We start from the raw sequence: 115,343 nt of genomic DNA, 5'->3' as shown, positions 1-115,343 counted from the left end.
CGAATAAATAAAGCGCTTTCTCTAAGTGGACAGGTTGTATTATCTGTTCAATCACGATAAAATATATCTATAATTTAAATGGATTCATTGGAATGGAGAGATTCGATGGGTAACAAGAAAATGCAGAAAATCGTAGTGTACTTGATGCTATTTGCCATGATTGCCTCCACTATCATGGCCGGGCTGACATTTTTACTATAAGGAAGCGGCACAGGGAAAGTGATGCAAAGACTGCTCTGCAAGCTCATATAAAAAAGGATCTGCCGATCGACGAAGTCGAACAGCAGATCTTTTTTCATTTGATAGGAAAGGATAAATTCAACCTGGATAATTGGCCAGCTCCGGGGCTTAGAGGCACATGTCATAAGTCAAACCGGCCAAGAAGGCAAGAACGCGTTCGTGGCCGATTCGCCTTATGCCACCCGCCTCTGTTCAAAGCCTCTCCGCTTTTCTTATTTAATTGCACCGTATTCTTTCCCCAGCTGCTCAAAAGATTTTGAAGATTTCACCACGAGGACCCTTGTCCCGACCGGCACTCTGTCAAAAAGAAAGTCTACATTCACATTCAAGAGCCGGATGCACCCGTTTGAAATATACTTTCCGATGCTTGAGGGCTTATTCGTTCCGTGGATGCCGTAAATCCTTCCATCCGTGCCTTCAGCATCAAATCCGATCCATCTTGATCCAAGTGGATTCCCCGGGTCGCCGCCCGGAATATCCTTTTTGCGGTAATAGGGATTTTTCGCTTTCACTGTGACGGTAAACAGTCCTTCGGGAGTTGAATCGGCGGTTTTCCCGGTGGCGGCCGGATAGGTGCCGGCAATCTTCCCTTCATCGATATATGCAAGCTGATTTGTCGCTTTATTTATGATCAGGAACGGATCGCCGGGTAGAGGGTTTCTGCCCAGCGGCCAAATTGGAGAAGCCATAAGCAGAAAAACAAGAAGTAAACGCATTGGTCGTCTCACCCTTTATATAGATTTAAGTGTAGTTTACTTCTCTTTTCCTCTTATCATTCTTTTGGATGCCTTTAAAGGAACTTTTAATCAATAAGTACTGTTCCATTTCTTTCACAAACTGATAGAGGGCTGCGCGTACTTCAAACTCCTCCCTTGTTTTGGGTAAGTCCATCTGTTCGAACTCGACTTTCATATCATACAGTTTTTTCAAGTAGAAGAGTGCGGTATTGCCCGGATGGATATGCCGGCTGAGTTCTTCCAGGAAATGTGCTATTTTCTTTCCGGGTTCGACCCTTATTGAAATCGAAGCAGCGATCGGAAGGATGCGCTGAAGGATTTCAAATTGCTTTTCCCTCATTTTAAAGTAGACATAATAGATGTCTTCGTTTCGGAGAAAATGATTTTCTACATCTTTGAAGGCAAGTGTTTTAGCTTCCCTCAGCAGCTCTTCCGTTTCCGTGATCTCTTTACCGTCCCAATCGCTCTGATTGGTCTTGAGATGATTGATCAGTTCACAGAAGATTTTATAAAAGTTGTTTTCGATTTTTTCCTGATAATCGGCAAGCTTGTTTTCTACACTCGGCATGTACAGATTCATGATCAATGCGATGCCGATCCCGATCACGATGATCCCAAGTTCGTTCCTGAAGAGGTCCATTGTTACATTTCCCGCAGAATAGACATGGAGAATGATGACTGAGCTTGTGACGATCCCTTCTTTTATCCGCATTGAAACCATTACGGGGATGAAGACAAGAAGCAGGAGACCGATGACGACGGGATGATAGTCAATGAATTCAAAGAATGCAGCAGAGAATAACATCCCGATCACACAGGCGATGAAGCGGCTCGAGGATGCCTGAACGGATTTTTTCTTAGTGTTTTGAATACACAGGATGGTCAGGATCCCGGCAGAGACGAAGTTATCAAGGTGAAACATTTGAGCGATACTGATCGCCAGGGCAGTCCCGATTCCCGTTTTAAGTGTTCGATAACCTATACGGAACATTCTACTTACTCCTAACAGTTAAAATGATTCTTTAAGAATACCATATAGAAGCGCTGATAAAAAAGAAGAATGAACGAATCCAGAAAAAGCAAAAAAAATAAACCTGCCGGCATTTTCCTGACAGGTCTATTTCGTATAATGATTAAACTTCTTCGCAATAGTCATCAAAATAGGATTGCAGTTTGTTCACAACCGACATTGGGTCATGACCTTCAATCTCATGTCTCTCCACCATTGTCACAAGCTTTCCGTCTTTCAAAAGAGCGAATGATGGTGAGGATGGCGGGTAACCGGTAAAGTAATTGCGCGCTTTAGCCGTTGCTTCTTTATCCTGGCCTGCAAACACAGTAACCAACTGATCCGGTCTTTTATCGTAGTGAATGGCATGAGCCGCTGCAGGACGGGCAATGCCCCCGGCACATCCGCATACTGAGTTGATCATGACAAGTGTAGTACCCGGCTTTGTGAAAGCCTGATCCACTTCTTCTTCTGTCGTTAATTGTGAATAACCGGATGTCTCCATTTCCTGACGGGCCTGGCGGACGACATCGTTCATAAATAAATTGAAATCCATATCCATTCTTGGACTCTCCTTTTCGATACTCTATATTCTTTATCACTCTTCATTATTCTCGAAGTTTGATGTATCACCATCATAACAAGTTTGAGCCTTCATTTTCAATTAAAATTGACTAAAAAGGTCTGGATTAAGATTGCTTGTATAAATCGAGCAATTCTTCAATCGCCTTAGAAGTGGTAAGACCGCCGCTCTTTACTTTTTCTTCAAACTGTGAAATGTACGGTTTAATCCTTTCATGCAGGAAGAAATCAGTTAGAATGCGATCTTTTAACATAGTATAGAACCATTCTTTCTTTTGAATGGACCTCCTGCTCTGAAAGCTGCCGATTTCTTTCGTTTTGCTTTCGAAATCCTTGATGACTTCCCATATTTCACTTAGTCCTCTTTTTTCAAGGGAGGAGCAAGTATATGCCCTGGAACCCCAACCCTTTGTTGCCGGTACAAGAAAATGAAGAATCTGATTCAGTTCACGTCTCGTTTTTTCAGCGAGGCGCTTATTTTCACCATCAGCTTTATTGACGACCATTGCATCACAAAGCTCCATGATGCCCTTTTTCATACCCTGGAGCTCGTCTCCCGCTCCGGTGATCGCGAGTAACAGGAAGAAGTCCACCATTTGTCTGACCATGATTTCACTTTGACCCACTCCCACCGTTTCTATGATGATGATGTCATAGCCGGCTGCTTCACACAACAGAAGTGTTTCATTCGTTTTCCTGTGTACACCGCCGAGGGTCCCTGCAGTAGGTGACGGCCTGACAAACGCTTTCGGGTTTTTCGATAACTGCTCCATCCTGGTTTTATCCCCTAAAATGCTGCCCCCTGATAAGGAAGAACTCGGATCGATTGCAAGAACCGCCACTGAATGCCCCTTGTTACAGAGCATTTCACCAAATGCTTCGATAAATGTACTTTTTCCGGCACCCGGGACCCCCGTGATCCCGATCCGAAGGCTGTTACCCGTATGGGGCATCACTTCCCCGAGAAGTTGCTGCCCCCATTCGTAATGATGGGCGGCGTTGCTCTCGATCAGGGTGATGGCCTTTGCCAGGGAGCTGCGATTTCCATTGAGGATACCTTCTCTAAGAGCAGGGACCGGAACGGGATCGTTCTTTCTCTTCACAAACCTACTCTTTTTTCCCGGATTTTGAGCATCCATTATTCGGTCACTTCCTCGTAACCCAGTACTTGATAGATTTCCTTGATCACTTTTTGTGCGGCGACCGGAATGATCGTGCCCGGACCGAACACAGCCGAGGCCCCGTTTTTCAACAGAAACTCATAGTCCTTCGCCGGGATGACACCTCCCACAACCACCAGTATGTCTTCCCTTCCCAATTTTTTCAGCTCGGCAGCAAGCTGTGGAAGGAGAGTTTTATGGCCAGCTGCGAGGGAGCTGAATCCGATGACATGGACATCGTTTTCGACTGCCTGCAAAGCCGTTTCTACAGGTGTCTGGAATAACGGTCCAATATCGACATCAAATCCAAGGTCGGCGAATGCTGTACTGATCACTTTCGCTCCGCGGTCGTGACCGTCCTGCCCCATCTTGGCAATCAGGATGCGCGGTCTTCGTCCTTCATTCTCCAAGAAGTCCGCTGTCATTTCCTGTACGACTGCAATTTCCTGCTCGTTTGAAAAGTTAGAACTGTATACTCCGCTGATGCTCCTTATCGTCGCTTTATGCCTTCCCGACACTGTTTCAACCGCATCGGATATTTCACCGAGCGTTGCCCGCACCCTTGCAGCTTCAACCGCTTTCTCAAGAAGATTCCCAACACCAGACTTTGCAGCTGCAGTCAGAGCTTCAAGAGCATGGATCACTTCCTCTTCATTTCTCTCCTCTTTCAGCTTCTGAATTCTTTCAATTTGTTTCTGTCTTACTGCTGTATTATCAATATCGAGAGTTTCGATATCATCCTCTTTATCCAGCCGGTGCTTATTCACCCCGATGATTGATTCTTTTCCCGAATCGATCATCGCCTGCCTTCTCGCAGCTGCTTCCTCAATCCGCATCTTAGGAAGTCCGGTCTCAATAGCTTTCGTCATTCCGCCGAGTTCCTCTATCTCTTCAATATGCTCCCACGCTTTCTCCATCAGCTGCTCAGTCAGAGTTTCCACATAATAGGAACCAGCCCACGGATCAATGACTTTGGTGATTCCCGTTTCTTCCTGGAGATACAATTGGGTATTGCGGGCAATCCGTGCCGAGAAATCAGTCGGCAGGGCAATCGCTTCATCCAACGCGTTAGTATGGAGCGATTGAGTGTGTCCCATCGCTGCTGCGTGGGCTTCCAATAACGTCCGCGTCACGTTATTGAATGGGTCCTGCTCAGTCAAACTCCATCCTGAAGTTTGTGAATGCGTCCTGAGCGCCATCGATTTTGGGTTTTCAGGGTTGAAGGTTTTCATCATTTTCGCCCAGATACTTCTCGCCGCCCTCATTTTCGCCACTTCCATAAAGTAGTTCATTCCCACTGCCCAGAAGAACGAAAGGCGCGGGGCGAAGGAATCGATACCGATTCCCGATTTCAGTCCAGTCCTTACATATTCAAGCCCGTCAGCGAGTGTATAGGCAAGTTCGATATCCGCAGGAGCACCCGCTTCCTGCATATGATAGCCCGAAATACTGATGCTGTTGAATTTCGGCATATTCTTCGAAGTGTACTCAAAGATATCTGCGATGATTTTCATAGAAGTTTCAGGCGGGTAAATATATGTGTTCCTCACCATGTACTCTTTTAAAATATCATTCTGAATGGTGCCGGACAGTTTCTCCCGGGATACCCCTTGTTCTTCGGCGGTCACGATATAAAAAGCCAAAATCGGAAGGACCGCTCCATTCATGGTCATGGATACCGACATCTGGTCAAGCGGGATGCCATCGAACAGAATCTTCATATCCAGTATGGAATCAATGGCCACCCCGGCTTTCCCGACATCACCGACCACCCGGGGATGATCTGAATCATACCCTCTGTGGGTCGCAAGATCGAATGCCACAGACAAACCCTTTTGTCCCATACTTAAATTTCTTCTGTAGAAAGCATTACTTTCTTCTGCAGTGGAAAAGCCCGCATACTGCCTGACCGTCCACGGCCTGTTCACATACATGGTCGGATATGGACCCCTTGTATAGGGAGCAATACCGGGCAAACCCCCGCGATGAGAGAGTGACGCCGTATCTTCCCCGGTATATAAAGTCTTAACCGTTAATTTTTCATTGGTCTCATATGTGCTGCCTGCGTCAGCTTCGATCTTGAAGCCCCCTTCTTCCGTATCCGAAAAAGGATCTATTTCCTGCCAATTGGGCTTATTCAACATGATTCTCCTCCTCCCAGATGCTCAGTAAGCCGTTTAGTTTCATGAGCATGTCCTGTTTGAAATAAATACTGCCATTCAACCCCTGTCTTTCCCATTCATGCATCTTCCCGCCATCGAAACGACCGGCAATATCCACTTTCACCGCTGCATTCCGGTTCTTTACCAATTCCAAGATAAGGGGCAGGGATTCTTCATAATCTTCATCTTTTCCGCAAACAACATAATAGGGCAGGTCTGTTTCCTCAATAAAGCGCAGGATGTCTTCCTTACTAAAGCAATCCCGGCTGACAATGCTGCGGATCCCGCCCGTCGCTAGAAATCCGCTGACAAAATCCGCCCTTGCTTTAAATGATTTCAATTCTTTCAATCCGATGATCCCTGCATTCGGCTCAATCCCTTTTTCGGTCAAGTCTTGTGCACGCTTTCTCAACTGCTCGAATGGAAGGGATATACGTTCTCCTCCTTCTGCGCGGCCGGACGGCAGGACATCTTCGAGATTTGCGTATATATTCGTACCGATCATGGATTGCTGTCTGGTTGCCAAGTCAGCCATTCTGATCTCCTTCACCTCGTTGACTTCTTCCCGGATCGCCCCGGATAAGAGAAGACTCTGCAGTCCGCCTCGTGAATCGATAGATTGAAAGTGTCTCCACGACCTTTTACCGACTTCTTCAGTCAGCCGCTCCAAATAATAAGAGCCGCCTCCCGGATCACTCACTTTGTTTAAATGTGCTTCTTCCCCGAGAATAAGCTGCATGTTGCGTGCGATCCTTTCAGAAAACGGTCCCGCTTCCCCTTTGATCGAGTCAAAAGGATGGACAGTTAAATAGTTGACGCCTGCAAGGATCGCTGAAAATGCTTCCCCGCCTGAACGGAGCAAGTTCACATGTGAATCAAGCATGGATTTATTAAATCCTGATGTTTCAGCACTGACGGAGATGGATTTTCTGACCACATCCTGCTCGAGACCATAAGCAGTGAGTATTTCCTGCCACAGTTTCTTGAATGCCCTCAATTTCGCTATTTCCATAAAAAAGTGACTTCCCGCTGAAAAATGAAAGTGAATTTTGCTGGCGATCTTTTCAAGCGTCCATCCATTATCGACCAGTCGCCCGATGTACATTACCCCTTCACTTAAAGCGTATGATAATTCCTGAATGGCGTTGCAACCCGATTGGTGATACGGAACCGTGTTCACTGTCACAGTTTTCACATCCGGCATCACTATGTCTGCTTTTTCTACCGATTCGAACCATTGTTCAAAAGGGATTTCATGTTGGCGAAACCCATGTGCCGACACCGGATCATATCCAAAAACGCCATGGATGTTCCGGAATGATGGATTCCCCGCTGCCAAATCAGCCATTCGGTCCAGAAAAGACAGGTTGTTCTTCTCAATATTAAAAAGCGGGTGTGCACCCTCGACGGCATTCAGTATGAACTGATCAAATTCTTCATCCGCTTCAAGGGAATCAATGGAAAAAGATAGGCAATTCTGTCCTCTTGAAAGGGCATCGCCCAATGCGTCCGAAAGCTCATTCCATGACTTTCTTTTAACATTTTGTGCAATGTACCAATCTTTGGGTTCATTCATCTTTTCCTCGATATCAGGAATATAAGATGCTACCCGGTCAAGTTCCGGCAGGTCTTCAACCCGGTAAAGAGGTTTGAGATCGATCCCCTCATAAGTTTTTGTATGTAAGGAAGTGACACTTTTTCCTTTTAACGCTTTTTCTGCAGCCTTCTGCCATTCCTTAAGGGAAGGTGCAGAAAATGACTGTGCTTTCATTTTGCTTAGATTCATAGTACCCCTCTTCCTCCCTGATAATTGTAATCGTTTTCAAAAACTTTCGTAAACATAACCATCCCATTTATCTCACTTCATATTGGAATGAATTGATGAAAATTCAAAATTTTTATTCAATACTATTTTAGTATATAAAAAACTGGCGTTATCTTCAATTACTGATTGTTCATTGGGGATTTTCAGGTTTACCTTTATGTACGAAAAGAAGAGCCGGCATGCCGGCTCTTCCCCACTCTGAATCTGTTATTTTTTCGTGTTGATATATAGCTTGCCTTCTGCCCGTTCAGTGGTGACATTCCCAAATTCATCAGATATTTTCACTTCGACCACTGCCCCAGGTGCTTTCACATTGGAAGTTGCTGTGTAGTACCCCACGTAATGTCCTTCAGATGTTTCCATCATCGGAAGTTCAGTTGCATTATTCAATTGTGCTCCAGCATTGGTCAACGGCATGTGGATAACGAATGTTGCATCTAAACCAGGCTCACTGTCAAATTCGATTTTCACAGATTCACCTTTTTTCAGTTCCTTATCCTCAGAAGGAAGGAGATTTTCAATTTCGATATCGCCAAACTTTGCATAGACGGTTACCGTTTTCTTCTTTTTATTTCCAGCCTTGTCTTTTGCAACGACTTGGATGACGTTTTCTCCTTCATCCAGGAGAAGACGATGGCTGAATTCCCCATCTTTTACAGAGGCTTTTTCGCCGTTTACTTTTACCCAGGCAAGATGATCCTCCGCGATGGTTCCTTTGACCGTAATCGCTTCACGATTTGTTTTCAACCCTTCTTCCGGAGAAGTAATCGCAAGTTCAGGTTTCTCTTGATCCAGGGTAATAGTAACAGGTTCGGAAGCCCCCGTCATGCCTTGCTCCGTGGCTGCTTTCGCTGTAATCGTATTCTCTCCTGCATTCAAGGTAACATCGGCAGTAAATGTTCCTTCTTCAGTCGTTTCGGCAGAAGCCACTTCTTCTTCCCCATTGAAAAGGTGAACGGTGGTCGTAGGTGATGATGTCCCTTCGACAGTGACCGTCTCGTTTTTCGTGTAGGATCCGTCTTTAGGTGAAGTAATGGCTGGTGCTGTTACTTCATAATTAACAGTGGCGCGAATCATATAGTTCCCCTCATCTTCAGGAGCAGGAGACCAGGCACCACCGACGAATTGCCAGCTGCGTGCTGCATTCTCACCGTCTTCATCTGTACCCAGACCAGGTGAATTAGGGTTTGGAGCCGATTGAATGTAGACCAAATAGAAGTCTCCATCGACCATAATTCCGTGTTCACTTAAATCAACATGCGTCCATTCACCATTTCGCAATGCAGTGGCATCAAATGGTCCTGCAAGCTTCTTACCAGGTGCTCCGTCAGTTCCGGAAGCATCATATACTTCCACTTGGAAATCAGTTCCGCCCGGCACCGGCCATTCAGTATCCCAGAAACGGAATAGTCCGCCCGTTACCATTGCGGAATCATTGCCTTCCTCAAGTGACATCTTCACGGCCCATCCATTACCTGCATCATAAAATGCCCGTGCGTTTTCTGCAGTTCCATCATCATACCCGATTTCACCAGGATACCCGATGAATGGTTCCAAGGAAACATCGGCTGTCACAGCTTCCCCGCCTTCAATCGTCACACTCGCTTCCTGGCTGTAGTAATAAGGAGCAACGACTTTAAGCGTGTAATCGCCTTCATACGCTTCGAGTTCGTATTCACCATCAGCATTTGTTTCGGCCGGCGTCACGACGGCATCTTCCATTAAGAAGACTGTCGCTCCTTCAACCGGTTCACCTGTAGCTTGATTCGTCACTACACCTGACACATTACCACGTGGAATCTCTTCCAATGTGAAGTTTGCTGCAGATGTCGCGTCTGCTTCCACATTTACACTCTGTGTCTGTGATTTGAAACCGTAAGTTGAAGCCTGAAGGGTGAATTCACCTGCTGCATGGGTCATTTGATAAGATCCGTCTGCAGGGTCCGTGTAAGCAGAGCGACCTGTCTCCAGCACTGTCACTTCAGCCTGTAACGGTAATAATACCGGAGCTGGTGCAGTACCATCCGCAGGTGCTTCTTTCTTAACAGGTCTCATCATCTCAATTTTACTTGGGTTCACACTAGGTTTCTTGGAAACCGATGAAGAGCTGTCGCTCTTCGACTTTAATCCTAATTGAGCTTTACCGGACGGAAGGATTGATTCTGCACTTAATTTGACATCATCCAGATACCATCCTTGTTTGACGACACTTCCATCGGTAGTCACATTGAATGCTACGTAGACACGCTGTCCTGCATAGCCACTTAAGTCAACCTCACCATCTACCCAGCCGTCTGTCACATTGTTCACTCGGAGGGCCTGTGTCCAGTTCTCTCCGTCTGTGGAAACAAATACATGACCATAATCGTAATTACGTTCGAGTTCATGCCACTGCTTGAACTGCAGGTAGCTGTTTCCTTCCGGCAAATCGATCGGAGGCATCTGCAGCGACATATTTGCCCCGCTGTCGTAGTTTCCATCCAGATTAGTGGCATACACTTTCTCTCCTGAAACTGCGCTCTCAGGACCTGTAGTCGGAACACCCCACTCCCAGCTGTTCGCTTCTCCATAAGAAGTCCAGCCTGCCGGAGATGATTCAAAATCCTGTTCGTATCCTACTGAGATTCCAGGCAGTAAAGGTACTGTATAAGTATCACTCTCAATTTCATTCCCGCCAAAGTCCAACGCACTCCACTTGTAATTCACGCTGTCTCCAGTTAAGTCTTCACCAGGAATGGCTGCATCATAAGAACCTTCTGTATAGTCGCCGGATGTTCTTACAGCGTCCAGGGAAACCCATTCACCATCCGCGTTCTGATAGTTCAAAGAAACACTCGTTACACTGACGTTATCACTTACATCCGCTTGAAGAGGTAAATTCATTTCTTTAAACGCTTCTCCAGGGGCGTCATGTGAAATGGCAGGGGCTTCCGTATCATCCCCTTCTTTCGATACATTTCCTTCAATTTTCCCAATACCGCTCATCACGGATGATACTGCATCAAATGCATTTACCAGTCCGTGTCCATAGCCGTTATTCGGCGATTCCGGGAAAGTACCGTCCGTCAATGGGATGGCTGTAGACGTCAATATTTCTTCAATGTCATCGACAGTCAAGTCCGCATTAACCTGTCGTAATAGTGCTGCAACTGCCGATACGTGAGGACCGGCCATCGATGTACCATTCCATCCGCCTTCATAATTGCTTCCCGGAACGGAAGAACGGATGTTCACGCCCGGAGCAGAAATTTCAGGTTTCACTTCATCATAAGGAGACGGGCCTTGTAAAGAGAAGCCTGCAAGATTATTACTGCTGTCAGTTGCTCCCGTTGCAAATGACTCTGGATAGTTCGCCGGTGTTGCAACCGAACCAGGTCCTCCAGGATTGAATAAAGTGGTATTACCTGCTGAGAATTCAGGGAAGATCTCTGCCGCTCTCCAAGCAGTTACCATTTCACGGTACCATTCATCTAATCCCGGTCCGCCGCCCCATGAGTTATTGACAACATCCGGAGCCATTTCTGGATGGGGATTTCCATCTGCATCTTTAGGAGCAAGGATCCACTCTCCCGCTTCCAGTAAATCCACATCTGTTCCCCCATCAGCAGTGAACGCTTTAACCGCAATCCACTTCGCACCAGGGGCAACACCGACTTGATTACTTCCATCCGGTTCTGAACCGACCATCGTACCGGTTACGTGGGTTCCATGTCCCTGATCATCATATGGTGCACCCTGACCGGCAGTTGCGTCAAACCAGTTGAATTCATTGTCCGGAGTATCGGGATTTTGAGGATCATATCCTCTGTACTTCTCTTTCAATGCCGGGTGATTCCATTGAACGCCGGTATCGATGGAAGCTACAACTGTCCCGGCACCGTCGATTCCCATATCCCAAACGGCCGGAGCACCGATTTGCTCGAGGTTCCACTCGATTGAAGATGGGTTATTGTCCGCTTTTTCAGCCTTTTTAACATCCAGTGCTGCTGCAGATCCCTCTGCTTTAACCGGCTGGATGAGCTGGCGGGTTTCATTTGGTAAAATCTTCGCTACTTCAGGGAAATGAGCGATCTTTTCCATGACTTCCTTTGTACTTGTTACAGCCATACCGTTAACGACATAAAAGTTCTTTACATTTTTAACAGCACCGCTCTTTTTTTGCTTGTTTAAGTATTTTTTCACTTCTGCTTGAGTTTCAAGTGCAGTGGCACGCAGCTCTGAAACAACCATATTCCGCTTTAGCAGCTTTTTATTATTTGCTGTAAGCTTTTGTTTCTCAGCCTTTTCAGCCGCTTTTTTTGCTACGCCCTTAGTGTCGACCTGCTCCTTGAACTTCACTAAGTATGTGACGTGCTCATTCTTATTGAATTGTTCCTGCAGTTTAGAGGTGATCTTCGCTTGCGGACTCACTTTTGCTGTATCATTTACTGATGTAGAAGCTTTTTCTTTTGCCAGACTTGGCATTGAGGTACTTGCCGCGTTAGAGTTAAATGGACACATTAGTGGAATGAACATGACTAGGGTCAATACGATTGAAAGCCACTTTCTTTTACTTCTTCCCCTCATTGAATTCCCTCCCGAATTTTGTGATGTTTCCTTTCAAAATTCACCTCCCCTACGATATTCACCAACATGGAAAAATGTAGGTGTTAAACCAAAGATAACCAACTATAATTGTAAAATGTTGTAATATTTTGTCACTTTTAATCTGAATTTTCAGAAAATGAACGAATGGTCGGATTCTTCCTATTTCACTTCAGGAGAAAAGTCTCAGACATTCCATAACTATGGGCATATTCACGAAGATCAAGTTGGAAAACAGGGGTGAAAAGAAGGAGAGGGAGGGTCGATACATTTTTCAAAATAAAAAAATAAGCATTTAGGGACATACCATATTATCGTAATAAATCTTGCACTAAAGGATGCCCAGGAAAGGATTTGGTATATACCGGATAATATTCTTTCGGGAATATTACGGTGCATTATCCCGGAATCAAATATGCTTCTCAATAATTCATAGGTAAAATCAATCATATGCAAGGAACACGAAAAGGGACTAACCGCTCAGGTTAGTCCCTCTTCCAATATGTGATTGGATTGCTTACTTGCCGCTATCCTCTTATTAGTACACTGAAGTGTTTTCCTTCGAAGTGTTCTCCAGTATTTCTTTTATACGCTGGAGGAATCTTCCGCAAACAAGGCCGTCAAGCACCCGGTGATCAAGTGAAAGACAGAGATTCACCATATCGCGGACGGCAATCATACCATTATTCATGACAACCGGACGTTTAACGATCGATTCGACCTGAAGGATCGCCGCCTGAGGATAGTTGATAATACCCATCGATTGGACAGAGCCGAAAGACCCGGTATTATTCACTGTAAATGTTCCACCTTGCATATCTTCGGATTTCAACTTGCCGCTTCGTACTTTTCCTGCAAGATCCGTGATTTCACGAGCAATGCCTTTGATTGTTTTTTCATCTGCAGTTTTGATGACAGGGACGAATAATGCATCGTCTGTTGCTACAGCGATCGAGATATTGATGTCTTTCTTTTGGATGATCTTATCGCCTGCCCACATAGAGTTGATTTGCGGGAATTCTTTAAGAGCCTGTGAAACAGCTTTTACAAAGAAAGCAAAGAACGTTAAGTTAAATCCTTCACGCTGTTTGAATTCAGTCTTCAGTGTGTTTCTGTATTCTACAAGATTTGTTACATCCACTTCCATCATTGTCCAGGCATGAGGAGCTTCATGTTTGCTTCTGACCATATTGGAAGCGATTGCCTTACGAATCCCTGTGACCGGGATTTCGATATCTCCCGGCATGACTGGTACATTGGGCGCAGGTGCTGCCTGTTTCTGAGCTGCAGTCAGCTGTGCTTGTTCTTTGACAGGCGTCTGCTGGGGTGCAGGCGCTTCGGTTTGTGGTGCAGCAGGTGCATCTGCTGCCTTAGGGATATTGCCTGACTCAATGATCTTCTTAAGATCTTTTCTTGTGATTCGGCCGCCGTTACCGGTACCATCCACCTGATTTAAGTCGATATCGTGATCTTGAGAAAGCTTCAATACAGCCGGGGAGTATCTTGCTTTATTTCCGGCTTCTTTCTTGGGTGCCGGGTTTTTCGCAGGTGCTGCAGAAGGTTTCTCATCTGCAGTTTCAGCCGTTTCCTTCTTCTCTTCTTTGGGAGCTTCTTCTGAAGGAGCAGAACCTGCACCTTCCACTTCGATTGAACAAATCATTTCGCCGACTTCCAATGTATCCCCTTCTTCAGCGATCAATTCTTTAATCGTCCCTGTAAAAGAAGAAGGAACTTCAGCGTTTACTTTATCCGTCTGCACTTCTGCGATCGGATCATATTTATTAACAGTATCACCGGGCGATACCAGCCATTTACTAATTGTACCTTCTGTTACACTTTCCCCTAACTGCGGCATTTTCATATTTTCAATACCCATGAGGAACCCTCCTAACTTTTGCGTTCAGTATGTTTGATGAATTAAAATTCCGCCAGCTCACGCATAGCCTTTTCTACTTTGTCCGGGTTGATCATAAAGTATTTTTCCATAGTTGGTGCGTAAGGCATTGCAGGAACATCCGGGCCGGCCAGGCGTTTGATCGGTGCATCAAGTTCGAATAGACAGTTTTCAGCAATGATGGCCGAAACTTCACCCATGATGCTTCCTTCTTTATTATCTTCTGTCACCAGGAGAACTTTGCCGGTTTTAGATGCTGCTTCAATGATCGCTTCCTTATCCAATGGATAGATGGTTCTCAAATCCAGGATATGCGCTTCTATTCCGTCCTGGGCAAGTTTTTCAGCTGCTTGAAGGGCGAAATGTACAGAAAGACCGTATGTGATGACAGTGATGTCTTCCCCTTCACGTTTCACATCTGCTTTCCCGATTGGAAGTGTGTAGTCTTCATCAGGAACTTCCCCTTTGATTAAGCGGTAAGCACGCTTATGTTCAAAGAAAAGGACCGGATCTTCGTCGCGGATGGCCGCTTTCAATAATCCTTTTACATCATATGGGGTAGAAGGCATGACAATTTTCAATCCCGGCTGGTTGGCAAACACAGCTTCCACCGATTGTGAATGATACAATGCACCGTGGACTCCGCCTCCATAAGGTGCACGGATGACCATTGGACAGCTCCAGTCATTATTTGAACGATAACGGATTCGGGACGCTTCGGAAATGATCTGGTTCACTGCAGGCATGATAAAATCAGCAAACTGCATTTCGGCAATCGGTCTCATCCCGTACATTGCTGCACCGATTCCAACCCCTGCGATGGCAGATTCTGCGAGGGGAGTATCAATGACACGATCTTCTCCGAATTGATCATACAACCCGTGAGTCGCTTTAAATACTCCTCCTTTTTTTCCGACATCTTCTCCCAGTACAAATACTTTCTCATCCCGTTCCATTTCTTCTCTCATTGCCATTGTTACAGCATCAATGTATGAAATTACTGGCATCGTTTATTCCCCCTTACTTCTCTTCTGCATACACATACTTCATTGCTGATTCAGGCTCAGCATATGGAGCGTTTTCTGCATAGTCTGTAGCTTCATTCACTTGCTTCATCACACGATCGTTGATTTCTATTTCAAGCTCATCATTCATGACGCCAGTTTCTTTCAAGTATGCGCCAAATGTTATGATCGGATCGTTCGTTTTCGCTTTTGCCACTTCATCCGGAGAACGATAGCTTCTGTCGTCATCGTCAGAGGAGTGGGGAGTCAGGCGGTATGAAACGGTTTCGACCAAAGTAGGACCTTCTCCGCGACGGCCCCGGTCTGCCGCTTCTTTCACTGCTTTATATACTTCTAAAGGATCGTTGCCATCGACCGTCACCCCAGGCATCCCGTACCCGATTGCGCGGTCTGATACTTTTTCACAAGCCAATTGTTTTTCAATCGGAACTGAGATTGCGTACTTATTATTCTCACACATAAAGATTACCGGAAGCTTATGTACACCAGCAAAGTTAGCACCTTCATGGAAATCACCCTGATTCGATGAACCTTCTCCAAATGTCACGAATGTCACGAGATCTTTCTTTTCCATTTTCCCTGCAAGTGCGACACCTACAGCATGCGGAACCTGTGTTGTCACCGGCGAAGAACCGGTTACGATATTATTTTTCTTTTGACCGAAGTGACCCGGCATCTGACGTCCGCCTGAGTTTGGATCTTCTGCTTTGGCAAAGCCTGACAGCATCAATTCACGGGCAGTCATACCGAAAGTCAAAACCACACCCATGTCACGGTAGTATGGTAGGGCGAAATCTTTTTCACGGTCCAGTGCAAATGCAGCTCCCACTTGCGCCGCTTCTTGACCTTGACATGAAATAACGAAAGGAATTTTCCCTGAACGGTTTAACAACCACATACGTTCGTCGATTTTTCTTGCAAGTAGCATCGTTTCATACATTTCTAATACTTTATCGTTAGAGAGACCTAATTGTTCATGACGATTCTCTGCCATATTTTTTTACCTCCTGCGGGTTAAAGTCTTTATATAGGGGAGATATGCAGCCTCCCCTTGTTCTATTATGAATGTATTGCTTTGCCGTCCACTGCCAAAGCAGCTTCCCCTATCGCTTCTGACAGTGATGGGTGCGGGTGGATGGTATGTCCGATTTCCCATGGGGTTGCATCAAGAACCCTGGCAAGTCCTGCTTCAGAAATCATATCGGTTACGTGAGGACCGATCATATGGACACCAAGGATATCATCTGTTTGCTTGTCTGCAATGATTTTTACGAAACCATCTGATTCACCGTATACAAGCGCTTTCCCGATGGCTCTGAAGCTGAATTTGCCCACTTTAAGCTCTAAGCCTTCTTCCTTTGCCTCTTGCTCGGTCATCCCGACGCTAGCGATCTCAGGGTTGCTGTAAATGCATTTTGAAATAAGCGAATAATCAATCGGATGCGGCTTTTCATTCGCCATATGCTCGACTGCTGTAATTCCTTCATGAGAAGCGACATGTGCCAGCTGAAGTCCTCCAATGACATCGCCGATTGCGTATATATGCGATTCTTTCGTCTGGAAGAAATCGTTCACTTCGATAAAGCCTTTTTCTACTTTGATGTCTGTATTTTCCAGGCCAATCCCCTCTACATTTGCCTGTCGGCCGACTGAGACAAGGATTTTTTCAGCAGAGAATGATTTTTCTTCGCCTTTATGTTCAGCATTGATGGTTACTCCACTTTCTCCTTTTTGAAGGGATTCAGGAAGTACTTTTGCACCGGTGACGATTTTAACGCCCTTTTTCTTCATTAAACGCTGCATTTCTTTTGAGATCTCAAGATCTTCTGTCGGTACGATCTTGTCTGCGTACTCAACTACGGTGACCTCCACATCAAAGTCAGACAGCATGGAAGCCCATTCGATACCGATCACTCCGCCCCCGACTATGATGATTGACTTAGGCAGCTCTTCAAGTGTCAGAGCTTCATCTGAAGATAAGACAAATTCTCCGTCGATATCAAGACCAGGCAGTGACCTGGGACGGGAACCAGTCGCTACGATGACGTTTTTCGGAATGAGCATTTCATTCTCTTCGCCATTGTTCATTTCAACTGAAATTGTACCGGGCATAGGTGAGAAGATGGAAGGACCCAGAATACGGCCGATTCCTTCGAATACATCGATCTTGCCTTGTTTCATTAAGTGCTGCACACCTTTATGAAGCTGCTCGACGATTCCATCCTTACGGGATTGTACCTTTGCAAAATCCAGTTCCACCCCATTGATTTTCACACCAAAGCTATCACTGTGCTTAGCCGTTGAGTACACTTCAGCACTTCGCAAAAGGGCTTTACTCGGGATGCATCCTCTGTGAAGACAAGTTCCCCCAAGCTTCCCTTTTTCAACGATTGCTGTTTTCAATCCTAATTGTGATGCGCGGATTGCGGCGACATAACCGCCCGTTCCCCCGCCCAGTATGACTAAATCATATTCTTGTGACAAAGCTGCATCCTCCTTAAACTTATACTGTTGCTTCTTCTTTTACCGTGCCTGGATAAACTTTATAGTTTTCTTCATTTTTCAAAACTCTGAGTGCGCCTTCAGCCAGTGCTTGCAGCTCATTTTCACCAGGCTGGATGATGACATCTGCAATCCAGTTGATCCGTTCGCTGATCGCCTTGACAAACTCTTTACCATAAGCCAATCCGCCCGTTAATACGATCGCGTCCACTTTACCGTTCAAGACCGCACTCGCAGAGCCGATTTCTTTGGCGATTTGATATGCCATGGCATCGTATATTTCCTTCGCTTGCTCATCACCATTTTCAATCATTTTCTCTACTTTTACAGCATCACTTGTGCCCAGATATCCCACCAGACCTCCTTGGCCGACCAGTTTTTTCATGATTTCGTCGCGATAGTAATCGCCCGAGAAGCATAAATCAACCAAATCACCTGCAGGTACTGTTCCTGCTCTTTCAGGACTGAACGGGCCGTCCCCATGCAAGCCGTTGTTTACATCGATCACTTTACCATTTTGATGTGTACCGACAGTGATTCCGCCGCCCATATGAGTAATGATCAAATGAAGATCTTCATATTTTTTGCCTAGTTGCTTTGCGACTCTTCTTGCTACAGCTTTTTGATTCAAAGCATGAAATATGCTTTTTCTTTCAATTAATGAAAATCCGGAAATTCTTGCAAGCGGCTGCAGTTCGTCCACCACGACCGGGTCCACGATATATGACGGGATGTTCAATCCTGAGGCAATTTCAAAAGCCAATATCCCGCCGAGATTCGATGCATGCTGGCCGGAAAATCCATCCTTCAAATCTTGGAGCATTTCATCGTTCACTAGATATGTTCCGCCTTCTATCGGTCTGAGCAACCCGCCGCGACCACAGACTGCACTCAGCTTGCTGATATTGATTCCTTCTTCATCCAGTGTTTGCAGAATCGTGTTTTTACGGAATTCATATTGATCGATGATATTTGGAAATTCGTTTATCTTTTCCGTTTCATGACGGATGGTTTTCTCGAAGATCGACCGGTCATCATCGTAGACACCAATCTTCGTCGATGTTGATCCGGGATTTATGACTAATATACGATGTTTCGTTTCATGCACTGCTGTTACCTCCATTTGGGTAGCTGTATTCTGTTCGATCTGTATTTATATTTCCCCCTATGACAGATAACCCCTTGTTCCCGTAAACATTATTTCAGGTAAGAAACGCTTCACCTCATTAAGAAGTCAAGCGTTCCGTATGTTTATCCGCGTCTGCTAAGAATGTGCTGTCCGTTTTGTAAGAATTGGCTTCTTGAACGGCGCATCTTTTCGATTCTTTCCTCTGCCATGCGGTCTGCAGCTACGTAAGTAGGCACGTTATCACGCTTTGCAATTTCTATTACTCGCTCTACGTTGTTATAAACCTGCTCTACTTTTTTCATTGCTCTTTCGCTGTTATAACCGTAAAGCTCGTCCGCAACATTGATAACTCCACCTGCATTGATGACATAGTCAGGTGCATATACGATTCCCATTTCATGAATGGCATCCCCGTGGCGGGTTTCCTTCAATTGATTATTTGCAGCACCAGCAATGACTTTGGCTTTGATTTGAGAAATCGTCTCATCATTGATGATCGCTCCAAGAGCACATGGTGCGAAAATATCACAGTCTACGCTGTAAATTTCAGAAGGATCAACCGCTTTGGCACCAAAGTCATTCACTGCACGATCCACTGATTCTTTATGAATGTCCGTTACGATGAGGTTCGCTCCTTCTTCATGAAGATGTTTACACATATTGTAAGCGACATTCCCCACTCCCTGTACGGCGATTGTTTTGCCTTCCAGAGAATCTGTGCCGAATGCTGCTTTAGCAGCTGCTTTCATTCCTCGGTATACACCGTAAGCAGTTACAGGAGATGGATTGCCTGAAGAACCGAAAGCAGGTGAAATACCCGTCACATAATCCGTTTCTTCGTGGATCAGATCCATGTCAGCAACAGTCGTACCAACATCCTCAGCTGTAATATAGCGTCCGTTCAACCCTTGAATGTAACGTCCGAAAGCCCGGAACATCTCTTCATTTTTATCCTTGCGGGGGTCACCGATGATAACCGTTTTCCCTCCACCGAGATTTAGACCGGCTGCAGCATTTTTGTAAGTCATTCCGCGAGCTAAGCGAAGAGCATCTTCAATTGCTGCTTCTTCTGATTCATATGTCCACATGCGTGTTCCGCCAAGTGCAGGTCCAAGCGTTGTATCATGGATCGCGATGATTGCTTTCAAACCTGATACTTCATCTTGACAAAATACTAATTGCTCATAGTCGTAGTTTTCCATATAGCTGAAAATTTTCATTCCTTTTTCCTCCCCAGGATCATTTAAATAGTAGTAATTCAAGTTAATTATTAGATACAGAGCATATTGCCAGTGCGAGTGAATATAATTTACTTTCGGCACTATCCGCTCTGGAAGTTAATACGATCGGTGCTTTAGCTCCGGCAATCACCGCTCCCACTTTTGCTTTTGCAAAGTAAATGAGTGATTTGTATAATGCATTGCCGGTTTCGATATTCGGGACGAGTAAAATATCAGCTTGGCCAGCCACTTCACTTCGGATCCCCTTATGTTCTGCTGCCTGATGCGAGATGGCATTATCCAAAGCAAGCGGACCATCCACATCACAATCTTTGATCTGCCCTCTTTGATTCATCAGTGTCAAGGAGGCAGCATCAAGTGTTGCCTGCATTGCAGGGTTCACCACTTCCACAGCAGCAAGCGGTGCCACTTTCGGGATGGAGACACCGATTGAAGATGCAACGCTGACTGCGTTCTCAATGATTTGCTTTTTCTGACTTAGATCCGGCGTGATGTTCATTGCCGCATCTGTGACAAAGATCAGTTTATTAAATCCTGATACCTCGAATGCAGCAACATGTGAAAGGACATTCCCGGTGCGGAGCCCCCACTCTTTATTCAGCACTGCCTTTAAGATGACGGCAGTAGGGACATTCCCTTTCATTAATGCACCTGCCTCGTTTTCCCTGACCGCTTTCACAGCCATTTCAGCTGCTTTCAACGGCGAGACAGCATGTTTGATTTTCACCGCCTCATTTGATCGCAAATGAGGTACACCCTCCTCCATGATGGATTCTATCTTTTCTTTGTCGCCAAACAAAATGAATTCCGCCATGCCTCTGTCCACTGCCATACCGACAGCCGCAAGTACCTCTTTATCCTCTGCTGCCGCTACAGCCACAACAGAATGTTCTTTTTGGGTTGCTTTTTCCACTAAAGACTGTAGATTCATGAATGTATGTTTCAACCCCTTCAACAAAATTTGTTCCCACTAATACTACATGCAAGAACCGTGCCAACTTTTAAAACCGTGAAAACGCTTTATTCACCAGTCTCGTTGTATGAAAAATATTTCATACCATGCAAATTATTTCATGCCATTTGTTGCAATGTTATATTTTTCAAGCTTATAATACAAATTTCTGACTGAAACATTCAATGTTTTTGCAGCGGCTGTTTTGTTACCATTATTCTGCTCTAAAACCTCTTGAATTATCTTCTTTTCGTGTTCTTCAAGCTGGGAATTTAAATCTCTGGCAGCCGATCCTTTGTTCTTCCTATTATCTTCACGCTCCGGTTCGGATGTACTTTCAAGAGGCGGTAAATGATGCACTTCAATTGTCGTTTCATTATATTTCATAAAAATGATTGCCCTGCCAAGAACATTTTCGAGCTCCCTTACATTTCCCGGCCAGCGGTATTCCATCAGCCTGTTTGTAGCCTCATTGGTAATCCCGTCAACATTTCTTCCATAGTCCTGGTTGATTTTGGCAATCAGGGTTTCTGAAATAAGCGGAATGTCTCTCTTTCGGTTTCTCAGCGGAGGGATTTGAATAGGCATCCTGTTCAAGCGGTAATATAAATCTTCCCTGAAAGAACCATCTGCGATTCCTTTCTCCAGGTTGACATTCGTCGCAGCAATGACCCTGACATTAATACTGATGGATTTCGTGCCCCCGACCCTGACAATTTCATTCTCCTGCAATACCCTCAGTAATTTAGCCTGGGTATTGGCACTGAGTTCGCCGATTTCATCAAGGAAAATACTCCCCTTGTCGGCTTCCTCAAATAATCCCCGCTTGCCTCCGCGCTTTGCACCGGAAAATGCTCCTTCTTCATATCCGAACAGTTCACTTTCCAGAAGATTCTCCGATAACGCCGCACAGTTTACGCGCAAGAACTTATTAAACTTCCGGTCGCTGGCATTATGTATCGCATGCGCAAACAATTCCTTCCCCGTACCCGATTCTCCCCTCAATAGGACGGTTGCCGGGGTTTTCGCCCCCAGTTTCGCTTGTTCGATCGCCAGCTGCATTTCTTCCGATTCCCCAATGATATCTTCAAACATATATTTCGCCTCGAGAGTACGGATGATCCTCCTTGCCCTGTCCAGTTCCTGGGTGAGGGACTGGATCTCCGACATATCATGGATTACACCGACACTCCCCTTCAACTTGCCGTTCACGATGATTGGTGCAACATTGACAATGACCTCTTTACGTTTCGGACCCACTCTCATCCTTGTGCCCCGGATCGACCTTCTTGTCTGCAGGACTTTCAAGTGAATGCTTTCGCCTTCGGATATATCCGCGGTCGCCGGTTTTCCAATTACCTCATCCTGCGTCAGGCCTGTAATCCTGGTATATGCAGGGTTTATCAGGATTCCCTTTCCTTCTTCATCCACAACCGATATGGCATCATCACTTGAATGGATGATAGCTTCGAGCATGGTCTGAATTTCTTTAAGGTTGGTTATTTCTTCTGCGAGATTCACTACTTCCGTTATGTCTTTGAAGACAGTGAAGGCTCCCATTACCTCATCTTTTTCTGTTATCATCGGAATTCGGTTAGAGATGATCTTCAATCCATTATCCAGCATAACTTCCTGATTGATCTCTGTCCGTCTCGTTTCCAATGTCGTTGTGAGTTTGCTTCCTGGAATCACGTCATTGATATGCTTTCCAATCGCATCTTCACTGTCGATCCCGATCATCCGCTCCGCACTTCTATTGAACAGCATGACAAGACCTTGAAAATCTATGCCCACCATTCCGTCATCCGTTGAATTAAAGATCAAATCCCTTTTAAATGATTCGCTCGTCAACTCATGGATGAGTTCTTCCTTTTCTTCCAGCAGCTTCGATATAAGGAAGGCAACACTCCCAGGAATCAGGACTGTGTTTTTTCCTCTCTCGTCCCTGACAGCTTCAAAAACTTTTTGATCACCGGTCACTTCCACTACAATATCAACAGAGTCGTCAAGGAATTCCCTCCAATCCCTGCCTGCAGGTATTCCCCATTCTTTCGCCAAACGAAGACCCATCGCTTCTTCATTCAGGTCCGTAATGCCGATGATTTTCATTAATGAAACTTCATGGAGGATTTTCAGGATGGCTGTTCCTCCCTTACCCCCTCCGATGATTAATACATTTTGCAATTTATTTCACCTCAGACTCAATCATCTGCAATTTTTTTCACATCTGATTCATATTTTACACCACTCGTTGCCGCTTGACAATTTTCCATATGAAGTTAGAATTTCTATTAGTGAAATAAAAAGGAGTTATGTCCACAATGGTACGTATTATTGCATTGATTATCATGCTGATCCCTGGTGCACTTGCAGCGCTTGGAATTAAATTAATGAGAGATATGCTATTTGGGATTCTACAGCCTCCCATTCCTTTTTTGGGGTTGCAGTTTATCATAGGTTTGGTATTCTTTTTAGCCGGACTCGCCTTCATTGCAGGATTTGTACTGCATCGGGATCGAAAACGAAACAAAGTTCAAGATCGTTTTAATAAAAAAAGCTAGCGTGTGTCAGTTAACACACGCTGGCTTTTTCTCATTGCAGTCCTTCCTTCATCTTGATTGCCTTTTCAGGAAAATCCGTGACGATGGCAGAACAGCCTATTTTAAACAAACGTTTCATCTGATGTGCTTTATTCACTGTATACGGTCTGACCGCTATCCCGTTTTTTATCGATTCCGAAATGATTTCATCCGGTGCGACTTTCTGGTTGGGGTGAATGGCATTGGCCCCGAGGGACCGTGCATAGATCCACGGCATATATAGACCTGTAGAATATAGAGGTGCTATTTCGATTGAAGAATCAAGACGGCTGCACGCAACGATCGAGTAGTGGTTGAAAGAAGAAATAATAATGCGGTCGGAATAGCCGTATTTATTGATTAACCGTACGACCTTCTCTTCCATGCCTTCATAATCCATGATGCTGTTTTTCAACTCGATATTACAGACAAGACTGTTGCCCTTCATCCAGTCAAAGACTTCACTTAGTGTGGGGACTTTCTGTTTGTTGAACAGCTTTTTTTTAAAGGTATAATTTGCATGTAATTTACGGAGATCCTTGAAATGATAATCCTTGATATATCCATTTCCATTCGTCGTCCTGTCGACGGTTTCATCGTGGATCACTACAATTTCCCCATCCCTGGTCATCTGAACATCAAGCTCTATGCCATCCGCTCCCACTCTTTCTGCTTCCAGGAAAGCATCCATCGTGTTCTCGGGATGAGTACCCGCTGATCCCCTATGAGCCAATATCAAAGTCATTACGTCACTTCCCGTGTGATTATTTGTGCCTTTGTCAGATCGCATTCCTCTTACTTCACTTATTATATGTTTAATTATCTGAGTAAAGAAATAAAAAACCCAATAAATCATCGATTTATCGGGTTCACTCTCTATTCAGAAAAAAAGAAATGAATAATTACTTATCCTTTCAAGAAGCTTTGTGCTCCAGCCTCAGCTTATCAGCAACCATTGCAATGAATTCACTGTTCGTCGGCTTTGCTTTTGACATGCTGACGGTATAACCAAACAACGAAGAAATTGAATCGATATTGCCGCGGCTCCATGCCACTTCAATGGCATGTCGGATGGCCCGCTCAACCCGTGAGGCGGTCGTATTATATTTCTTCGCAATATCGGGGTAAAGAACCTTGGTGATTGAACCAAGCAGCTCAATATCATTATATACCATCGAAATGGCTTCTCTCAGGTAAAGGTAACCTTTAATATGTGCCGGGACGCCGATTTCATGAATGATGCTTGTAATACTCGCATCTAAGTTTCTAGGTTTTGACTCTGTAGTTAATCTGGATGAGGAATGTTTTTTGATGATCGGATTTGACTTTCCGCTGACCTGTCTAATATGACTAACGAGATTTTCCATATCAAATGGCTTTAGGATAAAATAGGACGCACCAAGATCGACTGCCTTTTTCGTTACATCTTCCTGACCGAATGCCGTAAGCATGATAACATTGGGAATCTTCTTCTTTTCACGAAGACGTTCCAGGACAGCAAGACCGTCCAGATGAGGCATGATGATATCCAGCACCAATACATCCGGATCCACTTCTTCCAATAAGTCCAGGCACTCTTGGCCATTATGGGCTATTCCTGCTACTTCCATATCATCCTGTGAAGCGATATAGTCTTCCAATAAAGAAGTTAATTCCCGATTATCATCCACAACACATACTTTAATTGATTTCACTACAGGTTTCCTCCTCGAATCCGTTTTAATTCATATCTATAATTTTATTCTAAATTACTTTTTCGACAATGCAACCAAAAATCCTTTTATTTTTTAAAAAATACCAATAAATATATATTTTCCTCTAATTTACTTAGTTTTCCTCTATTTTTCGACCTCTTTCGCTATTCATACACACCTTTGTCGAATAATCTTTATTTAATTCTAACAATATTAAGGTGTTCTTACAAATACACCTTAAAAAACCACCGTTTCGCTGCGGGGTTTCACTTTACCGCTGCCGGTGCTTAAGGATCTGGTAAAAAAAAGAACCCTATCAGCACCGCTTGTCCGGCACTGTATAAGGGTTTATTAAGTCAGCTGGCTCTATTATGATTTTGTTTATATATATCGATCCCAGCCTCGCTCAGCATCCATTCGATATGGACACCATATCCGCTGGTCGGATCGTTTACAAATACATGGGTGACGGCACCGATCAGCTTTCCATTTTGGATGATCGGACTGCCGCTCATCCCCTGTACGATGCCCCCGGTTTTTTCTAATAATTCAGGATCAGTCACTTTGATGACCATCCCTTTAGTGGCAGGAAATTTCTGTGGAATCGTACTGACAATTTCAACATCATATTTCTCCACTTTACTCCCGTCCACTACAGTAAGAATTTGTGCCGGACCTTCTTTCACCTGGTGAGAAAGCGCAATTTGCATCGGTTTATCCAATATATTGTTTTCTACCGATTGATTGAGTTCCCCGAAGATACCGAAAGGACTGTTCCTTGTGATGTTTCCGATTATATTTCTTTCTGCAGAAAAACGGGCAAGTTTCTCGCCGGGTTTACCACCGCTGCCCTTCTCGATGGAAGTGACCTCGGAATGAACGATTTCCCCATCCTCCACGACAATCGGCTTTTTTGTGTCCATATCTGAAATGACATGTCCCAATGCCCCGTATTTCTTGGACTGCGGGTCAAAAAATGTCATCGTCCCGATTCCGGCTGCAGAATCACGGATATATAACCCGAGTTTGTATGACTCTTCCCCTTTTTCCCTTAAAGGGAGCAAAGATGATTTCACTATTTCATCTTCACGTTTGATCACAACATCCATGCTTTTTCCTTCTTCGCCTGCCTTCTGGACAAATGGAGCGACATCTGCAAGTTGTTCAATTTTTTCACCATTTATTTCAGTGATCATATCACCGACCTGGATACCGGCCTTTTCACCCGGTGAAACTTTTCCATCTGATGTTTCGACCAGGTGGTGGCCGACCACCAGCACCCCGACAGTGTTTAATTTTACTCCAATTGACTGACCACCCGGTATGACTTTAAAATCTTTTAGTACTTCCACATTTACTTTCTTGATGGGAAGTCCGGCCAATTCAAGTACGACCTCGTCTTTACCGACTGATTTCCCCTGGATGGAGAGCAGTCCCTTCTCTTCACTTATTCCTACATTCTTATTCGTAAACGAACTCATGGCAGCAACGGATGAAGCCTTGGGGAGAGCAACTTGATCCCCTTCCATCACTCTTAATGAATTCGGGATATTGACTAATTGTTGAACAGGTTCATAAAACCCAAAAAAACAAAGCGAAACAAGGAGAATTCCACCTATACACTTCCTTAACCAGTCTAACCTCACTATTTTCACTCTCCTCGCTTCAATTGCACATTCACTTACTTGGCTACAGTTTTAATTTTGCCTTTTAAAGCGACATTTATAACTGGTAATAAAGAAAAAAAGCTACCCGGTATGGATAGCTTTTCATGTTTCTTTTATTGAATTTGCCAGTTGCAGCAACTCTTTTGCATGCTCCTGTGTCAAATCTGTAATCTCCACACCCGAAATCATCCGGGAAATTTCATTTACTTTCTCCTGCTCCTCCAGTCGTTTGACTGATGTACTTGTCCTGCCTTTGAGAAGCTTTTTCGATATAAACAAATGACTGTCAGCCATTGCCGCCACCTGCGGCAAGTGGGAGATGCACATAACCTGCGAGTGGGCGGCAACCTGATAAATCTTTTCAGCAATGGCCTGAGCCACTCTTCCGCTTACACCTGTATCGACTTCATCAAAAATAATCGATGTGATTCCTTGATGCTTGGAAAAGATCGTTTTCAGGGCAAGCATGATCCTGGAAAGTTCCCCTCCGGAAGCAACTCTTGACAGTGGTTTCAACGGTTCGCCGGGATTGGTGGAAATGTAAAATTCAACCTGATCCCAGCCATCTTTTTTAAACTGTGAAAAAGAGAAAGACTTCTCTTCATCCCTGCCGTTAAACCGAACCTCGAACTTGGTTTTATCCATATAAAGCTGCTTCAGCTGCTCATGGATGCTTACAGTCAGTTTCTTTGCCCATTTCTTTCTGGACCTAGTCAGGTTTTGCGCTTCTACGATTAAGTCTTTCTCAAGAGATTGCAGCTTATTCTGCAGCTCTTCCACATGAGAGTCTTTATTCAAGATCGTTTCGATTTCTTCTTCAATCGTGGAACTGTAAGCAAGGATTTCTTCCACAGAAGAGCCGTATTTTCTTTTCAGACCGTTGATTTCATTCAGCCTTGTTTCAATCAGGTCCAGGCGATCCGGCTCAAATTCCAATTGATCCAGGTCTCCCCGGATCTGATGCACAGCATCTTCTAAAACATAAAATGCATTCGATACTGCCTCAAACGTATTATGAAACTGATTGTCAAGATCCGCAGCCGTTTCGAGATGACTCATAGCCAAACCCGTCCAATCGAGTCCTTTTCCTTCCCCCTGGATGCTGTTATAGGAAGTTTGAAGTGATTCGTATAATCTTTCGAAATTCATCAGCTTCCGTTTTTCTTCAAGCAGCTCTTCGTCCTCATTCAGCTTTAAATCAGCTTCTTGGATTTCTTTGAGCTGAAACGTAATGAGATCTAATCGATGCGCCATCTCTTTGTCATTTTCATTTAATCTTGTCAATTGCTTGTATAGAGTACTGTACTCTTTATATATTTCCCGATAGGAGACTAAATTAGCATCAATTTCCTTGCCTCCGAATTGATCAAGAAGGGACAGATGCAAATGCTCATTCATCAATTCCTGATGCTCGTGCTGCCCATGTATATCAATCAGAGCACCGCCGATTTCCCTCATAATGGCGATAGTGACCAACTTACCGTTCACTCTGCACACACTTTTTCCATTATTCGAGATCTCTCTTCTGAGTACGATCATTCCTTCTTCGATCTCAATTCCGAAACTTGATGCCTTTTCGTGGCACGGATGTGCATCATCATCAAGAATGAATAAACCCTCTATCTCAGCTTTTTTCTCTCCATGACGGACATATTCCGCTGATCCCCGTCCTCCAACGAGGAGATGGATCGCGTCAATGATGATGGATTTTCCTGCTCCGGTTTCACCAGACAGAACAGTTAATCCTTCTTCAAACGAAAGAGCAAGAGCATCGATGATGGCAAAATTTTTAATAGATAATTCTTGTAACAAAAATCATTCACCTCAGTTGATAAGGGACTTATAGAAATTTAATACATGTTGCCCTTTGGGGATAGTATAATACCAAACCTTTATTTCGGCATTACTAAACCGGAGTCAAGTTGAAAAGGGTGAAATATCTTTCACCCGGGCAATTGTAATGTGGTTTTCATAAATTCTATAACATATCGAGAAAACGTTCCGTGATGACTTTCGTTTCATCTTCCGTCCGGCAGATAATCAGACATGTATCATCTCCACAAATCGTACCCAGGATTTCTTCCCAATCCAGGTTGTCGATCAGGGCTCCAATTGCATTCGCATTACCAGGAAGTGTTTTCATGACAAGCATATGGCCTGCAGTATCGATCTTAACGAACGCATCCGTCAGCGTTCTTTTAAGCTTCTGAAGAGGATTGAAACGCTGGTCTGCAGGAAGGCTGTATTTATATCTGCCGTCCATCAATGGGACTTTGACCAAATGCAATTCCTTAATATCCCTGGAAACAGTAGCCTGCGTCACGTTGAAGCCTGCATTCTTAAGGCTTTCGACCAGCTCATCCTGAGTCTCGACATCTCTATTCGTAATGATTTCTCTTATCTTAATATGTCTCTGTCCTTTGTTCATCATAGAACTTACACCTCTTACCCGGAATTAAACCTGTATATTTATACCTCTACGCTTATAGTAGCTTATTTGATGAAGAAGTACAACTCAAAAGCGGAGGCGGCTTGCTCAGCCCCGACAAGCATAAGATAAATGGGCCGGGAAGGCGTTTTTTTGCCTTCTTGGACCATTTACCATTTGGTCATAAAAATAGACTGCCCCTTTATGAGAGCAGCCTGAACCATTATGGATTATTTGCTTTAAATTGACTGTACGCTTCATCGATGATTTCCTGAGGAGTGACAGTGAGAAGGGAAGTCCCTTCACTCTTTTGCCCTGTCCAGCGCAGGTGAATCAAAAATTCGATGTTTCCGTCTCCTCCGGTGATCGGTGAATAAGACAATCCACGAAGTTCATAACCTTCATTTACAGCCAAGGTCATGATTTTTTCAATCACAGCAAGATGAACTTTAGGGTTGCGTACGATTCCCTTCTTACCGACTTGATCTTTCCCCGCCTCGAACTGCGGCTTAATCAGTGCAATACAATCTCCACCTGGCACTAAAAGCGTTCTCAGTACCGGAAGAATTAATGAAAGTGAAATGAACGAAACATCAATCGAGGCAAAAGCCGGCATCTCACCAGGTAAATCAGCAGGAGTTACATAACGGAAATTGGTCCTTTCCATCACTTCAACCCGCTCATCCTGCCTTAACTTCCATGCTAACTGATTGTACCCGACATCGATTGCATATGATGATTTCGCTCCATTTTGAAGGGCGCAGTCCGTAAAGCCTCCCGTCGAGGAGCCGATATCGATCATGACCTTATCTTTCACTTCGATATCAAACACTTTCAATGCCTTCTCCAGCTTCAAACCGCCGCGGCTCACATACGGCATCATTTTCCCTTTGATGGTAAGCTGGATATCTTCACTTACTTTCTCGCCGGGTTTGTCCAATCTCTCTTCATTTGAATAGACAAGACCTGCCATGACCGCTCTTTTAGCTTTTTCCCTTGTTTCAATCAATCCTCTTTCAACCAAGATTACATCTAAACGTTGTTTTTTTGCTTTCATAAAGTCATTAAGCCCTTTTTTGTTTTTTTGGAGTTATGGTGAGGATGCGATCGATAATATTTTCTTTCGTCATCCCGATCTCATTTAATAATTCTTTCACACTGCCATGTTCAATGAAATAATCAGGAATTCCTATCCGTTCGATAACCGCGTCTCGGAAGCCGTTTTCTTGTGAAAATTCAAGTACTGAGCTACCAAAGCCTCCCTGAAGGACTGCTTCTTCTACCGTAAGCACAGGAATTCCTTCTTCAAAGATGGATTTCATCATTTTTTCATCCAACGGCTTGATGAACCTTGCATTTACCACCCGCACGGATACACCTTGTTTCTCCAGCTCATTCGCAGCTTCCATCGCCATCGGTATCGTGGTCCCAAATGTAAGGATGACAGCGTCATTTCCTTTCTTTAAAACCTCCCATGATCCGATCGGTATGGTTCTCAGTTCGGAATCCATCGGAACACCGTATCCGTTCCCTCGTGGATATCTTAATGCGATCGGCCCGTCATTATAGTTCAGAGCCGTGTTCACCAAATGCTGACCTTCGTTTTCATCCTTCGGCATCATGATCACCATGTTTGGAAGATGTCTTAAGAAGGCGATATCAAATACACCTTGATGGGTCTCTCCATCAGCCCCGACTAATCCTGCACGATCGATCCCGATGAAGACATTCAGATTCTGTCTGCAGATATCATGTACCACTTGATCATATGCCCTTTGCAGGAAGGTGGAATAAATAGCGAGAAACGGCTTCATATTCTGCGTAGCAAGCCCTGCCGCCACTGTGGCCGCATGCTGCTCTGCGATCCCTACATCAAACATCCGGTCAGGGAATTCTTCAGCAAACCCCAACAGTTTGGATCCAACGGGCATCGCCGGTGTAATGGCGACGACACGGTCGTCTTCCCTGGCAATCTTTCTGACCGTCTCACTCACAAGACCGCTCCAGGAAGGAGGTGAGTTGACCGGTTTTATGATGTCGCCTGTATCAATTTTATATGGTCCAGTACCATGCCAGTCTCCTTTTTTGTCAGACTCTGCAGGTTGGAATCCTTTCCCTTTTTTTGTTATGACATGAAGCAATACAGGCCCTTTAGTCTTCTTGGCATACTGAATATTTTCTTCCAATTCTTCAAAGTCATGCCCATCGATCGGGCCAAGGTAAGTAAATCCAAGTTCTTCAAAGAACATGCCGGATACAAACAGATATTTCAGGCTGTCCTTTACTCTTTCCGCTGTACTGGCGAGCTTTCCCCCTACTGCAGGAATACGCTTCAGGATGTACTCAAGTTCATCTTTCACCCAGTTATACTTCCCTGCAGTGCGCAATCGTCCAAGCACACTATGCAGTGCTCCAACATTTGGGGCGATCGACATTTCATTATCATTCAGGACGACGATCATGTCTTTCTTCTCATGACCGATATGGTTCAGGGCTTCCAAAGCCATACCGCCCGTAAGTGCACCGTCTCCGATGACAGGGATGATGAAAGACTTTTCTTTTTTTACATCCCGTGCTATCGCCATACCCATTGCTGCTGAAAGTGATGTAGAACTATGGCCGGTTTCCCACACATCATGCTCGCTTTCATTCCTTTTAGGAAATCCGCACAGTCCTTTGTATTGCCTTAATGTATCAAATTGACATCCCCTGCCGGTTAAGATCTTATGTACATAGGATTGGTGCCCTACATCCCAGATGATCTTGTCCATGGGGCTGTTAAAATGTTTATGAAGGGACACCGTCAGTTCCACGACACCCAAATTCGGACCAATATGACCCCCGGTTCTTGATAAATTCTGGATTAAAAACCGGCGTATCTCCTCACTGAGCTCTTCTAATTGCTCATTACTCATCGTTTTCAAAAAAGAAGGCTCTTTAATTGATAGTAAATCCATTGGGTCCACTCACTTTCATCGCTATATATTTTGTTTCTCTATTTTGCGCTTTTTCTTTTTTTGATCTTTTTTATCTTTGATCAGGACTATATGAAACCGGTCTTCAACGAACTGAAGAACAGTGCCGACTCTAAATATTATATCCTTTGAATACGTAATCGCAAACGTTTTACCCAGTGCCTTGCCGCCTACGGTCAGTGAGGCAATGATACTCGTCAATATGACACTCACGATATACTCCTTCGCAGAACCGCCTTCGATCTGAAAGGAAACCGCCAATTGGATGATGACGATGGCGGAAGCAGTTCCGCTTATGATCCCTGAAATGTCGCCGATTACATCATTACAGAAACTCGCGAAACGATCGGCATTCCTGACGATTTTGATCGAATATTTTGCGCCGTATACTTTTTTGGCCGCCATTGCATGAAAAGGTGTTTCGTCTGCAGCAGTCGAGGCTATTCCAAGCATATCAAAAAAGATACCGATACACACGATGATGAGAACCACAAATAAACCTGTTCCCCATGCTACACCGTTCAGTACCAAATTGGATGCAACTGAAAAAATAGCCGCTAACACGAATGTGATAACGGCAATACTGAGACTCCACTTTATTGAGTTTTTCAATGTATCATTCATTATCGTCTGCACACACCGTTTCTCTGTGTTAATATCGTTCGTATACTATGTAATTGGATGGTCATATATAGAGTAAAAATTGCAGCTTAGGTCCAGTAGGTTTTCCCAATCAGGTACCGGATGTTGCCATACCGGCGGTTTCCCATTAAACCCGACTTAGCCGCGTCACCACAAGCTAGACTGGATTACCACTTAGTCCGCACTATAATCCTCGATATATGTCAAAACGAACAGTCTAGGAGTTTTCCTCAACAACCCTGAACACAATCCTTAGCCTCTTTTGCAAAGAGGATTTCATATGGACGAAAAAGCACATATCAATGGCCAACTGATGTGTACTTTGTAACCATAATCCCCTCTCTCTTCACTCAAGGCAGGCTACGCTGCTAGTGATCAATTTCATCACAATCGCAGGTTCATACTCTGCACTCATTGCACATGCTTTATGCCAGCGTGAGATACAAAGCCTCCGCGGCTTGCGGGTCAACGCCCACATGCCATTGTGGATCGCCCTCAAGCCTTACTCCCAGATATGACCCAAAGCTGGGCGCCTCAAGCCAAGTCCAGGAACTTCATCGATGTGCCCTTTAGTGGATTTTTAGGCCCACCTTCAGGATTGGTGGATTGACTAGAATACTGCACCACCCAACTATTTTATAGTCTTATTATAACATATTTTATGCTTTCCTCAAATAGAAAGAACATTAATGGTTGCGGTTGACGATAAGATGTGCGATTTGCTTAAGCAGTGCCGTATCCATACTGAGTTCTTCAAGTGAAGACAATGCTTTATCCAGATGGAATCGAAGTTTTTCTTTTGCACCATCCATCGACAACAGCCCGGGATATGTGCTTTTTCGCTTGAATTCATCGCTGCCTGTCCGTTTACCGATCAATTCTTCTGTACCTTCAATATCAAGAATATCATCCTGGATTTGGAAAGCCAGTCCAATATGGTGGGCAAATTGTTCAAGTTTGCTTTGTTCCGCTCCCGAAGCACATGAAATAATAGCACCTGCGAGTGCACTGAAAATAAGTAATTTTCCTGTTTTCCGAACATGAACAGATTCCAATTCATCGACAGTCAGACTTTTATTTTCACCTTCGATATCAGCAACTTGTCCTCCTACCATACCTTCCGGGCCTGCACATTTGGCTAAAAGGCCCAATAACTTGATTTTTTGATCACTTGTAATAAGTTCATCTTCTGCTATAAGCTGAAAACTATGTGTTAACAGGCCGTCTCCTGCCAGGATGGCCATCGCTTCGCCAAATACCTTATGATTAGTTGGCTTCCCCCTTCTCAGATCATCATCATCCATAGATGGGAGATCATCGTGAATCAATGAATACGTATGGATCATTTCAAGAGCTGCGGCTGTCTTCATTCCTGCCTCGATATCTTTTCCATACCCTTCAATGACGGCAAGCAGAAGGATCGGCCGGATTCTTTTCCCGCCGGCCTGCAGGGAGTAAACCATCGCATCTTTAATCGTTGAAGGAGTGTTTCGCCCATTTACAAAATCGAGCATGACATGTTCAATTTTTTGTTTATACATTTGCTGGAATCCTGCCAAATCAACATGAAGAGTCACCAACTACTCCTCCTCTTTGACTTCGAAGGTTTTTTCTCCTTCATCCGTGATCATTTTCGTTAACTGGTTCTCTGCCTTATTCAGGGTATCATGACAATGCTTTGAAAGTTCCATTCCCCTTTGATAATATTGCAGTGCCTTTTCTAAAGGGACTTCCCCTTCTTCTAATTTCTCTACGATTTCTTCCAGTCTTTCCATTGCTTCTTCAAACGATAATTCCTCTTTATTTTTCACCATTTCCATCCCGCTCCTTTACCGAATCCACTTCGCATAGTATCGTTCCATCTTTTACATTGATTTCGATTTGATCACCTTTTGCCACCTGCAGCGATGACTTGATCAGTTCCCCTTCCGCCCCGTAGACAAGGCTGTATCCCCTGTCCATGATTTTCAAAGGACTCAGCGCATGAAAGGTTGACAGGACTGAGTTGAATTCATGTCCTTTTTCTTTCAGGACTCCTCTAAACTGCTTCTCCAATTGCTCCCGCAGAAACTTCACCCGTTCCTCTTTTATCTTCAGAAGCTGGGATGGATGCACCCGCTGAAGTCTGGAATGCATTCCATTGAGCGTTTCCTTCTGATGCCTCACTTGCAGCGAAATATTCTTATGCAGCTGATCTGTCAGCCTGTCCACATGTTCGACTTTTTGCTGGTATAGAGTGTGCGGATTCCTTAATGCATACGACTTCGTTAAACTGTTAAGCCGATTTCGTTCACTTTGCAGTTTCGTTTTGAACGATTTGATCATCCTTAATTTACGGTTCATGATCCGTTCAAGCAAGTCATCAATATGTGGGACAGCCAGCTCGCCTGCCGCAGTTGGGGTCGGCGCCCGCAAGTCTGCTACAAAGTCAGCAATCGTGAAGTCTGTTTCATGTCCGACAGCGGAAATGACCGGTATGTTTGATTCCAAAATCGCATTGGCGACAATTTCCTCGTTGAATGCCCATAATTCTTCAATGGATCCGCCTCCACGTCCGGCAATCAGTACATCGATATCCCCGTATCCATTCGCTTCCTTGATGGCATGCGCTATCGACCCCGCAGCCCGATCACCTTGTACAAGCGCAGGAAAGATCAAGATTTCCCCGATTGGATACCTTCTTTTAATCGTGGTTAGAATATCCCGTATTGCTGCACCGGTCGGAGACGTAACTACCGCGATCCTTGCCGGAAACTTCGGTATCATTCTTTTTCTGCCCGAATCGAAGTAGCCTGCTTTATCAAGCTTTTCCTTTAACTGTTCGTACGCAAGATAAAGCTCACCGATTCCATCCGGCTGCATTTCCTTGACATAAATTTGATATTGTCCTCCTGCTTCATAGACGGAAATATCCCCGCGTATCAAAACATTCATCCCGCTCTCTGGCCGGAACTTAAGTGCTTGATTACTCCCCGAGAACATGACCGACAATATTCTTGCCCTGTCATCTTTCAAAGTGAAGTACATGTGGCCGCTTGAATGCTGCTTGAAATTCGAAATTTCCCCTCTTACAAAAATATTTGACAAATGGGGGTCCCTGTCAAATTTTCGTTTTATGTACTTTGTCAGAGCTTGTACCGTTAAATAACGTGACTGATCGTGTTCCATGCTCACCTGACTCCTTTGACCGTGCAATTTCTTTGATTTTAATCTCGGGGGTATACGTAAAGGGACAAGCTGATAGGCCGTCCCTTCTGAGTTGTTATATATAGTGTACTATTTTTCACTGTTTTTGGCGATCAATCAGTGACCTTTGTGCAGATTTCACTGTATTGTAGAGAAGCATGGTTATCGTCATCGGCCCTACTCCTCCCGGCACCGGTGTGATCTTCCCTGCAATTTCTTTTACCTCATTGAAATCCACATCTCCGCACAATCGCCCTTCTTCATCGCGATTCATCCCCACATCGATGACAACGGCACCTTCTTTAATGTCTTCAGCATGGATCAAACCAGCCTTTCCGACTGCAGAAACAAGAATGTCCGCTTGTTTTGTAAAGTCAGAAAGATTTGCGGTTTTCGAATGGCAATGTGTAACGGTCGCATCCCGATTGAGGAAAAGCTGACCGGCAGGCTTTCCGACAATGTTGCTCCTGCCCAGGATTACAACATGCTTCCCTGTCAGTTCAATCTTTTCATATTCAAGCATCTTCATAATACCAAGAGGGGTGCATGAATAGAACGTATCCTGATTTGTAACCATATTTCCGATTGAAACCGGATGAAACCCATCCACATCCTTGGACGGGGAAATGGTTTCGATAATCTTAATCGGATTAATATGGTGAGGAAGGGGCAATTGAACCAAGATACCATGGATATGGGCATTATCATTCAATTCTTCTATTTTATTCACCAAATCTTGCTGCGGTAACGATTCATCAAACTGATAAAGCTCTGAATGAATCCCCAACTCGCTGCAAGCTTTTCTCTTCATTCTTACGTATGTGCGGGAGGCATGATTATCGCCGGCCAGAATCACAGCCAATCCGGGGACCACGTCTTTTCTTTTTAATTCTGTTATCGTTTCTTTCAATTGTTCACGATAATGGTTTGCGATGAGTTTGCCATCAATAAGATCAGCTGACATTTCACCAGCCTCCTATCATTGTTAAGATTGACTTACCTTAGAGAGTACACCATTCACAAATTTGCTCGATTGATCATCTCCAAAGGTTTTTGCAATTTCAACTGCTTCATTAATTACGACTTTTTCCGGAACATCTTCCACAAATAATAATTCATATGTGCCGATTCTCAAAATATTGCGGTCCACCTTCGCAAGGCGGTCAAAAGACCATTTTTCTAAATGCTCCCTGATCATGCCGTCTACCTTTTCCTGATTTTTCAAGAAACCTAAAACAAGCTCTTTCAAAAATGCGTCCACTTCTTCCCCGTCAACCACATTTTGAAGCGCTTCTTCCGCTTCCATACCACTCATATCTATTTGAAACAAAGCCTGCAGAGCTTTTTCACGGGCAACTCTTCTCTTCATATCTTCTAATTACTCCTTTTAGTCGTTGTCAATTTTTCATACCTTTGATAATAGCACAAACTAGTGGCAATACGCACGTTTTTCTCGTAACAAAAAAGAACGACCCCTATAAAGAAGGCCGTTCTCTCTTATTATTCAAACTTACATCTCTTCATCAATTTCAGCTTCGATCGTCTGGTTTTCGAACTGGACACCCACGATATGGACATTTACTTCATCTGCTTCCAATGCAGTCATGTTCAATAGGGCTTGGCGAATATTATCCTGGATCTTTTGTGCAACCGTCGGGATCGAAACGCCGAACTTCATGATGCAGTATACATCAATGATGATCCCTTCTTCTGCCAGCTCCACCTTGACACCTTTTCCGTGGTTCTTCTTACCAAGACGCTCTACAACACCTGTTGCGAAGCTTCCGCGCATTTGAGATACGCCTTCTACTTCTGAAGCAGCAATTCCAGCAATCACTTCAATTACTTCAGGTGCGATTTCAATTTTACCAAGGCCGTCTTTACCGTGAGACATTTGTAAAAGGTTTTGATTTTCCGCCATGTCAGGCACCTCCTGAATTCACACTAGGATTTCATTACATCATATTTTTCTAAGAACTTCGTATTAAATTCTCCACCTACAAAGGTTTCATGTTCTAATAATCTCAGATGGAACGGGATGGTCGTGTGCACCCCTTCGACAACAAATTCCCCAAGGGCGCGTTTCATTCTGGAAATCGCCTCTTCACGAGTAGCTCCATACGTGATGACCTTTGCGATCATACTATCGTAGTAAGGAGGGATCATATAACCAGGATATGCAGCGGAATCGATTCTTACCCCAAGTCCGCCCGGAGGAAGATACATTTCGATTCTTCCAGCAGATGGCATGAAATTCTTTTCCGGATTTTCTGCATTGATCCGGCACTCCATCGCCCACCCTGTAAAGGTTACGTCATCCTGTTTAAGGGACAGCTTTTCACCGGAAGCCACTTTGATCTGTTCTTTGATCAGGTCAACCCCTGTCACCTGTTCAGTGACTGGATGTTCGACTTGAATCCGGGTATTCATTTCCATGAAATAAAATGATTGATTATTGTAATCATATATAAATTCTACCGTGCCTGCACCTGTATAATCAACCGCTTCGGCTGCTTTTACTGCTGCTTCTCCCATTTGGGCACGAATTTCTTCATTCAGTGCAGGAGACGGGGTTTCTTCGATAAGTTTTTGAAGGCGGCGCTGGATCGTACAATCGCGCTCCCCAAGGTGAATGACGTTCCCGAAGTTGTCTGCAAGGACCTGGATTTCAACGTGTCTGAAGTCTTCAATGAACTTTTCGATGTACACCCCGGGATTTCCGAAGGCAGTCATTGCTTCCTGCTGCGTGATGTTGACACCTTTCACAAGGTCTTCCTGAGTCTTTGCCACTCGGATCCCTTTACCTCCGCCGCCGGCAGTCGCTTTGATGATGACAGGATATCCCATTGAATCGGCGAGCTTGACAGCATCATCCGCGTCTTTCACGATTCCCTTTGAACCAGGGACGATCGGGACGCCCGCTTCCCTCATTGTTTCCCGTGCGACATCCTTCGTCCCCATTTTTGAAATGGCTTCAGGTGAAGGGCCTATGAAGGTGATGTTGCACTCACGGCAAAGCTCCGCGAAGTCAGAGTTCTCTGCAAGGAACCCGTATCCCGGATGGATACCGTCACAGTCCGTCAGTTTTGCAACGGAAATGATATTTGTAAAATTTAAGTAACTGTCCTTTGAAGAGGTGGGCCCGATACAATAAGCTTCATCGGCCAACTGGACATGCAAGGCTTCCTTATCCGCTTCTGAATAAACAGCCACACTTTCAATGTTCATTTCGCGGCAGGCACGTATAATTCGAACCGCAATTTCTCCTCTATTGGCAATCAATACCTTTTTTATCATAAAAGTTTATCGCTCCTTATTCAGGTTTGACTAAGAATAACGGCTGTCCATATTCAACTAACTGACCGTCTTTCACTAGAATTTCTACAATTTCACCTTTTACTTCCGCTTCAATTTCGTTGAACAGCTTCATAGCTTCCACGATACAGACAACCGAGCTGTCGTCGACTTTGGAGCCCGCTTTTACATAGGCATCGGTATCCGGTGAAGAAGATTGATAGAACGTCCCGACCATAGGGGACGTAATTTTATGTAGGTTTGAATCATCTGCTTTTGATTCAGCTGGCTTGTTTTCCTCTGCCACAGGCGCTGCTTCTGTCTGAACCGTAGCAGGTGCTTGCTGAACCGCCTGCTGAGCAGGCTGCTTCACTTCTTCATGAGACTGGACGAATTGCGGTACCGGTGCTTGTAAACCGGAATTCTTCTTCAGTTCGATTTTTGATCCTTCATACTCATATGAAAACTCATCCACGCTGGATTGATCAACGAGCTTTATAATTTCACGAATCTCTTGAATTTTTAACACTTTGGACACCCCTCTAATAGTTTGACTAATTATGACTAGCTACTAATATCATACGATAATACCTTGTATAAATTCAATATGTGTTTCGAATCACACTATTAAGCGCATACAAGCTCCTCTTCTATTTTAGCTCTTTTATTTAAAAAAATAAAATAATAGAAAAGGAATTTTGTCTGAAAGTGTTGATTGATGGCAAAAAAAATAGACAGCCCCTCATTATCTAAAGGGCTGTCATTCTTTATTCAATTAGTTTGCCGGCTGGAATTCTACGGCTACAGGCTTGACGTTTCCTACTTCGCTCATGACCAGCCGGATGATTTCGTTGGCATTTGCAGTTGTATGCTCTTTATCGGTTTTGACGGTGATACGGATGCTATCCCCGTTTGCTCTGACAAGAGCATCGTCATACCCGATTGTCTTGATTGTGGTTTCAAGAACCGATTCTGTCATGGCTAGTTCGCGAAGATTTTCCATTTGCTCATATGCTGCACTCTTATCTTCTGCAGATAACTCAGAATCTCCGACTTTCGCTTCAAGTTCTTCGCGGAGTTGGGCACGCTGATCTTCCACTTCCATTCTCATCGCTTCAAACTCTTCATTCCCTGCTGAATCCGTAACGACTTCTACTTCACCGTTTGACATCGTTTCTTTGTTATCCCCTTCTTTTGCCTGCTTGCCGCCTTCGTTCTGCTCGGCTGCCAGGTCTGAAACCTGTTGAGTAGGTGAAGTGATGTAATATACTGATAACACGATCACAAGACTTAACATCGTCAATAGCCAAACTGTTTGTTTTTTCAATAACATCTATTATTTCCCCCTTAATCTTTAGGTAGAACTGATACCCTGTGGACCGGAACGTCCAGGACACGGGTAACAGCTTCCAATATCCATTTTTTGATTTGTATGTTATCGGCTCCCTTAGCTACTACAAGGACTCCGCTGACTTTAGGTTTTCTTGTCTCGCTGATGACGGGGACTTCTTTTTCGCCGTCCTGAATGATGACCATCTCTTCCTCGCTGGACTTTTCTTCAATGGACCGCTTACCGCCTTCTTTGTCTTCTTCACTTGTACTCTGGGACTGAGTGTTTTCATTTTTCTCATACACTTTCTGCTCTGAGGCTTCGATATTGACTACCACGTGCGCGTCGCTGACTCCCACGATTTGATCAAGTGCTTCTTTCAGCTGATTTTCATACTGATCTTCATAACTACGCATCGAAGAGTCTTTTTGTTTATTTGTTCCAAATGCTGGTGCATCTTCATTCGTCTCTTCCTGAAAAGTCTGATCAACCGCTACACTGGGTTCTTTTTTCCATAGATCGCTGATCAGCATGAAGGCAACCCCCAAGAGGAGGACGATCAGAAAGTATTGAAGCTTCTTTCCTTTTTTGTTTTCGGGAGGTGATTGGGCATTTTCTTTTGAGAGCCATTCTTTAATTAGATTTACGGGTCCTTTGCTAAAGTTCATTTTCGCTACCTGCCCCTCCTTCGGCTATGATTATTTTGTCCGGTGAAAGATTCCATCGTTCTGCTAGTAAGGAGGTCACTTGGGACACATGTTCATCTGTCTTCTCTACTCTTGTTTTTTCTCCCGTATCGATCTCCACATTTTGGACGGCTTCAATTGCACTTTCTTCTTTTTTGGAAGAGAGATACACCGTCACTTCTGTGATGCTGTCTGGGATGTTTTCCAAATCGTCTGCTGCGATATTTACCTTCTCAATGACTTTTCCGCTTTTCTCCATCAACTCCTTTTCAGCTTGTTGTTTCATTTGGACAGCCATCTGTTCTAAAATATATGCACGTTGTGAGGCTTGTATTTCTTTTTTCTTCATTTCAATCAAATTTTCTACTGAATCACTTTGAGAATTCCCATTTATTCGAAACGAATCCAGGACGTTATCCACATCAGAAGTCATCAGTTTTAATAAGGGCGTGAGGATGATGGTGATCAGTAGTAACCCCGTGACGATTTTTACGTATTTTTGCATATTTGAACTTGGAAGAAGCATGTCGATGACGGTTGCCAAGAGGACAAAGACGATAATATTGGTGATCCATTCGGTTAGAAATGACATCTCTACTCCTCCTTCATCGAACCATCATCGTAATATTGCCCGCTGCAATGATGACGGTAATGCTCAAGAAGAACATGAATGATACAATCGCCAGTGCTGCAAACACATAAATGACACTTTTCGCAATCGTATCGAGACACTCAATGACCGGTCCTCCGCCAAGAGGCTGAAGAAGAGCTGCAGCCAGTTTGTAGATGAAGGCGATCATGAGGATTTTTATCGCGGGAAATGCTGCAATGATCAGTACGATCGCTACACCTGCAATTCCCACAGTATTCTTTAATAGCACCGAGGCACTGATGACTGTATCCGCCGCATCAGTAAACATCCTGCCTATGACAGGCACGAAATTACCGGTGATGAATTTAGCTGTTCGGATCGTAAGACCGTCGGTGACGGCTGCCGTCGCGCCCTGGACCGAGATGACTCCGAGAAACACAGTCATGAAAGCCCCCAAAAGCCCTATACTCCAAGTCCGCAGCAGCTGTGCAAGCTGGGTCACTTTATAATGCGGTGACAAAGTGCTGACGATGCTCAATAGAGCGGAAAGGAATAAGAGCGGAAGGACGACATTCTGAATCAGCAGTCCGCTTGTGTTCATCAGGAACAGGATGACCGGATGAAAGAATGCCGCGGATACCATTCCCCCGGACGCTGCAATCAACGCAAGCAAAAGTGGAATGAGTGCGATAATGAAATTGATCATGGTCGATATCGCTTCCTGCGTGTAATCGATTGCTACATGAAAACTGTTCAATGCGATGATGATCAGGACCATAAAGATGATCCCGTAAGCCACTTTGCTGACGTTTCCGCCTTCAAATGCATTTTGAAGGGATTGCAGAAACATACTTAAAATCGTGAGCAGGATCAATGTTCCTAACAACTTGCCGTTCATGACCAACTCCTGGAACGCAAATTTAAGCACGCCGCTGAACCACGCTTTCAAGGAAAATTCTTTCTCTCCTTTTATAAAATCCATTAAACTGCCCTTTTGACTCTCAGGCAGGAATCCTCCGTATTCATCCACGATGCTTGTCCAAAAGCTTTTCAATTCGTCGATTCCCAGGTCTTCCAGCTGCTGGTTGATGACCTGCTGCTGCAAACCGGGATCCTCCCTTTCTTCATTCCCTTCGGCTTGTCCGACAGAAGTCCCCATGAAAATGAAAAGCAGTGCTAAGACGAGTATCCGATTTAATTGCTGCAATTTCCCCACCTCTTCATCCTCTCTTTATCCGGTTGGAATCATATTGATGATCGTTTCAATAATCACGGTCAGGATCGGCACAGCCATCGCCAAAATCAATATCTTACCTGCCAGCTCCACCTTGGCGGCAATTGCGCCCTGCCCCGCATCTTTCGTGATATGAGAAGCAAACTCAGCTATGTAGGCGATGCCGATTATTTTCAGGATCGTTTCCACATAGACAAGGTTTACATTTGCATTTGCGGCAAGCTTCTCCAGCATGTGGATAATGGTATATATCTGATCGATCAAAAAGATAAAAATCGAACAACCGACAAATACGATCAGCAAGAACGCAAAGTTCGGTTTTTGTTCTTTGACGATTAATGCAAGAAAGGTGGATACAAGGGCGATACCGACAATTTGGATGATCTCAATCGCTGACTCCCCCTTTATCCTTGAAATAAAAACACCGATTTAATCTTTTGAAACAAATCATCAACGATGGATGCGACCATAAAGAGAATATAGATAAAGCCAAATAGTGTGACCCATTGTGCGTATTCTTTTTTCCCCACCTGATCCAAGATGGTATGCAAAAAGGCGACGACAATACCCACGCCTGCTATTTTGAAAATAATATCCACATCGATTCCCATAATTTTCCCTCCTGAGTTCTTAAATCGCACATAGTGGGTTACCCGCGGACAGAAGTCCGTCAGGCTTTATCTCATATCACCTTAAAGCAGCAGGATGATAAGAAGAAGGCCAGATAAAAATCCGAGACTTTTCGTCATTTTTTCATATTTCCTTTGCCTTTCCACTGCTTCAGTTTCTTCTCTTTCCAGGTGTTTCAGTGCGAGGTGGATGTGTTTTTGCTGCGTGATTAAATCATGTTTGCCCAGATTTTCGCCAAACTGCTTCAGGATTTCAAATTCCCCTGACTTAAAGGCAGTCAGTTTCCACACTTCATCCAGGCTGTCTTCCCATGCTTTCTTTACTGATATTTCCTGTTCGGTCAATTTCTTTGAAAAATTCTCAAAAAACCACGAGACCGGTTTTTGAAGCTGCTTGGATATTTTTCTTGTCGCTTCATGAAGCGGTGTATGACTGTAGGTGATTTCAGCTTCGAGGGATTGAAGCGCCACTTTCAGCATCCGCAGCTGCCTCGGCCTTTCCGTCAGATATTTCGAAACTTCAAACCCGGCCCATGATGTAGAGAGTAGAATGAAGATCGCACCTATAATTTTGATCATTTACGTCACGCTCACTTTATTCAGTAGAGATTGTCCTTGCTCATTCCACACTTTCGAGACTTGTCCAGGATAATTGTCCCTTTTAAGTTCGATGTACCGTTCAATACTTTGCATCGTGATAATTTCGCTGATCACTGGTCTTTTTTTCACTTCAGACAATGAAGCCCCGTGGGTAGTCATGATCAACGTTATGCCTGCATTAACCGCTTCCTGTATGGCCTGCCCGTCCTCCGCACGGCCTATCTCATCGATAATCAGTACGTCGGGACTCATGGAACGTATCAGCATCATCATCCCTTCAGCCTTGGGGCATGCATCCAGGACGTCGACTCTTGGTCCGAACAAAAGCTGCGGCACCCCGTTTACACAGCCTGCGATTTCGGAACGCTCATCTACGATTCCCACTTTATGAGGCGGGATATTGTTTACTGGATCACCTGTTGAAATGATTCTCGCCAGATCCCTTAACAACGTGGTTTTTCCTGTTTGCGGAGAACCAATGATCATCGTGTGCTTCCAGTCCCCATCAAATACGTAGGGCAGGAGGGGGGCAGCAATTCCGATTTTTTGCCTGGCGATGCGGATATTAAATGAAGCGAGATGACGTATCCCCTTCACCGCGCCCGCCTCCAAGATGACCTTTCCGGCCAAACCGACTCTATGTCCGCCATCTATCGTGATATACCCTCTTTTGAGCTCTTCCTCAAGGGTATAAAAGGAATGGTGGGAAAGTTTATTGATGAGTTGTTCAGAGTCTTCCGGTGTTACAGTATATGAAAGGAAATAGGGTTTTCCCCTTGCCGTGACTTCCAATACTCTGTTTGTACGGACTCTGATTTCTTCGGTTGTATCCAGAACATTTTGTGGAAGGGAAAGGATTCTTTCAGATATAGTGCTGGGTAGCAGGGCTAGAACTTCTTGCATCATAAGTACCTCCTCTTCTATTTCCACGGGACTTGGTGTTGACTGGCATAACCAGCGTACAAGCCCCAGTTAATACAATGTATTCTCATGAAAATAGAATATGACACAGAATTCAAAGCCCTTCATGGCGGATTTAGAGGGATGTAAGGGAGAAAAACACAAAAAAGCCTAAACAGACTCCATATCTGTTTAGGCTTTAGGTTTTGTTATTAATTTGTTATCAGCCGCGGGATACGTATGACCCGTCAGTCGTATTGACGACCAGGGTATCTCCTTCGTTTACGAAGAAAGGTACATTAACGACCAACCCTGTTTCGACTGTTGCAGGTTTCGATCCGCCCGACGCTGTGTCCCCTTTGATTCCAGGTTCAGTTTCGGTTACAGCCAATTCAACTGTATTCGGAAGTTCTACTCCAAGAGTCTCTCCTTCATACATCATGATTTGCACTTCCATGTTTTCCTTCAAGAATTTCAACTCATATTCAATGGAAGCAGCAGGCAATTCAATTTGCTCATAGCTTTCATTATCCATGAATACATGCATGTCGCCGTTAGCATAAAGATACTGCATTCTGCGATTATCAATTTGAGCCTTCGCTACTTTTTCTCCGGCACGGAAAGTCTTTTCCTGCACTGCCCCAGTACGAAGATTACGAAGTTTGGAGCGGACGAATGCTGCTCCTTTTCCCGGTTTAACATGCTGGAAATCCATGACTCTCCAAATTCCATTATCCACTTCGATCGTTAAACCTGTTCGAAAATCATTTACTGAAATCATTTTTGTTCCTCCTAATATCAATCAGCCCTGGTGAAAGGACTAAAATGGTAGAATGATTAGATCTTTCGTTGAGTGAGTCAATGTCTCATTGGAATCCCCGGTGATCAGAGTATCGTCTTCGATACGCACACCACCTATTCCAGGTACATACACTCCCGGTTCAACCGTTACAATCATACCAGGCTCAAGCACTACCTCTGAACGGAAAGAAAGACCGGGACCCTCATGAACTTCAAGTCCGATTCCATGCCCCAAAGAATGTCCGAAGCACTCGCCGTACCCTTTTTCTGTTATGTAATCCCTTGAAATGGCATCTGCCTCTTTCCCTGTCATTCCAGGCTTGATCTGTTCCATGGCGAGAAGCTGGGATTGAAGGACAACATCATAAATTTCCTTCAGTTTCTCACTTGGTTCCCCTACTGATAATGTACGTGTCATATCAGAACAATATCCTTTATAGTATGCACCATAATCCAATGTTACAAAATCGCCTTTTTCGATGACTTTATCACTGGCGACTCCATGAGGCAGGGCAGAGCGGACTCCAGAAGCCACGATGATATCGAATGAGGAAGAAGCGGCACCTGCTTTTCTCATGAAGAATTCTAATTCGTTCGATACTTCAAGCTCTGTAACACCCGGTTTGATATAATCTAATATATGTTTGAATGCCGCATCCGCGATGTCTGCTGCATCCTTAATTATCTTAAGCTCTTCAGGTGTCTTAATCAAGCGTAACTTTTCAATCGTGCCTGCCACAGGCACTAGTTCTGCATCCAATACCTTCTGATAGCTTTCAAACCCACTGTATGTCATGTAATTTTTTTCAAAACCAAGCTTTTTTATTCCTAATTCCTGTATCCGCTTTGCGACTTCTTCCTGAATGGGACCGGTATGCTGGACAATTTCATACTCCGCTGCCTGCTCAGCCGCCTGCTCAGTATACCGGAAATCGGTGATGAACAATGCCTTATCCTGTGATATAAGGACGACACCTGCAGAACCAGTGAAATTTGTCATATAACGACGGTTGTACGTGCTTGTAATCAACATCCCATCTATACCGCTTTCAGAAAACGTATTGCGTAATCGTTCGATCTTCATCCCCTTACACTCTCCCTTGTATGTAATTAATGATTGCATCCATGGCCAGTTCATACCCGTAAAGTCCCATTCCGACGATTTGACCTATTGTTTCCGCTGCAATGACGGAATGGTGCCTGAAACTTTCACGCTGATGAATATTCGAGATATGAATCTCAACAACGGGAACTGATACGGAGGCGACTCCATCTCTTAAAGCATAGGAGTAATGGGTGTATGCACCCGGATTCAGGATGATACCTTCATACCCCTCGTCCTCAGCTTTATGGATATGATCAATTAACTCCCCCTCATGATTCGATTGAGCCGAGAGTAACTGATAGCCTTTTCCTTCTGCTTTTTCCTTCAGTTTTGTTTCCAATTCCTTAAGGGTGGTGTGACCATAAATTTCAGGTTCACGCTTTCCTAATCTGTTTAAATTCGGACCGTTTAATAATAATATTTTTTTCATATTTAACCCCTAAAAAAATAGAATGTTCAACATGAACATTCTAACATAAACCATTTACCTATAACTACTAAATTATCTGATAACAAGGCGGTCAAGGAACAACTTCCCCGGACTTTTCTTTCTGTTCCTGATGTCTGAGTTCATTTTCTTCGTAAGAGATGGAATAACCGATGAAGACACCATACAAAACATAGATGCATAATGTTGTGATCAACGTATGGTAATCGATGGCTGTCAAGGATTTCATACTTGGAAATAATGGCTTCAACAATATGAATACAACTAAAAATAACAAGACACCATAACCCGCCCCTACCCACATCGACTTTAATTTCCTTAAGACCGCATAATAGACGAGTGCGACCCCGATGGAAATGATTCCATATGCCAATATTGAGAGGGCAATACCAATCCAGCGGTCTGACCAATCCCCCACTGCCCAAGGTTCGAAAATGATATTAGGTTCTATTTTCGTAAAGGAAAAATAATAACAAAGATATGCGATCGCGGTCCATAATAAGCCGCCGATAAATCCGGTAAGCATCACCATCATAACGAATGACATCGGCTTCTCGCTTTGATTCTGTTCAAGTGCGGGGTCGCTCTGGTCACCTTTTTCCTTTTTTTCATTATGTCTTTTCTGTTCGGACATCTTGAACACCTCCGTTCATAGTATGTCCAGTTCGATCAAACACTTGCATATAATTCCTTTTATTAATAAATTCATTTCATGAATTTTGATCCCGCAGTCTGGCTCTTTTTGAGAATTTTTAGTAATATACAAAGTAAGGAAAATAAATTTAAATGTTCCTTTTGGAAGGTTTAGTGAAATATGTTTAAGTGAATATGTTTACTATACCCATAAAAAACCTTCACCCCATTAAAATCTATTCAATTCACGATTAAAATGAATCCCAATTGTCTAAAATAATCATATATAGTTTTAAGACTGATTGAATCGTTAGGAGGTGGCTTTGTTGAACGCTCGCAATATCATGGTTTTCACTTTGATCGTTTTAGCATTCGTAGGCTTGGGATCTTGGCTAATAGGAAATCCGCTTGGACTTCTTCGCAACATACTTGTCACTGCCGCCGTTATCGGCATCATTTTCTTTATTTACCGTCGATGGTTCAGCCATAGAAACGGCGCTGGAAGCAATGACCAGAGAGCGTTTCTTAAAGCAGCCAAACAATCCAAAAAGAGATTAAAGAAAAAATCGACTGTCAAGACACAGAAATCCACTGTCTCTCCACTGTCAAAAAAGCGCTCCACCCGAAAAAAATCCAATGCAAATTTAACGGTTATTGAAGGAAAGAAAAATAAAAAAAACAATCGGGCATCGTTTTAAGGTGGCCCGATTGTTTTTTTTATTATCTTAGTACGTCCATTTTTGCAGAAAAGTTTCTCCCTGAAATTTCCCCATTTGAATCAATTCACTCTTTTTTTCTTTAGACAGTTCAAATTCTGTTGTCAGAACACCTTCAGTCGGTATGAAGATGATGTTTTTAGCATGCTTTCTGGAAATATATCTGGAATCGTGCGCATCTTTCATCGTCTGAAAGAGAGCGGTGTATAATTCGATGGCGTTATCTACTTTATGCTTGGGGCGTTCAATTAAGTTATGACTCAATTTCACCCCTATAACAGGACGGACTTTTTTAATGTTTTCTCTGTCAAACAACCACATAGGGAAGTTACTGAGTATCCCTCCATCTGCTACTAGACTGACTCCTTCAAGCGAACGTAATTTCACAGGTTCAAAAAAATAGGGAAGACTTGCACTCATTCTGATGGCACGGGCAACCGGAAATGTTTCAGGGGATATTCCATATTTTTCTAAGTCATCTGGCAAAACAAGCAGCCTGCCGTTCGATAAATCCGATGCGATGACTCTCAGCGACTTTTCAGGAAGGTCTGCAAAGGTATATATCCCCCTTGCTTTAAGTTTTCCCTCAATCCAATTTTCGAGAGCTGCACCTTTGTACATCCCTAACCGATAATAGATCCTGAACCATTTAATGAAAGGAATCGGGATCAAGGAGTTTGAATCCAGCAGCTTCTTGATATTCATTTCTTCCATGATCGATTTCAATTCACTGCTCGTGTAGCCCGCAGCGATGAATGCCGCCACTATGGCGCCGGCACTTGTACCGGCCACACGCTTAAACCGCAGCCCTTTTTCTTCAATTGCCTGATAAGCACCTATCAAGGCGAGCCCTTTGATCCCTCCGCCAGAAAATACCCCATCGATGTCCACAGGCTCCACTCCCTCAATGCTGTTTATACATCTTTAATTTGTAACAATGAAATTTAGAACAAGAAAAGCGGAGGCGGCTTGCCCAGAGGCGACAAGCATAAGACAGGACAGCCACAAAGGCGCTCTTTGCCTTTTTGGCTGGCATGGCTTATGTCTCGAGCCTCTAGCCGCCGGAGCTGGACAATAGAAAAGCGAAGGGGCTTTGCTCAGAGGCGGGTGGCTAAGACGAACCGGCCGTGAAGGCGTGCACTTTGCCTTCTTGGACGGTTTGGCTTATGACATGTGCCTCTAAGCCCTGGAGCTGGACAATAGAAAAGCGGAGGCGGCTTGCTCAGAGGCGACAAGCATAAGACAGGACATCCACAAAGGCGCTTTTTGCCTTTTTGGATGGCATGGCTTATGTCTCGAGCCTCTAGCCGCCGGAGCTGGACAATAGAAAAGCGGAAGGGCTTTGCTCAGAGGCGGGTGGCTAAGACGAACCGCCATGAAAAGCGGAAGGGCTTGTGAGATGGATACCTCCGCTAACGAAAAAAAGAAGAGGAACAGGTCCTCTCCTTTTTCACTATCTATTTACAATCCGCATTTAAGCTGTGCACCACAGTTGGTACAAGTATTACAGCCGCCCATGTCTTTTACAGTGCCTTTCCGGCAGACGGGGCATGTATTTCCAACTTCAGATCCAATGGTCACATCGGTTGAGCGTACATCCTGGATGGTGTCCAGCAGTACGATCGGTTTCTTTTCAGTTTTTACTTCTTCTTGAATCTCTTCTTCGTCAAAGCTGTTTTCTTCAGCTTTCAGGGTGAGAACCTGCGAGTCACGGCTGCCGTCTACGTAAACGGTACCGCCTTTTGCTCCGCCGTTGTAAAGTCGTTCATATACCTTCTGTACTTCGTCCACGGTATATCCTCTAGGGGCATTTACCGTTTTGGAAATGGAGCTGTCGATCCAGTTCTGGATGACACACTGAACATCGGCATGTGCTTCCGGAGCGAGATTCATTGATGAAATGAACCAATCCGGCAAGTCATTCGCATCAGCTTGCGGATTACGCTTCAGATAGTCTTCCACTATATCCGCTTTCACTTCAATGAATTTACCCAGACGGCCGCTTCTATAATATGTGAACGAGAAGTATGGCTCAAGGCCGGTCGATACCCCGACCATCGTTCCGGTTGATCCTGTAGGGGCAACCGTCAATAAGTGGGAGTTGCGGATTCCGTTAGTCAGGATGCTATCACGTACATCTTCAGGCATTTTTTTCATGAAACCAGTTTCAATGAACGCCTTTCTCAATCTGTTTGTTTCTTCTTCGGTGTCACCTGTCAGGAACGGGAAACTTCCTTTTTCTTTCGAAAGTGCCACTGATGCACGGTAAGCCGTCGTTGCGATGACCTCAAACACCTCATCCACCAGCTTGTTCCCTTCTTCGGACCCGTATTCTTTTTCACAGTAGATCAGAAGGTCCGCAAGACCCATAACACCTAATCCGACACGGCGTTCACCCAGTGCCTGCTTCTTGTTTTCCTCCAGGAAATAAGGTGTTGCATCGATGACGTTATCCTGCATGCGTACACCGACTTCAACCGTGCGTTTAAGCTTTTCAAAGTCCACTGTTTTTGTTTCTTTGTCAGCAAATTGTGCCAGGTTGACCGCAGCAAGGTTACAGACTGAAAATGGTGCGAGGGGTTGTTCTCCACATGGGTTTGTAGCGACAACCTTCTGACCGTATGCTTTAGCGTTGGTCATATCGTTTGCATTATCGATAAAGAAGATTCCCGGTTCTGCAGAGTAGGTTGCACATACGTTGATCAGGTTCCACAGCTCTTTCGCCTTGATTTTTCTGTATGTTCTCACTTTATAACCAAGCTTTTCCCACTCGCGTACATCCCCGATATTGTGCCACTCTTCATTGTAGTATTTCATCTGATCGGCATCATAGCTCTCTACATCCGGGAAGCGCAGTTCATATTCTTCATCTTTTTCTACTGCCTCCATGAAATCACTTGTCAGACAGACAGAGATGTTTGCACCTGTCAGGAATTCCGGGTTGTGTACACTGTATGTACCCCCCGTCCGTAATTTCTCTTCGGCATTCCTGATGATCTTTTCGTTGAATCCACCATAGCCGGGGATCTGTTTATAGTTGATAATTCCCTGATACATCGCTTCTTCCTGCTCTGTCAGAGGAGTGAATTTCAGCTTATCTTCTGCTGCTTTCTTGATATTCTCGTCTTCTGTATTCTCAAGCAGATAGCGCAGGATACGCGGGTTCTGCATTTTAGAAATAATGAATTCGATGATGTCAGGGTGCCAATCTGTTAACATTATCATTTGTGCCCCGCGTCTTGATCCGCCTTGCTCGACCAAATGGGTCAATTTCGCGATATCATCAAGCCACGATACAGATCCCGATGATTTACCGTTGACTCCTTTTGCCAGGGTATTGCGGGGACGTAAGGTCGATCCGTTCGTTCCGACACCTCCGCCTCTGCTCATGATTTCCATGACCTGCTTGCGGTGCTCGGAGATCCCTTCACGGGAATCCTGTACGAATGGCATCACGTAACAGTTGAAGTAGGTCACATCCGTCCCGGCGCCCGCTCCGTATAACACACGTCCTGCAGGTACAAAATTCAGATTGACAAGTTCATGATAGAACTTCTCAAACCACTCTTTCTTTTTTTCAGGAGTCTCTTCCACTTCTGCCAAGCCTGTTGCGTTTCGCTTTGCAATTTGTTCATAGTAGACTTCCAGAGGCTTTTCTATGACATCCAGCGTGCGTGTCACAGTGCCCGTTTCGATTTCCTGCTGTTTGTCAATCGCACTTCTGTATTCCTCTTCGATCCAGACATCAGCTTTTTTGTTTTCCCAATCAATGGATGTGATATAGCCTAATCCACGAGCCGGGAATTTTGGATCTTCTTTGATCGTCAACACGACGAAGTCGCCTTCTGATAGAGTAATCTTTTCAGTGTCTTTGAAAGAATAACGGTCAATCATTACCAGGCGGGATACACCTTTATGTGTAGTTTTCATATCCGGGGTGATAGGATGGACTCGGGGGAATAATCCAATATCCTGATTCAATCTTTCTTTGTCAAGTGTCATTGTTTTTTTCGACGCAACAGTCATATAGACAGCTCCTTCTACCATAAATAATTCATTAATATTCTTTTAGCTTGTTTCATATTTGCAATTAATACGTTATCACATGCTCATTCTAAAATCAATAAATAAACACAATATATGGTGTATCCAATATTTTTCGACACACCATATATTGTGTATTGGTCAGAAATTTATTTTTTTGTCAAACTTCTAATAAGCAGAAAATGATAGAAATCCGAAGAATCCCATAGATAATATTCCTATTTCAAACGAAAATCTATTAATTTGAGAGTTGATAAACTTTCATCTTCAGGAATCGTTGGTAAAATAGGAAAAAAGCGACACACCTCGCTTTTTCTTAATAAAAGTTTTTTAACGTTTAAAATTCCACTCATCGGATTCATATCGGGTTTTCGCCAGGTTTTCTACATATTGTGTTTCCTCTTCGGAAAGGATATATGATTCAAGATTGATATTCAATCCTTCTTCAAAACCTTTCTTAAATGCTTCCCTTGCCATATCCATCGTAACTCTCTCTGAAGAAATCTCATTCATGGCAACGGCTTTATTTTTGAACGCTTTTTGCATACGCTCTTTTACCCGTTCGGAAGGATATTTAAACAGGCTGAAAAGCTTATCTTCATCCAGATTTAGAAGGATGGATCCGTGCTGGAGTATGACCCCTTTTTGACGGGTCTGTGCACTGCCTGCAACCTTTCTTCCCTCTACCACCAATTCATACCAGCTCGGTGCATCGAAACAGACTGCAGATCTCGGGTTCTTCAATCCTTCCCGTTCTTCCGGTGTTTTCGGAACGGCAAAGTAGGCTTCGAGCCCAAGCCCCTGGAACCCTTTCAGTATCCCTTCTGAAATGACCCTGTATGCTTCAGTTACGGTTTTGGGCATTTCCGGATGATCTTCAGAGACGATGACACTGTAAGTGAGCTCTTCATCGTGAAGTACCCCTCTTCCTCCGGTCGGTCTCCGTACAAAGCCCAGACCATGTTCCTTTACTGCAGCCATATTGATTTCTTTTTCCACTTTTTGAAAATAACCAACTGAGAGCGTTGCAGGATCCCACCCGTAAAAACGGATCGTCGGAGGGATTTTCCCTTCACTGTGCCAATCAAGCAGCGCTTCATCGAGCGCCATATTATAAGAAGGGGAACAATTGCCTGAATCGATGAATCTCCACGTTTCTTTAGACATTTTACATACCTCTTTTATTTATCAGCTTCTGAAAACACTATGTATTCAATCCGTTACTAGTCTACCAAATCCTTATGCAAAAACAAAGAAAAACAGATTGGAAACTCTTTTCTGTAAATAGTAAATTTCTTTTGATTCTGGGGTAGATCATGAATATAATAGGAGATAGTGCATTTGCAGAAAGGAGCATGAAAGCAAGATGGATGGTTTGTTTATTCTATTAGTCGTTCTTGGCGGAATTATCGCTTATTCCCTTTTTACGTACTTCAATCAAAAAAGAGTGGTCAATACATTGACAGAGGAAGAATTTAAAGCTGGTTACCGTAAAGCCCAGCTGATCGATGTGCGCGAATCCAATGAGTTTGACAATGGTCATATCCTTGGTGCCCGCAATATCCCTCTTTCCCAAATGAAAATGAGACAAAAAGAAATCCGCAATGATCAGCCTGTATATTTGTACTGCCAAAGCGGCATGAGAAGTGCACGTGCAGCCCAGATGCTTCGCCGCAAGGGCTACCGTGATCTTCATCAGCTAAAAGGCGGATTCAAAAAATGGACAGGCAAGATTAAGCATAAGAAGTAAAACAAAGAAAGGATTGCCGTGGCGGCAATCCTTTCTTTGTTTTATTCTTTAGTGAACTGAGCGCCTGTACCTCTACTCCTTAGAGTGTTACTGTGCTGCTTCTGGAGTGTAGCGCAGGATCGGTTTTCTTGCTGCAAGGGTTTCGTCCATTCGTTTGACGATGGTGGTGTGCGGTGCTTCCTGGACGATTTCCGGTGTTTCTTCTGCTTCTTTTGCTATCTGGATCATGGCATCGATGAACGAATCCAGTGTCTCTTTTGACTCTGTTTCAGTCGGCTCGATCATCATGCACTCTTCTACGTTCAACGGGAAGTAGATGGTTGGCGGATGATAACCGAAGTCAAGCAGCCTTTTTGCAATATCGAGTGTGCGTACACCCAGCTTCTTCTGACGCTTTCCGCTGATGACGAATTCATGCTTACAATGACGATCATACGGAAGATCGAAATGCGGAGCCAATCTTCTCATCATATAGTTTGCATTTAGGACGGCATTTTCGGTCACTGCTTTAAGTCCATCCGGCCCCATCGTACGGATATACGTATACGCCCGCACATTGATGCCGAAGTTTCCATAGTAAGGTTTCACACGGCCGATTGAATCGGGACGATTGTAGTCAAATTCAAATTGATCGCCATTTTTTACAAGAACCGGTTTAGGAAGATACCGGATCAGGTCTTCCTTCACGCCGACCGGACCGCTTCCCGGCCCTCCGCCTCCATGAGGACCTGTAAAGGTCTTATGAAGATTCAAGTGAACGACGTCAAATCCCATATCGCCAGGTCTTGCTTTGGATAATACCGCATTCAGGTTGGCACCATCATAATACAGCTTTCCGCCTGCTCCATGGATGATTGCAGCCATCTCGAGTATATTTTCTTCAAATAATCCCAGTGTGTTGGGGTTCGTCAGCATAAGCGCCGCAGTGTCTTCTCCCACGACCCGCTTCAGATCTTCCAGATCGACCAAACCATTTTCATCTGATTTCACTGTAATGGTTTCAAAGCCCGCGACGGTTGCGCTTGCCGGGTTCGTACCGTGTGCGGAATCGGGAACGATGACTTTTGTCCGTTTCGTATCGCCGTTCGCTTCATGATACGCACGGATCATCATCAGACCCGTCCATTCACCGTGTGCACCGGCAGCAGGCTGGAGTGTCACCTCATCCATGCCCGTAATTTCTTTCAGGTGTTCCTGAAGATCATACATCAATTCCAATGCCCCTTGGACACTTTCTGGTTCCTGTAGCGGATTGATATGGGCGAAGCCATTCAACCTCGCGACATTTTCATTCACCTTTGGATTGTATTTCATCGTACAGGATCCCAGCGGATAGAAACCTGAATCCACTCCATGGTTCCGTTTGGATAACGCTGTATAATGGCGCATGATATCCAGCTCCGATACTTCCGGCAATTGCGGCTCCTCCGTACGGACATATTCAGAAGGGATCAATTCTGCTACATCGACTTCGGGAACATCCATTTCAGGCAGGCTGTAACCGACTCGTCCTTCTTTAGTTAATTCAAAGATAAGAGGCTGATCTTGTTTGTTATTCATGACAATCCCCCCAATTCTTTCGCAAATGCATCAATTTCTTCTTTGCTGCGAAGTTCAGTAACGGCAACTAACATGTGATTCTGCATGCTTTCATCGACAAATCCCAAATCATAACCGCCGATGATTTCTTTTTCCAGAAGCTTTTTATTGATTTCTTTCACCGGTCCATTCACTTTCACGACGAACTCATTGAAAGAGGGTCCTTCAAATGCAATGGAGAACCCATTCTTCTTGAATGCTTCTTTTGCATAATGAGCTTTTTGAATATTTTGCATGGCCATCTCTTTCACACCCTGTTTACCGAGTGCAGTCATGGCAACTGAAGCTGCAAGTGCGTTCAGTGCCTGGTTTGAACAGATATTTGAAGTCGCTTTATCACGGCGGATATGCTGCTCACGTGCCTGCAGTGTCAAAACAAATCCTCTTCGTCCTTCTTCATCGACCGTTTGACCGACCAGACGGCCCGGTACTTTACGCATCAGCTTTTTGCTTACGGCAAAATATCCGCAGTGCGGTCCTCCGAAAGCACTAGGGATCCCGAACGGCTGTGCATCCCCGATTACAATGTCAGCACCAAGTTTACCCGGAGGTATGAGGGCACCCAGAGCAAGCGGATTGGAAGATACGACAAACATCGCTTTCTCATTGTGAACCACTTCTTCAATCGCCTTTAATTCTTCGACTCTTCCGAAGAAGTTGGGATATTGAACGACAACGGCCGCGATTTCACTGCTCATTAACTTCTTAAGCTCTTCCACATCGGTCACCCCGTTATTATGCGGGATTTCCACGACATCGATGTACTGCCCTTTCGAGTACATCCTTAATACATCACGTGATTCAGGATGTACGGTACTTGAGACTAGTACCTTCTTTCGCCGGGTCTGCCCTGCACTCAGCATTGCCGCCTCGGCCAATGCGGTACCCCCGTCGTACATGGAAGAATTCGCGACATCCATACCTGTCAGCTCGCAGATCATCGTCTGGAACTCAAAGATCGCCTGTAGTTCCCCTTGTGATATTTCAGGCTGATACGGAGTATAAGCCGTATAAAATTCCGAACGTGATAAGACGTGATCCACAATGATCGGTGCATAATGATCATATACTCCTGCTCCAAGGAAGGATGTATGACTTTTCAAATCAGCATTTTTAGCAGCCATTTCAGTCAATTCTTTTACCAGACCTGTTTCTGACTTTGCAGGTTTGATGTTGTATTCACCTTTGAAACGAACTTTCTCAGGAATATCTTCAAATAAATCGTCGATGCTTTTTACTCCAATGCTGTCTAACATTTCCCGTTGATCTTGCTCTGTCATCGGTAAATAACGATGCTTCATGACCGTCATTCCTCCCTATTATTTTGTTCTCTTATAAAATGGTGTAGGAACTACTTTTGCGTTTACTTTCTTCCCTCTGATTTCCACCTGGACTTCTGTGTCTAATGAAGTGAATTCTTTCTTCAATAGAGCCAGCCCGACATTCTTCTTTAACGTTGGAGATTGTGTACCCGTGGTGACTTCCCCGATTTCTTCTTCGCCTGAAAATACTTTATATCCATGGCGAGGGATTCCCCGGTCGATCATCTCAATACCGGCCATTTTCCTTGAAGCACCCTCCTCTTTCTGTTGTTTGAGGACCTCCTGACCGATGAATGGCGTTTCTTTGTTCACTTTAACTGCAAATCCGATTCCAGCTTCGATCGGAGAAATGGAAGTTGAAAGCTCCTGTCCATATAATGCAAGATTCGCTTCAAAGCGGAGGGTATCCCTTGCACCCAGACCACAAGGAAGAACCCCATCCTGTTCGCCTTCTTGTAAGATATCTTTCCAAATGCCCACTGCATCATTTGCGTCACAGTAGATTTCAAAACCATCTTCGCCCGTATAACCGGTGCGGGAGACAAGGGCGTGCCTTCCATTGATATTCACTTCGGTTTGAAATTTAAAGAATCCTATATCGCTTAAAGAATGGTTATCTGTCAGTCTCTGCAGTACACCTTCTGCAAGCGGCCCCTGTAAAGCCAACTGAGCCATATGCTCCGAGATATTATTGATTTCCACACCATCTGTACCGTGCTGCTTCAGCCATTCATAATCTTTTTCGATATTCGCTGCATTGACTACCAATAAATAGTCATTATCTTTTATCTTATAGACCAGCAGATCGTCCACTGTGCCTCCGTCATCGTAGCACATGGCTGTGTATTGAGCACCGCCGTCCTTTATTTTGGACACATCATTGGTCATCATTTTTTGTAAGTATCCAAGAGCACCTTCGCCCTTGACTTCGATTTCTCCCATATGAGACACATCAAAAAGCCCTGCACGGGTTCTGACCGCTTCGTGCTCCTCTTTAATACTTGAGAATTGAACCGGTAAAGCCCAGCCTCCGAAGTCAATCGTTTTTCCTCCATATTCTTTGTACACTTCATACAGAGGTGTTTGCTTTAAATCTGCCATCAGACTTCCCCCTTATTTTCATCAAGTCTTTCATTCTGCTATCTTCCTGCTCCAAATCTCTGACCATAAACATACAAGTACGCATGAAAAAAGGACAGAAAAACCCCTTTTTCAAAAGAAGTTTCTCTGTCCTTTCACCTGAAAGTTTACCGGTTCAACGGCTTTCCTCTTTGGTGGTTTCCATAAGGAAACACTCTCCAGAGCTGCGTCCAGCAAGAGTCTTTTTGCCTGAGAGATTCACACAATAGATGTTTGCTCCTTCGGCGCTGTATGTCACAGTCTCTCCCCTTGCTATCATTCGCCAATATTCCATGTAACATTTGGTCATACTAGAAGTATATACAGTTGAAATGTAATCGATGTGAATGTTCGGATTATTATAGTTTTCAAAACATTAGGTAATCTACTCTAATCCTACCATTAACCATTAGTTCCCGGCAATCATTTTTCTATGAAATAAGGAGATGTTTTTCACATGAATGTTGATGTTCTGTTTAACGAGGAGTGGGGCGAAGGTCTGGAAACGTTAATAAATAATGACGGCCCATGGGGAAATTGGGAGCTGTATAAGCTGGCAGTGGAAAGCGAACAGCATCTGGCAATTCCGAACTTTGAAGGGCTGCAGGCACCAAAACATTTGGCAAATGTCACACCGCTCCCCCATCAGCTAGAAGCTGCCAGACAGGTAGTGGAAGCAATGAATGGAAAAGCCATTCTCGCAGACGAAGTCGGACTTGGAAAAACCATAGAAGCCGGTCTCATTTTGAAAGAATATATGATTCGCGGATTGGTGAAAAAAGTTCTGATCCTTGTCCCTGCTTCCCTGGTCTCGCAATGGGCATTTGAATTAAACAGTAAATTCTTCATCCCCGCTGTCGCCCAGCGTAAAAACTATGTCTGGGATCAATGTGATATTGTAGTTTCATCCATGGATACAGCCAAACGGAGCCCTCACCGGGAAAAAGTATATGAACAGGACTATGATCTCGTCATCATAGACGAAGCTCACAAACTGAAAAATCACAAAACCAAAAACTATGAATTTGTCCAGAACCTGAAGAAAAAATTCTGTTTATTGCTGACAGCCACCCCTATCCAAAACCGTATAGAAGAAATATTTCATCTTGTTTCTCTTTTAAAACCCGGTCATCTTGGAAATGAAACTGGGTTTACCGATCGTTACAAAAAGGGGGACAGAACAGTTCATGACGATGAAAACTTGAACCATCTCATCAATAAAGTCATGATCCGCAATAGAAGGAGCGATACAGGAATCGAGTGGACTAAGCGGCACGTGAAAACGATCCTCATCGATTTCAATGAACCGGAACGGGATTTATACAATAGTATCAATATGTTAAAAGGCAGTTATGATGAGTGGGTCACATCAAGTTCCTTTTCCCTTCTCACTCTGCAGCGGGAAGCTTGCAGCAGCAGGGAATCCGTTTTTTATACGCTAAAAAACATGTTGGAGAAAAAAGAAGATCCTACTGTTGCATTTGAGAATACGATTGCAGCATTAATGAAAAAAGTGGAAAACGTGACGACCAATTCAAAAGCACAGAAAGCATTGGAATTGATTCAGCAAATCAATGATAAAGTCATCATTTTCACGGAATACCGGGCGACCCAATTGTACCTGCAATGGTTTTTAAAGCAGCATGGTATTTCGTCTGTGCCGTTCAGAGGAGGATTTAAACGCGGGAAAAAAGATTGGATGCGCCAATTGTTCCAGAATCATGCCCAGGTGTTGATTGCAACCGAAGCAGGCGGAGAAGGGATCAACCTTCAATTTTGTCATCATGTCATTAACTTCGACCTGCCATGGAATCCGATGCGACTGGAACAACGGATTGGACGTGTACACCGTTTGGGTCAGACCGAGGATGTGCATATCTATAATTTCGCCACAAGAGATACAGTGGAAGAACATATATTGAAGCTCTTATATGAAAAAATAAACCTGTTCGAAAGAGTGATCGGTCAGCTGGATGATATTCTGACCCGTCTTGATTTTGCGGATTTTGAAGAACATGTGACAGATATCCTCTCTTCTTCCCGTACCGAGGGAGAAATGAAAATAAAAATGGATAACCTCACCAGCATGATTCAATTTGCAGAAGAACTAAAGGAGGAACGAGCAAATGCATCAGCACGAAATTCATCAATTTCTTGAACGATATTTCACAGCGAATGGATGCGAACTGGTTTCAAACGGAGATGGTCATATGACCGTCCAATTGACGATCGAACTGGACAAAGAACTGATGAACAGACCGTTTTATTGGCACTACCTTGAGAAGACAGGAGGTATACCAAACCCGATGTCACTCTCTTTAGTTACGGACGGCGAAAAGGCACCGGATGATCTTAAAGGGGAGCTGGTTCACTTCGGCTCTCCCCGCCTGCATCAAATATTCCGCTCAACAAGAAATCTTGCAGGATACATACGTCTCTACGAAGAGAGAATGATTTCCGATGGGCAGCAAGTGCCGCTTCATCCATGGCTTGGACTGAACATAAAGGTATCACATGTGACACACCTGAAAAAAGATAATATCCGGAGCATCGGGCTTAACCTTATCAACGGTCATATCCAAGAAGGTTTTCACGATTTTTTATTATCCAAAAAGCTGACACCGAAGATTCCTGACTTCTCATTTACATTGACACCGATCATTAAACCTAAAAGCGGGATAAACCGCATTCAGAGTTACCTGCTGCAAGGGATCGAGAAAGAGTCTTTCGAATGGGCAGATGAAGCAAGAAATAAATGGGATGAAGATTTACAGCTATTGAATCATTTCTACGGAGATCATGAGCAGAAACCTGAATCTTATCAAATGGAAAAGCAGGCACTAAAAGAGCAGTATGAGCCAAAAATCTCTATTGACATCATCAATGGCGGGATCTTCTACTTACAGCATTCCCACTAGTAACAATGAAAAGAAACCGCCCTGCTTTCGACAGGAGCGGTTTCTATTTTTTATCCTTCTTAAACAATACCATAAAGGCGTAGGGAAGAATTCCGAACCATCTGAACAAAAACGGCGGCCGCTCATTTTTCCTTTGATGTTTTAACGACTTTCGTTCATGAGGTGATTTTTCATAATGCTTTACAAATGTTTGAGTTATGAATTTCACGTAATCATTCACTGACATAAAAGCACCACCTTCCGCTTTTATCAGTATATCCACAGTGAATTAATCTAATCAGTGCAGATGTTTTGTCCCAGATCAGTTATGATTTCATCAATTGATTTATGGGTGGTGTCAATCTCAATCGTACTGACACTTCTGTAAAGGGACAATCTGCGCTTGTACAGATCAAATAAGCCATCCTTGGAGTTGTTTTGTACAAGCGGCCGAGAGCCATCCTCCTTAAGCCGCTCCCATATGGCATCAAAGGAACAGAATAGATGGAAGACGGTCCTCTCTCTTGCCAGAAGCTCTCTGTTCTCCTTTTTTTCAACAACCCCCCCGCCGGTCGTAATCACAGCTTCTTTCTCCATTAATTCTTTCAATGCTTCTGATTCAAGGTTCCGGAAGTAATCTTCCCCGTGTTCCTTGAAAACATCCTTGATTGAGCTGCCTGTTCTTTCTTCGATGTATTCATCCATATCGATGACCTCGAGTTTCTGAATTTCACCAAGCCTTTTACCGACCGTCGTCTTTCCCGCTCCCATAAAACCGATCAAAAAAATCGCCATCGCTAACTACTTCCAATCTATAATAAGTTTTGTTTCCTTATTATACACAACCGAGACTGGCTGAAAAACCTTCTCGGGAGATTGATAGGTAATTTCCATCTTGATTTCCTGACCACTCACTATCGTGGTCTTGGTTTCGGTTTGCCCAAAAGATCCGACTTGTTTAAACGTCCCCGGAGAACTTCGTTCAATGGCAAGCAGCACGCCATGTGCAATGCTCACATTTCTCTCATATACTTTTCCCATATTGTTTAAATAGTGCTGCTTGCTTAGAAAAAGGCTTGTCGAAGCAACAGCCGTGAACATCACAATGACTAAGAGCAGGAGAGAATAAGGTAATAAAAACCCGTTATCACTCAGGTGTTTCCTGAGCTGTATCCTTGTAAAAATAATAAAACGCACTTTCCATCGACTCCCCTCCTTCAAATTCCACTTTCACTTTTATGCCTTGCGGAACTTCAGAAAAAGCAATCGAATGAATCGATTGCAGCACCACTTCATGTCCCCTATCGTTCACTTTACGCCGCATAGAGTTTTGATATCTTTCATATGTGATCCACTCCCCCTCTTTTTCAAACGAGATTCGTTCCGGTGAAACCATGATGTCCCCAGTGTCCCACACCTCATTCCCCAGGCTTTCGCTGAACAAATTCCATTCATAGTAACGCGGCGGGATGCTGTCCGATTTAATTGTTTCAAATCCCTTCATGATCAAGGGAAAACTAAGTGAAATGATAGAGAATACAAAAAATGAAAGGAGGGCATCCAAAAACGTGAAGCCTTTATTATTCAGAAGCACAAATTTCATGAGAGTCGCCCCCCTTTGTATAAGACACACAAGCGTTTTCACTTCCCGTCCCTTCCCACCTGAAGGTATAAACGATATCTTCGAACGTACGGGTTCGTGACTCGAATTCATTCGTGACAATCGCCTGCTCCATTCCTTCCTGCAGAAATTTCAACGCTTCCACCCTCTGTTGCTTTTCTTGCAGAGTAACCATCATCCTGATGCAAAAGGGAAGAAAAAAAACCATAATCATCATAAAGCAGCTGAAAGCGATCAAACTCTCAGCCAATGAAAATCCATTAGAGTTCCTGTACATAAAATCTTCCTTGTCCGATTTGAAATGTAAGTTTTATAGTAGATTCGTCACAATTAAAATAAACTTGACCGAAGCGATTTGTATTCCCTGATGGATTGAACACTATTTCATTCAACCTGTTAAGTTCTGAAAGCTTAATGCCGTCAGGAAACTCTCTGGAAACCAGGGTTTTCCCGTAATAATCTTTCGCGACATACTTATTGGCATATGGATAGAAAACTAATGTGAGAGAAGATTGTGAGAAAATACTGTGGCTTTGAATCAAGTAGAGATCGGATTGGAGCTGTGAGATGAATAAACTTTTTTCAGTTTGATTTTTCAGTGGTTCTGCGGAAAAAGCAGCGAAGGTCATCAGCGTTGAGAATATAAGGAAGACCAGGAACATTTCTATGAACGTAAAACCACTCTGTGTATGAAGATGTTTGTTAATTCCCCGCACCTTCTTCAACCACGTTCCCTTCTGCATCGATTGTAAGAGTACTGCCATCCGGGCATTGTTGGTACTCTGATTTCAAATACTCGTTAGAGACTAATGCAGCCATGCTGACAGGTTCCGTATTACCATCCATTTTATAAGCTTCCACCTGACCTTCTACCATATGGATGAATGCTTCGCATCCTTTTGAGTTAATCTTGTTGCTTTGGCTTGTGACGTTCGGAATTGTGACAAATAACAGGACAGAAATGACAAGCAGGACAATCATCATTTCGATCATCGTAAAACCTTTTTCATTTTTCAGCATCGTGTACCTCCCTTGTGTTTATTAAATTCCTTGCATCATTTGAAATAACGGCATCATGATCGAAAAATAAATGGCCATGATGAACAGTCCGACAAAGGCAAAAATCGTTGGCTGGATGTACTTCAATAATTGATTTCCCTTCTCTTCAAGTTCTCCAAAACAAATGTCGCTGTACAGTTTCAATTCATCGGCCAGCCTCCCGTTCTTCTGACCATGATCCACCACATATGAAAACTCTTCCTGAAAAAGGGATAACCTTGACGTACATTCATGAAGCGGCCTCCCTTCCTTCAACCCTTTAAGAAGTTTCTTCGAGATGTATTGGAGAGTCGGTCGGTATGACTGCTTATCAATGATGGTTAAAGCATCATTGATGGATACACCATTCTTGAGTAAAAAACTGAACTCCCTTGCAAAGAAATGAGTATGCCCCTGCTTGATGAAAAAAGACAACAACGGAAATTTTGTCAGGAAAACAATTTGCCTCACATGAAACAATTTATTTTTGAAGAAATAAAGGAAGGGAAAAACGCTTGCAAGGATCAGCAAACATGTAAAAAAATAAGTGGGAAAGCTTTCAATAAACCACAACAGAACACGCATACTGTCTGACTGATCGTACCCGAGTGAACTGTATAATGCTTGAAAGCGGGGAAACAGGATTCTGCGAAGAAGCACCATCAGCATGATGGCCACCAGCACCAAAAAGACAGGATATTGGATGACTCTCAGGAATTTTTGTTTTTCTTCATTTTTCTTCAGAAGATAATTGCCGGCTTCGATCAGGGTCTCCCCCACCTGGCCATGATGCTCAGCAAAGTATATTTGCGCAGATACCTGTTTGGGCATATTCAAATGACGGTCAAAAATGGAAGAAAGGGATTCACCTTTTTGGAAAGACTGGTTGATCCTCTTCTTTAACTTCTTGGGACCGCTCCTTCCCGGCACAAGCAAAAAATCAATCGCTTCCGAGAATGTGTACCCTTTCGTGAGAAGATCGCCTGTTCTTTTCAGGAACTTCCCCTGCTCATCCATTTTCTTCATGAATCCATTTCCGGAACTCAGCTTCTGGAACAAATCCCAATGCCACCCCCTTGTTAATCAATGTTCGGAGAGTAGGATACTGATAATATACCTCTTCCCCCCTCGCTTCTTTAATGACTTCCTTAAGAGCGCTCCCCGTTACAATTTCATACACAGAAGCCCGTTTCATTGCTTCCTGCCCTTTACATTCCCCCTTGCAGTCCGACTCACAGACCGGGCACCTGAGCTTCAGCAGCCTTTGGGCCGACACTGCGATCAATGTCTGCTGGATATCATGCCAATGGATTCCGAGTTCCATCAGTCTGTATACAGCGCTTTTGGCGTCTTTGGTGTGCAGAGTTGTCAAAACTAAATGCCCCGTTAGAGCGGCACGGATGGCTATCTCGGCCGTTTCTCTATCCCGAATCTCACCGACCATAATGATGTCGGGATCATGCCTCAGTATGGCTTTCAAACCTGTGGAATAGGTGATCCCCGCTTTTTCATTCACTTGAATCTGCACCATATCTTCATGATCCTTTTCGATCGGATCTTCCAAGGTAATGACATTGCGGTTGAGGATAGATGAACAATGGTGGACAAGCGAATATAAGGTTGTAGTTTTCCCGCTGCCGGTCGGTCCTGTAAATATGATGAGGCCATGGGAATACATGAGAAGTGCAAGGAGTTTTTTAGCTGAAGAAGGATAAAGAGACATCTTTTCGAGTGGAACATGGAACATTTGGGGGAGTATCCGGATGACAAGACTTTCTTTGAGGTGATTGGTTGGCAAGGTTGATATTCTTAGGGAGACGGGTGAGTTTCTGATGGTCGTGTTGAAGGAACCGCTTTGAGGTTTGCGTTTTTCCCCGATATCCATTGAAGCCATGAATTTCAGATGAGCGATCAGTCTTTCCCCCTGTTCGAGAGGAATCGATTGAAACGGGGAGAGTACGCCGGTTTTACGGAACTGAATGTTGTAATCGTTGAGCCTTGGGATGAGGTGAATATCGGATGCATCATTCAACATTGCATCTTTGAGCATGATTTCCGAAAGAGATTCTACCGATTGATAAATCGTGATTGGCACCACCTTTCTATTTCTATAAATAATATATACGACAAAAGTTTACAAAATCCTTTATTTTTTTATGTGAAGCGAGATTGGATCAAATTATTCGAAGAAACAACATTCAAAACAGAGCTTAGATTTAATTAACAAGCTCTCTATTTAAGTACCAGGGGTTCAGGGTCCAGAATTTGTTCCCCTTTTATATATCTAAATTTAATAAAAGCGATTCTTTTAAACGATATTGAATAATTTCCTCCACTTAAAGCTAAAGCTAAACCAAACCATTGAAAGGAGGGATTTTTAAATGACTAAAAAAATCACAATGCTAACTTGCTCTTTATTATTGTTAACAATGATGTTTACAAGTTCTATATTTGCCTATAACGGTAATGACCAAGTTAATAATGACAATCTTGATAATGGCATCAGAAACGTAGCTACTCAAAATGCAAATGATGATGATGACACCGATTGGGGTTGGCTAGGTCTAATTGGCTTAGCAGGTTTATTAGGTTTGCGACGTCGTGATGAAAAATAGACATTTTCTCATGACCAAATTTTTAACTTTTTAAAAAACTCCTATTACAACTCAAAAAAAAGTAATAATTGAAACATGTTCATGGAAAATTCAATTTACATTGAACATGTTTCTCTATTTTTTCATTGCGATTTAACATCTCTATAAATAATTTATAAGACAAAAGATCACAGAATTCTTTGTTTTATTTGATTCTTATTTAAAGTCACATTCAATCACATAATACCTTTCTAAAAAAAATATTGTATATTTTTTTGCCATCTACTCATACTATCCTATGTAGCAACAACATTGGGCTATAGCCAAGCGGTAAGGCATCGCACTTTGACTGCGACATGCGTTGGTTCGAATCCAGCTAGCCCAGTATTAAAAGCGGAGGGGCTTTGCCCAGAGGCGACAAGCATAAGACGAGCCACCCGGAAAGGCGTTTTTTGCCTTTTTGGGTGGCTTGACTTATGACTCGAGCCTCTAAGCCCCGGAGCTGGACAAATAGAAAAGCGGAAGCGGCTTGGTCAGAGACGACAAGCATAAGACAAACTGGCCGGAAAGGCGCTTTTTTCCTTTTTGGCCTGTTTGTCTTATGTCTCGAGTCTCTAGCCGCCGGAGCTGGACAATCTAAAAGCGGAGGGGCTTTGCCCAGAGGCGACAAGCATAAAAGGACAATCCATAATTTACGATGGACTGTCCTTTTATATGCCTTCAACTGCTTCTCTTTAATGAAGCCATCTTGCTTGCTAAGCTTTTCAGTCCATCCGGGTTATATCCTACCACGAGCTTTTTGCCGTCTGTTACCAACGGGCGGCGGAGGAGTTTTGGTTCCTGGACAATTAACTCGATCACGGCAGAAAGTGGAAGGTCGTTTACATTTTTCCCGAGCTTTTTAAATGACCCGCTTCGTGTTGCCAGTATTTCATCAAGACCTTCGGTGGTGAGCGACAACAGTTGGACTAATTCTTCATGAGTGGGAGTATCTCTGAAAAGATGACGTTCATCGAAATCGATCGAATTGGCATTGAGCCATTTTTTAGCTTTTCTGCAGGACGTGCAGCTTGGATACGTATAAAACGTTATATTCCCCATTACTCTTCCTCCTACCATCGGCTATCATTAAGCACCGTATGTTTTACACCTATTGTATACTTTTTGTATAACTTTTGTACATATTTTTCACTCAACAAATGAATTTTTTTGATAGATCAGCGTTTCCTTCAATACAATGTTAATAATGTGCTTTCCTCCAATAACTTCTTTTTCGCAAAAAGGTTATACAAAGCTGAAAATGTACCGTCATTTGCTTATAATCAGAAAGAAAGGGTAAAATAAAAACAAACCCAGCTTTTAGTTGGAAGCGCTTAACAAGTTCCCCTGAGTAGAAATCACGTAATCGTCACAAACTATCATCAAACAGATATTTACTTTTGCAGTATGATTCATTTATAATATTGAATGATGGACTTAGGGTGCAAAGGAGGGTTACATATGGATCGTATGTACAGAGTTCTTGGATTCTGGACTGGAATTTTTGCTGTAATGTTTTATCTTGGCGATATGACAACGACATCATTAATCTTTTTAGGCCAAACAGGATTCTTCATTATGTTAAGCTACTTAAAACTATCCGAGCGTATGTATATTTACATTTTCGGTGCCTATCTGACTGTGTTCTTCGCTGGGTTTACTTACTGGACGACCTTTATGATGACTCCGGGTGCAGGAGGACACTAAAAAAAATTCCCTTCAGCTTTTGCTGAAGGGAATTTTTTTTAGATTCTAAAAGCCATTTAAAAAAGGGTTGCCGTCCATCTCATCCCCCACAGTCGTCGCGGGACCGTGTCCGGGCAGGACCTTCGTTTCTTCAGGAAGTGTCAGCAAACGGTCATGGATGCTTGAAAGCAATTGTTCATGGTTTCCCCCGGGCAGATCACTCCGTCCTATGCTGCCGGTAAAAAGTGTATCCCCTGCAAATACTATTCCTTCACTTGGGACATAATAAGATAGACTTCCCGGAGAATGTCCCGGTGTTTCAAAAAGCATTAATGTAAAGTCTTCGATGGTAAGCGTCTTTTGAGATGATAGAAGATGATCCGCTGGTTCGGCTTTGATCGTACCCATACCAAATAAACCTGAGCCATTCCGTGCAGGATCTGTCAGCCAACCCGACTCTTTTTCATCGATATAAACTGGAATGTTATATGTATTTCGCACATCATCCACGGCACCGATATGATCAAAATGTGCATGCGTCAATAAAATAGCAAGCGGCTGGAGCTTATTTTCTTTCAGCCAGTTTACCAATTTTTCGCCTTCTGCGCCCGGATCGATGATCAAGCATTTTTTTTGATCGTTCCATAAAACATAACAATTTGTCTGCAACGGCCCTAACGGAATTTGTTTCCAGTTCATTCCATCAGCCTCCTTTTTCGAAATAACCAACTATTTTCATTGTAGCAGAACAGGGATGCAGAGAAAAACAAATCGGCATGACGACATAGAAGTGTCAAACTTTTGACCTCGACAAACAGAGGAAAAAAATATAAAATGTTAATGAGTGCATTTATGTACATAAATTTATCTGGATGTTTGTAAGCGGTTAGGAAAACGTATTTTTTAATGAAAGGGGTCATATAAATGGGTCTTGTAATTATTACAGCATTGGTAACATTATTAGCTTTATTCGCAGTGGTAAGCACATTCAAAAACAAAAATGCCCTTGGAATCGTATTTTCATTGGCAACCTTAGGTGTTTTTGGCTGGTTTACAATTATGACTGTCCTTCACTCTGGGTACCCAGGTGGTCACTAAAAGAAGTGTTAAAAACCCTCCGATTTCGGAGGGTTTTTTTCTTTCAACGACTAACAAAAGCGGACACCTTTGGATGCCCGCCATTTATCTTTATTTCTCCAAGTGTCTCTGAACAGAAGAAAGCTTTCCTTCCATCGTTCCTTCTTTATCTCTCCGGTCATCGATTCTAATGTTCGTCGCGACCCGTTTGATCCCTTTTTGAAAAGGTGCTTCGTGTATTTCCTGAACAACTCCGAATAATGTAGAGAGTTCTCCTTCAATGATGGTATTCATCGGAGTGAGCTGAAAACGGATCCTGCCTTCGTCCTGGTGCTTCTTAAGGATGTTTTGCAGATCTGCAACATATGAACTCACACTTGGAGTATCCGTTCCGATTGGTATGACTGTGACGTCAACGATGGCCATGGTTATCTACCCTTCCTCTTCTAGTAGTCGAATGATAGCAGGATTTTTTAAGTTGATCACTTTTTCAAGCTGTTTCCCATACAGGCAATACAGTCCCTCCGGGGAACATTGGATCGGTTCCAGCGGAAGATCTTCAAATAAAGTCTCGCCACTTCCCTCGGGAACATTCCATCTTTTCAATGAGAATGTGCCGGAATATGTATCGAATGATCCGGGATTGTTCGCTTGAAATGTGATCAATTCATCCTTCTTATCTATCATATCATAATAAGGAATGAACCAATCAGAATAACGACTCAACAGGTCCGCCTCATATTGAGACAGGATTTCCCCGGTATCATTGATGAATTGATAACTGAATGCGGACTCTGCGTCCTCTTCTGCATGCACAGAAAGTAAGTAGCCTGGGAACCGTTCAAAATGAATGCTTGATGAATCGATTATTTCTTTTTTTCCATCAAGTAAATTTTTATTTACAAGTGGTGCAGAGACGCTCAGTCCGTCTTTGTCCCAATCCTGATAAAGAACGGATACTTCAGAATTCCACTTTAAAAAAGGCTGTTCCACATCCACTATTTTCAATTCAGGTTCATTCAAATCCAGTTCAAATACATCAAAGCTCCAATCTTCAGCAAAGCTTGTGATCAGGAGTTTATTCGTATTGAATTCATTCCACTCATATGATAATTCATATGAAGGAATTTCTTCTTTGTACAACTCTTTCCCGGTAAGATCTATGAGTGTGATCATTGCTGTATAGGTAGTAGGTGCTGAGTGGATCAATATTTTATCTCTGCCAGGAGAAACCATTGATTGGACATATGAAAAAGGGATGTCATAAATCTTTTCACTATCCCCGGTAAAGACGTCCGTTATATAGAGTGCAGCTGAACCTTCTTTTTCCTTAACGGTCAGTACCTCGGAGTCAGATATCCAGTCAACATTTTCTTTAAATGCCTGGGATGAGATGCTGTTTTCTTTAATATTCATTTCTGTTTGATTTTGCCCGGTCTTTTCTGCTAGAGGTGTATTGACAGTCTTGGACTGACAAGCCTGCAGAAGAATAAGGCTTATCACTACGAAGAAAGTCAGCCGCATACTTTTATTCAAATGGTCCTCCTCCTCTCCATAAATTCTCTTATAGATTAGTACGTTTGAAACACAAAAATGTTTCAAAAATGTGTTAAAAACATTACAAAAAATTCAAAAAGTGATGACCGATTGATTTAACGCTGATTGCACAGCCTTGTCAAAGGGTCACCACCTGTCCTTTTAGAAGGAATCTATTTTTATCCGTTTCATATCTACAGGGAAACTTTAACAGCAAACAACTTGATGATTTATTTTACTCCTTTTCACCTGAAAAATCTACTGCGTTTTCTCAGTGTGAAATAGGAAAATGCGACCATTCACAATCACATGACAGTTATTTAGTACCACCTGTACACAGAGACAAGAAATATCCCCAATGTGTCCCTGTATATTTCGTCGAACTGAGAGAGGGGAAGAGGATTTATCCCCTTGCCGAGTTCTAACGTAAAGGATGGTTTCTGGAACTCTTGGATATACCAGTCTTTATAACCTGCATAGCTGTCAATATACCGGACGGACTCATAGCCGCTGACCCTCTCAAAATCTTTGGCGAGCCTTTCTGCTTCTGGCGGTTCCAATCCTTCATACCCCCAGTAAAACTCTTTTCCCTGCGTATGCAAAGCCAGCAGCCTGTCAAAAACCTCTTCATGTGCAAGTTCTGCCATTGCGATGGTTTCCGGTTCTGAAAGAGGCTTATCTCCTGGGAAATCCCTCGGTGCAGGTTCTTTTTCTTCTTTTCTTTCCTTTTCAATCTCCCATTTTGCAGGGAATTGATTATTAAGATCGACTCCTCGGATATTTGCTTTCCATCCCGTAAAATCAGTGCTCCCCCTGTTGATTTTCACCAGTTGATCTTTCATATTTCCGGGAGGTCCTTTCAATACCAGGTCTACCCCGTCAGGATTGACCATCGGTACGATTGATAATGTGACCTCTGTATATACCTGATGTGTTTGAACACCACGAATCGGTTTGACATTCGTTAACGATAATAAGTAATCATTGATGAATGTCATTAAGATTGAAGTAGTGATCCATTCATTTGCATGAAATGATGCATCCATATGGACCTTTTTTCTCCCACTCCCGATTTTCATCTGAACAATTGGCTTTCCAAGTACACTTTCTCCGATCGAATTCAATTTTATAAAAGGATATATTTCTTTTAATCTACTGATGTCTTTTTCCAGGACTGAGTAGCTGTAACCCTGCTTCCCATCCACCACAGTGGTTATGACCCTCGCTGGCAGATGGATGCCGGAACCTATGTTTAACGTGTCTGGATCGATGTAATCATTGACAAGCAAGATGGCATCGACACTGATATTCCATCTCTCGCCAAGCTTCCAAAAGGTATCTCCCTGTTTGATCCTATAGCTTTCTTTTATAAAACCCGGTATTTCCACTTCCGTCCCAATTTTCAGCTCGTTCGGATCAAGAGAAGGATTTGAATCAATGATCAATCCGATGGGAATATAGAACAGTTGACTGTAATACCAAAACGTATCGCCATTTCTAACTCTGATCTTCATTCTGCAGCCTCCCCGCTAATCATCTTTATTTACACATATGAAGGACTGTTTATTTCATGACAAAAAAAAGCTTGCGAATAAAATTCGCAAGCTTTATGACTTATTGATCTTCATCCCTATACTCAGTTTCCTCATAGAAACGAAGGAGGTCTCCGTAAATGATCTTGTCTGAGTATTCAAGTTCCTGGGTCGTGCGATCTTTAAACGGTTCGCAATATTTCATGTCCGTTATTTTTTCCGTATCTTTATCCCAGCATTTTTCACCAGCATAGACGTAATCTTTCGTAATGAAACGACCGTCCCTTAGAATGGTGAAATCCTCATGCTGCTCGGAAAATACATCTCCGCCGAATTGAATATCTTTCTTGGTCTCGATTCCCATCAAATGAGATATCGTCGGTTTCAGGTCAATTTGCCCTGAGACTTTGGAAATTGTCTTTCCTTCTTGTCCCGGGACGTGGATGATCAGTGGAACCCTTTGCAGTTGAGTGCTTACAAATGGTGTCACTTCTTTCCCGAGGTATTGGCTCATTGCTGTGTTATGGTTTTCTGAAATACCATAGTGGTCCCCATACATTACGATGACGGAGTTTTCATATAACCCTGACTCCTTCAAGTCATTGATGAAATTTTTCAGCGCCTCATCCATATAACGTACCGTCTGGAAATAACGGTTCACGGTACCGTCGTTCGATGTATAAGGGTCGATCATTTTATCTTCTTCATCCAGTGTGAACGGATAATGGTTTGTCAATGTAATCATTTTCGTACTGAAAGGTTTTGGCATTTCCTTCATATGCTCGACCGATTGTTCAAAGAATGGGATGTCTTTCATACCCCAGTTAACGGAGTTTTCTTCCGTCACTTCATAATCCGGCAAAGAGTAGAAACGCTCATATCCTAATGAATCATACATGATGTCACGATTCCAGAAGCTCTTATTATTGGCATGCATCGCAGTTGTGAAGTAGCCATTTTCATCAAGTTTCTCAGTCAATGAATCAAACTGGTTCCCTGAATGGGTAAAGAATACAGCACCACGGTTCAACGGATAAAGGGAGTTATCCAAAAGGAACTCGGAATCCGATGTTTTTCCTTGCTGTGTTTGATGGTAGAAATTATCAAAGTAATAACTTTCCCCGATGAAGTCATTCAAGAACGGTGTAACCTCTTCCCCGTTCACTTTGCTGTTGATCACAAAGTTTTGGAGTGATTCCATTGAAACGATGATCAAATTCTTATCTTTCCCGATACCGAACATCTCGTCGTCAGGCTGGATGTAGTTAGCACGTACGTAGTTATCAATATCGGCAAGCTCGCTGCCGTCAGCGAGGGCTCTCTGGGCAGAAGACTTGGACTGCAGGAAAATATCATAAATGTGATAGTTGTATGTGCCGATGTTCTTCACAAGCATCTCGCGGTCGAATGTTCTTGTCAGAAGCTGGGGTCTTTCCGATTCAGCCAGTCCAAGATTGAAGAATACGAGTGCAGTAGCTACCAGGAAATAGGCTCTTCTGCTTGCACGGCTGTAATTTTTAAGAGAGAACCATTTCGGCATGAACTTGATGAATGCAATCAATAGAATCACATCCGCGAAGTAAAATAGATCCTTCCATCCGATAATTGCACTGGCACTTCCGCCTAAATCCGAGAAATTGCTTGTTTGGAAAAGTACAGGCAGTGTCAGGAAGTCATCGAAGAATCGATAAAAGACAACATTTCCGTATAGGATGAAAGACAGAATGAAACTTGTGATGATAATATAACGGGTCCTGGATTTATCTTTCTTCATTAACAATCCAATTCCGAAAATAAATAATAGGAAACTCAGCGGATTCATGAAAAGGATGATTTCCTGCATCGTGTTTTCTATTTTTATATCAAAACTAGTTTTATAGACAATGTACGTTTTAATCCAAAGGAGCAATGATGCCATGATGATCAAAGGAACCTTCGGGATTTTATTTATGTTCATTTTGTTACCTCCTTGCTACTTACGGCGGTCCTTCGTATGTAACAGTTAATGTAAATTTTTCCCTGGTAAATAAAGGGATTTTTTAAATAGAACCAAGTGTTATCTTAATACTTATTTTACAAAACGTCAAACCCAAATTCATACAACTTGTATAGAATGATATTTTACACCTTATTCTCTTACCCTGACTATTAGACGATTAAAACAATTAAAAGTTTCATTCTGAGCAATATTCTTTAAAATGAATCTTATGACCCAGAAACAATACCAAAATATTAGTCCGGCACATATGACAAGCTGCCCATACACTTCACTAAAGTCCCGGCTGCAAAGTAGAAAAAGCTCCCTGAAAGGGAGCTCCAACCTTATTCATATCTATCAGATTTTATTTTTAACGAGCCATGCTGCACCAATCACCCCTGCATCATTGCCGAGGGTGGCGATGCTCAGGCGGGTTGAAGTCCTGACTGTCGGGAAAGAAAATTGTTGAAAATCGTTCAATACAGGTTTTAACAAAATCTCACCCGCTTTGGAAACCCCTCCGCCGAGCACGATTTTTTCAGGATTCAATACATTGCCTAAATTGGCTAGTGCCATACCAAGATAAAAAGCAAGTTGGTTGACGACGCTTTGAGCAAGTTCATCGTTAGATCCGGCAGCATCGAAAACGTCTTTGGCATTGATTTCATGATATTCGTTCCGGATATCCCTCAATGATGATGGAATATCTGATGAATCAAGTCTTTCATTTGCAAGGCGGACAACACCTGTAGCAGATGCAACGGTTTCAAGGCAGCCGGTCTTTCCGCAATTACACTGAAATCCGCCCTGAGCCACAACTGTGATATGGCCGATTTCCCCGCCGGCACCCCTCACACCATGGACGATGTCTCCATTCGTGATGACTCCTCCGCCCACACCCGTTCCAAGCGTGACACAGACAAGATCCTTGGCACCATCGCCAGCACCTTTCCACATTTCGCCGAGCGCAGCACAATTAGCATCATTATCAATTACAGCCGGCAAACCGGTTTCCACTTCCAGAAGATCCTTTAATGGGGTGTTTTTGTCCCAGCCAAGGTTTACCGCTTCATATATGATGCCTTTTGCCATATCTACCGGTCCGGGTGCACCCATGCCGATCCCTACCAGTTTTTCTTTTGTCTGATTGAGTTCTTCAAGCTTTCGGTCGATCGCTTTTGCTATATCGACAATGATGTTTTTGCCATTGTCGGATTTATCGGTGGGGATTTCCCATTTATGTAATAATTCCCCGTAGTTACTTAAGAATGCGATTTTGGTTGTAGTGCCTCCCAAGTCGACTCCAACCAGCCATTTTTCTGTCATAGAATCACCTCTTATTTCTCTTGTCTTTCTTTTTCAAAAGCGATTTCCTGCCTTAGCAATAACAAAGCTGTCTGGAAATCCCTCATTTCTATCAACTGGGATTTATACAGTTCTTTCAATTCGTCTTCCATCAGTTGCAGGTCTGAAAGACGATGCCCGACATATATGATGGTTCCGTATGTTTTAAGAAACTGCTGGATATCAAAAATCGTTTTCATTCTTACACCTGCTTTCTTTCTACACACTAAAGTATAAGATAAATCCGTGGTGTTCACAATTCTTTCTTCAAAAAAGAGGCTTGGACAAAACAAAAAAACAACTATCATAAAGACGAACATTTTCAGTGTTGACTCTAAATACCGCTAATGATTTCCGTGGAAGACTTCGCTTTCCGCGGGTAGCCCGTGAGTTCCTCTAAATTTGAAGAGTACTGTCCAGCTGCAGGGCTTAGAGGCACATGACATAAGTCAAACCGACCAAGAAGGCAAAGAACGCCTTCTTGGCCGATTCGCCTTATGCCACCCGCCTCTGGTCAAAGCCCTTCCGCTTTTCCGATAGGAGTCTTCGTCTTGCACTCCAATCAACCGCTGGGACAAGCTATATACTAGATGGACACTTGAAAAAGCTAATAAAAAACCCGGACTAATTTGAATCCTGGAATTCAAATTAGTCCGGGTTTTACTTAGGCTATCACACTTTTGTCCCAGCCTCATCATATCTATACAAATCCTAACGACTAACGATCCGGGTCTTTAGGGTGCAGAAAGCGCGGTCTTCTGTTTTTGAGGGGCATGGGGGAGCGCAGGAAAACGTCCCTGAAAGCCCTGAAATTAAATGGAATGAACGGCCACATATACGGAATGTCAAATGATTTCATTCTCGACAGTGCGATCAGCCAGGCCATGACCCCGATCACAAATCCATAGACCCCAAACAGGGAAGTCGCCACGAGCAGAAAGATCCTCACCAGCCTGTTTGCGAGGCTCAATTCGTAACTCGGCGTTGCAAACGTACCGATTGCAGCAATGGCCAGATACAAAATCACTTCATTGATGAGCAGGCCAACTTCTACAGCCACTTGCCCAATCATTAACGCAGCAACCAGCCCTAACGCTGTGGCGAGCGAGGATGGTGTGTGGATCGCAGCCATCCTTAGTATATCAAGCCCAATTTCAATCAGGAGGAATTGCAGGAATAATGGAACTTCCCCTGTTTCACTGGGTCCGACATAACTTATTTGTTCCGGCAGGAGCTCAGGCTGTATCGCAAATAAATAGTAAAGCGGCAGTAAAAAGATCGAACTCCAGATTCCGATAAACCTGACAAATCGCAGGTAAGCCCCGACTGTCGGCTCGTTTCTGTATTCCTCGGCATGCTGAAGGTGATGCCAGAAAGTTGTAGGAGTGATTAATACACTCGGTGATCCATCCACCATGATGATGACGTGGCCTTCGTAAAGGTGAGCCGCGGCTGTATCCGGTCTTTCGGTGTACCGGACCATTGGATAGGGATTCCAGTGCCTGCCTGAAATGAATTCTTCCAGCGTTTTTTCTCCCATCGGCAGTCCGTCAGTATCTATCTTGGAAATCGAATCCCTGATTTTTTTGACCAGTTCCTGATCTGCGATATCCTCCAGATAAGATATGACGATGTCTGTTTTCGACCTTCTCCCTACCTGCAGGTATTCCATACGGAGAGAGGGGTCACGGACCCTCCTCCTTGTAAGGGCTGTATTGAACACGATCGTTTCGACAAAACCGTCCCTGGACCCCCGTACGACACGTTCGATATCGGGTTCCTGCGGTCCCCTCACAGGATACGTCCTGGCATCGATGATGATTACTTTATCGATACCGTCGACCACAAGTGCGGTCGGACCGGCCAGCACCTTATCGATGACAGTATTCAAGTCATCGGTCTTCTCGATTTCGATATATGGTATATACGTTTTTAACAGACTATTCAATGTATCTTCCTCTAGTTGTTCGGGACTGAGGCCCGCCAATAGCTTCATTAAATAGTGCATGATGTCATCTTTAACAAAACCATCCACCAGGAACATCGCCATTTTTCTTTCTGCATATTCCAAATCCAGCTGAATCACATCGAAGCTCTTATCGACACCCAAAGCTTCTTTCAGATAACTGGTATTCTCTTCAATATTCGTAGAGACAGGCTTTTTCTCTTGCGACATTTCAGCCTTCACTCCTCACCCATTAACATGTATTTCCATCTTTACCATCCTAGACAACGCAAAGACAAAACATACATATCAAAAAGTGCCTGCATAAAAAACATAATGAAGCCGCTCTATACATATTTATTAACAACCGGACAAACCATTGGAGTGAACAATATGAAACAGAAGTTACTGCATGCCTTTCCATTCTTAATCCTTATGGTTATACTAGCGCTCGGCATCAAGTTCATTTATAAGCCGCAAATACAGGAAAGCATTATTTTTTTCCCAATCAATGAAAATAGTACATATGAATCTGCTTCTACTCTCCTGCAACTGCGTCCCGAGAAGAAGGATCAATATTATGTAGTCGATTGGAAGACTTCTTCCAAACTGGATGCACCAGCTTTTTTACGTCAAGATGTAGGATTTCTGTTTATGAATGGGAGATTGATGGGAAAAATGAATGAATGGGAACAAGATACCGATCAGATCGTCCAGGAAGAAACAATCAATGGGAAAGAGAGCAGCCTTTTCCAGACACTATCCTTTCATTACTCGGAAATCCACGACAATGACGATCAATATACCAGTGCGCAAAAGATGACGACAGATAATCTCTACGTAATAGATTCAAATTTCAGTCCATTAAACTCATTCAGACAGCCAGCCACGAAAGCGGAAAAAGAGTGGAAGGACATTATCGACCGTGTCTTATCTCAACAATTGGACTTTTTATGGGAAAAAGGGATCGAGTCATTCAATATACCGATCAAGGAGTATATCACCATTCCCCTTACTCAATTCCCAAGTCTTGAAAGCCGGCCGCCTGAGGGATTTGACCAAAAGGAATGGGAGAGGGCTATCGGTAACCTTTGGGAAGGGTTATATAAAAACTATTATTTAGGGATTAAAAAAGAAGATGGCACCATCATTGATTCGATTGAGAGCACCATCCCCCTTATATTCATCAAAAAAGATAAGAAAGAACTTTTAGTTTTGCTTATTGATAAAAACGGAGATCCTCATTTATTGCGACAGAGATTATCCCCTTTTTAATCTCCCTGCAATTCTTTCACGAGGTTTTTGTATTTATCCTCTTTAGGGCTCATGCTGTACGCTTTTTCCGCATGGGTAAGGGCTTCTTCACGCTCGCCGCTGTCCGTCAGCAGCAGGGCCAAATTGTAGTGTGCTTCGTGAAAACCATCTTTTTTTTCGATTGCGCTCATTAAATTTTCTTTGGCTGCTTCCGCTTTTCCGAGCTTGATTTCAGCGTAAGAAAGGTAGAAATATGTCTCTGCATTCGGATCGCCTTTTTCGACGACTTCTTTCAGCAATCCTTCAGCCTCCGCCCATTCTTCTTCTGAGATCTTTTCCTGAGCAACACCGTTCACAGTGTTGATATCCCATTCGGAGGGTGACGCATGTTGTTCATTCACAAACAGCCCGCCAATCAGCAGGACAGCTGCCGTTAAAATAAGGAGCTGCCTGACAGGACGGAACAATCCGGGTACACTGACAATCCCGGCAGCAAGGAACCCGCCGGCCAGACCGCCGAGATGACCGGCGTTATCGATGCCGGGAATTGTAAAACCAAAAGCCAGATTCAACAAAATGACTGCGATGATATTGGTCCCCATCGTTCGGAAAAAGATTTTCGGGAACAATACACCGAAATAGAGCAGTCCCCCAAAGCATCCAAAAATGGCTCCACTGGCACCTGCTGAAAGATTCGCCGTAAAAAGGTAACTGGCAAAAGAACCTGTGATCCCTGAAACCATATAAACGAAAACAAACCTGCTTCGTCCATATATTCTTTCCACCGCGGTTCCTAAATAATAGAGAGCAAGTGTGTTCATGAGCAGATGCAGCATGCCAATGTGCAAAAAAATCGGTGCGATAAGTCTCCACCATTCACCCTCTATAATCAACGGATTATATTTAGCTCCAAACTCAATTAGGGTTTGGGGATCTTTGCTTCCCCCATTCAATTCCAAAAGAACAAACATGACCAACTGGACCGCAATAAAGAAATAAGTGAAAAACGGCTTGCCTTTCTCAAACAGCTGCCGCTCTTTTTGAATCTGTCTGTTTGATGCACGCAAGGCTTTATCCTTAATTAAATCCACGTTTGTTCCGAGTACTTCTGGAGGAACTTCCCACTCGCCTTCACAAAACAACGGGTCGCAGTTCAACATTTCAACCCCCTTTGTTTCATCTATTAAAATGGAATCCACAGTCGTCTTATCATTTTCTGATGTAAAAGGTTTATCAAAGAATTCTGCGCTTCCATCGACCGGCGGGTAGGTGGTTATGTAAAAATTTTTTACCTTAAGATTTCTTTTTCGTCTTTTTCTCCGTATTCTTTCAGCATGATCCGAAGTATGTAAAATATCCCTTTGAACCCAAGAGCCCCAATCAAGCTCCTTCAGGCGCAGTCTGACAACATCCGGTCCTTTCAAAGCAGTATTTTCCAGCCAGATTCCCTCATGACTTGAAGAAAGATTCACAATCCGGAACTGTTTCTTTTCAATCAGGAAAAGTGCCATTTTCCAAAAGAGGTAATGATATTTTAAATTCACTACATCCACTACTTTCTTTGAATTTGCAGGCTTTTTTCATTTTACCTGCATTCTGTTTAATGCTACTATACCCTTTCCATTTTTGTGATGTAAAGGTAGAAGGTCGATGAGATCATCAGTGTGCACTCACCCAGATAAATCTACATTCACAAAAAAAAACTGCAAGAAAGGATGCTCCTTCCATACAGTCTCTTTTCTAACGGAATGTGCTTTGCATGAATTTTGCTCGTATTCCCGGGATGCTCATTGCTCCTTTAACAGCAAAACGCCGGATAAAGAAATTTCCCAGGAGCAGGTTGAGTAACCGATAGCGATTGGGAATCAATAACAAAACTAAGCTGCCAAGGACGATCCATTTTGTCAATCCGTTCATACTTATCCCTCCTGGGTATAGTTTGGATCATCTACTCCCATATTATCCACTCATTTTCAACCGGGAATGAATAGCAGAACGGCAGCTCCCGCAAGAAAACTTGAAAGAAAATTGACGCATTCATTATTCATCCATGAGAAACCCTTACTTTTAACAGCAGGAACGCCACAGTGTATATAGGCTTCTGTGGAAGAACTGCAGACGGGACATATGAATTCTTCCTGCCAGTACGCACCTGCCACTGTATCGAAAACGTTCCCAAGAAAACCTGCTGAGCTGATGAGAATGAAGAGTGGCCATTGAAATGGATCATGTAAAGTTAAGAAAATAAATGATATAAAGATCGATCCCGCTAATGCCGCGACCGTGCCCAGGAGGGATACTGCGCCGGAAGTTCCTTTTTTCACTCTCTTGAATGACCTAATGGAAAGTGGAGACTTCCTGTTCAATGGTCCTATTTCTGAAGCCCATGTATCAGAGTTTGCTGCGGCGATAGCGGCTGCAAATGAATAGAGCCACCATTCACTTCCTGTGAAATGGTATAGGATGATGAAGAGAGCTGCCGGTCCTCCATTTGCCCATACCTGCTGCCAGTCACGAACAGATGACTTGGCCAATCTCCCTTCTATTTCTGCTTTTGACCCTGTAAACAATTTGGACCAAATGCTTGAACTAAGAAAAAACGCCCCCAGTAACAGCAGACCATTCCAACCATAGACATACCCGATGATGCACCCCATGATAAGGGCAGACAAGGCGCCGGAGAAACTTAGATTCCTTGTTTTCCACCCGCCATATGATACAAGCAGCACAATCAGAAAGATCAACACACTTGATTTATCCACACTGAATACTGTCACTTTCGGTTATAATCCTGGCAACCGGTATATCAAAGGATTCAACGGGCAGTTCCTCCACCAGCTGTTCATTGAATGCCAGAGACAATGTCCATCCGCTGTATCCGGTGAGGAACCGGTCATAATACCCGCCCCCGAACCCGAGACGGTATCCATTCCTTGTATAAGCAAGACCGGGGACTATGACAGTATGAATCTGTTCTATATGTACTGAACTGGTACTGGAAGGAATAGGTTCATACAGGTCATAATACACTTTCTCAAGAGATGTAAAAGAATTCAGTTCACGGAAATCCAATGCTCTTGTTGAAGGCGTACATTTCGGGACACATATCTTCTTCCCTTCTTCCCATGCTCGTTTAATCAGGTTCCACGTGTTGATCTCTGGATGTTTAGAAACAGTGACTGCTATGACTTCACTATTCTTCCATTCATCAGTTTGATAGAGTCTTTGCTCGATTTGAAAACACTTTTGCTCATATTCCAGTGCAGAAATCCCCCTCAATACTTCAAGCTGACTTCTCCTCAATGCTTTTTTACTCATGCACAGCCCTCCTTCTTCTCTACCTATTATATCAGCAGGAATCTTTATCTATTAGTTATTTTATTAGCGAATAAGATCTGATTGGCTATGAGCATAAAAAAAAGCAGCGGATAAAATCCGGCTGCTTATTTCGTTTCGCGGTGAAGAGTCACACGCTTTAATTTCGGGCAATATTTTTTTAGCTCAAGACGGTCTGGGTTATTACGCTTGTTCTTTGTAGTAATATAATTACGCTCACCAGTTTCTGTGCAAGCTAATGTAATGTTTACACGCATTATAATTTCCCTCCAAACTTCACAATCTTCATCTATTCATACGACTTTTCTATAATATCACTTTTCCTGGTGAAATGCTAGTCCGTTTTTCATTCTATCGGTTAAAAATAATCCTTTACCCTCTACAGTACCTTCCACTGCGAAAAGCTTTCCTTGTTTCACTTCAAAGGGCTTGAATGTATACTCAAGCATATACGCCATCATATGAAGCCCATTCGTAATAGGGTAGTAATACAGACTGCCATTCTTCAACGACTTTTTCCAAAGTTGCAAGCCTTTTAAATTTAAGGGATACACTGATTTTTTTACGCTATCAGCACAAGAAACGACATTTGACATGGCCATATCATTTTTACTGTAATTATAGAATGCATCTTTTGAAAGGGACAGAACCCCAATCGTCTCTTCACAGCATGCCAGCCACTCCACCAGAAAGAACACTTTCAGCTTTCGGGTTTCTTTCGTGACATTTTCAAATTCAAACGTCAGCGACTCCCCCCAGCTCTCTTTCCCTTCCGTTTGATGCATTTTTATCCCGTTGAAAGGGTCGTCTGCTTTCCCGAGAGGTCTATACGAATCTGCTTCCTTCCAGGCGATTCCTTGAATATTAAACTTTTTGTCTATTCGATTATTATTATTCATCCGCCTCTACACCTTTTGCCATGTTTTTATTTTCTTTCCATAATACCTAGCAAGCTCTCTAGCAAGGTTCCTCCGGTCTGCTTTCGAATAAATAATAAAGCCTCTGTCAGGATCACTTACAATCTTAGTCCACCCGCCATCACGGTGTTCGATCATGAACTCTTCTTCATCCATCGATGGGACTGTTTCCAGCAGTTTCGCAAGGACGAAAGGCTTCTTCACCTTGGGACATGCCACCTGTACCCTCGTTATGAAGGGGTCTGGGATGGGCACGCCTTGATTTCTTGAATTAGGTAATGCCTTCCCGGGAGTGAACTGCCCCCTCATCAAATCATCCCGTGCCTTCTTGTATTCTTCGGGATTTCCGATATCTCTCCAATAGGCATTGGTTTTGTATACATATACGGGTTCATTATTATTTAAAAGCGATGGAATTAGATCCTGACTGAAATCGATGGCGCCTTTTCTTGAGTATTTCTTGAGGAGGAAAGGCTCGACTATATAAACACCTGTGTTGACCTCGTTTCTTTCCCATGTGGCTGGCTTCTCGATGAAATCAACAAGCTTCCTGCTTAGATCCGTATAACATATCCCATATTCGCCGGGATTGGGTACTTCCTTTGATACCAGCGTCATGGCAGCATTTTTACTTGTATGAAATTGAATCACCTGATCAATCGGGATATTGGTAAATGCATCACCACTTAATACAAGAAACGGTTCCTCTAACAGATTCTTAGCCAGAAATATACCGCCTGCTGTACCCAGTGGCTTCCTTTCTTCCAAGTAACGTATATTCACATGGAAACGGCTTCCGTTACCAAAGTATTCTTTAATTGTATTGCTTTTATAACATGTAGTAATAAGAATATCCTTGATTCCATATGAGCTTAGAAGATTGATGCTGTATTCGAGGATCGGTTTATTGAGAATCGGCACCATTGGCTTGGCGACTGATATTGTATAGGGTCTCAGCCGCTTCCCTTCTCCCCCTGCCAGTATGACTGCTTTCATTACCGCAATCCTTCTACTTTGGCTTGAAGGAGAACATCTTCATATATATGAATCGTTTGATCGGCAATCCGCTCCCAGCTGAACATGGACTGTGCCATCCTGAAGCCCACTTCCCCAAGTCGCCGGGATTTTTCCGGATGGTTCAATAAAGACTGAAGATGTGAATATAGATTGGACTCATCGTCAGGCTGGAATAATAAACCGGTATGTTCATGTTTAACGATGCTTTTCAAGCCGCCGGTATCGGATGCCACCACCGCTTTTTTGAATGCCATCGCTTCGAGTGCAACGATGCCGAATGGCTCATAAAGACTTGGAAAAATGACTGCGAGGCAATTTTTCAAGTAACTGTTTCTCTTTTCATCTGTAATGAATCCTGTGAATATGACGATATCCTCCAGACCTTCGTTCCTTACCTGCTGGCGGTAATATTCCAGCATCGGCCCCTTCCCGGCTATGATGAATGAGACCTTTTGACCTTCATCTTTCAATATGGAAGCAGCACGGATAAGCGTGTTGAACCCTTTCTCATGAACCATTCTGCCGATTGAAAAGAAATAGGGGGGATGATCCTTACCAAATTGATTTCCAGCCGACTGCTCAAGTCGTTCTAATTCGACACCATTTGGAATCACCGCCATCGGTGCATCAAATGTGAACAATGATTTAACTTCTTCTTTCATATGTTCACTGCATACAATCACGTGGTCGGAAGCAGCGGTCAATAACTGTTCTTCATTGTGAATTTTTTGTTGAAGTTCGGTGTAGATTCCTTGATTACGGCCATGCTCTGTAGCGTGGATCGTTGTAATCAGAGGAAGTGAGTAATATTCCTTTAACTTGGTTGCAGATGTCGAGACAATCCAGTCGTGAGCATGGATATGAGTGATTTTTTCCTGAGAAATCAATTCGTGTGCGTATTGAACGAAAGATTGATTCAAATCAAACACCCACTTGAAGAAATTCTCTTCATATGGATGCAATGGGTGCACCCGGTGGATCGTCACTCCTTCAACTGTTTCAAAGGGAGGCGCATCTTTGGACCTCGCCGTCAGAACATGGACCTTCCTCCCTTTCCTAACCAAATTATTGGCCAGATCATACACATGGCGTGAAAGACCGCCTACAATATTAGGCGGATATTCCCAGCTCAGAATTAGGACGGCACCCTCATTCTCTAACGGTGAACGGGCATCTTTAACGGGGAGGCCGGCATCAAGCAGGTCGTCTGAAAGGATGCTATTCACATTCTTCCGATGGTGAAGGAAATGATCATCTTCCGTTCCATCGAGAAGGTGGGAGGCAATCCGGTTAAAGTGGGACTGCTCCAACCGGCTTTCATTCAATCCTTGAAGAGCTGAAATGAATTCTCTCGTCAGTTGGTGGATTCCAGGGCTGTTTTTTTCCAAATTAGAACTTACTTTCTCCAAGGTATCTTCCATTTGATGGACTTTACGCAATTTTTTCATCGCCTCGTCCTCTATTATTGGAGCAAGGCTTTCCATTCCTAAATAGCCGAATCCGATTCTTGCAAGCGTCGAAGGGGCATTGAGCCGCCTTCGAATGGAGGATGGAGGAAATTCTTTAACTTTCTCCATTTCGTTTCCATCCAATTTAACTGGCAGAAGAACGATGTCTTCAGAATCCTCTCTATTCCCACGCTCCACGCCGTCCCGTACAATAACCGGAATCAATTTTAACCCCCTCGGACTCCGGACCACTCCTGCCTCCTCTTCCTTTTCACTGAAGGTGTACGAGAAAGAAGATATGAAGGATGCTTCTATTCCTTCCGCAAGAAGATAGAGATCAAGGCCCGGTAAATAAGCAGCTTGAGGAAGCCAAAAAAATTCCGGGCGGACGCCCATATATCTCTTAAAACATTCAATACTCACCTTGATCTGAATTTCCAATCCTCTGGAGGTACGGTAATGAGTAAGGGGAAGCGAATTCACTGAAGTCGGAACGAGAATGACTTTCCCATCCTCCAACAGTTTGGTATACGCTGCCGTTAAATCTTTGTTCCACATCATCCATTGAGAATAGACGTGTATCCACTTTTCCTTTTCTGCTTGCTCCCCCCGCAGCATGGAATGCAGGAATGAATCAGCCGCCGTCTTGAATTCATCCGTTGAAACGAAACAAAATAACAAGGGATTCATAATGACGGGAATGGGATCTCCGTCGTGTTCATTTAGTAGATTGATCAAATTTATATTTTCTTTGAACAGGATAGAATACGATTCTTCACAATGATTTCTATCCTCCATATCCATCAAAACTTCATGAAATTGTGGAAGTATCATTACTGAATGTCTTGCGTTCATGTTTTATCCCCCTGATTCATCACATAATAAGAATACGTACTGACATGTTCCACCCATTTCGGTTCTTTCATTCTTCCTTGTTCAAATTCTTTCAACTCTTTCAAACTATGGAATTCCGATTCCCTGGTGTATCTGGGGGTATGAATGACATTCGAGCGCTTTATGGCAACGAATTCGCCTGAAGGTATACGAATACCTATGTCCATACAGTAGCTTCTATTTTCCTTCAGTCCATTCAGGAACCAGTCTGATTCTGAATGAGGGACATATGAGTCCATATATGAATGTTGATTATGACCGTTGAACGTGATCGACGTAATATCATACAGCCTGAGGACAAAAGGTGATGCCGCTTCCAGATCAAAATGGGCTTTCATATGATCCATCCACGCCTTAGAGATCGTCCAATAACAATAAATGCGTGAACCTGTTGAGTATGTAATCGTGAAGTCGTGAACCCCCGGAATGCCATTTGATTTGCGGGTCCCGGATGGCGAATATTTTTTCTTTATCCTGCCCATCCGTTTACCCGTCTGTTTCATTACAGTCTTAGTCTCTCCTGATTGTGCTTCGCTGTTCCCCATCATCTTCTGATACTTTACCCATTGATATTGAACTTTCCCCACAGTCGTTTCCAATTCTTTCGCAATTTTCCTGAATGAAATCCCCTGTTCCCTCATCTTGATTATTTCATTTAGCACAAGTTAACCTCCCAGCCTTAAACGATAAGTATATGAATTCATCTAAATATTATGACAATTATTCTTAATTTAATCGTACCACCCTATTCAAAAACCTACAATAAACGCATTTTGTCGTATCTTGTTTAGTATGTTGAAAACATCGTAAGTACGCGGATTTTATTTTAAATTATTCTTCAATAATTCCCAAAAACCATATATAAAGCGGTTTCATGGTTGTTACGACAATTTTCAGGGAAAAGAAACGGTGCAAATGTGACAAATTGTTCAGGTATTTTACAATTTTATCTTTTCATTCTCTAGAGAAGGAGCATCTTCTATGCTATAACTAAGAAAGAACAAATAAGCATGAGGTGATATTTTTGGAAGTACTGCTAATGAGCTTAATGGGGTTCTCCATTCTATTATTCTTTCTTTCTTTTTTTCAAAAAGACCGTTACTCAGGCCTTGAAAAAGAAGTGGAAGATTTATCAATGACGTTCCTGCAGGAGAATTATCAAATGAAGAAACGGCTGAGAGTGCTGGAAGAGGAGCTGCTGATGGACGGGGATTCTTCAATGAAGGGCACTGCCCCGGTCAGGAAACCGATACATGAAGTGGTAAGAAATCAAGTCATCGCCCTTCATCAGCAAGGGATTCCACTGGAGCAGATCGCAAAGCAATCAGCCCTCACGAAATCGGATGTTCAACATATTATTTCAACGCTTTAGAAAGGAGTTCATATGAACAAACAATCAACCAGAGCTTTCTCTGCCGGAATATTGTTTACGTCAGCCATCATTTTCATTTATTGTTTTTACTTCGATACAACCTCTGCTTTATCTACTGATCCGATTCCTGATGGTCATACGGTCGTAAAGGAAACGGAATTAAGAGAGAAAGAAAACGAAATAGCAGAGTTGCAAGAGCAGCTGGATACGATCCATTCAGATTCAGAGAAAGAAACGTCTCCCTCTTCAAATGAAAAGTTCCAATTGACTTTAACGATTGAATCGGGAATGACACCTGCTGATATTGAAGAAAGACTGAAACAGGCGAAGATCATCAGTGAAGAGGAGAAATTCGTACAGTATATCGTAGACAATGGATATGCTGATACGATACAGATCGGTGACTTTCTCGTGAATTCCGGGATGTCCGTAGAAGAAATTGCGAAGCTGATTACAAAGTGAAGAAGTTCTGTCATGAAGAAACAAGCTGCCCGGTCGCCGGGCAGCTTGTTTCTTTCTATTCATTCAAATCATAGCGGCGGCCTTTGACTAAATAAAAGACCCCTTCAGCAATATTGGTTGTGTGGTCTGCCGCTCTTTCTAAATAACGGCAGATGAATGATAACTGTGTGATCTGGGCGGTGAATTCGGGCTTTTCTTTATTCAAAGTAAGAAGTTCCATGATTGTTTCCCCGTATAAATCATCTACTTTATCATCCATTTCAGCTATTCTCTTGGCCTTGACAACATCTTCTTCCACGAAAGATTCCAGTGTCAAGGCAATCATGTCTGAAGTGATGCTGTGCATTTCTTTAATATGGTGCACTGGTTTGATCAGTGGTTCTTTCCCGATACGAATGGTCGACTTTGCTACATTGACAGCAAAATCTGCAATCCGTTCAAGATCGGATGCAATCTTGATTGCAACGATTACTCTTCTTAAATCTGTTGCCACTGGCTGCTGTTTTGCAATCAGCAGGATGGCAAGGTCATTGATTTCTTCTTCAAGGTCATCCGCTTTCTGATCTCCCTCGATTATTGCAAGGGCCGTGTCTACATCTTTTTCTTCGAGTGCTTTAATGCTTTTCTCGAGAGATGCCCTGGCGATATTCCCAAGTTCCATAAGCTTCGTTTGCAGTTCCTTTAAATTCGCATCGAAATGTCCTCGTACTGACATCATCATTCCCCTTCCTGTTTCCATGCACTTATTCTAGTATCATTTTTCTATATCCCGCTAATGCCGCTGTTGGTTTTCTCAATACGCTTTATCAGAACCGGTATCTATTATCCAAAACGTCCGGAAATATAATCTTCTGTTCGTTTGTCAGAAGGAGTCGAGAAGATTTTGTCTGTTTTATCGAATTCAACAACTTCTCCGTTCAGGAAGAACGCTGTACGATCTGATATACGTGCAGCCTGCTGCATGTTATGTGTCACAATAATGATGCTGTAGTCTGTTTTTAATTCCTGAACAAGTTCTTCTACCTTAAGGGTGGATATTGGGTCGAGTGCTGATGTCGGTTCATCCATCAAGATTACGTCAGGCTCGATTGCCAGACATCTCGCAATGCAGATACGCTGTTGTTGACCGCCGGATAATCCATAGGCATTTGAATTTAAACGATCCTTCACTTCATCCCAGATCGCAGCTCCGCGCAAGCTTTTTTCGACGATTTCATCAAGTACCTTTTTGTTTTTGATTCCATGGGTACGGGGACCATAGGCAATATTGTCATAGATCGATTTCGGGAACGGATTCGGCTTTTGGAAGACCATCCCTACTTTTGTACGCAGCTCTTCTACGCGGTAATTTTTATCAAAGATATTACGGTCCCGATATACGATGTCACCGGATGTTTTCACACTTGGAATTAATTCAATCATTCTGTTCAGCGTTTTTATATAAGTCGATTTCCCGCATCCGGATGGCCCGATGATCGCTGTTACCTCGTTTTCCATGACATCAAGGTCAATATTTTTCAAAGCATGGTTTGTGCCATACCATAAGTTCAGTTGTTTTGTTTGATATACCGGTTGTTTTGATCCTGTCGTATCCATGTTTTCATTTACCTTCGTCATTAACGTTTGCATATTTGAAAGCCTCCTTCATCCAATTAAAACCATATCATTTTCACTATTAGAATCGATTTTGAAATTTATTTCGTATAAATACCGCAACCGAGTTCATGAATAGAAGCAGAAGCAGCAAGATGATGATTCCTGCGGAAGCCACATCATGAAAGGCTGCCTGAGGTCTTCTTGTCCAGTCATAAATCTGCATAGGAAGCGCTGTGAACGTATCCATGATCGATGCAGGTGTGAATAAGAGAATCGTTGGTACACCAAGCACGACAAGAGGAGCCGTTTCACCGATCGCACGGGAAAATGCGAGGATGCTCCCTGTTAAAATGCCCGGTACCGCAGCCGGTAGAACGACCCGTGTAATGGTCTGCCATTTCGTTGCACCCATCGCATACGAAGCATCACGCAGCTCCCTCGGAACTGCACGGATGGCTTCCTGTGCTGCCACGATGATAACCGGCAGGATTAATAGACTCATTGTCAGTCCTGCAGCGAGGACACTTTGACCCAATGCGAACATACGGGCAAAGATGGTCAAACCAAGCAAACCAAAGACTACTGAAGGAACACCCGCAAGATTTGAAATATTCACCTTGATGAATTGATTGATTTTATTCTGTTTTGCGTATTCTTCCAAATAAATGGCTGTTCCGACAGCTAAAATAAATGAAACGACCACGACTACTGCCATCAACCAAAGCGAACCGATTAATGCAGCATATATACCTGCTTTTTCCGGGAATCTTGACCCCATACTTTGCAAGAACTGAAGATCAAGATAGCCAATTCCTTGAGTGAATACACGATAGAGTAATACCGCCAATACCACCAGGCCAAATAAAGTGGCCAAGAAAAATAAGGCACGAAATAGATGATTTACGGCCAATCGTGAAGACATTTTTTTCAAAACATGATCCTGATTGATTTGCTTCATACTTAATACTCCTCTCTGAATCGTTTAGAGATGTATTGTGCAAGAAGATTCATTCCTAACGTAAATAAGAACAAGGTGAATCCAACCGCATAAATACTGTAATAAATGGTTGTTCCGTAACCGGCATCACCAGTACTTACCTGCACAATATAAGATGTCATCGTCTGGATGGATTCTGTCAGATTCCATGAAAGGTTTGGTGTAGCACCTGCAGCTACAGTAACGATCATCGTTTCCCCGATTGCACGGGATATCGCAAGTACAACAGAAGCCACAATGCCTGACACAGCAGCAGGAAGCACAATTTTAACCGCTACTTCCAGTTTCGTAGCACCCATTGCAAGTGCCCCTTCACGAATGGAGTTAGGCACAGAAGACATCGCATCTTCAGAAAGGGAGGCAATCATCGGGATGATCATGACACCTACCACGATCCCGGGACTGAGAGCATTAAATATACTTAACTCAGGGATAAAGTTCTTCAAAAATGGTGTGACGAAAGTCAGTGCAAAGAATCCATAGACGATTGTCGGAATCCCTGCTAATACCTCCAATATCGGTTTAATGAATCTTCTTGAACGGTCTGTTGCATACTCACTCAAATAAATGGCTGAAGCCAGTCCTATCGGTACTGCCACCAGCACTGCAATTCCGGTAATTTTTAACGTTCCTGAAATTAACGGCAGAATTCCATAATTAGGGTTCTCGATTGAAAATGGGAACCATTTGGTTCCAGTGACAAAATCAAATAATGGAACCTTTGAAAAGAATGTTACTGTTTCAAAAATAAGAGTAAACACAATTCCGAGTGTTGTTAACACTGATACCCCTGCAATGGCAAATAAGATCCAGGGTATCGCTTTTTCGATCTTTTGATTAATGCCTTTATTATTATTTTGTTCAATCATCTCTGCAACAGAGTTTGATTTAGTTGAACCTGAAACCATAATTGCAAACCCCTTTCATCCACATGACAAGATGAGAAGCGATCAACGCTTCTCATCACTGATCAATTAAACTTAGTACCGTTAATTACTTGAGACCTTCTAATTTTTTCAACGCTTCCTTGTAGTGGTCTTCTGGCATGCTTACATAACCAACCGCTTCTGCCATTTCACCTGCATTTTCAAGCGTAAACTTCATATAGTCATAAGCTGCTTCATTTTCTTTCATCGATTCATTTTTAGCATATACAAACAACGGACGCGATAATGGATAATCTCCACTTTCGACTGTTTCATTTGTCGGTTCTACACCATCGATCTTAACAATTTTCAAATTATCTTTATTCGCTAAATAATGTGCATATCCAAAGAATCCAATTGCATTCTTGTCACCGGTAACGCCTGTAACAAGAACATTATCGTCTTCTGAAAGCTGAATGTTTTGTCTGACCATATCTTTTTCTTCCAATACTTCTTCATGGAAGAAATCATATGTTCCTGAATCTGTTCCAGGAGAATAGAATTTCACTTCCTCATCAGGCCATTCAGGGTTGATGTCTGACCATTTCTTCGTCTTTCCATCTTCTAACCAAAGTTTTCTGAGATCTTCCATTGTCATCTCTTCAACCCAGTCGTTATCTTTATTTACTACGACAGATAGTCCGTCGTTTGCTACTTTAAACTCTGTAAAACCAATTCCTGCTTCTTCAAGACTTTTCTTTTCTTCATCTTTGATCGGTCGGGACGCATTAGATAAATCTGTTTCCCCGGCAATGAACTTTTCAAATCCTCCGCCTGATCCGGAAACACCGATTGAAACTTTAACATCTGGTTGAACCGCAGCATATTCTTCGTTGATTGCTTCAGCAATCGGTGCAACAGTGGAAGAACCGTCCACTTTCACAGTGCCTGATAATTGTTCACCGTTACTTTCAGCTCCACCGCTCGCGCCACAGGCACCTAATAGTAGTGCTGAACCAACCATTGCTGACATTGCTAAATGTTTAAAGCTTTTCATTCCTAAATTCCCCCTAAGAAACTTGGTTGTTTTGTCCTACGAGTACAAGATTAATAGATTAGTGTTAATTGGGTTTTAATCGGTTGTAAAGGTTTTGTAAATTCGACAATTATTTATGTTTCAACGTTTAGAGTGTTAAGCTTCATCCATTACTGACCTTTGAAAGGTTCACTTATGAGAAATTCATCTCGTGATGAAACATGAGCGTTATTACTTATTCATTCGAAAAGAACATACTGCCATTCCATCTTTATCCCTATAAATAAAAAAAGCTGACCCTTCGGCGGGATCAGCTTTTCAATCATTGCTTCAGTTATTTTCAACTCGATCTTCTTCTTGTCTTTTTTCTGCTTCATCAGCGTTTTCGATCTTTTTATTGACTGTTGTCGGATCTCCGACTTCTTTTGCACGTTTCTTCTTCAGTTCAAAGTACTTGTCCATCACGCGTTTTGAAATATACTTATTCACGTATGGATCGGCCACTCCACTTGCCTGCACATGGGAGGCCGGAACCATTGTCGCATACGCGACTTCCGGCTGATCGTATGGTGCATAGCCGATCAGCGTTGTATTGTAGCTCAGTTTCCCGTCAATGAATGTTTCTGCGGTCCCTGATTTACCGGCCGCATTGTACGGAGCATCCTTGAACTGTGTATAGGCGGTGCCATCAGGTGAATGATATACACGATAAAACCCTTTTTGGACATGTTCAATCTGAGATGGGGTAGCTTCGACCCGGTTCAAGACATTTGTTTCTTTTTCGAATAATACCGGCCCGAGCATGTCTTTTTCATTGGTGGGTTCCCTGATTTCTTTCATAATGTGCGGCTCTACGCGATATCCGTCATTAGCGATGGTGGATACATACTGTGCGAGCTGCATTGTTGAATAGGTGTCAAACTGACCGATTGCGAAATCGAGAAGCAGACCGGGATTAGTCATTTCACCCTCTATGCCGCTTGCCTCACCTGGTAAATCGATACCCGTAGATACACCCAAACCGAATTGTGAGAAATGATTGCGGAATGTTTTAATTGCATCGGGATTAATGCCCATATTTGCACGGGGAACGTATTGCTGTCCGTTAATTCTCATTGCAACTTTGAACATATAAGCATTAGATGACTTCTCAAGGGCGAATAAATCCGACATCGGGATGCTGCCATAACGATTGAACCAGGAAGTCTTCGGAGTACCTTCGCGGCCGATGATGATAGGCTCATCGACCAATACTTCACCCGGGGTCAGCTTGCCGGTCATATAGCCTGTCAGAACGGTTGCCCCCTTCACTACCGAACCTACTTCATAAGTAGATGTGAAAGTACCTAGGGCGGCATCACGCATCTCATATTTACCCGTATCAGGGTTCTTCACATATTGTTTTCCTGCCATGGCAAGGATTTCACCGGTACTTGGATCCATCATGACAACATAGGCACGGTCAAGGTCAGGCGACTCGCTGCGGTTGACCACTTGCTTCATCAACTCTTCTTCGATGATCTTCTCGACTTCACGCTGCAATTCCATATCAATCGTCAGAACAACATCTTTCCCTCGCTGCCCTTCCTGGATCAACAGGGATTCAAGCACACTTCCGCCTTTGGTCACATTTTTGATCTGTTCTTTCTGTCCTTGAAGAACCTCTTCGTATTGGAGCTCAACATAGCTCTTGCCCACCCGGTCATTCCGATTGTAGTCCCTTGCAAGGTAGGTATTGACCAGATCTTTCGGCAGACCTTCACGAGTGGATGATACATTCCCGAGAATCGTTCGAAGCGTATCATCAAATACATACGATCGTTTCCAGTCAGTCGTCGTATTGACTCCCGGCAGTTCGCTTAAATGTTCACTGACCACTGCAAACTCCTCGGGTGTGACACCTTCATTTTTTACGATTTGCGGGTTCAGCGCATATCCGTTTGTAAATTCCCGATAAATGGCGATTGTTTCGAGATCTTTTTTCGTCAATGCCGAAAGTTCTTCCTTCGTGATACGGTCAAGTCTCATTTGATATACTTCAGCATTGACGTCTTCCTCTGACAAATCTTCATTGTTTTGTAGCTTTTGTATTTCTTTTTCGGAAACTTTTTCTTCAGCTTTTTTCTTATTTTTAATAATCCAATAATCTTTCTTATCACGCTCTGTCACTTCTTTGGCATCTTTCTCAATATAATCGGAAAGCTTTGCTGCCACATCGAACATTTCTTCGATTGAAGTGTTGTTTGTCCTTGTATATGTGATTGCATTTAACGGGATGTTATCGACAATCACATTTCCGTATCTGTCGAAGATTTTCCCGCGGGGGACACTCGTTTTAACGACGACATCTTCAGTTCGTTCCACTTCATTTTTATAGCTTTCTCCATTCACAATTTGAACGAGTCCCAATCTTAGAACCAAAAGAGAGAATAACAAGAACACCGCAAAAAACAGCAAATTCATCCTTGCGGGGACATGAGTCTTTTTTCTTTTCTTACTTTTCTTCAAACGTTCCAGTCCTTCCTCTATGTAAAAATAATGAAATCCATTTTCTGTCCATCCTTTATTTTATAGAAAATGGATTCCTTTTTCTACTCTTACGGAAAGGAAATCGCAGAACAAGGGGAGGAAATAAATCCCTCCCCTTGAACGTATTTACATATTCAGGATGCAGGCAGCTCCACTTTTCTTACAAAGAAGTAAATCAACGTATGTCCGGCGCCAAGGAGCATGAGGAGGACAGGGATGCTCTGTTCATGACTGAAATAAGTAACGGCTATAATAAATGCCACTACCGAAACGATCCTGCCAAGATTCAAAAAAATTTCTCTCACGACGATATATTCAATCCTCATTTCCGCAGCTTTCCACCCCGACCCGATGACGTCATACGTCATGGATATATAAGGTACCAGTAATATCGGGTAGGCAATGGCGATTGTGGCAGCATACAGCAATAGCTTGGTGTAGGTCACGTCGAATACGATGAGGAAGATCGAAAGATAAAGCAGCATGCCCCCGATCAGAATCGCGCGCTTTCGATATTGTTTCTTGATGATTCTCGAAACCGTATAATAACCGATGAAGGCGATCCCGGAATTAATCAGTCCGAACGTACCTATCGCAAATTCACTTCCCGTACTGATGAACACAAACACGGAAATGATGAACACAAATGTCCCTTCCCGGAGCCCCTGAAAGAAGTGAGCATTGGTGATCAGCCGCCAGTTATTGTTATGTTGTCTTTCCTCGAATACCCTTACAAACAAATAGCGGCCGGAAGCTGGCCGTCTCTTCAAGAAAAAGCTTAACAGAACAGCAACAGTGAATAACGCAAGGGAAATGCCGAATACGATTGTATATCCCTTGAAAGATGTAAACCTTGAAATGATAAAACCTGCAAGAATGGGACCGAGCATCCCCCCGGCAGAGGTCAGAGTCCCGAGAAAACCATTAAAGAAATCCCTGGTCTCGGGTTCCGTAATTTCAAATGTAAGTACATTAAATGCCAGCCAATAGAATCCATAACCTATCCCAAGCAATGCGCCGAGGACAATCAATAAATCCTCTGCAGATTCCCCGAATGCCAGAACGGATATGTAAAACAAGGCCAAAAAAATAACACCGAACCTCAGAACGATGACCCTGTCAACTTTCTTCGCAAGCCTTCCCGCTAAGATGAACGTCAACGGTTGAAAAATCACTACCGTCAAATTGTAAATCCCGAGATCGAGGAATTCACCTGACTGCTTCCACAAGTAAATATTCACGAACGTATTCGATAAAGCGATACTCAGTGAATACAATCCCCCGATCAGCAATAACAATGTAAGGTCTCTTGTTAAATCAATGTCACCCAATATTCGTTTAAACCTGCTCATTTATAACTCCCCTTTTACGTACCCCTATCTTTTGAAAAAGGGAAGGAAGTTATGCAGAAAAAAGAGAGGTTCTAAAAAGAACCTCCCTCTCATGTGTATTCTGAAATTATTTAGCAGAAGAATAACGTTTTGCAACTTCGTCCCAGTTAACTACATTCCAAAAAGCATTGATGTAGTCAGGGCGACGGTTTTGATAGTTCAGGTAGTAAGCATGCTCCCAAACATCAAGTCCAAGGATAGGAGTCTTGCCTTCCATCAATGGGCTGTCCTGGTTCAGGGTGCTTGTCACTTCCAATTCACCATTGTTCACTACAAGCCAAGCCCAGCCGGAACCGAAGCGTGTTGCACCTGCATTAGCGAATTCTTCTTTGAACTTGTCAAAGCTTCCGAACTTGGATGTGATGGCATCAGCTAAATCTCCGCTTGGAGCTCCTCCGCCGTTTGGAGAAAGGACCGTCCAGAATAGTGAATGGTTCGCGTGACCGCCGCCATTGTTGCGCACAGCTGTACGTGCTCCTTCCGGAACTGCATCTAAGTTGGAAACTAGATCTTCAATTGATTTGTTTAGAAGGTCGTCATGTCCTTGCAGTGCATCATTTACTTTTGTTACGTATGCGTTATGGTGTTTTGTGTGGTGGATGTTCATTGTTTCCTTATCGATATGAGGCTCTAAAGCGTCATATGCATAAGGTAATTCGGGTAATTTGTAAGCCATGATAAAATTCCTCCCTATGTAAGTTTCCTGAAAACTTTTCAGGTCGTTTCAGTATAAGATTACCAAATCTCCTATATCTGTTCAAATATTTTGATTTGCTTTTCTTACAAAACTAAGGTGCCCATATACAGATGGAACTATCCAAACCGAAACACCATTAACAAAGATTAAATGATAAGAAAAAAGTAAATGACCATTACAAGCTGGATCAGACCTTTGGTGAATACACTCGAGATAAATCCAACTACGGAGCCGATTCCGACTTTGATGGTTTTCTTGAATGATGATCGATGTACGATCCATTCACCGATGATTGCTCCAAGAAATGGACCAAGGATGATACCGAAGACGGGTATGACGAAAGGACCGATCATAAGTCCGATCGTGCTGCCCCATATCCCGGCTTTGGTACCGCCGAACCTTTTCACACCAACTAAGTTTGCTAAATAATCTGCCCCGAATAACAACAGTACAAAAAGGAGCTGCACGGTCCAGAAAAGCCAATTGAATGGTGAAAAATCGAAGAAGACACCGTAAAGCACAAAGCTTGCCAACAGAAACAGAACACTTGGTATGATTGGATAAACCAGTCCTGCAAACGATAGAACCATCAGAATGATGATAATTGTCCAATAAAGGATTTCCATTACTAGTACCTCCCTTCTAAAAAAAAGACTGACTCAGCTTTTGAGTCAGTCTTTAACGCTGCGTACTTCTATTATTCTACACCTAATACTGCTTCTGCAATATTTACGGCATGGTCACCGATACGTTCAAGGTTGCTGATGATATCAACAAATACGATACCTGCCTGTCCTGAACATTTTCCTTCATTCATACGAAGGATATGCTGCTTACGGAGCTTTCTTTCCATTTTATCGATCTGGTCTTCTTTTTCGGCCACTTCACGGGCGATATCTGTATCGTTAAGATCCAGCGATTCAAGGGATCTCTCGACAGTATCGATCGTTAAATTGAACATAGTTTCAAGGTCTTCCATGGCGTCATCAGTAATTTTCACTTTATTGGATTGCTGATACTCAATCAATTCAACGATATTTTCAAAGTGATCGCCGATCCTTTCAATGTCGCGTACAGTATCCATCAGGATGGAATGTCGTTCTGATTCCCCCTCTGATAATGAAGAAGAAGAAAGATCCACTAAATAATTGGTAATTTTCTTATCAAGGTTATTGATGGCTCCTTCGATCTGATAGGCAGCCTCTGCATTTTTCGAGCTTTTTGTCTTCAGGAATTCATTTGTTTCTTGTAAACCCCTTACTGAAAATTGACCCATGCGAAGAACCTCTTCTTTCGCCTGACCTAATGCGATGGAAGGTGACTGCTCGATAAACACGGGATCCAAATGCTTGGAATTTGAATCAACAAATGTATCCTGACCAGGAATCAGTTTCGTTACAATAAGTGCAAGTAACGCGATGAAAGGGAATTGTATAGCCGTATTTGTTATGTTGAACGTTCCATGTGCAAAAGCAATCGTCATTGGCTCATTCAAGTCCAATTGCGCCTGCAGGAACAATACGAACTTTTCAAATAAAGGAAGGGCAATCAAGAAGATTGTCGTTCCGATCAGGTTGAACATTACATGGACTGCAGCTGCTCTTCTTGCCGCTACAGATGCACCGAGTGCAGCTAATACTGCCGTGATGGTCGTCCCAATATTGTCACCGAATAAAATCGGCAGGGCAGCATTGATATCCACCAGGTTCGAACTATACAGTTCCTGCAAAATTCCGATCGTTGCCGAAGAACTTTGTACGATTACGGTAAATAAAGTACCAATTACAACTCCAAGGATCGGATTGGAACTCATGCTTACAGTCAGGTCATGGAAGGCTTCAAGGGATCGAAGAGGTTTCATTCCCCCGCCCATTAATTCAAGTCCATAGAATAATGCACCGAAACCAAAGATCATCTGACCGAAGTTCTGAACTTTTTTATTCTTAAAGAAGAAGAGCAGAATTGTGCCGACAGCAATGATAGGCAATGCGTAAGCACCAATATCAAATCCGATGATGAATGCAGTGACAGTCGTACCGATATTGGCACCCATGATCACACCGATGGCTTGTCTCAGCGTCATGAATCCGGCACTTACCAGACCTACGACGATAACTGTCGTACCACTGCTTGATTGGATCAGGACAGTAACGAATACCCCTGCAAGCACACCCATGAAAGGATTGGTCGTGAACTTATCAAGAATGTCTTTCAGGCGTTCTCCTGCAGACTTTTGCAGGCCGTCACCCATGTACTTTATTCCAAAGAGGAATATCCCCAGTCCGCCAAAGAACTGGAACAACATCTCTTGCCAATTTAATTCCATTTTTTCAACCCCTACTTAAAATTTCGACATTTAACAACAAAAACCCCATACCATTTTTAATACATTTTATAGAATCCGTAAATAGTTTTTACCCCGAATTTACAATAGGTTAATAAAAGTGCAGTTTTATTACAAAAATATTACAAATTATAATTATTATCAATTTAGGTTTGGGTAACTCTTGCCTTTGACTTTGAATCAGGCTTAGAATGAATATGTGGTTACGGAAAGGAGTACATATTCGATATGAACCTGTTTCAACAATTGTATAAGAGTATTTATTCCCCTAAGGATATTGTTACATTCCGTTTTCAGGGTATTGGTAAAACGATTCGTTACGTTTTTCTTCTTGTATTGATCTCCATCTTGCCGACAACTGTACAGTTCATCACTTTTTCCTCCTCTTCTTTACAGTTTGTCAAGGAATCATTAGAGAATGACATTCCATCTTTTTCCATTGAAAACGGTTCCCTTACCTCAGAAGAAAATCAGCCTCTGACAGTCGAAAAGGATGATATGATCATTATATTTGACAGCACGGGTAAAATAGAGGAAGGCGACTTGGAACTTGAGGGGAATACAATCGCTTTTCTGGAAAATCAGTTGGTTGTCATCAATGATGGAAATAGGCAAACCAATTCTTACTCAGCTTTCAGTCAGTTCTCGGTTACGGATGAAATGATAATTGATGTGATTGACTCGATCCTTTCTTTGAAATGGATTCTGCTTCCTGCCGCCCTGCTCATTCTTTATCTTTTCGCTTCAGGGCTGATGTTTTTGAAAGTGTCCATTTTCGCAATGATCGGAGTGTTGATTGCAAATCTCATCAAGCGAAATATGAAATATCGGCAAAGCTTTCGGGTAGCTGCTTATTCAGCAACCGTTTCTACACTCTTTTTTACCCTGATGAAGGTATTACAAACGTCGATTGCCGCTGCTCCATTATTGGACTGGTTCGTGATGACGGTGATCATGTATCTGGTCATTAAAGAAATACCGCGGCCAAAGAGTAATGCTTAATCTAACCCCTTGTTAAGAGGGCGATTTCCCCGGGCACTATAGTTCAAGCGGTGACTGAAACATACAAGTCTCAATTCAAGCGGAGATTTTGTATGTTTCCTTTTTTTCGATAAGCAACCAGGACGTATAGAAGAATGTTTATCATGGAAAAAAGAAATGAGATGAAATACATCTTAAGCACATCTTCTTTCCACACCGAATAAGCAATGGGACCCATCGCCACCCCAAGAAATCTCGCAGCTCCATACATGCTTACGACAAACCCTCTCTCTCCTTCATCCACGCTTCCTGTAATAAAGGTATTGAGTACAGGCAGAATCAAGCCTAATCCTCCGAAGCAAATTGTTATCCAGAACAGCAGGGATGCCAATGAATGAAAGAAAAGCAATGCTCCCAGCGGTACAGTCATCAGAGCGATTCCCCATTTCATATAACACCAGCCTTTCCCTTCATCGTCCTTAACCGATCGGGCACACCAAGTGGAAGCAATCGTCATGGCACCAAGAGGAAAAATAAAAGAAAACCCTTTAAAAAACCCATCAATATGAAAAGTATTTTCAATATGGTAGGAAAGAAAGAACAGGATGCCGAATAATAGAAATAAACCGATTCCTCCGATTAAATAAAGAGGGAGCAGCAATAAACTTTTAGCTGCAAAAACATCAGCAAGATCTCCTGCATATTTCCATAATCGATAATCACGTTTCCCATCCTGCTTCCCGTTAATGTTCTTCTTTAACCCAAAGAGAATGACAACACATAACAAAGGAAATATCCAAAATGCGTGATTCCAACTCAGGAAAATGGTTAATCCTGCACCGATGATCGGTGCAGCAACCTTGCCTATTCCATTGAATACTTCCAGCGAACCCAATACTTTCGTACGCTCTTCACCCTTGAACAAATCACCTGCCAAAGCCATTGCAAGTGGTGTCGTACCGGCGGCACCAACACCCTGCAGACCTCTCCCTCCCATGAAGAGGAAGGCTGGATTCTCCAACCAGGCACTTATAACACATAACACACTTCCTGTCAGGATGATCCACAGAGAATATTGAATCAGCATATTGCGTCCGAATCTGTCCGATAGGAACCCTATGAAGGGAATACAGACAGCTGCAGGGACGGTAAATGAACTTAAAATCCAACCGGACCAACTCTCATCGATCTTCAGTCCTTCTTCTATACTCGGCAAAATGGGAATCAGCATGGAATTACCCAAAACCATAAGAATCGGGAGCAGGCCGAGCACTCCCATCATTTTTTTATTGGTCATCTCTCTTGACTCCTTTTTCAATACAATCTTTTAGGAGGATTCATGTATGAAACGGATGTTCATTTTCTTCGGTATTATCATTCTTCTGTACAGCGTCTATTATGATTTGGATAAGGGCACCTTAAACCTGGCAGCGGAAAACAGTGTGAACGTGACCGCACAGCCCCAGGAAGAAAAAAAGGAAACCGTCGATACTGTCAATTTACCCGCTGCTTCAGATCCTTCCCTTTCTTATATTGAGATAAAAATCGAACCTGGGGATACGGTTTTAAGTCTCGTAGAAGACTCTGTACAGGGAAAGCTTCCGGTATCCATCGAGCAGGTTGTCTCAGACTTTGAAGAATTAAACAAAGTGGCGGCAGGCAAGATTCAAATCGGAAGAACCTATAAAATTCCGCACTATGCAGACTGACTTCCATTCGATCTGCATACCTAATTCTTGTCATTTCATACAAAACACTGTTACAATTGCATCGTATTACTTATAATGTATAGTTGAAGAACCTTTTTAAAGGAGCGAATTACACTTGAGTGAAATCATACATCGTTCAAAAACACGTCCGGTAAAAGTCGGGGATTTAACGATTGGCGGAAACAATGAATTAATTATACAAAGCATGACGACAACAAAGACTCATGACGTTGAAGCGACAGTCAAGGAGATTCACCGTCTTGAAGAAGCGGGTTGTCAGGTGGTACGTGTTGCATGTCCGGATGAACGGGCAGCGAACGCGATCGCTGATATTAAGAAACAAATCAATATCCCGCTGGTCGTGGATATCCATTTCGATTATAAGCTTGCCCTGAAAGCAATCGAAGGAGGAGCGGATAAAATCAGGATCAACCCTGGTAATATCGGCCGCCGCGAAAAAGTGGAAGCTGTCGTGAAGGCAGCGAAGGAAAAAGGCATCCCAATCCGTATCGGGGTCAATGCCGGAAGCCTTGAAAGAAAGATCATTGAAAAATACGGGTATCCGACAGCAGATGGCATGGTTGAGAGTGCCCTGCATCATATCAAGATCCTGGAAGATCTGGATTTCCACGATATCATCGTTTCGATGAAAGCATCCGATGTCAACTTAGCGATCGAAGCGTATACCAAAGCAGCAAAAGCCTTTGATTATCCTTTGCACCTCGGAATTACAGAATCCGGTACATTATTCGCCGGTACGGTGAAAAGTGCTGCCGGTCTCGGCGCCATCATGAGCCTTGGCATCGGTAATACTTTAAGGATTTCTTTAAGTGCCGACCCTGTAGAAGAAGTAAAAGTCGCAAGGGAATTATTGAAATCATTCGGCCTTGCATCCAATGCAGCCACCTTGATTTCATGTCCGACATGCGGACGCATTGAGATTGACCTGATTTCAATCGCAAATGAAGTGGAAGAGTATATTCAAACCATTAAAGCACCGATCAAGGTAGCGGTACTCGGGTGTGCGGTAAACGGTCCCGGTGAAGCCCGCGAAGCGGATATCGGCATCGCAGGCGCACGCGGAGAAGGTCTCCTTTTCCGCAAAGGAAAAACCGTCCGTAAAGTCCCGGAAGAAACAATGGTCGAGGAACTAAAGAAAGAAATCGACAAGATTGCACAGGAATACTATGATAAGCAGGAAGCAGAAAAGAAAGAAACACAGGTTTAAAGCAAAGAGGACTGATTGCTCAGTCCTCTTTTTTACTTTTTTAAAACGCTCCCCATTTTAAAAAAGTGATCACTTATTAAAAGAAGGGCAATACGAATAACCCTATGATAATCGATACTGCTCCAATTCCTATAGCCCATGCTCCAAGTGTTTCTGCTCCGCGCCTTCTGGCAACGAATCCAAGGACGATCCCGGCCGCTCCCATGATGACCGGAAGAATGAACAAGGAAAGAATCGACAGTGCAAGTGCGGAGTATCCCAGCACCCGGCCTGAAGTTGTCTTTTCCTCTTCTGTATCATCTTCAAAATCGCGGCTAATATTAACTGGTGCTGCGATTTCAGCAGCTGTTTCTTCACTGAAAGCATTTTCTCTATCCACAATATCCGGATTGTCGTAATATACGTCGATCTCTTCTCGATCTCGATGTCGTTCATCAGCCATACAGCAATCCCTCACTTTCGATGTTTGGGAGCATTCTTATTGTTTGTAAAGGGATTGATTTTACTATGCTAATGTTTGTCATTTCTGTTAGCATGTTCTTTGTTCTTACCAATTCAGCACGAAACAATGCCTTATGAGATAAGCTGTAATATGATACACTTGAATAAGTTTGTATAAGAGGAGCATGATAGCGCATGAAACGTTTTGGAATTGACATTGACGGAACGGTTACGTCCCCGGAATCTTTACTGCCGCATATAAATGACTATTTTAAATTGAATCTGACTTTAACTGATATTACACAGTATGAATTGACAGAAGTGCTTGATATTTCGCCTCAGACCTTCGGCGCATGGTTCAAAGAGGCAGAACCGCATATATACAAAGAATCCCCGCTCGCTTCAGGGGCGAAAAAAATTCTTGACGATTGGAAAGAACATCATGAACTTTATTTCATCAGCGCCCGTCCATCCGAACTTCTTCAGTTGACGAAAGAATGGTTCGATATGCGAGATCTTATGTATCATCACATTGAATTAATCGGCTCCCACAATAAAATTTCGACCGCAAAGAAATATGAAGTGGATATCTTTTTTGAAGACAAGCATGATAATGCAGTGATGATAAACGAAGAATTGAATATCCCCGTCGTATTGTTTAATACCCCTTATAATCAGAGTGCCATTCCTGAAGGTGTTATCCGGGTGAATGACTGGAATGAAGCCAGCCGCTGGGTTCAGAACTGGCTGCATAGTGATGGATCATGATAAAAGCCTTGGACAAAATTGTCCAAGGCTTTTTATGCGGCTGTTTCACTGACATTGAGGACACTTGCCGTAAATTTCAAATTTATGTCCTGAAATATCATAACCTGTTTGGTCGATGCTGTCTTTAAGGGCATCCATCGGGCATGTATGGATTTCTTCCGTTTTTCCGCAATCCATACAGATGAAATGATGGTGATGGTGATCACTTTCACAAGTAAAACGGAAATGTCTCTCCCCTGACAGCTCTGTCTCTTCAAGTATACCGAGCTCTACGAATAAGCTGAGGTTTCGGTATATCGTGTCAAAACTCAAGCCGGGATAGTCGCTTTTCATATGTTCGAGTACATCTTTAGCCGTCAGATATTTATTGGAAATAGAAAACAGCTGAAGTAATTCCTCTCTCTTCCCCGTATGCTTATATCCTTCCGATTTCAATAGATCCATTGCTTGGGATACATTCATTTTTTACACCTCTGCTTTTTGGGCATGTTTTGAAGAACTAATCTTTTTCATAACAATCGTGATCAATAATATGAGAATGGCCGTGACCACAATGGTCCCTCCAGGGGCCAGATCCAGATAAAATGCACTGACCAGTCCTGCGATCACAGATATCTCCCCAAATAGTAAAGAATAAAGAATCGTCTGTTTAAATCCTCTGGCAATCCTTATGCTCGCGGCAACAGGAAGGGTCATGAGCGAAGATACCAGGAGGATTCCAACGATGCGCATGGATGCTGCGATGACTAAAGCCACCATCACCATGAAGATGAAATGAATCGCTCTGGCCGGGATACCTGATGCTTTTGCGTGATCTTCATCAAATGACAGAAGGAATAATTCCTTATAAAGTAAAAAGATCATTCCAATCACCACGATACTGATGGCAGCGATCAAGTAAAGATCTCCCCTCGTAACCGCACTGACGCTTCCAAATAAGTAGCTGAACAGATCTGTTGTAAAACCATCTGCGAGTGAAATGAAGATGACGCCGATTCCGATACCTCCGGACAGTATGATCGGAATGGCAAGCTCCTGATAATGTTTGTAGAGCATCCTGAGCCGCTCGATGAACAAAGACCCCGTAACGGAAAAAATCATTCCGAAATACAACGGATTCAATCCCTGCAGCGAAGGGACGGTTTTACTCAAGTATAAACTGGCTGCAATCCCTGATAACGTTACATGACTGAGAGCATCCGCGATGAGAGAAAGCCTTCTGACCACGATGAATGCACCTAACAGAGGAGCGATTATTCCAATAAGGATCCCTGTAAGAAAAGCATTTTGTAAAAATTCATATTGTAAAATAGCCTGGATCACCTGCTTTTCCCCCTATCAGTGATGATCATGTTCATGATTTAAAAAGTGGACATCATGACCATAAAATGATGACTTCTCACTCTCTTTAAGTTTTTCGAACTCTTCTGTGTTACCGTGAAAATGAAGATGTTTATTCAAACAGGCAACATGTGTGACCTTACTGGATATGGATCCGATATCATGTGTAACCAATAATAACGTAATGCCCAGATCCTTGTTTAAATGATCAAGCATGCCATAAAATGTTTGAACGTTTTTACTGTCTACACCGACAGTCGGTTCATCCAAAATCAACACATCCGGCTTGCTGACAAGAGCCCTGGCAATGAATACCCTTTGTTGCTGTCCCCCGGATAATTCGCCGATATTCCTGCCGGCAAAAGGGGCCATCCCCACCGATTCGATGGCTTCCTGTATATCTTTCCTGTATTTCACAGAAATCCTCTTGAACATCCCTGCTTTCTTTGCCAATCCGCTGGCTACCACTTCATACACGGTAGCAGGAAAACCGGTATTGAAGCTGTTTGCCTTTTGCGAAACAAATCCGATCCGGTCCCATTGCCTGAATTTTTGCTGTGGGGTTCCAAACAGTTCGATTTCTCCCTGCTTTGCCTTCAATAATCCCAGCATCAGCTTTAATAAAGTCGATTTTCCTGAACCGTTTGGGCCGACGATCCCCAAAAAAGATCCCTGGGGTATGGAAAGGTTAATATCCTCGAGAACCCTTTCCCGGTCGTACCTGAAATTCAGATTTTTTATTTTTATTATAGGAGCATGACTTTGTTCCATAGTTCTCAACTCTCTTTATAAGAATCATTACGATTTAAAGCACATAGGAAAGTATACATGATGGGGTTGAACTTGTAAACTAATGCTTATTTCTAATATTCACTATAAAAAACTGTCACTTTCTTAACCGAAGGAACATATGTATTTCCTGAGGAGTGATATAGATGAAATTACTGCAAAATGTGATTAATCACAAGATCAATACTATCAACCGTTCAGAACTGCTTAAGTATGCCAGTCAATACAATATTTCGTTAACCGCTAAGCAGGCAGATGCGATTGTCGGAAGCGTCAAAGGTAAAAACATCAATATTTTTGATGATCAAAGCCGTAGTAAACTTGTGAAAGAGCTGGCTAAATCGATCGGTCCAACCAAAGCAAAAGAAATAAATCAGCTTTTCCTGCAGCTGATCAGATAGATGAAAAGAGGCTGGTCCCTTTAGACAGAGATCAGCCTCAATGCTTATTGATTCCGGATTTTGGTTAACACATCTTCTTCGAATTGTTGATTGCGAAGCATTTCGATTTCAAATTTATATGGAGCCTTCTTATCCTTCTTATCTTCACCTACATATGGTGTTTCAAGAATCTTTGGTATGTCGGCAAGCTGTGGATGATGCACGATATGATTCAATGCCTTGAATCCGATATGACCGAATCCAAGATTTTCGTGACGATCCTTCCTTGCCCCTGTTGGATTCTTGCTGTCGTTGATGTGAAGGACTTTAAGACGGTCGATTCCAATGACCTTGTCAAATTCTTCGAGCACCCCGTCGAAATCTTCGACGATATTATATCCAGCATCATGCGTATGACAAGTATCAAAACAAATGGATAGTCTGTCATTCAATTCGACCCCTTCGATGATCCTGGCCAGTTCCTCGAATGATCTTCCACATTCAGATCCCTTTCCTGCCATTGTTTCCAGGGCGATCTGGGCAGTGTGATCCTTGGTCAATACTTCATTAAGACCTTCTATGATCTTGTCGATTCCTTTATCTGCCCCTGCACCAACGTGAGCACCAGGATGGAGGACAATCTGCTTTGCCCCCAATGCTTCTGTACGCTCAATCTCTGACCTGAGAAAGTTCACACCCAACTCAAATGTTGCAGGATTCGTCGTATTCCCGATATTGATAATATACGGTGCATGAACAATGATGTCCTCGATTTGATGTTCCTTCATATGCTGCATGCCGGCTTCTATGTTTAAGTCCTCAATTTTCTTTCTTCTTGTGTTTTGAGGTGCACCTGTATAAATCATGAAGGTATTTGCACCATATGAAACAGCTTCTTCACTGGAAGCCAGCAGCATCTTTTTGCCGCTCATTGAAACGTGGGATCCAATCTTGACCATTCTCCTCAACTCCTAAGAAAATCTCTACTTCATTTTATCGAATGTGTGAAAATGAATCACGTCATAAGGCTTACTTGTTTCTGTTTTTCTTTCTTCTTTCTTTCTTTTTGATTTGCTCCATTTTGTATTTCATTTTCTTTTTATAGCCAGGCTTTACACTTTTAGGTTTTCGAACCAGCGATTTAGCTTTTTCATCGATTTCGCTGCCTGTCGCTTTTTGACGGGACTTACGCTTGTTCAAAGCTGGAAGTTCGATCCATTCACCTTTTTTCAGTTCCATATGTTTGAAAGAGATCCCCATCTTTTCAAGATGATTCAATGCATCCTCGTCTGACGGCTCATAAAGCGTATAGGCGATACCCGAGTTCCCGGCTCTTGCAGTACGACCCGCTCTGTGTACATAGAAATCAAGATCCTGGGGGAGCTCATAGTTGATGATATGGCTGACCCCTTCAATATCAATCCCTCTGGCTGCCAAATCCGTAGCGACAATGTATTGATAATCGAGGTTTCTGGTCTGTTTCATCATTTTTTTACGCTCACGCGGTGAAAGGTCTCCGTGAATTCTTCCTACTTTCAAACCCTTTGAAATCAATGCATTCGCAACTTCATCCGCTTTTGCTTTCGTGTTGGTGAAAACGATAGCCAGATAAGGGTTTATTTCCACTAATAGATCATAAAGCACATTCACTTTTTCACGGCTTTTCTTCGGGATGATGACATGTTCAATATTTTTAGCTGAAATCCTCTCCGGTTCAACATGGGCAAATTGTGGATTATCCATATATTTTTTCATGAAAGGTTTAAGCTTTTCCGGAATCGTTGCCGAGAAAACAAGTATTTGCAATTTCTCCGGCATTTTTGCTGCTATTTGATCTACATCTTCGATAAATCCCATGTCAAGCATGAGATCTGCTTCATCGACTACCAGAATCGGTGCAGTATGAACAAATAACGCTTGCTCCTTCACTAGATCATTGATGCGTCCTGGCGTCCCCACTACGATATGAGGTTGTGTCTTAAGCTTTTCGATTGTTCTTTGTTTATCGGTACCTCCGATAAAGCAGCGGGAAACAATGTCACTGTTTTTGGTGATTTTCAGGATTTCATGATAAATCTGCTGAGCAAGTTCCCTCGTCGGTGCGGTGATGACTGCTTGAACTTGTTCTGACGCCGCATCCACCTTTTCAATGATCGGAAGTAAATATGAATGGGTCTTACCCGTACCGGTCTGTGATTGTCCAATCGCGCTTTGCCCCTTAAGGATAAGCGGGATCATCTTCTTCTGGATTTCAGTTGGTTCAAAGAAACCCAATTCTTCTATCGCCCCGGCAATGAATGGTTGAAATTCATAGCCAAGAAATAAATTCTTTTTCATCTGTTTCATCTCCTTATTTTTCATATCCTTTTATTTAAACGAAAGTAGTCGGCGTTATTTTTAAAGAACATCTAATCATTATAATAAACTTTTCATAAAACTTCTAGTTACACTTATAGGGATATGCGCGATATTGTTACAATCCCCTTTTTTCGGGTAGTTGCATACGCTATATAGACCAGAATACCAGAAGCGAAAGGAGGCGGGCAGCATGCCGCCCAGAGGACGAATGAGAATGCAGAATCACCACCAGGGCAATCCTTTTGGAATGATGCCTCAACAAGGAAGAAGGAGCCCATTTGGGATGAGGCAGCCAAATGAGATGAGAAACCCATTCGGAATGAGATCACAGACTCCCTCCCCGTTTCAATTCGGACAGCAGATGAACGTTGGACCGCAAAGCCCTCCACCCTTGAATATACAGGGAATGAACGGGGGCAGGAGAAAAGGACGCGGAGGCGGCCTCCTTGCCAAGTTATTAAAAAAAGGGGATGGCGGCAATCAGCAGGGTGGACTTCTTCAACAATTCAGCAGGGACAATTCAGCAGGTGCAGCAGCTGGATTCGAACGTGGACCGGCTGCTGCCGCTGGAGCCTCTTCCATAGGAAACCTGCTTAATCCGGGCACGATCAGTTCTTTCCTTTCAAATACACAGCAAGTCCTGAACGCAGCACAGCAATTCGGACCGATGGTACAACAATATGGGCCAATGGTAAAGAATCTCCCTGCATTATGGAAGCTTTACCGGGGCTTCAAGGACATTTCGGCTGACGGATCCCCTTCAGAAGAAAAAAAGGATGAAAGTGACGTTAAGCAGGATGATCTAGATGAAATAGACGAAAAGGTGAAAGTGAAAAAAAAGAAAGCAAAGAAAAAATTGAAGGTTGATGAAAACGTGCAAGCCCCCGGGAAAAAGAGTCCTGAAGGCAGCTCGCATCCTAAATTATATATTTGAACCCCAACCCCTGAATGAAACGCTTCCCGGGGTTTTTCTTTTGATATCCTGCAGTACGACAACTAAATCAACCTGTTCCTCCCCTACTCTTTGTCAGATACCACTTTCTCCTTTATAATGAAGACACAACCTTTTCTCATGTAGGAGGATTTTCATAGATGGATATAATTAAGATAACTCCGAGGGGCTATTGTTATGGAGTCGTGGATGCGATGGTCATCGCAAGAAACGCTGCACTCGACAAGTCGCTTCCTCGTCCGATTTATATTTTGGGAATGATCGTGCATAACAAACACGTCACAGACGCATTCGAAGAAGAAGGCATCATCACGCTGGACGGAAAAAACAGAAAAGAGATCATCGAGCAAGTAAATGAAGGAACAGTCATCTTTACCGCTCACGGTGTCTCACCTGAAGTGAAAGAAATCGCCAGGAAAAAAGGACTTGTCACACTTGATGCAACCTGTCCTGATGTAACAAAGACACATGACCTTATCCGCGCTAAGGAAGCCGAAGGATACGATGTCATCTACATCGGTAAAAAAGGACACCCGGAGCCCGAAGGCGCAGTGGGTGTCGCGCCAGATATCGTTCATCTTGTGGAAACTGCGGAAGATGTAGAAAAACTGTCCATCGAAAACGAAAAGATCATCGTAACGAACCAGACGACAATGAGTCAATGGGATGTTCTTGACACGATGGATAAAGTTAAAGAAATGTTTCCTCATGTTGAACTGCACAAGGAAATATGTCTTGCCACTCAAGTGCGTCAGGAAGCAGTGGCTGAGCAGGCAGGCGATGCAGATGTCCTGATCGTTGTAGGAGATCCCAAGAGTAATAACTCAAACCGGCTTGCGCAAGTCTCCAAGGAAATTGCAGGAACCCCTGCATACCGAATTTCAGACATAAGCGAGCTGGATGTGGAATGGATTAAATCAGCAAAGGTAGTTGCAGTCACAGCAGGTGCTTCCACTCCGACTCCGATCGTCAAGGAAGTCATTAAATTTTTACAGGACTTCGACTCGAATGATGATGCGACATGGACAAGAGAAAAAAGTGTTCCATTAAATAAAATACTTCCGAAAGTGAAGAAGTCTAAACTAAGTTAGACCTTAATCCCCCGGGGCTGTACCCCGGGGGATTTTCATTTCAAAAAAAATCCTCCATAAAGGAGGACTGATTTCACTGGTTTACATATAGGTAAAAGGATTGGTTTCGGATTCAGATGCGAAGATCTTTACGCTGTATCCTTTTTCCGCACATTTATCTGCCAGATAATTTGCTACACCGGCTTTCATCACTTTCTCTATATGATGGCCGGCATCGACAATATTCAATCCCATCATCATCGCATCATGTGCAGTATGATAGTAAATGTCACCAGAGACAAACGCATCTGCACCCTGTCTCTTGGCTGCAGAAATAAACTTGTTCCCATCTCCGCCGAGTATTGCCACTTTCCTGACTTTGGCATCCATGTCACCGATGACCCGGATTCCGTCCATCCCGAATGTTTCTTTCACCGTTTCAGCAAAATCTTTCAGAGAGACTTCCTCCCGAAGCTTACCGATTCTCCCCAATCCCAAAGTTTCTCCCTGGTTTTCAAGAGAATACATGTCATAGGCCACTTCTTCATAAGGATGATGAGTAAACATGGCCTTCAGGATTTTTTTCTCGAGTGACATGGGATAGATGGTCTCGATCTTTTCTTCTGACACTTCTTCCAACGTCCCCTTCTCGCCGATATGGGGAGCCGACTTATCACCGGGTAAAAATCTGCCCTTACCATCTGAGGAGAAGCTGCAGTTAGAGTAATTACCGATATGTCCTGCCCCTGCTTTACCCAATGCGTGCCTGAGCTCTTCACCGTTTTCTTTCGGTACATAAACAACAAGCTTTCTCAGCTGTTCCGTGCGGGTAGGGACTAACACAGAAGTATCCAGGAGCTCCAGCGCTTCAGCCAGAAGATCATTCACCCCTCCATCAGCAACGTCAAGGTTGGTATGGGCAGCATAAACCGCAATGTCATTCTTAATCAGTTTTTCGATCATTCTTCCCTGATAGGTGTCGGTATGGAGTGATTTAAGCGGCCTGAAAAGTGGAGGATGGTGAGCAATGATCAACTTAACGTTGTTTTCTACCGCTTCATCCACCACATTTTCCAATACATCCAATGTAATCATTACCTTTTCCACTTTTCCATTCAGTTTTCCTATTTGCAAACCGATGGGATCCCCCTCTTCAGCAAGGTGTTTAGGAGAGAACTCTTCAAAGAGTTGAATGATTTCATGTCCGTTTACCGTTTTCAATTGGAAAGAACCTCCTCTACCATTTGAATTTTATTCATTAATTCAACTTTACGTTCATTCAAAACTCCTGTTTGTTCCGCTTTTTCCATATTAGACAGGATCTTTTTCCATTGTGCACGTTCCTGCATCCATTTTTTTTGGAATGCTTCATTCTTCTGCTGCATTAAAAATGGACCGAGTAATAACCCTTTTTGATGTCCTTCTTCATGATATGGACGGAGAGGCTCCCCTCTGTCAGCTGTCAAAATTTCATACACTTTACCGTCTTCTTCAATGATTTCTTCGTTTGTCAGTTCCCAGTTATTTTGAATGAGCCAAATCCGGATAGACTTTGCACTTACATTAGGTTGAAGGATCAGCCTTTCCACTCCCTCCAACTTCTCTTTCCCATCTTCCAAAATCGATGCAATCAATGCACCGCCCATCCCGGCTATAATAATGCAGTCCACCTCCCCAGGAGAGATGACCTCAAGCCCATTACCAAGCCTGACCTCGATTTTATCTTCCAGGGAAGCGTCTTTCACCTGTTTCTCGGCAGATAGGAACGGACCTTGCACCACTTCCCCTGCAATCGCACTATCAGCAATTCCTTTCCTTACCGCAAAACACGGTAAATAGGCATGATCGGAACCTATGTCTGCTATTTTTGAACCTGTTGGAATATACGAAACGACTGTTTCTAAACGTTTGGATAATTGCTCAATATTCATGACTTCACCTTTTTAGTTGATTTAATACTTAGCATGTACGTTTTTCATTCTATCTGAACTTAAACAATAAAAAAAGTCCTTTGCCCATTGGACAAAGAACCTTTTTAAGCGTATACATTATTTAAGTGATTTGATCCATTCAGCCATTGCATCGAGATTTTTGTCTTCAATCAGACCTGCAGGCATCGGTGACTTACCATTTTTAATGATTTCTTTGATTTCGTCGACAGATTTGTCCGTGCCTTTCAGGGCTGGTCCCATGCCACCTTCATAGTTCCCGCCGTGACAAGATAGACAGTTGTCTTTGTATGCTTGTTCCGGATCGAACTCACCGCTTGAAGCCTGTTCGCCTTCCCCGCCTGCTTTTTCACCGTGTTCCGCTTCTTTCGATTTTTCATCAGCATTGTTAAGGCCCTCTAAAGACATGAAGAATACAAGGCCGATCCCCATAGCCATGATCAGAATGAATGGAATAATTGGATTACGATTCATGATTTAACCTCCTTTATGTACAACTTCCAAATTAGTGCTATTAAACACTATATATTTTACTTTAAAAAACGACAAAGGAAAAGTACTATCAATTAACTTTTCCATCTTTCTCACAAATTAGACACATTTCACGATTTTTTTATCCGATGTAATTAAAGAAAAGAGCTTTCAGGCACGTAACTCATGCCCTTCAAGCTCTTCGACAATCTTTTTATATCATTGACATCCGATGAGTCTGGAAATGACCATTCGTTGGACTTCCGATGTTCCTTCCCCGATTTCAAGAAGTTTTGCGTCACGCATATAACGTTCTACGTGATATTCTTTCATGTATCCGTAACCACCATGGATCTGAATCGCTTCATCCGCTACTTCCATGCTGATTTCAGAGGCGTAAAGTTTACACATGGACGCTTCTTTTGAAAAAGGTCTGCCTTGATCCTTA

At 43.2% G+C, this 115,343-nt stretch carries 117 protein-coding genes, 1 tRNA gene and 2 riboswitches (1 of these 120 only partly in view); of the genes, 20 read left to right on the top strand and 98 right to left on the bottom strand.

Annotation, left to right across the window (positions count from 1 at the left end; all coding sequences use genetic code 11):
- Nucleotides 1–105 precede the first annotated feature (105 nt).
- Nucleotides 106–201, top strand: coding sequence for a stressosome-associated protein Prli42 (prli42, locus tag V6B33_RS12960; protein WP_172250231.1), 96 nt, complete (start codon nucleotides 106–108; stop codon nucleotides 199–201).
- Between the two features lie 251 nt (nucleotides 202–452).
- Here prli42 and V6B33_RS12955 read toward each other — a convergent pair whose 3' ends face one another.
- From V6B33_RS12955 to V6B33_RS12885, 15 genes are all read right to left on the bottom strand, one after another.
- Complete coding sequence (locus V6B33_RS12955) at nucleotides 453–956, bottom strand: L,D-transpeptidase (protein ID WP_334218159.1); 504 nt, start codon at nucleotides 954–956, stop codon at nucleotides 453–455.
- Nucleotides 957–981: 25 nt separating this feature from the next.
- Entirely contained in the window at nucleotides 982–1,968 is a 987-nt protein-coding gene (locus V6B33_RS12950; RefSeq protein ID WP_334218158.1) for an aromatic acid exporter family protein, read from the bottom strand.
- A gap of 142 nt (nucleotides 1,969–2,110) precedes the next feature.
- Nucleotides 2,111–2,548 (bottom strand): BrxA/BrxB family bacilliredoxin, encoded by a 438-nt coding sequence (locus tag V6B33_RS12945; RefSeq protein ID WP_334218157.1) that lies wholly within the window; start codon nucleotides 2,546–2,548, stop codon nucleotides 2,111–2,113.
- Nucleotides 2,549–2,675: 127 nt separating this feature from the next.
- Complete coding sequence (meaB, locus tag V6B33_RS12940) at nucleotides 2,676–3,707, bottom strand: methylmalonyl Co-A mutase-associated GTPase MeaB (RefSeq protein WP_442915525.1); 1,032 nt, start codon at nucleotides 3,705–3,707, stop codon at nucleotides 2,676–2,678.
- Complete coding sequence (gene scpA / locus V6B33_RS12935; protein ID WP_334218155.1) at nucleotides 3,707–5,872, bottom strand: methylmalonyl-CoA mutase; 2,166 nt, start codon at nucleotides 5,870–5,872, stop codon at nucleotides 3,707–3,709. Before scpA ends, meaB begins: the two co-directional genes overlap by 1 nt.
- A complete protein-coding gene (locus V6B33_RS12930; RefSeq protein WP_334218154.1) occupies nucleotides 5,862–7,676 on the bottom strand; it encodes a methylmalonyl-CoA mutase family protein in 1,815 nt (604 codons plus the stop codon). The genes scpA and V6B33_RS12930 overlap by 11 nt, the downstream gene beginning before the upstream one ends.
- Before the next feature lie 246 nt (nucleotides 7,677–7,922).
- Nucleotides 7,923–12,281, bottom strand: a complete 4,359-nt coding sequence (locus tag V6B33_RS12925) for a S8 family serine peptidase (RefSeq protein ID WP_334218153.1) — start codon at nucleotides 12,279–12,281, stop codon at nucleotides 7,923–7,925.
- 556 nt (nucleotides 12,282–12,837) lie between these two features.
- Nucleotides 12,838–14,175, bottom strand: coding sequence for a dihydrolipoamide acetyltransferase family protein (locus tag V6B33_RS12920; RefSeq protein ID WP_334218152.1), 1,338 nt, complete (start codon nucleotides 14,173–14,175; stop codon nucleotides 12,838–12,840).
- A gap of 41 nt (nucleotides 14,176–14,216) precedes the next feature.
- On the bottom strand, nucleotides 14,217–15,200 hold the full coding sequence (locus V6B33_RS12915; protein ID WP_334218151.1) for an alpha-ketoacid dehydrogenase subunit beta: 984 nt from the start codon (nucleotides 15,198–15,200) through the stop codon (nucleotides 14,217–14,219).
- Nucleotides 15,201–15,213: 13 nt separating this feature from the next.
- Nucleotides 15,214–16,212: a thiamine pyrophosphate-dependent dehydrogenase E1 component subunit alpha gene (locus V6B33_RS12910; protein ID WP_334218150.1), complete on the bottom strand. Its 999-nt coding sequence runs from the start codon at nucleotides 16,210–16,212 to the stop codon at nucleotides 15,214–15,216.
- A gap of 65 nt (nucleotides 16,213–16,277) precedes the next feature.
- Nucleotides 16,278–17,702, bottom strand: coding sequence for a dihydrolipoyl dehydrogenase (gene lpdA / locus V6B33_RS12905; protein ID WP_334218149.1), 1,425 nt, complete (start codon nucleotides 17,700–17,702; stop codon nucleotides 16,278–16,280).
- A 19-nt stretch (nucleotides 17,703–17,721) separates the two neighbouring features.
- Nucleotides 17,722–18,843 (bottom strand): butyrate kinase, encoded by a 1,122-nt coding sequence (buk, locus tag V6B33_RS12900; RefSeq protein ID WP_442915524.1) that lies wholly within the window; start codon nucleotides 18,841–18,843, stop codon nucleotides 17,722–17,724.
- Nucleotides 18,844–18,971: 128 nt separating this feature from the next.
- Nucleotides 18,972–20,069, bottom strand: a complete 1,098-nt coding sequence (gene bcd, locus V6B33_RS12895) for a branched-chain amino acid dehydrogenase (protein ID WP_334218147.1) — start codon at nucleotides 20,067–20,069, stop codon at nucleotides 18,972–18,974.
- A 43-nt stretch (nucleotides 20,070–20,112) separates the two neighbouring features.
- Nucleotides 20,113–21,021 carry a phosphate butyryltransferase gene (gene yqiS, locus V6B33_RS12890; RefSeq protein WP_334218146.1) on the bottom strand — a complete coding sequence of 303 codons (909 nt, stop codon included), beginning with the start codon at nucleotides 21,019–21,021 and terminating at the stop codon, nucleotides 20,113–20,115.
- A 135-nt stretch (nucleotides 21,022–21,156) separates the two neighbouring features.
- Nucleotides 21,157–23,226: a sigma 54-interacting transcriptional regulator gene (locus V6B33_RS12885; protein WP_334218145.1), complete on the bottom strand. Its 2,070-nt coding sequence runs from the start codon at nucleotides 23,224–23,226 to the stop codon at nucleotides 21,157–21,159.
- Between the two features lie 137 nt (nucleotides 23,227–23,363).
- Here V6B33_RS12885 and V6B33_RS12880 point away from each other — a divergent pair, with 137 nt between their 5' ends.
- On the top strand, nucleotides 23,364–23,603 hold the full coding sequence (locus V6B33_RS12880) for a DUF2627 domain-containing protein (RefSeq protein ID WP_334218144.1): 240 nt from the start codon (nucleotides 23,364–23,366) through the stop codon (nucleotides 23,601–23,603).
- A 31-nt stretch (nucleotides 23,604–23,634) separates the two neighbouring features.
- Here V6B33_RS12880 and V6B33_RS12875 read toward each other — a convergent pair whose 3' ends face one another.
- From V6B33_RS12875 to V6B33_RS12735, 29 genes are all read right to left on the bottom strand, one after another.
- Entirely contained in the window at nucleotides 23,635–24,366 is a 732-nt protein-coding gene (locus V6B33_RS12875) for a glycerophosphodiester phosphodiesterase (protein ID WP_334218143.1), read from the bottom strand.
- Between the two features lie 169 nt (nucleotides 24,367–24,535).
- Nucleotides 24,536–25,315, bottom strand: a complete 780-nt coding sequence (gene spo0A, locus V6B33_RS12870; RefSeq protein ID WP_172253061.1) for a sporulation transcription factor Spo0A — start codon at nucleotides 25,313–25,315, stop codon at nucleotides 24,536–24,538.
- Between the two features lie 356 nt (nucleotides 25,316–25,671).
- Nucleotides 25,672–26,961 (bottom strand): SpoIVB peptidase, encoded by a 1,290-nt coding sequence (gene spoIVB, locus V6B33_RS12865; RefSeq protein WP_334218142.1) that lies wholly within the window; start codon nucleotides 26,959–26,961, stop codon nucleotides 25,672–25,674.
- Between the two features lie 123 nt (nucleotides 26,962–27,084).
- Complete coding sequence (gene recN / locus V6B33_RS12860; RefSeq protein ID WP_334218141.1) at nucleotides 27,085–28,794, bottom strand: DNA repair protein RecN; 1,710 nt, start codon at nucleotides 28,792–28,794, stop codon at nucleotides 27,085–27,087.
- Between the two features lie 166 nt (nucleotides 28,795–28,960).
- Nucleotides 28,961–29,410, bottom strand: coding sequence for a transcriptional regulator AhrC/ArgR (ahrC, locus tag V6B33_RS12855; RefSeq protein ID WP_334218252.1), 450 nt, complete (start codon nucleotides 29,408–29,410; stop codon nucleotides 28,961–28,963).
- A 223-nt stretch (nucleotides 29,411–29,633) separates the two neighbouring features.
- The gene (locus V6B33_RS12850; RefSeq protein WP_334218140.1) at nucleotides 29,634–30,467 is read right to left on the bottom strand and encodes a TlyA family RNA methyltransferase; all 834 of its coding nucleotides are present in this window, start codon (nucleotides 30,465–30,467) and stop codon (nucleotides 29,634–29,636) included.
- Between the two features lie 7 nt (nucleotides 30,468–30,474).
- Nucleotides 30,475–32,367, bottom strand: coding sequence for a 1-deoxy-D-xylulose-5-phosphate synthase (gene dxs / locus V6B33_RS12845; protein ID WP_334218139.1), 1,893 nt, complete (start codon nucleotides 32,365–32,367; stop codon nucleotides 30,475–30,477).
- A gap of 21 nt (nucleotides 32,368–32,388) precedes the next feature.
- Nucleotides 32,389–33,009, bottom strand: coding sequence for a hypothetical protein (locus tag V6B33_RS12840; protein ID WP_334218251.1), 621 nt, complete (start codon nucleotides 33,007–33,009; stop codon nucleotides 32,389–32,391).
- Between the two features lie 364 nt (nucleotides 33,010–33,373).
- The gene (locus tag V6B33_RS12835; RefSeq protein WP_334218138.1) at nucleotides 33,374–33,526 is read right to left on the bottom strand and encodes a hypothetical protein; all 153 of its coding nucleotides are present in this window, start codon (nucleotides 33,524–33,526) and stop codon (nucleotides 33,374–33,376) included.
- A 187-nt stretch (nucleotides 33,527–33,713) separates the two neighbouring features.
- Nucleotides 33,714–34,568, bottom strand: coding sequence for a polyprenyl synthetase family protein (locus V6B33_RS12830; protein ID WP_334218250.1), 855 nt, complete (start codon nucleotides 34,566–34,568; stop codon nucleotides 33,714–33,716).
- Nucleotides 34,569–34,607: 39 nt separating this feature from the next.
- Nucleotides 34,608–34,841 (bottom strand): exodeoxyribonuclease VII small subunit, encoded by a 234-nt coding sequence (gene xseB / locus V6B33_RS12825; RefSeq protein ID WP_334218137.1) that lies wholly within the window; start codon nucleotides 34,839–34,841, stop codon nucleotides 34,608–34,610.
- A complete protein-coding gene (gene xseA / locus V6B33_RS12820; RefSeq protein WP_334218136.1) occupies nucleotides 34,828–36,195 on the bottom strand; it encodes an exodeoxyribonuclease VII large subunit in 1,368 nt (455 codons plus the stop codon). Before xseA ends, xseB begins: the two co-directional genes overlap by 14 nt.
- A gap of 115 nt (nucleotides 36,196–36,310) precedes the next feature.
- Nucleotides 36,311–37,177 (bottom strand): bifunctional methylenetetrahydrofolate dehydrogenase/methenyltetrahydrofolate cyclohydrolase FolD, encoded by an 867-nt coding sequence (gene folD, locus V6B33_RS12815; RefSeq protein WP_334218135.1) that lies wholly within the window; start codon nucleotides 37,175–37,177, stop codon nucleotides 36,311–36,313.
- Nucleotides 37,178–37,198: 21 nt separating this feature from the next.
- Complete coding sequence (gene nusB / locus V6B33_RS12810) at nucleotides 37,199–37,582, bottom strand: transcription antitermination factor NusB (RefSeq protein ID WP_334218134.1); 384 nt, start codon at nucleotides 37,580–37,582, stop codon at nucleotides 37,199–37,201.
- A gap of 141 nt (nucleotides 37,583–37,723) precedes the next feature.
- On the bottom strand, nucleotides 37,724–38,134 hold the full coding sequence (locus V6B33_RS12805; protein WP_334218133.1) for an Asp23/Gls24 family envelope stress response protein: 411 nt from the start codon (nucleotides 38,132–38,134) through the stop codon (nucleotides 37,724–37,726).
- A gap of 23 nt (nucleotides 38,135–38,157) precedes the next feature.
- Nucleotides 38,158–39,510 carry an acetyl-CoA carboxylase biotin carboxylase subunit gene (gene accC / locus V6B33_RS12800; RefSeq protein ID WP_334218132.1) on the bottom strand — a complete coding sequence of 451 codons (1,353 nt, stop codon included), beginning with the start codon at nucleotides 39,508–39,510 and terminating at the stop codon, nucleotides 38,158–38,160.
- A gap of 16 nt (nucleotides 39,511–39,526) precedes the next feature.
- On the bottom strand, nucleotides 39,527–40,036 hold the full coding sequence (accB, locus tag V6B33_RS12795) for an acetyl-CoA carboxylase biotin carboxyl carrier protein (RefSeq protein WP_334218131.1): 510 nt from the start codon (nucleotides 40,034–40,036) through the stop codon (nucleotides 39,527–39,529).
- Nucleotides 40,037–40,282: 246 nt separating this feature from the next.
- Nucleotides 40,283–40,840, bottom strand: a complete 558-nt coding sequence (locus tag V6B33_RS12790; RefSeq protein WP_334218130.1) for a SpoIIIAH-like family protein — start codon at nucleotides 40,838–40,840, stop codon at nucleotides 40,283–40,285.
- A 14-nt stretch (nucleotides 40,841–40,854) separates the two neighbouring features.
- Nucleotides 40,855–41,505: a stage III sporulation protein AG gene (spoIIIAG, locus tag V6B33_RS12785; RefSeq protein ID WP_334218129.1), complete on the bottom strand. Its 651-nt coding sequence runs from the start codon at nucleotides 41,503–41,505 to the stop codon at nucleotides 40,855–40,857.
- Entirely contained in the window at nucleotides 41,495–42,115 is a 621-nt protein-coding gene (spoIIIAF, locus tag V6B33_RS12780; RefSeq protein ID WP_334218128.1) for a stage III sporulation protein AF, read from the bottom strand. Before spoIIIAF ends, spoIIIAG begins: the two co-directional genes overlap by 11 nt.
- A 13-nt stretch (nucleotides 42,116–42,128) precedes the next feature.
- Nucleotides 42,129–43,322, bottom strand: coding sequence for a stage III sporulation protein AE (gene spoIIIAE / locus V6B33_RS12775; protein ID WP_334218127.1), 1,194 nt, complete (start codon nucleotides 43,320–43,322; stop codon nucleotides 42,129–42,131).
- Nucleotides 43,323–43,346: 24 nt separating this feature from the next.
- On the bottom strand, nucleotides 43,347–43,739 hold the full coding sequence (gene spoIIIAD, locus V6B33_RS12770) for a stage III sporulation protein AD (RefSeq protein ID WP_334218249.1): 393 nt from the start codon (nucleotides 43,737–43,739) through the stop codon (nucleotides 43,347–43,349).
- Nucleotides 43,740–43,753: 14 nt separating this feature from the next.
- Nucleotides 43,754–43,960 carry a stage III sporulation protein AC gene (spoIIIAC, locus tag V6B33_RS12765; RefSeq protein WP_006838772.1) on the bottom strand — a complete coding sequence of 69 codons (207 nt, stop codon included), beginning with the start codon at nucleotides 43,958–43,960 and terminating at the stop codon, nucleotides 43,754–43,756.
- 81 nt (nucleotides 43,961–44,041) lie between these two features.
- Nucleotides 44,042–44,557 carry a stage III sporulation protein SpoIIIAB gene (gene spoIIIAB / locus V6B33_RS12760; protein ID WP_334218126.1) on the bottom strand — a complete coding sequence of 172 codons (516 nt, stop codon included), beginning with the start codon at nucleotides 44,555–44,557 and terminating at the stop codon, nucleotides 44,042–44,044.
- Nucleotides 44,558–45,481 (bottom strand): stage III sporulation protein AA, encoded by a 924-nt coding sequence (gene spoIIIAA, locus V6B33_RS12755; RefSeq protein WP_334218248.1) that lies wholly within the window; start codon nucleotides 45,479–45,481, stop codon nucleotides 44,558–44,560.
- 220 nt (nucleotides 45,482–45,701) lie between these two features.
- A complete protein-coding gene (efp, locus tag V6B33_RS12750; protein ID WP_334218125.1) occupies nucleotides 45,702–46,259 on the bottom strand; it encodes an elongation factor P in 558 nt (185 codons plus the stop codon).
- Nucleotides 46,260–46,298: 39 nt separating this feature from the next.
- Complete coding sequence (locus V6B33_RS12745) at nucleotides 46,299–47,363, bottom strand: M24 family metallopeptidase (protein ID WP_334218124.1); 1,065 nt, start codon at nucleotides 47,361–47,363, stop codon at nucleotides 46,299–46,301.
- A gap of 4 nt (nucleotides 47,364–47,367) precedes the next feature.
- Nucleotides 47,368–47,814 (bottom strand): type II 3-dehydroquinate dehydratase, encoded by a 447-nt coding sequence (gene aroQ / locus V6B33_RS12740; protein ID WP_334218123.1) that lies wholly within the window; start codon nucleotides 47,812–47,814, stop codon nucleotides 47,368–47,370.
- Nucleotides 47,815–47,905: 91 nt separating this feature from the next.
- Complete coding sequence (locus V6B33_RS12735) at nucleotides 47,906–48,466, bottom strand: YqhR family membrane protein (RefSeq protein ID WP_334218122.1); 561 nt, start codon at nucleotides 48,464–48,466, stop codon at nucleotides 47,906–47,908.
- 316 nt (nucleotides 48,467–48,782) lie between these two features.
- On the opposite strand from V6B33_RS12735, the gene V6B33_RS12730 reads away from it, so the two are divergent.
- Nucleotides 48,783–49,163 (top strand): SA1362 family protein, encoded by a 381-nt coding sequence (locus V6B33_RS12730; protein WP_334218121.1) that lies wholly within the window; start codon nucleotides 48,783–48,785, stop codon nucleotides 49,161–49,163.
- Nucleotides 49,164–49,190: 27 nt separating this feature from the next.
- Here V6B33_RS12730 and V6B33_RS12725 read toward each other — a convergent pair whose 3' ends face one another.
- The 3 genes from V6B33_RS12725 to V6B33_RS12715 form a co-directional block, all read right to left on the bottom strand.
- Nucleotides 49,191–50,072: a patatin-like phospholipase family protein gene (locus V6B33_RS12725; protein ID WP_334218120.1), complete on the bottom strand. Its 882-nt coding sequence runs from the start codon at nucleotides 50,070–50,072 to the stop codon at nucleotides 49,191–49,193.
- Nucleotides 50,073–50,642: 570 nt separating this feature from the next.
- Nucleotides 50,643–53,207: a vitamin B12-dependent ribonucleotide reductase gene (locus tag V6B33_RS12720; protein WP_334218119.1), complete on the bottom strand. Its 2,565-nt coding sequence runs from the start codon at nucleotides 53,205–53,207 to the stop codon at nucleotides 50,643–50,645.
- Nucleotides 53,208–53,555: 348 nt separating this feature from the next.
- A complete protein-coding gene (locus V6B33_RS12715) occupies nucleotides 53,556–54,392 on the bottom strand; it encodes a lipoate--protein ligase family protein (RefSeq protein WP_334218118.1) in 837 nt (278 codons plus the stop codon).
- Between the two features lie 199 nt (nucleotides 54,393–54,591).
- Between V6B33_RS12715 and V6B33_RS12710 the strand changes: the two genes are divergently transcribed.
- On the top strand, nucleotides 54,592–54,975 hold the full coding sequence (locus tag V6B33_RS12710) for a rhodanese-like domain-containing protein (protein ID WP_442915523.1): 384 nt from the start codon (nucleotides 54,592–54,594) through the stop codon (nucleotides 54,973–54,975).
- A gap of 87 nt (nucleotides 54,976–55,062) precedes the next feature.
- Here the strand turns inward: V6B33_RS12710 and gcvPB are convergent, their stop codons facing one another.
- Genes gcvPB through gcvT form a run of 3 tightly spaced genes read right to left on the bottom strand, consistent with a single transcriptional unit; the run spans nucleotide 55,063 to nucleotide 58,997 of the window.
- Nucleotides 55,063–56,535 (bottom strand): aminomethyl-transferring glycine dehydrogenase subunit GcvPB, encoded by a 1,473-nt coding sequence (gcvPB, locus tag V6B33_RS12705; RefSeq protein ID WP_334218117.1) that lies wholly within the window; start codon nucleotides 56,533–56,535, stop codon nucleotides 55,063–55,065.
- On the bottom strand, nucleotides 56,532–57,875 hold the full coding sequence (gene gcvPA, locus V6B33_RS12700) for an aminomethyl-transferring glycine dehydrogenase subunit GcvPA (protein ID WP_334218116.1): 1,344 nt from the start codon (nucleotides 57,873–57,875) through the stop codon (nucleotides 56,532–56,534). The genes gcvPB and gcvPA overlap by 4 nt, the downstream gene beginning before the upstream one ends.
- 18 nt (nucleotides 57,876–57,893) lie before the next feature.
- Entirely contained in the window at nucleotides 57,894–58,997 is a 1,104-nt protein-coding gene (gcvT, locus tag V6B33_RS12695) for a glycine cleavage system aminomethyltransferase GcvT (RefSeq protein ID WP_334218115.1), read from the bottom strand.
- A 124-nt stretch (nucleotides 58,998–59,121) separates the two neighbouring features.
- A riboswitch (glycine riboswitch) is annotated at nucleotides 59,122–59,200 on the bottom strand.
- A 3-nt stretch (nucleotides 59,201–59,203) separates the two neighbouring features.
- Nucleotides 59,204–59,295, bottom strand: a riboswitch (glycine riboswitch).
- 177 nt (nucleotides 59,296–59,472) lie between these two features.
- On the opposite strand from gcvT, the gene V6B33_RS12690 reads away from it, so the two are divergent.
- Nucleotides 59,473–61,173: a DEAD/DEAH box helicase gene (locus V6B33_RS12690; RefSeq protein WP_334218114.1), complete on the top strand. Its 1,701-nt coding sequence runs from the start codon at nucleotides 59,473–59,475 to the stop codon at nucleotides 61,171–61,173.
- Entirely contained in the window at nucleotides 61,142–61,933 is a 792-nt protein-coding gene (locus V6B33_RS12685; RefSeq protein WP_334218113.1) for a YqhG family protein, read from the top strand. The genes V6B33_RS12690 and V6B33_RS12685 overlap by 32 nt, the downstream gene beginning before the upstream one ends.
- 43 nt (nucleotides 61,934–61,976) lie before the next feature.
- Here the strand turns inward: V6B33_RS12685 and V6B33_RS12680 are convergent, their stop codons facing one another.
- From V6B33_RS12680 to comGA, 9 genes are all read right to left on the bottom strand, one after another.
- On the bottom strand, nucleotides 61,977–62,159 hold the full coding sequence (locus V6B33_RS12680) for a YqzE family protein (RefSeq protein ID WP_334218112.1): 183 nt from the start codon (nucleotides 62,157–62,159) through the stop codon (nucleotides 61,977–61,979).
- A 47-nt stretch (nucleotides 62,160–62,206) separates the two neighbouring features.
- Nucleotides 62,207–62,707 carry a shikimate kinase gene (locus V6B33_RS12675; RefSeq protein ID WP_334218111.1) on the bottom strand — a complete coding sequence of 167 codons (501 nt, stop codon included), beginning with the start codon at nucleotides 62,705–62,707 and terminating at the stop codon, nucleotides 62,207–62,209.
- 6 nt (nucleotides 62,708–62,713) lie between these two features.
- A complete protein-coding gene (locus tag V6B33_RS12670; RefSeq protein ID WP_334218110.1) occupies nucleotides 62,714–62,929 on the bottom strand; it encodes a hypothetical protein in 216 nt (71 codons plus the stop codon).
- Nucleotides 62,930–63,059: 130 nt separating this feature from the next.
- Nucleotides 63,060–63,515: a competence type IV pilus minor pilin ComGF gene (gene comGF, locus V6B33_RS12665; RefSeq protein WP_334218109.1), complete on the bottom strand. Its 456-nt coding sequence runs from the start codon at nucleotides 63,513–63,515 to the stop codon at nucleotides 63,060–63,062.
- Nucleotides 63,493–63,669 carry a hypothetical protein gene (locus V6B33_RS12660; RefSeq protein WP_334218108.1) on the bottom strand — a complete coding sequence of 59 codons (177 nt, stop codon included), beginning with the start codon at nucleotides 63,667–63,669 and terminating at the stop codon, nucleotides 63,493–63,495. Before V6B33_RS12660 ends, comGF begins: the two co-directional genes overlap by 23 nt.
- A gap of 124 nt (nucleotides 63,670–63,793) precedes the next feature.
- A complete protein-coding gene (comGD, locus tag V6B33_RS12655; protein WP_334218246.1) occupies nucleotides 63,794–64,249 on the bottom strand; it encodes a competence type IV pilus minor pilin ComGD in 456 nt (151 codons plus the stop codon).
- Nucleotides 64,236–64,553, bottom strand: coding sequence for a competence type IV pilus major pilin ComGC (gene comGC, locus V6B33_RS12650; RefSeq protein WP_334218107.1), 318 nt, complete (start codon nucleotides 64,551–64,553; stop codon nucleotides 64,236–64,238). Before comGC ends, comGD begins: the two co-directional genes overlap by 14 nt.
- Nucleotides 64,554–64,574: 21 nt before the next feature.
- Nucleotides 64,575–65,630, bottom strand: a complete 1,056-nt coding sequence (gene comGB, locus V6B33_RS12645) for a competence type IV pilus assembly protein ComGB (protein ID WP_334218106.1) — start codon at nucleotides 65,628–65,630, stop codon at nucleotides 64,575–64,577.
- Nucleotides 65,581–66,621 (bottom strand): competence type IV pilus ATPase ComGA, encoded by a 1,041-nt coding sequence (gene comGA / locus V6B33_RS12640; protein ID WP_334218245.1) that lies wholly within the window; start codon nucleotides 66,619–66,621, stop codon nucleotides 65,581–65,583. Before comGA ends, comGB begins: the two co-directional genes overlap by 50 nt.
- A gap of 331 nt (nucleotides 66,622–66,952) precedes the next feature.
- Here comGA and V6B33_RS12635 point away from each other — a divergent pair, with 331 nt between their 5' ends.
- Entirely contained in the window at nucleotides 66,953–67,186 is a 234-nt protein-coding gene (locus V6B33_RS12635; protein ID WP_334218105.1) for a WGxxGxxG family protein, read from the top strand.
- 292 nt (nucleotides 67,187–67,478) lie between these two features.
- Nucleotides 67,479–67,550 (top strand) — tRNA-Gln (locus V6B33_RS12630).
- A gap of 335 nt (nucleotides 67,551–67,885) precedes the next feature.
- On the opposite strand, the gene V6B33_RS12625 is transcribed toward V6B33_RS12630, so the two are convergent.
- A complete protein-coding gene (locus tag V6B33_RS12625; RefSeq protein WP_334218104.1) occupies nucleotides 67,886–68,266 on the bottom strand; it encodes a Spx/MgsR family RNA polymerase-binding regulatory protein in 381 nt (126 codons plus the stop codon).
- A gap of 399 nt (nucleotides 68,267–68,665) precedes the next feature.
- Between V6B33_RS12625 and V6B33_RS12620 the strand changes: the two genes are divergently transcribed.
- A complete protein-coding gene (locus V6B33_RS12620; RefSeq protein WP_032087678.1) occupies nucleotides 68,666–68,911 on the top strand; it encodes a DUF2626 domain-containing protein in 246 nt (81 codons plus the stop codon).
- 45 nt (nucleotides 68,912–68,956) lie between these two features.
- Here the strand turns inward: V6B33_RS12620 and V6B33_RS12615 are convergent, their stop codons facing one another.
- Nucleotides 68,957–69,589 (bottom strand): MBL fold metallo-hydrolase, encoded by a 633-nt coding sequence (locus V6B33_RS12615; protein ID WP_334218103.1) that lies wholly within the window; start codon nucleotides 69,587–69,589, stop codon nucleotides 68,957–68,959.
- A gap of 225 nt (nucleotides 69,590–69,814) precedes the next feature.
- On the opposite strand from V6B33_RS12615, the gene V6B33_RS12610 reads away from it, so the two are divergent.
- A complete protein-coding gene (locus V6B33_RS12610) occupies nucleotides 69,815–69,988 on the top strand; it encodes a DUF2759 domain-containing protein (protein ID WP_172253483.1) in 174 nt (57 codons plus the stop codon).
- A gap of 90 nt (nucleotides 69,989–70,078) precedes the next feature.
- Here the strand turns inward: V6B33_RS12610 and V6B33_RS12605 are convergent, their stop codons facing one another.
- The 7 genes from V6B33_RS12605 to V6B33_RS12575 form a co-directional block, all read right to left on the bottom strand.
- Nucleotides 70,079–70,393, bottom strand: coding sequence for an MTH1187 family thiamine-binding protein (locus V6B33_RS12605; RefSeq protein WP_334218102.1), 315 nt, complete (start codon nucleotides 70,391–70,393; stop codon nucleotides 70,079–70,081).
- Nucleotides 70,394–70,399: 6 nt separating this feature from the next.
- Nucleotides 70,400–71,503 carry a hypothetical protein gene (locus V6B33_RS12600; RefSeq protein WP_334218101.1) on the bottom strand — a complete coding sequence of 368 codons (1,104 nt, stop codon included), beginning with the start codon at nucleotides 71,501–71,503 and terminating at the stop codon, nucleotides 70,400–70,402.
- A gap of 320 nt (nucleotides 71,504–71,823) precedes the next feature.
- Nucleotides 71,824–73,017, bottom strand: a complete 1,194-nt coding sequence (locus tag V6B33_RS12595) for a M14 family metallopeptidase (RefSeq protein ID WP_334218100.1) — start codon at nucleotides 73,015–73,017, stop codon at nucleotides 71,824–71,826.
- Between the two features lie 100 nt (nucleotides 73,018–73,117).
- Nucleotides 73,118–74,992 carry an LTA synthase family protein gene (locus V6B33_RS12590; protein ID WP_334218099.1) on the bottom strand — a complete coding sequence of 625 codons (1,875 nt, stop codon included), beginning with the start codon at nucleotides 74,990–74,992 and terminating at the stop codon, nucleotides 73,118–73,120.
- Between the two features lie 378 nt (nucleotides 74,993–75,370).
- Entirely contained in the window at nucleotides 75,371–76,339 is a 969-nt protein-coding gene (locus V6B33_RS12585) for an ROK family glucokinase (protein WP_334218098.1), read from the bottom strand.
- 11 nt (nucleotides 76,340–76,350) lie between these two features.
- On the bottom strand, nucleotides 76,351–76,557 hold the full coding sequence (locus tag V6B33_RS12580) for a YqgQ family protein (protein WP_334218097.1): 207 nt from the start codon (nucleotides 76,555–76,557) through the stop codon (nucleotides 76,351–76,353).
- A gap of 518 nt (nucleotides 76,558–77,075) precedes the next feature.
- The gene (locus tag V6B33_RS12575; protein ID WP_334218096.1) at nucleotides 77,076–78,533 is read right to left on the bottom strand and encodes a spore germination protein; all 1,458 of its coding nucleotides are present in this window, start codon (nucleotides 78,531–78,533) and stop codon (nucleotides 77,076–77,078) included.
- 162 nt (nucleotides 78,534–78,695) lie between these two features.
- Here V6B33_RS12575 and V6B33_RS12570 point away from each other — a divergent pair, with 162 nt between their 5' ends.
- The gene (locus tag V6B33_RS12570) at nucleotides 78,696–79,577 is read left to right on the top strand and encodes a hypothetical protein (protein ID WP_334218095.1); all 882 of its coding nucleotides are present in this window, start codon (nucleotides 78,696–78,698) and stop codon (nucleotides 79,575–79,577) included.
- Here V6B33_RS12570 and V6B33_RS12565 read toward each other — a convergent pair.
- The 9 genes from V6B33_RS12565 to V6B33_RS12525 form a co-directional block, all read right to left on the bottom strand.
- The gene (locus tag V6B33_RS12565) at nucleotides 79,574–81,100 is read right to left on the bottom strand and encodes a rhomboid family intramembrane serine protease (RefSeq protein WP_334218094.1); all 1,527 of its coding nucleotides are present in this window, start codon (nucleotides 81,098–81,100) and stop codon (nucleotides 79,574–79,576) included. The two genes, V6B33_RS12570 and V6B33_RS12565, sit on opposite strands and share 4 nt — an antisense overlap.
- Nucleotides 81,101–81,296: 196 nt before the next feature.
- On the bottom strand, nucleotides 81,297–81,473 hold the full coding sequence (locus V6B33_RS12560; protein ID WP_334218093.1) for a hypothetical protein: 177 nt from the start codon (nucleotides 81,471–81,473) through the stop codon (nucleotides 81,297–81,299).
- Nucleotides 81,474–81,529: 56 nt separating this feature from the next.
- Nucleotides 81,530–82,333, bottom strand: a complete 804-nt coding sequence (locus V6B33_RS12555; RefSeq protein WP_334218092.1) for a DUF92 domain-containing protein — start codon at nucleotides 82,331–82,333, stop codon at nucleotides 81,530–81,532.
- Nucleotides 82,311–82,874: a 5-formyltetrahydrofolate cyclo-ligase gene (locus tag V6B33_RS12550; RefSeq protein ID WP_334218091.1), complete on the bottom strand. Its 564-nt coding sequence runs from the start codon at nucleotides 82,872–82,874 to the stop codon at nucleotides 82,311–82,313. The genes V6B33_RS12555 and V6B33_RS12550 overlap by 23 nt, the downstream gene beginning before the upstream one ends.
- A gap of 125 nt (nucleotides 82,875–82,999) precedes the next feature.
- On the bottom strand, nucleotides 83,000–83,149 hold the full coding sequence (gene rpmG / locus V6B33_RS12545) for a 50S ribosomal protein L33 (protein WP_064091498.1): 150 nt from the start codon (nucleotides 83,147–83,149) through the stop codon (nucleotides 83,000–83,002).
- Nucleotides 83,150–83,206: 57 nt separating this feature from the next.
- Nucleotides 83,207–83,791: a hypothetical protein gene (locus V6B33_RS12540; protein ID WP_334218090.1), complete on the bottom strand. Its 585-nt coding sequence runs from the start codon at nucleotides 83,789–83,791 to the stop codon at nucleotides 83,207–83,209.
- Between the two features lie 6 nt (nucleotides 83,792–83,797).
- Nucleotides 83,798–84,805: a nucleotidyltransferase family protein gene (locus V6B33_RS12535; RefSeq protein WP_334218089.1), complete on the bottom strand. Its 1,008-nt coding sequence runs from the start codon at nucleotides 84,803–84,805 to the stop codon at nucleotides 83,798–83,800.
- Nucleotides 84,805–87,129 carry a glycosyltransferase gene (locus V6B33_RS12530; protein ID WP_334218088.1) on the bottom strand — a complete coding sequence of 775 codons (2,325 nt, stop codon included), beginning with the start codon at nucleotides 87,127–87,129 and terminating at the stop codon, nucleotides 84,805–84,807. Before V6B33_RS12530 ends, V6B33_RS12535 begins: the two co-directional genes overlap by 1 nt.
- Nucleotides 87,126–87,830, bottom strand: a complete 705-nt coding sequence (locus V6B33_RS12525) for a DUF4912 domain-containing protein (protein WP_334218087.1) — start codon at nucleotides 87,828–87,830, stop codon at nucleotides 87,126–87,128. Before V6B33_RS12525 ends, V6B33_RS12530 begins: the two co-directional genes overlap by 4 nt.
- A gap of 362 nt (nucleotides 87,831–88,192) precedes the next feature.
- Here V6B33_RS12525 and V6B33_RS12520 point away from each other — a divergent pair, with 362 nt between their 5' ends.
- On the top strand, nucleotides 88,193–88,540 hold the full coding sequence (locus tag V6B33_RS12520; protein ID WP_334218086.1) for a hypothetical protein: 348 nt from the start codon (nucleotides 88,193–88,195) through the stop codon (nucleotides 88,538–88,540).
- Between the two features lie 12 nt (nucleotides 88,541–88,552).
- Nucleotides 88,553–89,002, top strand: coding sequence for a hypothetical protein (locus V6B33_RS12515; RefSeq protein ID WP_334218085.1), 450 nt, complete (start codon nucleotides 88,553–88,555; stop codon nucleotides 89,000–89,002).
- Between the two features lie 55 nt (nucleotides 89,003–89,057).
- Here V6B33_RS12515 and phoU read toward each other — a convergent pair whose 3' ends face one another.
- From phoU to V6B33_RS12465, 10 genes are all read right to left on the bottom strand, one after another.
- Entirely contained in the window at nucleotides 89,058–89,717 is a 660-nt protein-coding gene (gene phoU, locus V6B33_RS12510) for a phosphate signaling complex protein PhoU (protein ID WP_334218084.1), read from the bottom strand.
- Between the two features lie 107 nt (nucleotides 89,718–89,824).
- Nucleotides 89,825–90,631 (bottom strand): phosphate ABC transporter ATP-binding protein PstB, encoded by an 807-nt coding sequence (pstB, locus tag V6B33_RS12505; protein WP_334218083.1) that lies wholly within the window; start codon nucleotides 90,629–90,631, stop codon nucleotides 89,825–89,827.
- Between the two features lie 46 nt (nucleotides 90,632–90,677).
- Nucleotides 90,678–91,556 carry a phosphate ABC transporter permease PstA gene (gene pstA / locus V6B33_RS12500; protein WP_334218082.1) on the bottom strand — a complete coding sequence of 293 codons (879 nt, stop codon included), beginning with the start codon at nucleotides 91,554–91,556 and terminating at the stop codon, nucleotides 90,678–90,680.
- Between the two features lie 2 nt (nucleotides 91,557–91,558).
- Nucleotides 91,559–92,503, bottom strand: a complete 945-nt coding sequence (gene pstC, locus V6B33_RS12495) for a phosphate ABC transporter permease subunit PstC (protein ID WP_334218081.1) — start codon at nucleotides 92,501–92,503, stop codon at nucleotides 91,559–91,561.
- Between the two features lie 85 nt (nucleotides 92,504–92,588).
- Entirely contained in the window at nucleotides 92,589–93,518 is a 930-nt protein-coding gene (locus V6B33_RS12490; protein ID WP_334218080.1) for a PstS family phosphate ABC transporter substrate-binding protein, read from the bottom strand.
- 309 nt (nucleotides 93,519–93,827) lie between these two features.
- The gene (locus V6B33_RS12485) at nucleotides 93,828–96,026 is read right to left on the bottom strand and encodes a peptidoglycan D,D-transpeptidase FtsI family protein (protein ID WP_442915527.1); all 2,199 of its coding nucleotides are present in this window, start codon (nucleotides 96,024–96,026) and stop codon (nucleotides 93,828–93,830) included.
- A 134-nt stretch (nucleotides 96,027–96,160) separates the two neighbouring features.
- Nucleotides 96,161–97,378: an MFS transporter gene (locus tag V6B33_RS12480; RefSeq protein ID WP_334218078.1), complete on the bottom strand. Its 1,218-nt coding sequence runs from the start codon at nucleotides 97,376–97,378 to the stop codon at nucleotides 96,161–96,163.
- Between the two features lie 106 nt (nucleotides 97,379–97,484).
- On the bottom strand, nucleotides 97,485–98,093 hold the full coding sequence (sodA, locus tag V6B33_RS12475) for a superoxide dismutase SodA (protein ID WP_334218077.1): 609 nt from the start codon (nucleotides 98,091–98,093) through the stop codon (nucleotides 97,485–97,487).
- A gap of 167 nt (nucleotides 98,094–98,260) precedes the next feature.
- Nucleotides 98,261–98,740, bottom strand: a complete 480-nt coding sequence (locus tag V6B33_RS12470; protein WP_334218076.1) for a DUF456 domain-containing protein — start codon at nucleotides 98,738–98,740, stop codon at nucleotides 98,261–98,263.
- A 71-nt stretch (nucleotides 98,741–98,811) separates the two neighbouring features.
- A complete protein-coding gene (locus tag V6B33_RS12465; protein WP_334218075.1) occupies nucleotides 98,812–100,440 on the bottom strand; it encodes a Na/Pi cotransporter family protein in 1,629 nt (542 codons plus the stop codon).
- Between the two features lie 246 nt (nucleotides 100,441–100,686).
- On the opposite strand from V6B33_RS12465, the gene V6B33_RS12460 reads away from it, so the two are divergent.
- The gene (locus V6B33_RS12460; RefSeq protein WP_334218074.1) at nucleotides 100,687–101,460 is read left to right on the top strand and encodes a DUF1189 domain-containing protein; all 774 of its coding nucleotides are present in this window, start codon (nucleotides 100,687–100,689) and stop codon (nucleotides 101,458–101,460) included.
- A gap of 70 nt (nucleotides 101,461–101,530) precedes the next feature.
- Here V6B33_RS12460 and V6B33_RS12455 read toward each other — a convergent pair whose 3' ends face one another.
- A complete protein-coding gene (locus V6B33_RS12455) occupies nucleotides 101,531–102,736 on the bottom strand; it encodes an MFS transporter (protein ID WP_334218073.1) in 1,206 nt (401 codons plus the stop codon).
- Nucleotides 102,737–102,782: 46 nt separating this feature from the next.
- On the opposite strand from V6B33_RS12455, the gene V6B33_RS12450 reads away from it, so the two are divergent.
- Nucleotides 102,783–103,148 (top strand): hypothetical protein, encoded by a 366-nt coding sequence (locus tag V6B33_RS12450; RefSeq protein ID WP_334218072.1) that lies wholly within the window; start codon nucleotides 102,783–102,785, stop codon nucleotides 103,146–103,148.
- A 115-nt stretch (nucleotides 103,149–103,263) separates the two neighbouring features.
- Nucleotides 103,264–104,376 carry a flavodoxin-dependent (E)-4-hydroxy-3-methylbut-2-enyl-diphosphate synthase gene (gene ispG / locus V6B33_RS12445; protein ID WP_442915522.1) on the top strand — a complete coding sequence of 371 codons (1,113 nt, stop codon included), beginning with the start codon at nucleotides 103,264–103,266 and terminating at the stop codon, nucleotides 104,374–104,376.
- A gap of 76 nt (nucleotides 104,377–104,452) precedes the next feature.
- Here ispG and V6B33_RS12440 read toward each other — a convergent pair whose 3' ends face one another.
- Nucleotides 104,453–104,818, bottom strand: a complete 366-nt coding sequence (locus V6B33_RS12440; protein WP_334218071.1) for a DUF4190 domain-containing protein — start codon at nucleotides 104,816–104,818, stop codon at nucleotides 104,453–104,455.
- A 194-nt stretch (nucleotides 104,819–105,012) separates the two neighbouring features.
- On the opposite strand from V6B33_RS12440, the gene V6B33_RS12435 reads away from it, so the two are divergent.
- A complete protein-coding gene (locus V6B33_RS12435; RefSeq protein ID WP_334218070.1) occupies nucleotides 105,013–105,585 on the top strand; it encodes a hypothetical protein in 573 nt (190 codons plus the stop codon).
- A gap of 45 nt (nucleotides 105,586–105,630) precedes the next feature.
- On the opposite strand, the gene V6B33_RS12430 is transcribed toward V6B33_RS12435, so the two are convergent.
- Genes V6B33_RS12430 through V6B33_RS12420 form a run of 3 tightly spaced genes read right to left on the bottom strand, consistent with a single transcriptional unit; the run spans nucleotide 105,631 to nucleotide 107,697 of the window.
- Nucleotides 105,631–106,047, bottom strand: coding sequence for a Fur family transcriptional regulator (locus V6B33_RS12430; protein WP_334218069.1), 417 nt, complete (start codon nucleotides 106,045–106,047; stop codon nucleotides 105,631–105,633).
- 3 nt (nucleotides 106,048–106,050) lie between these two features.
- Entirely contained in the window at nucleotides 106,051–106,908 is an 858-nt protein-coding gene (locus V6B33_RS12425) for a metal ABC transporter permease (protein WP_334218068.1), read from the bottom strand.
- Nucleotides 106,909–106,923: 15 nt separating this feature from the next.
- A complete protein-coding gene (locus tag V6B33_RS12420; RefSeq protein WP_334218067.1) occupies nucleotides 106,924–107,697 on the bottom strand; it encodes a metal ABC transporter ATP-binding protein in 774 nt (257 codons plus the stop codon).
- A 164-nt stretch (nucleotides 107,698–107,861) separates the two neighbouring features.
- On the opposite strand from V6B33_RS12420, the gene V6B33_RS12415 reads away from it, so the two are divergent.
- Nucleotides 107,862–108,116, top strand: a complete 255-nt coding sequence (locus tag V6B33_RS12415) for a DUF2624 domain-containing protein (RefSeq protein ID WP_334218066.1) — start codon at nucleotides 107,862–107,864, stop codon at nucleotides 108,114–108,116.
- A 44-nt stretch (nucleotides 108,117–108,160) separates the two neighbouring features.
- Here the strand turns inward: V6B33_RS12415 and V6B33_RS12410 are convergent, their stop codons facing one another.
- Both V6B33_RS12410 and V6B33_RS12405 read right to left on the bottom strand, forming a co-directional pair.
- On the bottom strand, nucleotides 108,161–109,054 hold the full coding sequence (locus tag V6B33_RS12410) for a deoxyribonuclease IV (RefSeq protein ID WP_334218065.1): 894 nt from the start codon (nucleotides 109,052–109,054) through the stop codon (nucleotides 108,161–108,163).
- 70 nt (nucleotides 109,055–109,124) lie between these two features.
- The gene (locus V6B33_RS12405; RefSeq protein WP_334218064.1) at nucleotides 109,125–110,432 is read right to left on the bottom strand and encodes a DEAD/DEAH box helicase; all 1,308 of its coding nucleotides are present in this window, start codon (nucleotides 110,430–110,432) and stop codon (nucleotides 109,125–109,127) included.
- A 211-nt stretch (nucleotides 110,433–110,643) separates the two neighbouring features.
- On the opposite strand from V6B33_RS12405, the gene vrrA reads away from it, so the two are divergent.
- Nucleotides 110,644–111,387 (top strand): VrrA/YqfQ family protein, encoded by a 744-nt coding sequence (gene vrrA / locus V6B33_RS12400; RefSeq protein WP_334218063.1) that lies wholly within the window; start codon nucleotides 110,644–110,646, stop codon nucleotides 111,385–111,387.
- 158 nt (nucleotides 111,388–111,545) lie between these two features.
- Complete coding sequence (locus V6B33_RS12395) at nucleotides 111,546–112,496, top strand: 4-hydroxy-3-methylbut-2-enyl diphosphate reductase (protein ID WP_334218062.1); 951 nt, start codon at nucleotides 111,546–111,548, stop codon at nucleotides 112,494–112,496.
- A gap of 81 nt (nucleotides 112,497–112,577) precedes the next feature.
- Here V6B33_RS12395 and V6B33_RS12390 read toward each other — a convergent pair whose 3' ends face one another.
- The 4 genes from V6B33_RS12390 to V6B33_RS12375 all read right to left on the bottom strand — a co-directional run.
- Nucleotides 112,578–113,696 carry a Nif3-like dinuclear metal center hexameric protein gene (locus V6B33_RS12390; RefSeq protein WP_334218061.1) on the bottom strand — a complete coding sequence of 373 codons (1,119 nt, stop codon included), beginning with the start codon at nucleotides 113,694–113,696 and terminating at the stop codon, nucleotides 112,578–112,580.
- Nucleotides 113,693–114,406 carry a tRNA (adenine(22)-N(1))-methyltransferase gene (locus tag V6B33_RS12385; protein ID WP_334218060.1) on the bottom strand — a complete coding sequence of 238 codons (714 nt, stop codon included), beginning with the start codon at nucleotides 114,404–114,406 and terminating at the stop codon, nucleotides 113,693–113,695. Before V6B33_RS12385 ends, V6B33_RS12390 begins: the two co-directional genes overlap by 4 nt.
- A 117-nt stretch (nucleotides 114,407–114,523) precedes the next feature.
- Nucleotides 114,524–114,898, bottom strand: a complete 375-nt coding sequence (gene cccA / locus V6B33_RS12380) for a cytochrome c550 (protein ID WP_334218059.1) — start codon at nucleotides 114,896–114,898, stop codon at nucleotides 114,524–114,526.
- 216 nt (nucleotides 114,899–115,114) lie between these two features.
- Nucleotides 115,115–115,343, bottom strand: the 3' portion of a protein-coding gene (locus V6B33_RS12375) for an acyl-CoA dehydrogenase family protein (protein ID WP_334218058.1). It continues 914 nt past the right edge of the window; the window shows 229 of its 1,143 coding nt (coding positions 915–1,143); its start codon lies beyond the right edge, outside the window — the gene reads right to left on this strand; it ends in the stop codon at nucleotides 115,115–115,117.

The sequence above is a fragment of the Mangrovibacillus sp. Mu-81 genome, assembly GCF_036867415.1.
Lineage (GTDB): Bacteria > Bacillota > Bacilli > Bacillales > Bacillaceae_B > Rossellomorea.
The sequence above is the reverse complement of the archived record's forward strand: the minus strand, read 5'-3'. Positions and strand labels throughout refer to the sequence as shown.

Excerpts from the sequence above, each read along its gene's own strand:
- prli42 (WP_172250231.1), top strand. The coding sequence starts at position 106 with ATGGGTAACAAGAAAATGCAGAAAATCGTAGTGTACTTGATGCTATTT.
- V6B33_RS12955 (WP_334218159.1), bottom strand. The coding sequence starts at position 956 with ATGCGTTTACTTCTTGTTTTTCTGCTTATGGCTTCTCCAATTTGGCCG.
- V6B33_RS12950 (WP_334218158.1), bottom strand. The coding sequence starts at position 1,968 with ATGTTCCGTATAGGTTATCGAACACTTAAAACGGGAATCGGGACTGCC.
- V6B33_RS12945 (WP_334218157.1), bottom strand. The coding sequence starts at position 2,548 with ATGGATATGGATTTCAATTTATTTATGAACGATGTCGTCCGCCAGGCC.
- meaB (WP_442915525.1), bottom strand. The coding sequence starts at position 3,707 with ATGGATGCTCAAAATCCGGGAAAAAAGAGTAGGTTTGTGAAGAGAAAG.
- scpA (WP_334218155.1), bottom strand. The coding sequence starts at position 5,872 with ATGTTGAATAAGCCCAATTGGCAGGAAATAGATCCTTTTTCGGATACG.
- V6B33_RS12930 (WP_334218154.1), bottom strand. The coding sequence starts at position 7,676 with ATGAATCTAAGCAAAATGAAAGCACAGTCATTTTCTGCACCTTCCCTT.
- V6B33_RS12925 (WP_334218153.1), bottom strand. The coding sequence starts at position 12,281 with ATGAGGGGAAGAAGTAAAAGAAAGTGGCTTTCAATCGTATTGACCCTA.
- V6B33_RS12920 (WP_334218152.1), bottom strand. The coding sequence starts at position 14,175 with ATGGGTATTGAAAATATGAAAATGCCGCAGTTAGGGGAAAGTGTAACA.
- V6B33_RS12915 (WP_334218151.1), bottom strand. The coding sequence starts at position 15,200 with ATGCCAGTAATTTCATACATTGATGCTGTAACAATGGCAATGAGAGAA.
- V6B33_RS12910 (WP_334218150.1), bottom strand. The coding sequence starts at position 16,212 with ATGGCAGAGAATCGTCATGAACAATTAGGTCTCTCTAACGATAAAGTA.
- buk (WP_442915524.1), bottom strand. The coding sequence starts at position 18,843 with ATGGAGGTAACAGCAGTGCATGAAACGAAACATCGTATATTAGTCATA.
- bcd (WP_334218147.1), bottom strand. The coding sequence starts at position 20,069 with ATGAAAATTTTCAGCTATATGGAAAACTACGACTATGAGCAATTAGTA.
- yqiS (WP_334218146.1), bottom strand. The coding sequence starts at position 21,021 with ATGAATCTACAGTCTTTAGTGGAAAAAGCAACCCAAAAAGAACATTCT.
- V6B33_RS12880 (WP_334218144.1), top strand. The coding sequence starts at position 23,364 with ATGGTACGTATTATTGCATTGATTATCATGCTGATCCCTGGTGCACTT.
- V6B33_RS12875 (WP_334218143.1), bottom strand. The coding sequence starts at position 24,366 with ATGACTTTGATATTGGCTCATAGGGGATCAGCGGGTACTCATCCCGAG.
- ahrC (WP_334218252.1), bottom strand. The coding sequence starts at position 29,410 with ATGAACAAAGGACAGAGACATATTAAGATAAGAGAAATCATTACGAAT.
- V6B33_RS12850 (WP_334218140.1), bottom strand. The coding sequence starts at position 30,467 with ATGAAAGCAAAAAAACAACGTTTAGATGTAATCTTGGTTGAAAGAGGA.
- dxs (WP_334218139.1), bottom strand. The coding sequence starts at position 32,367 with ATGGATTTACTATCAATTAAAGAGCCTTCTTTTTTGAAAACGATGAGT.
- V6B33_RS12840 (WP_334218251.1), bottom strand. The coding sequence starts at position 33,009 with ATGAATGATACATTGAAAAACTCAATAAAGTGGAGTCTCAGTATTGCC.
- V6B33_RS12830 (WP_334218250.1), bottom strand. The coding sequence starts at position 34,568 with ATGTATAAACAAAAAATTGAACATGTCATGCTCGATTTTGTAAATGGG.
- xseB (WP_334218137.1), bottom strand. The coding sequence starts at position 34,841 with ATGGTGAAAAATAAAGAGGAATTATCGTTTGAAGAAGCAATGGAAAGA.
- xseA (WP_334218136.1), bottom strand. The coding sequence starts at position 36,195 with ATGGAACACGATCAGTCACGTTATTTAACGGTACAAGCTCTGACAAAG.
- folD (WP_334218135.1), bottom strand. The coding sequence starts at position 37,177 with ATGTCAGCTGATCTTATTGATGGCAAACTCATCGCAAACCATTATCGT.
- nusB (WP_334218134.1), bottom strand. The coding sequence starts at position 37,582 with ATGAAGAGAAGAGTTGCCCGTGAAAAAGCTCTGCAGGCTTTGTTTCAA.
- V6B33_RS12805 (WP_334218133.1), bottom strand. The coding sequence starts at position 38,134 with ATGGCGGAAAATCAAAACCTTTTACAAATGTCTCACGGTAAAGACGGC.
- accC (WP_334218132.1), bottom strand. The coding sequence starts at position 39,510 with ATGATAAAAAAGGTATTGATTGCCAATAGAGGAGAAATTGCGGTTCGA.
- V6B33_RS12790 (WP_334218130.1), bottom strand. The coding sequence starts at position 40,840 with ATGTTATTGAAAAAACAAACAGTTTGGCTATTGACGATGTTAAGTCTT.
- spoIIIAG (WP_334218129.1), bottom strand. The coding sequence starts at position 41,505 with ATGAACTTTAGCAAAGGACCCGTAAATCTAATTAAAGAATGGCTCTCA.
- spoIIIAF (WP_334218128.1), bottom strand. The coding sequence starts at position 42,115 with ATGTCATTTCTAACCGAATGGATCACCAATATTATCGTCTTTGTCCTC.
- spoIIIAC (WP_006838772.1), bottom strand. The coding sequence starts at position 43,960 with ATGGGAATCGATGTGGATATTATTTTCAAAATAGCAGGCGTGGGTATT.
- spoIIIAB (WP_334218126.1), bottom strand. The coding sequence starts at position 44,557 with ATGATCAAAATTATAGGTGCGATCTTCATTCTACTCTCTACATCATGG.
- spoIIIAA (WP_334218248.1), bottom strand. The coding sequence starts at position 45,481 with ATGCAAGAAGTTCTAGCCCTGCTACCCAGCACTATATCTGAAAGAATC.
- efp (WP_334218125.1), bottom strand. The coding sequence starts at position 46,259 with ATGATTTCAGTAAATGATTTTCGAACAGGTTTAACGATCGAAGTGGAT.
- V6B33_RS12745 (WP_334218124.1), bottom strand. The coding sequence starts at position 47,363 with ATGAAGATCGAACGATTACGCAATACGTTTTCTGAAAGCGGTATAGAT.
- aroQ (WP_334218123.1), bottom strand. The coding sequence starts at position 47,814 with ATGAAAAAAATATTATTATTAAACGGTCCGAATTTAAACAGATTAGGA.
- V6B33_RS12735 (WP_334218122.1), bottom strand. The coding sequence starts at position 48,466 with ATGTCCGAACAGAAAAGACATAATGAAAAAAAGGAAAAAGGTGACCAG.
- V6B33_RS12720 (WP_334218119.1), bottom strand. The coding sequence starts at position 53,207 with ATGACTGTTGCGTCGAAAAAAACAATGACACTTGACAAAGAAAGATTG.
- V6B33_RS12715 (WP_334218118.1), bottom strand. The coding sequence starts at position 54,392 with ATGTCTAAAGAAACGTGGAGATTCATCGATTCAGGCAATTGTTCCCCT.
- V6B33_RS12710 (WP_442915523.1), top strand. The coding sequence starts at position 54,592 with ATGGATGGTTTGTTTATTCTATTAGTCGTTCTTGGCGGAATTATCGCT.
- gcvPB (WP_334218117.1), bottom strand. The coding sequence starts at position 56,535 with ATGAATAACAAACAAGATCAGCCTCTTATCTTTGAATTAACTAAAGAA.
- gcvPA (WP_334218116.1), bottom strand. The coding sequence starts at position 57,875 with ATGAAGCATCGTTATTTACCGATGACAGAGCAAGATCAACGGGAAATG.
- gcvT (WP_334218115.1), bottom strand. The coding sequence starts at position 58,997 with ATGGCAGATTTAAAGCAAACACCTCTGTATGAAGTGTACAAAGAATAT.
- V6B33_RS12690 (WP_334218114.1), top strand. The coding sequence starts at position 59,473 with ATGAATGTTGATGTTCTGTTTAACGAGGAGTGGGGCGAAGGTCTGGAA.
- V6B33_RS12685 (WP_334218113.1), top strand. The coding sequence starts at position 61,142 with ATGCATCAGCACGAAATTCATCAATTTCTTGAACGATATTTCACAGCG.
- V6B33_RS12680 (WP_334218112.1), bottom strand. The coding sequence starts at position 62,159 with ATGTCAGTGAATGATTACGTGAAATTCATAACTCAAACATTTGTAAAG.
- V6B33_RS12675 (WP_334218111.1), bottom strand. The coding sequence starts at position 62,707 with ATGGCGATTTTTTTGATCGGTTTTATGGGAGCGGGAAAGACGACGGTC.
- comGF (WP_334218109.1), bottom strand. The coding sequence starts at position 63,515 with ATGAAATTTGTGCTTCTGAATAATAAAGGCTTCACGTTTTTGGATGCC.
- comGC (WP_334218107.1), bottom strand. The coding sequence starts at position 64,553 with ATGCTGAAAAATGAAAAAGGTTTTACGATGATCGAAATGATGATTGTC.
- comGA (WP_334218245.1), bottom strand. The coding sequence starts at position 66,621 with ATGCTCAAAGATGCAATGTTGAATGATGCATCCGATATTCACCTCATC.
- V6B33_RS12635 (WP_334218105.1), top strand. The coding sequence starts at position 66,953 with ATGACTAAAAAAATCACAATGCTAACTTGCTCTTTATTATTGTTAACA.
- V6B33_RS12625 (WP_334218104.1), bottom strand. The coding sequence starts at position 68,266 with ATGGGGAATATAACGTTTTATACGTATCCAAGCTGCACGTCCTGCAGA.
- V6B33_RS12620 (WP_032087678.1), top strand. The coding sequence starts at position 68,666 with ATGGATCGTATGTACAGAGTTCTTGGATTCTGGACTGGAATTTTTGCT.
- V6B33_RS12615 (WP_334218103.1), bottom strand. The coding sequence starts at position 69,589 with ATGAACTGGAAACAAATTCCGTTAGGGCCGTTGCAGACAAATTGTTAT.
- V6B33_RS12610 (WP_172253483.1), top strand. The coding sequence starts at position 69,815 with ATGGGTCTTGTAATTATTACAGCATTGGTAACATTATTAGCTTTATTC.
- V6B33_RS12605 (WP_334218102.1), bottom strand. The coding sequence starts at position 70,393 with ATGGCCATCGTTGACGTCACAGTCATACCAATCGGAACGGATACTCCA.
- V6B33_RS12595 (WP_334218100.1), bottom strand. The coding sequence starts at position 73,017 with ATGAAGATCAGAGTTAGAAATGGCGATACGTTTTGGTATTACAGTCAA.
- V6B33_RS12590 (WP_334218099.1), bottom strand. The coding sequence starts at position 74,992 with ATGAACATAAATAAAATCCCGAAGGTTCCTTTGATCATCATGGCATCA.
- V6B33_RS12585 (WP_334218098.1), bottom strand. The coding sequence starts at position 76,339 with ATGACAGAAAAATGGCTGGTTGGAGTCGACTTGGGAGGCACTACAACC.
- V6B33_RS12580 (WP_334218097.1), bottom strand. The coding sequence starts at position 76,557 with ATGAAAACGATTTTTGATATCCAGCAGTTTCTTAAAACATACGGAACC.
- V6B33_RS12575 (WP_334218096.1), bottom strand. The coding sequence starts at position 78,533 with ATGTCGCAAGAGAAAAAGCCTGTCTCTACGAATATTGAAGAGAATACC.
- V6B33_RS12570 (WP_334218095.1), top strand. The coding sequence starts at position 78,696 with ATGAAACAGAAGTTACTGCATGCCTTTCCATTCTTAATCCTTATGGTT.
- V6B33_RS12560 (WP_334218093.1), bottom strand. The coding sequence starts at position 81,473 with ATGAACGGATTGACAAAATGGATCGTCCTTGGCAGCTTAGTTTTGTTA.
- V6B33_RS12550 (WP_334218091.1), bottom strand. The coding sequence starts at position 82,874 with ATGAGTAAAAAAGCATTGAGGAGAAGTCAGCTTGAAGTATTGAGGGGG.
- rpmG (WP_064091498.1), bottom strand. The coding sequence starts at position 83,149 with ATGCGTGTAAACATTACATTAGCTTGCACAGAAACTGGTGAGCGTAAT.
- V6B33_RS12540 (WP_334218090.1), bottom strand. The coding sequence starts at position 83,791 with ATGAATAATAATAATCGAATAGACAAAAAGTTTAATATTCAAGGAATC.
- V6B33_RS12535 (WP_334218089.1), bottom strand. The coding sequence starts at position 84,805 with ATGAAAGCAGTCATACTGGCAGGGGGAGAAGGGAAGCGGCTGAGACCC.
- V6B33_RS12530 (WP_334218088.1), bottom strand. The coding sequence starts at position 87,129 with ATGAACGCAAGACATTCAGTAATGATACTTCCACAATTTCATGAAGTT.
- V6B33_RS12515 (WP_334218085.1), top strand. The coding sequence starts at position 88,553 with ATGAACAAACAATCAACCAGAGCTTTCTCTGCCGGAATATTGTTTACG.
- phoU (WP_334218084.1), bottom strand. The coding sequence starts at position 89,717 with ATGTCAGTACGAGGACATTTCGATGCGAATTTAAAGGAACTGCAAACG.
- pstB (WP_334218083.1), bottom strand. The coding sequence starts at position 90,631 with ATGCAAACGTTAATGACGAAGGTAAATGAAAACATGGATACGACAGGA.
- pstA (WP_334218082.1), bottom strand. The coding sequence starts at position 91,556 with ATGAAGCAAATCAATCAGGATCATGTTTTGAAAAAAATGTCTTCACGA.
- pstC (WP_334218081.1), bottom strand. The coding sequence starts at position 92,503 with ATGGTTTCAGGTTCAACTAAATCAAACTCTGTTGCAGAGATGATTGAA.
- V6B33_RS12490 (WP_334218080.1), bottom strand. The coding sequence starts at position 93,518 with ATGAAAAGCTTTAAACATTTAGCAATGTCAGCAATGGTTGGTTCAGCA.
- V6B33_RS12480 (WP_334218078.1), bottom strand. The coding sequence starts at position 97,378 with ATGAGCAGGTTTAAACGAATATTGGGTGACATTGATTTAACAAGAGAC.
- sodA (WP_334218077.1), bottom strand. The coding sequence starts at position 98,093 with ATGGCTTACAAATTACCCGAATTACCTTATGCATATGACGCTTTAGAG.
- V6B33_RS12470 (WP_334218076.1), bottom strand. The coding sequence starts at position 98,740 with ATGGAAATCCTTTATTGGACAATTATCATCATTCTGATGGTTCTATCG.
- V6B33_RS12465 (WP_334218075.1), bottom strand. The coding sequence starts at position 100,440 with ATGGAATTAAATTGGCAAGAGATGTTGTTCCAGTTCTTTGGCGGACTG.
- V6B33_RS12460 (WP_334218074.1), top strand. The coding sequence starts at position 100,687 with ATGAACCTGTTTCAACAATTGTATAAGAGTATTTATTCCCCTAAGGAT.
- V6B33_RS12455 (WP_334218073.1), bottom strand. The coding sequence starts at position 102,736 with ATGACCAATAAAAAAATGATGGGAGTGCTCGGCCTGCTCCCGATTCTT.
- V6B33_RS12450 (WP_334218072.1), top strand. The coding sequence starts at position 102,783 with ATGAAACGGATGTTCATTTTCTTCGGTATTATCATTCTTCTGTACAGC.
- V6B33_RS12440 (WP_334218071.1), bottom strand. The coding sequence starts at position 104,818 with ATGGCTGATGAACGACATCGAGATCGAGAAGAGATCGACGTATATTAC.
- V6B33_RS12435 (WP_334218070.1), top strand. The coding sequence starts at position 105,013 with ATGAAACGTTTTGGAATTGACATTGACGGAACGGTTACGTCCCCGGAA.
- V6B33_RS12430 (WP_334218069.1), bottom strand. The coding sequence starts at position 106,047 with ATGAATGTATCCCAAGCAATGGATCTATTGAAATCGGAAGGATATAAG.
- V6B33_RS12420 (WP_334218067.1), bottom strand. The coding sequence starts at position 107,697 with ATGGAACAAAGTCATGCTCCTATAATAAAAATAAAAAATCTGAATTTC.
- V6B33_RS12415 (WP_334218066.1), top strand. The coding sequence starts at position 107,862 with ATGAAATTACTGCAAAATGTGATTAATCACAAGATCAATACTATCAAC.
- V6B33_RS12410 (WP_334218065.1), bottom strand. The coding sequence starts at position 109,054 with ATGGTCAAGATTGGATCCCACGTTTCAATGAGCGGCAAAAAGATGCTG.
- V6B33_RS12405 (WP_334218064.1), bottom strand. The coding sequence starts at position 110,432 with ATGAAAAAGAATTTATTTCTTGGCTATGAATTTCAACCATTCATTGCC.
- vrrA (WP_334218063.1), top strand. The coding sequence starts at position 110,644 with ATGCCGCCCAGAGGACGAATGAGAATGCAGAATCACCACCAGGGCAAT.
- V6B33_RS12395 (WP_334218062.1), top strand. The coding sequence starts at position 111,546 with ATGGATATAATTAAGATAACTCCGAGGGGCTATTGTTATGGAGTCGTG.
- V6B33_RS12385 (WP_334218060.1), bottom strand. The coding sequence starts at position 114,406 with ATGAATATTGAGCAATTATCCAAACGTTTAGAAACAGTCGTTTCGTAT.
- cccA (WP_334218059.1), bottom strand. The coding sequence starts at position 114,898 with ATGAATCGTAATCCAATTATTCCATTCATTCTGATCATGGCTATGGGG.